Genomic DNA, 115,343 nt, shown 5'->3' with positions numbered 1-115,343 from the left:
AATATTTTTTATCCTTGTTATCGGCACTTAAAAAAGTAATATAATCAGCCTCTTGTGAAAAGAGCGCGTGAAATTTTTTAATGGAAATCACCAGGGAGATCATCCAGGATTCTGAACTAAGGGCAACATTCAAGGGCAAATCCCTTTGCGGATTGTAGAGCAGCAACGAATTTTCCTCCTCTAAGGGAAGTTCGTAAGAACCTTCGTTAAAGAGAAATTTACAGTTGCCTTTTAAGTTAAAATGAAATTGAATAAAACTGTTGTCTATATCCCTGGACATCAGTTTAGTTTCGTTAGTATCATTCTGAAATTTAAGGATATAGAACCCGTCTTCAATTTTGAATTCTTCGGAAATACTTACAGCGTTGTTTTTAATTACTTCTTCCACCCTGTTTTCGAATTAATTATTTAGAATCAATCTAAACAAATCGTATTGAATTGCCTTTTATTGCTACAAAATTACAGTATTTTGAAATTTTAGGAGGCATTTTTATGATAATTATCATATATCGACACATTTAGTTCTTTCAGCGTTACTTTTTACTTTAACATTCCCTTAATTTTGACATCGCATTCCTAAAATTTATATGGAAGTACATCAACTTATTACAGGAAAACATTTTTACACCATTGGTTTAAGCTATAAAAAAGCGGATGCCGAGATACGAGGTCATTTTAGCCTGGACGAAAATGGAAAATATTCTTTGCTAAAACAGGCGAAAGCTGAAGGTATTCATGGAATTCTGGTAACTTCTACCTGCAACCGGACTGAAATTTACGGTTTTGCCCAACATCCTTTCCAGCTTATCAAATTGCTTTGTGAACATACGCATGGCACGGTGGAAGAGTTTGAGAAAGTCGCTTATGTCTATAAAAATAAGCAGGCGATTTCCCATATGTTTAAAGTAGGAACGGGATTGGACAGCCAGATTCTGGGTGATTTTGAAATTATCAGTCAGTTAAAAATCGCCTTTGTACGTTCCAAAAAATTGGGATTGGTAGATGCTTTTCTGGAAAGACTCGTAAATGCGGTGATCCAGGCGAGCAAGCGCATTAAAAATGAAACGGAGATTTCCAGCGGTGCCACTTCGGTTTCCTTTGCTTCCGTGCAATATATCTTAAAAAATATTGAGGATATTGCCAGTAAGAATATTTTACTTTTTGGAACCGGGAAAATAGGGAGAAATACCTGTGAAAACCTGGTCAAACATACACGCAATAATCATATTACGCTCATCAATCGCACGAAAGATAAAGCCGAAAAGATCGCGGGAAAATTTGATCTTAGCGTTAAAGATTATGCCGATTTGCAGGCAGAGATTCGAAATGCCGATATACTAATTGTCGCTACAGGTGCTCAAAACCCCACGATTTCCAAAGAACTTATCTATTCTAAAAAGAAGCTTTTAATCCTGGACCTTTCTATTCCGAAAAATGTTTCAGATGATGTAAGTGACCTGGAAAATGTTGAATTGATCCATTTGGATCATCTCTCCCAGATGACCGATGAAACCCTGGAAAAACGCAAACAATTTATTCCGCAGGCAAAAGAAATTATTACCGAAGTTGAAGGTGATTTCAACAAATGGCTGGAAACCCGGAAATTTGCCCCAACCATTAAAGCATTGAAGAAAAAACTTCGTTCGATGAAAGATGATGAAATTGATTTTCAGCGTCGGAAAAATTTAGATTTTGATGACCAGCATGCTGAAGTGGTAAGCAATCGCATCATTCAGAAAATTATGAAACATGTTGCCAATCATTTAAAGGAAGATTCAGAATCTACCAATGAAAGCCTGGAACTTATTCAAAAGGTATTTCAGCTAGAACAAATCGAAAAATGAGCAGGATCATACGCATCGGCACACGCGATAGCGAATTAGCGCTCTGGCAGGCGAAAACCGTACAAAGGGCATTATCCAATTTTAATTACGAAAGCGAACTTGTTCCCGTGAAATCTACGGGTGACCTCAACCTGGAACAGCCTTTATATGAAATGGGCATTACCGGAATTTTCACCAAAACACTGGACGTCGCCATGATCAAAGGCGAAGTAGATATTGCGGTTCACTCGATGAAAGACGTGCCAACGGCTCTGCCGAACGGCATTGTAGAAGCTGCAGTTTTACAAAGAGCGAGCAGTAAAGATATCCTCATCCATAAAGGTGTTCAATTTCTTGAAAGCGAAGGTATTATTGCCACAGGAAGTCTTCGCCGAAAAGCACAGTGGCTGCATAAGTATCCTAAACATCAAGTCACAGATCTTCGCGGAAATGTAAATACCAGGCTCAAAAAACTCGAAGAATCCAATTGGGACGGAGCGATTTTCGCTGCCGCGGGACTGGAAAGAATTGAGCTGAAACCGGAAAATTATATCGACCTGAACTGGATGGTTCCTGCACCGGCACAAGGCGCAATGCTGGTGGTTGCTATGGAACATGATGATTTTTGCAAAAATGCCCTGGCCCAACTCAACCATAAGGACTCTGAAATTTGCGTACATACCGAAAGGGAATTTTTAAAAGTCCTGGAAGGTGGGTGTACTGCGCCTATCGGTGCTTTGGCCAAAATTCAAAAGGAAACGCTACATTTTAAAGGCGCGCTGTTCAGTTTAGATGGAAGTAAAAAAATAGAAGTTGAAAAGGCAGTTTTGACCAAAGATGTGGAGAATTTTGGCAGATCCTGTGCAGAAATTATTCTTAATAATGGCGGACGGGAACTTATGGCTGAAATTAAATCGGTTTTAAATAATTGAGATGCCAAGGGTTCTTTCTACTAAAAAACTGGCAAAAAATCAGAAAGAATTACTTTTAAATTCCGGCATTGGATTGGTGGAATATGATGCAATCAGGATCGAGTTTGAAAATTTTGAGATAAATACCAGCCATATCAAAAATGCCATTTTCAGCAGTAAAAATGCGGTAAAAGCAGTAGAAAATAAGCCACTTGAAATCGAAAACTGTTTTTGTGTGGGAACAAAAACTTCAGCTTTATTGAAATCAAAAGGCTATAAAATTCTGGAAGTTGCTGAAAATGCTTCAGATTTAGGAAAATTGATCGCCGATGCTTATTCAGAAGAAAATTTTACTTTTTTCTGCGGAAATATTCGAAGAGTTGAATTGCCTGAATTATTGAAGAAAAACAAAGTGAAATTTGAAGAAATCCAGGTTTATAAAACCATCTTAAATTATCAAAAAATTGACGGTGGATTTAACGGAATTTTATTCTTCAGCCCCAGTGGCGTAGAAAGTTTCAGGGAACTAAATAACTGGAAAACCACAGCTTTTTGCATTGGAAAAACAACCGCGGCAGAAACTGAAAAATATAATTTTAAAACTGTTGTTTCAAACAGCGCTTCCGTAGAAAGTGTGATCGCAAAAACAGTAAAAACTTTAAAAAAATTGAATTTAAAATGATCAAAAACGATCTTTTACTTAAAGCATTGAGAGGAGAAAGCGTTGAAAGGCCACCGGTTTGGATGATGCGCCAGGCAGGAAGATATTTGCCAGATTTTATGAAACTCAAGGCAAAATATGATTTTTTCACCCGTTGCCAGACTCCGGAACTCGCTACCGAGATCACCGTAATGCCCATTCGCCAGATAGGGCCGGATGCGGCCATACTGTTTAGTGATATTTTAGTGGTCCCGCAGGCAATGCAGATTGAGGTGGAAATGAAACCGGGAAAAGGCCCCTGGCTGCCAAATCCCGTAAATACAGCAAGTAAAGTAAATGAGGTGATCGTTCCTGATGTTTATGAGGAATTAGGCTATGTGTATGATGCCATTAAAATGACCAAACAGGAATTGAATGATGAGGTGCCGCTAATTGGTTTTGCCGGTTCTCCCTGGACGATTTTATGTTATTGTGTGCAGGGACAGGGTTCAAAAACTTTTGACAAAGCCAAGAGGTTTTGCTTCGAAGAACCGGTTGCCGCGCATACGCTGCTTCAAAAAATTACCGATACCACGATCGCTTATTTAAAGGGAAAAGTAAAAGCGGGAGTAGATGCCATCCAGCTTTTTGATTCCTGGGGCGGATTGCTCGAACCAAAGGATTATCAGGAATTTTCCTGGAATTATATGCAACAAATCATCGATGCGCTAAAAGATGAGGTGCCGGTGATCGCCTACGGAAAAGGTTGCTGGTTTGCCCTCAAAGAAATGTCACAGTCCGGAGCTGCAGCGCTTGGCGTTGACTGGACCTGTGAAGCCAGAAATGCCCGTTATTTAAGCGGCGGACAGATTACCTTACAGGGGAATTTTGATCCAGCGCGATTGTATTCTAAACCAGTCGATATAAAGAGAATGGTCAAAAAAATGATCGATGAATTTGGAAAAGATCGCTATATCGCCAATTTAGGCCACGGGATTTTACCGGATATCCCGGTGGAAAATGCGCAGGCTTTTGTAGATGCAGTGAAAGAATATTAATTTTTTGTTATGTTAAGCAAGGGAATTCGGGACGAGGAAAATGAAAGGATCAATAGAATGATCACGCATTTGCTGGAAATGAAATTTGTTTCAGACTCATGGTTATTGGAACAAAAGCCGAAAGTTGATGCAACCCTGAAAGAAATCATTGACCTTGAAATTATTGAAATTTTAAAGACTTCTTCAGAAGAGCTTTTAGATATATTGAAATCCAAAAATTTCCAGGAAGATCATTATGAAAGTTTTGGTGATTTGTTGCTGAATATTTCAGATATGGAACCTCAGCATCAACATAATTTAGCAGAAAAATCATTAGCGATTTATCAGTTTGCCCAAAAACAGAGCAATACATTTTCCATAAGTCTCAATCAAAAAATTCAGGAGACGAAGGGCCCGCTATGATGGATGTTTCCGGGTTTACATATCAATCGATGTTCGATTTTTCGCCAAAGGAATTTCAAAGTTTTATTGCTGAAAATCGCGAACATATTATTGAGTCGTTTCCGGTGACTTTAAGGTCCTGTGAGAACCTGGCCAAAACCAAAACTTATTTTAAACAGGCAAAGAAACTGGAAGCCGCAGGGAAATGGAAATATTTCGTCATTGTTGGACATAACAATCCGGAAATCCTGGGATTTTTTGTGGTCAAAGAAATTTCAGCAAAAATAAAACGCGGCGAACTCGCTTATTTTGTGGATCGAAATTTTTCGGGAAAAGGAATTATCTCCAAAATTGCCCCGAAAATTATCGCATATGTTTTTGAAGAATTAGGCCTAAATAAAATCCTGATTTGCACATCTTCTAAAAATATGGCCAGCCAGAAAATAGCTTTAAAGAATAATTTTAAACGCGAGGGCATTTTAAGGCAGGAGTTTTTGAACTATTTCGGAAACCTGGAAGATATCAATTACTACGGCCTCCTAAAATCTGATTACCATTCCCATGAAAAATAAATTCTATCAATATATTGAAAATTTGCAGGATGAAATTACTTCAAAACTTGAAGAGATTGATGGAGTTGCAAAATTTAGGGAAGATCTTTGGGAACGTGAGGAAGGCGGTGGGGGCAGAACCCGGGTGATTGAAAATGGGAATGTTTTTGAAAAAGGCGGGGTGAATATTTCTAAAGTTTTCGGGCCGCTTGCCCCGGCAATGCAACAATACTTTGGCGTTGGGGAAGTCGATTTTTTCGCCTGCGGATTAAGCCTGGTGATTCACCCGAATAATCCCATGGTGCCTACGGTTCATGCGAACTGGCGTTATTTTGAGATGTATGATCAGGATGGAAATACCGTAGACCAGTGGTTTGGCGGCGGTCAGGATTTAACGCCTTATTATCTATTCGATGAAGACGCGGTTCATTTTCATCAAATTTCGAAAAATGCCTGTGATCGTCATGATCCTACTTTTTACCCTGAATATAAACGGAAATGTGATGAATACTTCCGAAACTCACATCGGGACGAAGGAAGGGGCATTGGTGGCTTATTTTTCGACTACCTAAAACCAGACGAAAACAGGAACATCCAGGAATGGTTTAATTTTGTGACGGAAGTTGGAAATTCTTTTTTGGAAGCTTATGTTCCTATTGTTAAAAAAAGGAAAAATTTATCCTATTCCGAAGCAAATAAAGACTGGCAGGAAATACGAAGAGGCCGTTATGTGGAATTTAATCTGGTGCATGATAAAGGCACTTTATTCGGGTTAAAAACCAACGGAAGGATTGAAAGCATTTTAATGAGCCTGCCGCCACAAGTACAATGGCGTTATGACCATCATCCTGAAACCGGTAGTGAAGAAGCACGATTATTAGAGGTTTTGCAGAATCCCAAAGAGTGGGTGTGAAATAGCTATAAGCATTTAGCTGGAAGTATTAAGCTATAAGCATTAAGCTGGAAGTATTAAGCTATAAGTTGGAAGCTGGAAGCTGGAAGTTTTAAGCACTAATTTGTAAGCTTTTAGCTTAGCGCTTAGAGCTATATTTTTAAATTTAGAAATGGTAGATTATAGGAATTATACTGTTTGGAAAAAAGCGCACGGACTTGTTTTAGATATTTATAAAACCACTCGCAACTTTCCTGCTGAAGAAAAATTTAACCTGATTTCTCAGTTAAATAGGGCTGCATTATCAATACCCACAAATATTGTAGAGGGCTGTGGGAGAGAAACTCAAAAAGAATTTTTGAGATTTTTATACATAGCTTCCGGATCTGCATTCGAGCTTGAATATTTAATATTAGTTTCTACAGATTTAAAATTTATTGATAAAGCCAGTTCAGAAAAATTAACTTCAGATATTATGGAAGTCAAAAAAATGCTCTATTCATTAATTAAAAAAGTTAAGTCCAATTTAAATTCAGCTAAGAACTGAAAACTTAAAACTTAAAGCTTAAAGCTTATAACTTAAAACTTACCGCGATCATGCTACGAAGAAATAGAAGATTAAGAACCAATGAATCCATTCGATCCTTAGTAAGGGAAACCCTGATTTCTCCTAATGATTTTATACTTCCGCTATTTGTGGTCGAGGGAAAAAATGTGAAAGAAGAAATAGCTTCCATGCCGGGATATTTCAGGTTTAGCCTGGATTTACTGAAAAAGGAAGTGAAAGAATGCTGGAAACTGGGCCTTCGCTCTGTTTTGATCTTTGTAAAAGTTGATGATAAACTGAAGGACAATTCAGGAACTGAAGCGATCAATCCGAACGGACTCATGCAAAAAGCGATCAAACTGGTGAAAGACACTACCCCGGAAATGATCGTGATGACCGATGTTGCCCTGGATCCCTATTCCTCTTTTGGCCATGATGGAATTGTTAACGATGGTAAGATCTTAAATGATGATACTACCGCCGTCCTTGCTGAAATGTCCCTCTCGCATGCGAAAGCCGGTGCCGACTTTGTTGCTCCAAGCGATATGATGGATGGAAGGATTTTCGAAATTCGAAGCCTGTTGGAAGATGAAGGCTTTCACGATACGGGGATTATAAGTTATAGCGCAAAATATGCTTCTGCATTTTATGGTCCGTTTAGGGATGCTTTGGATTCTGCACCGGGATTTGGAGATAAAAAAACCTACCAGATGGATCCTGCGAATCGCGAGGAAGCGATCAGGGAAACTTTGATGGATATTGAAGAAGGTGCCGATATTGTGATGGTAAAGCCGGGACTTTGTTACCTGGACATCGTTCGGGATATTAAAAATACCGTGAATGTGCCTATCGCTGTGTATCAGGTAAGTGGGGAATATGCCATGATTAAAGCGGCTTCTGAAAAAGGCTGGCTGGATCATGATGCTGTCATGATGGAACAATTAATCGCTATTAAACGTGCCGGGGCGAATATGATCGCCAGTTATTTTGCCAAGGATGCGGTTAAATTAATATCATAATTATGAAAAAATTGGTTTTAGGAGCGATCCTGCTTTTTTTAACGATGAGTTCTTTTGGGCAGGATTCTGAATATTTAGAGGCATTTCAGAAAAAATGGGAAAACTCAAAAAATTACTTAATTGAAGTTGCTGAGGCTATGCCGGAAGAGGAATATGCTTTTAAACCTACGGAAAGGGAAATGACCTTTGCTCAACAACTGGATCATATAAACCGAAATATGAACTGGATCAATTCAGATTATCTTTCAAAAGAGAAATTGGATACGGCAGAATTTCCCCGGGCTAAAGCTGAAATTATTGAAACAATAAGCCAGTCTTTTGATCGCGTAAGTGAAACCATGCAGCATATTTCAGAAAAAGACCTTCAACATAAAACGGATTTTTTTGCCGGGGAAATGAGCCTGCTCCAAATGCTAAACTTAATGCAGGATCATGTCACCCATCATCGTGGGCAGCTTATCGTATATTTAAATTTAAAAGGAATCGAGCCTCCCGCCTATCTAGGCTGGTAATGTTAATTTTATAGCTAAATTCTAAATCGGCAGACTCACCTATTTGCATTCTGTGTACCTTTACGTCGTGAAAAAATTTCAATATGTGCTGAATATTGGCTTACTGCTGGTCTTTCTTTCGACCACAGCGACAAATTCTTTTTCATATTTTCCAAATTTTGACCATCCTGCTGAAAAAGGTGAGGTTTTAAAATCGAAAGATCTTTCCAAAACAATTTTTTCAGAAGAAGTTGAAGAAGTTTATATTCCTTCAAATTCTGAAAATGAAGACGAGTTTAAACTTGAATTTTCAGCCTCCAATTCAACAGCTTTTTGTGTACATCATTCCAAAGTTGTCGCACAAGCCCCTCCCCGGTGCTTAGATCTTAAAAGCATTTTAAAAGTTCAAATTTTTCCCTTCCATAGCTTCTGGTAAGAATCCATTTTAATTATAGTCGCAGCTCATAGCTGCCCACATTTTCCGCCTGGCGGAAAGCAATTCTTTATACTTAATTAAAATATTTTAAAATGGATACTTCTTCCGTAATCATAGGATTATTCCTATTTGGTTTATTCTTTTTCCCCATTATTTATGCACTTATAAGACAGCATGCAATCGAAAAAAAGAAGAACAATTTATTGTTTAAATATGCCGGCGACAACAAGCTAACTCTTACCGAAACAGAGTCGATAGGCCACCTTAATCTTGGACTGGATACGCAGGCGAAAAAACTGATCATTCTTGAAAACAAGGAAAAACCGGAATTTGAAATTATAGACCTTCATCAGGTTGGGAAAGTTCAGGTTAGCAAACAGCTATTTCCGGGAAAAACTAAAAACAAAAAAGAAAAGATCATGCACTTAAGGCTGGAATTAGAAAATAAAATAGATTCAAAGGTCACCGCTATCACCTTTTATGATGAAGATGATGCAGATAGCACAGATGCTGAAATTAGGCTGCACGAAGCTAAAAAATGGGACGAATTGCTCCATAAAAATCTTGCTTCTTAACGGGTTGGATTAAAGTTTTTTCTACGGCTTTCGGGAAACTCCGAAAGCCGTTTTTTATTGGTATTTATAATTTCTTTTTACTTAATTGCTTTAAGATTGTATAAATTAGCCGGTAAACTATAAAAATCAATGGGTCTACTCCTATTATTCGCAGCCGTATCGATATTTTTCTCCTTTTTGTGTTCCATCCTGGAAGCCACATTATTGAGCATTACGCCCTCCTATATCAAAATAAAAAGACATGAAGGGAAAGCCTTCGCAGATACTCTTGCGAATTTAAAAACTGATATCGATAAACCGCTCATCGCTATTTTGACCATCAATACGATTGCCCATACTGTTGGTGCCATTCTCGTTGGAGTGCAGGCTGAAAAAACTTATGGTGACGGAGGAAATGCGGTAGGAATTGTTTCGGCGATCATGACGCTGGCCATTCTGGTATTATCTGAAATTATTCCGAAGACCATTGGTGCGACCTATTGGAAATCACTGGGGAATTTTACCGCGAAGACATTGAAAATAATGATCTTTCCACTAAAATATACAGGGATCTTATGGCTTTTATTGTTGACCACCAGATTGATTGGGAAATCTGCCCATGTAAATTCCATGAGCCGGGAAGAATTTGCAGCAATTACCGATGCTGCTGAAGAAGAGGGTGTTTTTGAAGAAAGTGAATCTACCGTGATCAAGAATTTACTGGTATTTAAATCGGTGGAAGCCAAAGACGTTATGACCCCATTTTCGGTGGCAATCGTGGAAGATGAAAGTATGTCCCTGGAAAATTTTTATCAAAACAACAAAAATCTGAATTTTTCAAGAATCCCCGTTTTTAAAGATAAATCGAATAATATTTCAGGTTTTATCTTAAAGGATGATGTCCTGGAAGAAATGATCGATGAAAAAGGCCAAAAACCGCTCAGCGAAATCAAGCGTGACATTCTGGTTACCAAAGACAATACTCCGCTACCCGAGCTTTTCGAAATATTCGTTCAACAACGCGCACACATTTCGATGATTGTTGATGAATATGGGAATGTGACCGGGATCGTAACCATGGAAGATATCATCGAAACTTTGCTGGGTCTTGAGATCATGGATGAAAGCGACAGTGTGGAAGATATGCAGGTCCTGGCCCGGAAGAATTGGGAGAAAAGGGCAAAGAGACTGGGACTTATTCAACGTAAGGAACAACTAAGAAAAGAGGTGGAAGAAAACAGGGATGAAAATAGCTAAAATTAATACACCTCTTGGAATTGCTGAAATTACCGGTGATGAAGCTGGTATTGCTTCAGTGAAAGTCCTGGATGAAAACACATCTATTACTTCTGAAATTCCGCAGGAACTGGAAAAAGCAATTTCCCAACTCAATGCATACTTCAGCGGAAATCTTCAAAATTTCGACTTAAAATTAAATCCTCAGGGAACTGAATTTCAGCAAAAAGTCTGGAAAGAATTATCTAATATCCCATTTGGAACTACTACCTCCTATCTCCAGCTTTCTAAAAAACTGGGCGACGAAAAGGCCATTCGTGCGGTCGCCGCGGCTAACGGCAAAAATCCCCTGTGGATCATTGTCCCCTGCCACCGTGTAATTGGAACGAATGGAAGTTTGACCGGTTATGCCGGCGGGCTTCAGCGTAAAAAATGGCTCCTGGATTTTGAAAATCCCCCCTCACAACAAAGCTTATTTTAAAATAACTATGAGTAAATTCCTGAAATTTCTAGCTTACCTGTTTTTATTTCTGGCAATTTTCTCCTTAGGTCTTTACATTCTTGGTTACGGTTACATTTTCAGGGCCGTTCAGGTTACTTATTTAAATGGGCATAAAACGGCCTTTATCGATGACTATATATATTTCGATAATAGAATAATAAAAGCTTCGGAAACCAATCAGGAATGGCCCGTGCATTCAGCAAAAGATAAAGTTCAACCAACAGAGGAACTTAAACGCTTAAATGCGGAATTACAAACGGCAGCATTTCTAATTATCAAAAATGACAGTATCTGGTTTGAGGAATATTTCAATGATTTTACTGAAAATTCCAGAACCAACTCTTTCTCCATGGCAAAAACGATCACTACGGCCATGCTATTCAAAGCCATTCAGGAGGGCTATATTGAAAATCTGGACCAGCCGGTGGCCGACTTTTTCCCGGAGTTTGATAAGCGTCTCACCTTAGGCGACCTATCTTCAATGGCTTCGGGGTTAAACTGGAATGAGAGTTATTATAATCCGTTTGCCTCCACTGCCCGGGGCTACTTCGGTAAAGATATTAAAGAACAGATCCTGGAATTGAAGGTGATTGAAGAGCCGGGAAAAGAATTCAGTTATTTAAGCGGAAATACTGAATTACTAGGAATGGTCCTGGAAAAAGCGACCGGAAAAAATCTTAGCGAGTATTTAAGCGAAAGTTTTTGGAAACCTTTGGGTATGAACAGCGAAGCCTACTGGCAGCTAGACAGCGAGCAAGGCGGAATGGAAAAAGCCTATTGCTGTATCGCCAGCAATGCACGGAATTTCGCGAAATTCGGGAAGCTTTTTAATCATTATGGCGAATGGGAAGGAAAACAATTGATCGATTCGGCATTTATTGCCAAAGCTACTCAGCCCAGATTTGAAGAAACCCCTTATTACGGTTACAGTTTCTGGCTCAGCGATCATTTGGGTAAAAAGATCTATTATATGCGGGGCGTTCTTGGCCAGTATGTAATTTGTATTCCCGAAGATGAGCTAATAGTTATTCGTTTGGGAGAAAAAGTCCTTCCGAAAAAAAGTGGGGAAAATCATTATGAAGATTTTTATCTTTATCTTGATGAAGTATATAAGATGCTGAATAATAATGCTTCATAGATTAGATCTCGAAAATATTCTCTTTCTGGATATTGAAACCGTCCCGGAGTTTTCCAGTTATTCTGAAATGGATGAGGAGAAAAAAGTGCTTTGGGATGATAAGACAAAATACCAGCGAAAAGACGAATTTACCCCTTCAGAGTTTTATGATCGTGCGGGAATCTGGGCCGAATTTGGTAAAATTATCTGTATTTCGGTTGGTTTTTTTCATTTCAGAAATAAACGCAGACTTTTTAGGACAACTACTTTTAGTGGAGAGGAAGAAACATTATTGCTGGAATTTAAAACAATTCTGGAAGATCATTTTCACCAACCTCAGCACTTACTTTGCGCGCACAACGGGAAAGAATTCGATTTTCCCTACATCGCCAGAAGGATGCTTATACACAATATAAAATTGCCTCCAAAACTGGATCTCTTTGGGAAAAAACCCTGGGAAGTGCCGCACCTGGACACGCTGGAACTATGGAAATTCGGCGATTATAAACACTATACTTCACTAAAACTGCTCACTAATGTTTTGGGCATTCCTTCTCCCAAAGAAGATATTGATGGCTCGATGGTTTGTGAGGTTTATTATAAAAAGAACGAACTTAATAGAATTATTGAATACTGCGAACGCGATGTTGTTGCTATTGCCCAGGTAATTTTAAAACTAAGACAGGAAAAACTACTCGAAGATTCTGAAATTATCACGGTAGATTTCTAGAATTGCATTTCAGGGATTTCTCCCTCTACAATCAGTTTACCTTCCGTAGATTTTTGAATTTCCTCCACACTTACTCCCGGAGCCCTTTCTAATAATTTAAAGCCATTTTCAGTCACTTCTAAAACCGCCAGATTGGTTACAATTTTAGTAACGCAACCCACACCGGTTAAGGGCAAACTACATCTTTTTAATAATTTGGATTCTCCTGCCCTGTTGGTATGCATCATGGCTACGATAATATTTTCCGCGGAAGCTACGAGATCCATGGCCCCGCCCATTCCTTTTACCATTTTCCCCGGAATTTTCCAGTTGGCGATATCACCATTTTCGGCAACTTCCATCGCACCAAGAATGGTAAGATCTACATGTTGACCCCGAATCATTCCAAAACTGGTAGCAGAATCAAAAAAGCTTGCACCGGGCAAAGCCGTAATGGTTTGTTTCCCCGCATTTATAAGATCGGCATCCTCTTCTCCTTCAAAAGGAAAGGGGCCCATTCCCAAAATACCGTTTTCACTTTGGAACTCCACCTGGATATCATCACGCACAAAATTGGCCACCAAAGTTGGAATACCAATTCCCAGATTTACATAATATCCATCCTTTATCTCTTTCGCTATTCTTTGGGCAATTCCGTTTTTGTCTAACATCTTATTCTATTTGTAAATTTGAGAATTGGTTAATTTGAAAATTAACGCTTTTTGGATGAGCTGATAATTTTGGAAATAATTCTCATAATAATGTTTAGTTCTTGTATCAAACCTTCTTTAGGAGAAGGTAATACTTCAGATTCTTTACATAAGTGTAACCAATAATAAGTTTCTTCACATTCTTTCGCAGCAATTTTGAATTTATGGATAAAATCTGCTGGACTTTCCGCATTTTGAGCTTCCCTAACATTCGCTCCAATCGATGTTCCACTTTTAAATAGTTGAGAAGCCAACTCAAATTTCTTTTCTAACCTGAGATTTTCAGAGAATGAAATGATCTTTAGGGCAAAATCAAAAGTCTTTTGAACTATAATATTTTCCTTATCATCTCTCAATTTTCAAATGCTCAAATTGATAAATTTTAAAATTACTTAGTACGAACTGTTCGTTGTTCAATCCTTTTCTCGTAATCTTTTCCCTGGAAAATTCGTTGTACGAAGATTCCCGGAATATGAATCTGGTTGGGATCCAATTCTCCCGGTTCAACCAGTTCTTCCACTTCAGCAACTGTGATCTTTGCCGAGCCACACATCACCGGATTAAAATTCCTGGCCGTACCTTTAAATATTAAATTTCCGGCTTTATCACCTTTCCAGGCTTTAACAAAGGCAAAATCGGCTTTAAATGCCATTTCGAGCACATACATTTTCCCATCAAATTCCCTGGTTTCTTTGCCTTCAGCAACTTCAGTACCATAACCCGCCGGGGTATAAATTGCCGGGAAACCCTGTTGGGCAGCCTGGCACCTTACCGCCAATGTTCCCTGCGGAATAAGTTCTACATCCAGTTCTCCACTAAGCATCTGTTTTTCAAAAATGGCATTTTCGCCTACATATGAGGAAACCATTTTATCGATTTGTTTCTTATGTAAAAGTTGTCCTAGCCCAAAGTCATCAACTCCGGCATTATTGGAAATACAGGTAAGATTTTTTACGTTGCGTTTAACCAGTTCAGCAATTGCATTTTCAGGGATACCACAAAGTCCGAAGCCTCCCAGCATCAAGGTCATTCCATCCTGAATACCTTCAGTGGCCTGCTGCACATTATCTACGGTTTTAAGAATCATTTTTCAGAATTTTATCCGAAAATACGAAAATTAAAATCTGCTAACAATCTTAAGAATTGCTAAAAAGTAAGTTTTTTAGGATTTTGCGCTGTTTTTTTGAAGAAGATTTAAAAATCGATCTCATCTGGTACCGAATTATCAGAATTGCTCCTGGAGTTATAATTAGAACAATTGATCTCAATACTTAAATTTTGCGGCCGTTCAAACTCCTCCGTGGAAACATTTAAATCGGGATCGGCATAAACAGATTTCATATACATCCCCCATATAGGCAGCGCCATGGTAGCACCCTGGCCGTATCGAATCCCGGGAAAATGCACGGCGCGATCTTCTGCGCCCACCCAAACTCCGGTTACCAGGTTTGGAACCATGCCCATAAACCAGCCATCACTCTGATTTTGAGTAGTTCCGGTTTTCCCGGCTATTGGATTTTTAAGATCATAAGGATAACCCGTAATCGCACTTTTATAAAATTCATTATTAGTTGCCCAGGTACCTCTTAATCGTGTCCCTGAACCTCCCTGAGTCACACCTTCCAGAAGATTTATGGTTACATAGGCGGCTTCCTTGCTTAGAACATCCCGTGTTTCGGGAACATTTTGATAAAGTACAGTTCCATTTTTATCTTCAATTCGATTTACAATAACAGGTTTAATATAAACTCCCTGGTTTGCAAACGTGCTATAAGCAGAAACCATTTCAAAAAGACTAATATCTGGCGTTCCCAATGCAATAGATGGCACTGCAGGTATATTTTCAGTATCTATCCCCAGTTTTCCTATCAAATCGATAACCGGGCCTGGTCCTGTTTTATCAATTAATCTTGCCGTAATGCTATTCACTGAGTTTGCTAATGCCTGTTTCAAGGTCAACATTCCACTATAATCCGGAGGGCTATTTGCTGGGGACCAATCTTTCATATTCCCGTGTTTACCCGCTTCAATTGTAAAGCGGCTTCTAGGCATGGTATCACAGGGAGAAAATTTTAACTGGTCGATTGCCGTGGCATACACAAAAGGTTTAAAGGTTGAACCTACCTGTCGTTTTCCCTGTTTTACATGTTCGTATTTAAAATGCTTGAAATTGATCCCGCCAACCCAGGCTTTCACCTCACCGGTTTGGGGTTCCATAGACATCATCCCGCTTTGTAAAAAAGATTTATAATAAAGAATAGAATCACGAGGAGTCATAGTGGTATCTATATTTCCTTTCCAGCTGAAAATTTCCATTTGCGCAGGTTTTTCGAAAGAGGCCCTTATCTCTTCTTCAGATTTCCCATCGGCTTTCATTTGTTTCCAGCGCACAGAACGTTTCATGCCAACACTAATAATATTCTCCCTTTCAGATTCATCAATATCCCTAAAAGGTGCTGTTTTATTATTTTTATTTTGCCGGTTCAGTTCAGTCTGAAGATTCGCTATATGTTTAGTCACCGCGTCTTCAGCATATTTTTGCATTTTAGAATCGATACTGGTATAAATCTTTAAACCGTCCCTGAAAATATTATATTCGGTCCCATCGGGTTTAGGGTTTTCCTTGATCCACTGGTTCATGAAATTTTGAAGATATACCCTGAAATAGGTAGCCAGACCTTCATCATGGCCCTGTGGGGTAAATTTAATGTTCATTTCCAACTTCTTGAGCGAATCCATTTCCTGCTCGCTAACAAATCCGTTACGATTCATTTGTTCCAATACCTGATTGCGCCTTCCCAACACAAGTTCCGGCCTGCGCATGGGGTTGTATAAAGCGGAATTTTTAAGCATTCCTACCAGCACCGCAGATTCTTCAATCTTTAAATCCCGTGGTTCTTTGTCAAAATAAATTTTTGAAGCCGATCTTATCCCGACTGCCTGATATACAAAATCGTACTTATTGAAATACATGGTAATGATCTCTTCCTTGGTATATTGTCTTTCCAGCCTTGTGGAAATCACCCATTCTTTCACCTTCTGAAAAAGCCTTTCCACATTGTTGCTGGCAACATTGGAAGTGAAAAGCTGCTTGGCCAATTGTTGGGTAATAGTACTCCCACCACCTTTGGTTCCTAGATAAAACGCAGCCCTGGTGGTACCTTTGGCATCGATACCGGGATGTTTATAAAAACGTTCATCTTCCGTAGAAATGAGAGCCTGAACCAAATGTTCCGGTAAATCTTCATATTTAATAGGTGTCCTGTTTTCGCTGTAATATTTTCCGAGGGTTTCCCCATCTGAAGAGAAAATTTCTGTGGCAAGATTGGTTTCGGGATTTTCTAATTCTTCAAAAGAAGGCATTTCTCCAAAAACACCCCAACCAGCAAGCAGAAAAATAAGAATAGCTACTAAAACACCTCCACCAAAGAGGGTCCAGAACCAAATGATATAGCGGCGGTTACTTTGCTTTGATTCCTTAGTTTTTTTTGTAGTGCGGGCCATTTAATGATCTATTAAACCGTAAAATTTTAATTTTCTATATTTTCTATGCGGAAACCCACATGCGTGATTCCATCCAATTCTTGAATACCTTGTTCTTCACCATTTTTCCGCATCGCCTGTTTGATTTGTACAAAGTAATTTCCGGCTTCATCAAATTTTACATTTTGCTTATACCAGAGTTTATTTTCTTTTACATCTCCAAAGCCTGTGCCTAACCACTCACCATTAGGTTTTGCCATTTCATATTCCAGGGTATCGCTTATCACTTTTCCTTCGGGAAACTGAATTTCCGTAATTAGAAAAAGGTTGCTGTAAGCGTAATCATTATTGTTGCGTAAAGTGATAAATAGATTATATGTTTTTGCTGTATCCAGATTACCAAGATTAAACCTCACCAATGAATCCCTATTCCAATCACGCACCGATTTATATTCATCATAGACCCGCTTTTCATCACAGGAAGAAAAAAATAGTATTCCCCAAAACAGGCAAAAAAATCCTAAAACCCTACGCATTTTTAGACTTTGAAGAATTTCCTTTTCGTTTCTTCCTTTTTTTATTCCTTTTGGTACGATTGCCTTTAGGTGCATCAAATCGGGTTAAACTATCCTGGCCCACGGCATTATTGAAATCTGGCTCTTTGCTTTCTTCTATTTGGATCTCCAATTCATATTCTTCCAGACTACCTGCAAGCTCCCCTTTCTTGTTCTTAAATACAATTTTGTTTGCCTGTTCCGGAGTTAAACGGTGCCAGTTCATCCATTCACCCTCATAGGCGTACCACAGATAACCTTTAAATATGTCAATTTTCTGACATACTGCTGTACCTTTTTTCGTTTTTAACTTAACGTCGATTTTTGGAAAAGATTTTAAAGCTTCCAAATAAGTGTCTAATTCGTAGTTCAAACAGCACTTTAGTTTCCCGCATTGTCCCGCTAGTTTCTGCGGATTTAATGATAACTGCTGATATCTTGCTGCAGAGGTGCTTACCGATCTAAAATCTGTTAACCAGGTGGAGCAACACAATTCACGCCCACAGGAACCAATTCCGCCCAATCTGGCTGCTTCCTGTCTCAGGCCAATCTGGCGCATTTCAATTCTGGTATTGAATTCACGGGCAAATTCTTTAATCAATTGCCTAAAATCCACACGATCTTCTGCCGTGTAATAAAAAGTAACTTTGGAAGCATCGCCCTGGAACTCCACATCGCTAATTTTCATGCTTAGGTTAAGCCGAATCGCAATTTGCCTGGAGCGTTGCTGCATTTTTTCTTCCCGGTCCCTAACTTCCTGCCAGACGTCGATATCCCTTTGAGAAGCTTTCCGATAGACTTTTAAAACTTCCGGCGAATCCGGATCTACTTTTTTCTTTTTCATCTGAATACGAACCAGCTCCCCTGTTAAGCTCACAATCCCAACATCATGACCGGGACTGGCCTCTACAGCGATCACATCGCCTATACTCAAACTTAAATTTTCAGAATTTCGGAAGAAGTGTTTCCTACCGTTCTTAAAACGTACTTCCACATAATTGAAAGGTGCCTCGCCGCCGGGAAGCGACATATTTGAAAGCCAATCGAAAACGGTTAGTTTATTACAACCATCGGTACCGCAGGTTCCATTGTTCTTACATCCTTTCGGCTGACCGTCTTTCCCGGTCGAGCAACTGCTGCAAGCCATATATTATATATTGAAAGAGTACCGCTTCTTTTCTAACCTTTCTACTTAACATTCGGCATTAAAGCCTTCAAAAATCGTCGCGTATTTTTACGCCTGTCAGTTATAGAAGCACCTCTTTTAGGTTCATAAAAATTTTCAAACGTAAATATACCAATATTAATTGGCAAAGCCATTTGAAGAAGTCTTAGTGTTTAAACTTTAAAACTGCCGACCTTCCTTTTTTAAAAATCTTATTGCTATTGCCTTTTCCCTGTCTTAGTTTTTTTTGTTCTGTATATGGCAGGGCGGCAATTTCCTTGCATTTATCTGAACAGCAATCGTTCATAGTTGCTGCGCATTCTTCACACTGAATGAATAATAAATGGCAAGCTTCATTGGCGCAATTTACATGCGTATCGCAAGCCTTTCCGCATTGGTGGCAATGTGCGATCACATCTTCGGTAATTTTTTCAGACCTGCGATGATCAAAAACAAAATTCTTCCCAATGAACTTATTCTCCAGCTGAAGATTTTGTACCTGCCGGGCATATTCTATAATTCCGCCTTCCAGCTGATATACATTTTTAAAGCCTTTGTGTTTGTAATAGGCGCTGGCTTTTTCACAACGAATCCCACCGGTGCAATACATCACCAGGTTTTTATCTTCTTTATGATCTTTAAGATCTTCTTCAATAATATCCAAGGAATCCCGAAATGTATCTACATCTGGCGTGATCGCTCCCTGAAAATGGCCAATTTCGCTTTCATAATGGTTGCGCATATCAACCAGAATCGTATTAGGATCTGCGATCAATTCATTGAATTTTAAGGCATCTACATGAATTCCCTTATTTCGAACATCAAAGGTTTCATCATTCAACCCATCGGCAACGATCTTATCCCTCACTTTTACTTTCAATTTCAGAAAAGACTTGAGATCATGTTCAACCGCGATGTTCAAACGCACATTTTCGAGAAAATAAATTTGATCAATAAAGTTTTTAAACTCTTCAAATTTTTTAGCCGGAACAGATAATTGCGCGTTAATCCCTTCATGGGCCACATAAATACGCCCCAAGACATCTATTTGGTCCCAGGCGATAAAAAGATGATTTCTGAATAATTCGGGATTCCCGATTTTTGCATACGCGTAGAAAGAAAGGGTAAGCCTGTCTTCACCGGCCTCTTCCAGTAAAGCTTCCCTTTCCCTGGCGCTTAATTTATTGTACAGTTGCATGCTATACCAATATTTTAAGATTAAGAAAATTTCAGCAAATATACATTTTTCAAATGTGTGACAATATAAGTTTAACCTGAAATACCTATCCTAATTTTTGGAAATATTCCAAATAGGGCGATAAGTTTTGTTGTATTGCAGCAAAACTTATCTTATTTTAGCAGACCATATTTTTGGATCTAAAACACATTCATGAGCAACGATAAAGAAAAAGAAGCAAAATTAAAGGCTTTAAAGCTTACCCTTGATAAAATGGACAAAACTTACGGCAAAGGTACCGTCATGAAAATGAGCGACCAGGCCGTAGTGGATATTGATTCTATTTCTACAGGATCTTTAGGCCTGGATTTGGCTTTAGGAGTGGGTGGTTTACCAAGAGGGAGGGTAATTGAAATATATGGCCCGGAATCTTCAGGTAAAACAACTTTAACCCTACATGCTATTGCTGAAGCGCAAAAAAAAGGTGGTATCGCCGCATTTATTGATGCGGAACATGCCTTTGACCGTTTTTATGCGGAAAAGCTTCATGTAGATATCGATAACCTGATAATTTCCCAACCAGATAATGGGGAACAGGCCCTTGAAATTACCGATAATTTAATCCGTTCCGGGGCAATTGACATTATCGTGATCGATTCAGTTGCGGCATTAACTCCTAAGAGTGAGATCGAAGGTGAGATGGGGGATTCTAAAATGGGCCTTCATGCCAGGTTGATGTCCCAGGCACTTAGAAAGTTAACCGCCTCCATAAGCAAGACCAATTGTACTGTGATTTTCATTAACCAGCTTAGGGACAAAATTGGGGTGATGTTCGGAAATCCTGAAACCACCACAGGGGGAAATGCATTGAAATTCTATAGCTCGGTAAGGTTGGATATAAGAAGATCTACGCAGATAAAAGATAGTAACAATAACGTGATGGGGAATAAAACACGGGTTAAAGTGGTGAAGAATAAAGTTGCCCCGCCATTTAGAACTGCCGAATTCGATATCATGTACGGGGAAGGAATTTCGAAAATTGGAGAGATCATCGATATTGGTGTGGACTACGAAATAATCAAAAAGAGCGGCTCCTGGTTTTCTTATGAAGACACTAAACTTGGCCAGGGTAGAGACGCGGTGAAAATGCTGCTAAAAGACAATCCGGATCTTATGGAAGAGTTGGAAACAAAAATTATAGCTGCGATTAAAGTGGCCAAAGAATAACGCTTAATAGCCTGTATTCACCAGTTTGAACCTGAACCCGAAGTATCCCGATATCTAATAAGGTTTTGAATACTTTTTACCCGGTTTCTTTTTCTTTGATCCTGACGCAACCTTTTTGATTATTTTACATCTATTATAAAATAATAAAGTAAAAAAATGAAAAAGTTAGTTTTCCTATTTGTTGCTGTTTTAGCTCTTGTATCCTGTTCAATAGATGATGATTCTCCGAATCTAGAGTACAGTTTTGCGCCCATTGTGAGCAATGACTTCCCTGAATCGTTCGATTTAAACACCTCCTACGACGTGAGCCTGGGATATAATTTACCAGCATGCAGCCAGTTTACAGATTTGAGTTTTAATGTCGTTGAGCCTACCAGCGAAAATGGTAATTTTAAAGAAGTATTCATTGGTGTAGTTGTTCAAAAAAATCCTGCTATAAATTGTACTGATACTGAAGTTGAATTAAAAAGCGTTCCCCTTACAGTAAATTTAAATTCCACAGACACAGAAGATTATAAATTTAAACTTCTTGTGGGGGTTGATGAAAACGATGAGCCAATTTATGATGAAGTCATAGTTCCGGTAAATGCTGCTGATTAAAACATAATTTGCCGTACCGCTAAAAACCAAACAAAAAACCTTTGTGAGTTTAAACAAACTCATTCGCCAGTGCAGGGAAGAGAATAGAAATGCACAAGAACAGCTTTACCGGCTTTATTCGGCAAAGCTTTTTGGCCTATGCCTAAAATATTCCAATAACAGGCAGGAGGCGGAGGATAACTTACAAGATGGGTTTTTAACGATATTCGCTAAAATCTCCCAATTTAAAAACGAAGGCTCTTTTGAAGGCTGGATGAAAAGGGTCATTATTAATACTGCCCTTCAAAAACACCGTGAACAAAAAGTTTATGCCATCTCCCATGAAAATCTCTTGGAAGCTAATGATGAAGTAGAACTGGACAGTGAGGAAATTTCACTGGATTATTTACTGCTATGTGTACAAAGTTTACCTGAAAGGTACAGGCAGGTTTTTAACCTCTATGTATTGGATGGTTTTTCGCATCGGGAAATTGCTAAGGCACTAAACATTTCTGAAGGTACTTCCAAGTCCAATCTATCCAGGGCAAGACTGGTACTGAAAGAAAAAATTGAAAACGATCAGGAGAAATGTAATTCGGCAAAAACATCATGAAAGAAAAAAAACATATAGACCGGATTTTCCAGGAAAAATTTAAAGATTTTGAGCAGGAACCACCTTACGAAATTTGGCAAAATATAGCACTGGCACTGGAGAAGAAGAAAAGGCGGCGAGCCTTAATTATTCCCCTTTGGGCGAAAATTGGTAGTGTTGCCGCTGTTTTAGCTCTCATAGTTGCAGGCCTAATGTTTAAATCTGAAACTGATATGGATTCCATTCAAAATCCGGTAGTTGAAGAAAATATCCAGGAAGATATTGAGCAAAATAATGAGACTCCATTACTTTCAACTGAAGAAGAAAAAATCGCAGATATAAATAAAGAGGGAGAAGAAGAAAATGCATCAGGGCAGGAAGGAACTAACAAATCTGAAGCTCCCGGGAACTTCAAAGAGCAAAAAGCTTCTTCCGTTTCAGGTACAAAATATGCCACCAACGATTATTCTAAGGAAGAAAGCCCAAATTCAGCAATATCGACCAAAGCAAACGTAAAAGTTACAAAGGATCCTGAAAATGATCAATCGGAAATACGCATCGCTGATCATGATCGAACAACTTCCGAAGAAAAAACGGGACAGATTAAAAATTCCGAAGAAGCTATTTCAGAAACATCTAAAACCGAAGCAGCGCTCGTAGAAGTGGATGCGGAAAAAGAAAAAAATGAAGAAATACTTTCCCCATCTAAAGAAGATTCGAATATCCTCATCGCTGAATTGGAAAAGAATTCAGAAAAAGAAATAGAAACCCCGGAAACCGATACTAAACGTTTTAGCCTCTCCACTTTTGCCGCGCCATTATTTTACAAAAATGTTGGGGGAGGAAATGAGATTTCTTCAGAATTTGATGGAAATACTACGCGCTCTGATGTGACAGTTTCTTACGGGGTTAAATTAGCTTATGAGCTTAATAAAAAGTTGAAAATTAGGACCGGAATTAGTAAAATTGAAGTTAATAATACCACTCGCGATATTGGTTTTTCTCCCATGGTGCTTGCGCAAAATGTAGATAATATTTCCGGAAACCCAAATATGTTCGCTTTGAGCAATAGCTCGCCAAATGCCGATTCCGGAGATCCTTTAAATGGGCCTATGCCCGATTATTCTGAGAATGGCTTTTCCACAGCATTTTTTATCCCCGGAGAGATCAATCAGCAATTTGGATTTATTGAAATTCCTGTAGAACTTGAATATGCTTTGATCGATAAGAAATTCGGTTTAAATCTTATAGGAGGTGGAAGTAGTTTATTCCTGGATAAAAACAGTCTGGAAATTGTTTCTGGAACAAATGTATCAGATCTTGGAAAAGCGACGAATATTAAGAATACCAGTTTTAGCGCCAACCTTGGTTTAGGTTTGGATTATGATCTTAATGAAACTTTTGGCCTGAGTTTGGAACCCATTATAAAATATCAGCTGAATACCTTTGATAATGTAAATAATGTAAGCCCGTTAAACTTTGGGATTTATACCGGCCTTAAGATCCGGTTTTAATGTACCGTTGGATTTTCCAATTCTTTCAGGATTACTTCTCTCACCCTTTCTTTTAAAGTCCTGCGATCCTGGGGAACCAAATCCTTTGTTGGTATAAAATTGTGGATTTTTACGCGTAATTTTCCCGGGGCTCCACTTAAAAAATTATAGGAAAATCGCTTTTTAGAATCATGAAAAGTTATGGGAATAATAGGAATTTGATGTTCTATCGCTAACATGAAAGCACCATCTTTAAATTCATCGAGCAAAATATTATGATCATTGGGCACTCCGCCTTCAGGGAAAATACAAACGCTATTCTGCTGTTTCAATCTGCGCTGGGCTTCCAAAAATGCAGCCTGCCTGCTCCGTGTATTTTTTCTGTCCACAAGAATGCAGGTCCTACGATAGAAAAATCCGAAAACAGGAATACGTCCTAATTCCCTTTTTCCAAGAAAAACGAAAGGTTGTTTTATAATGCTAAGCATTAACATAATATCGATGATCGAGGTGTGATTGGCCACGAGCATATAACTTTTATGCTTTTCCGGAAGTTGATCGGCAACCAGCTTTATTTGAAATCCCATCCCAAAAAGTATTGTTTTCGCCCAGATACGGGAACAAACAAAATATTGAGGATAAAATTTTTCAGAAGAAGTGAAAATAATAAGCACCGGAAGCATCAACACAATTGGTATCACCATCAATATATAAAACCAGATACGCCATACGAAAATCGCTGCCTTTTCCAAGTACTTCATAGATTTCAAAAGTAATAAAATGAAATGACTGAATTCTATAAAAAAATTACCTTTGCAGCAAATTAAAAATTGCCATGTCCAGAATACTTACAGGTATACAAAGCACAGGAACACCACATTTAGGGAATTTGCTTGGCGCAATTATGCCCGCAATTTCCATGGCCAATGAACCGGAAAATGATTCTTTTATTTTTATTGCAGATTTGCATTCGCTCACTCAAATCAAAGATGCGAATACATTGCGCGAAAACACCTATTCTGTTGCAGCAACCTGGCTGGCCTGCGGTTTGGATATTGAAAGAAGTGTTTTTTATCGCCAAAGCGATATTCCTCAGGTCACGGAATTATCCTGGTATTTGAGCTGTTTTTTCCCTTACCAGCGCTTAACCCTGGCACACTCTTTTAAAGACAAAGCCGATCGCCTTGAAGATGTGAATAGTGGGTTGTTTTCCTATCCCATGTTAATGGCCGCCGATATTTTGTTGTATGATGCCGATATTGTTCCCGTAGGAAAAGATCAATTACAGCATATAGAAATGACGCGCGATGTTGCTGCACGGTTCCATGCAAAAATGGGGGATGTCTTTGTAATGCCCGAAGCTAAAATACAGAAGGAAACCATGTATATTCCAGGCACCGACGGCGAGAAAATGAGCAAGTCTAAAGATAATACCATCAATATTTTTCAAACAGATAAACAATTGCGGAAACAGATTATGGGGATTCAAACCGATAGCACTCCGCTGGAAGAACCTAAAAATCCCGATACCTGTAATGTTTTTGCTTTATACGAGATAATGGGCACTCAAGAGCAGGTCGCCAGCATGCGGAAAAATTATGAAGGTGGAGGTTTTGGTTATGGACATGCCAAACAGGCTTTATTTGAACTTGTAAAAGAAAAATTCTCAGCACCCAGAGAAAAATATGAATATTACATCCACAATCTACCGGAAATAGATAAAGCTTTGGCCATTGGCGCCGAAAAAGCCAGGCTTGTTGCTAATGGAGTTTTGGGAAGGGTCCGGTCTACTTTAGGATATTAAATAATTTCGAATATTTTTCCCGGCAACGGCCTAACCGCGCCTTTCAATTCCATATTCAGTAATAAAGAAGCGGTTTTAAAAGTAGGAAAATTGCAATTTAGCGCAAGAGCATCCAATTCGGTTTTTCCCTGCTCGTTTAAATAATCATAAACTTTTTGTTCTTCGGAATCCAACTGAACAAATAATTGTTTTTGAACTGGTTTTGGATCCTCATCTGCTTTCCAGTTCAGGATATACACAAGGTCTGCTGCAGAAGTAAGCACATGGGCATTCTGCCGCCTTATAAGATTATTACAACCAGAACTAAATTTATCTGTAGGACGACCCGGGACTGCAAAAATTTCCCGATCGTAAGAAGAGGCAATATCTGCCGTGACCAAAGCGCCACCTTTTTCAGCGCTTTCAATAACAACAGTTGCCTCACTTAATCCGGCAATTATTCTGTTCCTTTTCAGGAAATTATTACGATCAAATTTATCAGTGCTCCAGAAATCGGTATAAAACCCACCATTTTCCATCATCTGATTTATATATTTTTTATGAGCTTTCGGATAAATAGTTTGAAAGCCGTGAGCGAGACAGGCTACCGTTTGAAGTTCATTTTTAATCGCTGCTTTATGTGCACAAATATCTACCCCATAGGCAAATCCGGAAACAATAACCGGATTCAATATTTCCAAATCTTCGATAAATTTTTCGCAAAACGTGATGCCATGAGCAGTAATTTGCCTGGTTCCCACAACACTTATAATCTTCCTTTTGTTCAGATTAATATTTCCCCTGGAAAATAAAATGATAGGCGAGTCCAGGCAATGTTTCAATTTTTCAGGATACGATCCTTCAAGGAAATAGTGTGTTTGCACATTGTTCTTTTCAATGAATTTTAATTCCTCTTCCGCTGCTTTAAAATGCTCCTTATTCTGAAGATCGCGAACTTTGGCTTCCCCTATTCCATCCAGTTTTAGCAGCGCAGATTTTTTCTCTTTTAATACATTTTCTGCACTCCCAAATTTCCGAATTAATTTTTTAGCCGTGGCATCTCCCATATTCGGAATATGCTGAAGCACAAGCGCATAAAAAAGATCATTCCCCGTCATCCTTTCCAATTTAATTAAAATTACAATAAAAAAGATTTGTTAATAAAAAATCTTTGGGTAACTTTATCTCTCTGCCTAAACCTATATTTTTGCTTACATGAAGATAGCTACCTATATACAGGATTTACTTTATAGATACGAATGTGTGATCCTTCCGGGATTCGGAGCCTTCTTATCACAGAGACAATCGGCTTTTATAGATGCCGATACCAACGAGTTCTTTCCTCCAAAAAAGGTAATTTCCTTCAATAGGCAATTATATAAAAATGATGGTCTTCTGGCCAATTATATCGCCAGTGTTGAGCATATAGATTATGATGCGGCAAACTCCAGAATAGGTGAATTTGTAAATAGTATTGAGAATTCGCTTCAGGCTCAACATGAAGTGGAACTGGCGAATATCGGGAAGCTTTTTTTAGACAGCGAAGATAGTGTTCAGTTTGAACCCTCTTCAACTATTAATTTCCTTGCTACTTCTTTTGGTTTACATTCCTTTGAAACTACACAGGTTTCCAGGGAAATCTATAAAGAACAGGTTGCGAAAATTGAAGAAAAAGCCCCTATTTATCTTACTCCGGAAAAAAGATCTTCAACCTGGATTAAATATGCCGCAGTGGGCTTATTAGCGATAGGCCTTTCAGGTTTTGCAGGATTAAATATTTATAGCAACCAGGTTGCCCAGCATAATATCGCGGAACAACAGGTAGCTGAAAGTAAACTTGAGCAACAAATTCAGCAGGCAACTTTTGTGATCGATAATCCTCTACCTGCCATTACTTTTGAAGTGGAAAAACAGGAAGGAAATTATCATGTCATCGCCGGTGCCTTCCGGGTAAAAGAAAATGCCGAGAAAAAGGTTGCAGAATTAAAGACTGAAGGTCACAAAGCCAGACTACTTGGTGAGAATAAATACGGATTACATCAGGTGGTTTATTCCAGCCATGAATCCCGCAGGGAAGCTATCAAAAAATTGTATCAGGTAAAAAATACCAATGAAGGTGCCTGGTTATTGGTTCAGGAATTTTAATATAGCCTTAACGGAGCTTTCACCTATATCTACCTTATTTTTGCCAAAAATTTGAAAATGGAGGCTAAAGCACCCAGCGACTCAAGAACCATACTTACCGATTTAGTTTTACCCAGCGAAACCAATCCTTTGAACAATCTTTTTGGAGGCGAACTCCTTGCCCGTATGGATCGGGCAGCCAGTATCGCTGCCAGAAGACATAGTAGAAGAATTGTGGTTACCGCATCTGTAAACCATGTCGCTTTTAACAAAGCTATTCCGTTAGGAAGTGTGGTAACAGTTGAAGCAGCCGTTTCCCGGGCGTTTAAATCGTCTATGGAGATTTTTATAGATGTTTGGGTGGAAGATCGGGAAAGTGGCCGTAGATCTAAAGCAAATGAGGCCATTTATACTTTTGTTGCGGTAGACGAAACCGGAACTCCAATTCAAATTCCAGCCCTAGAGCCTAAAACCGATCTCGAAAAGGAACGTTATGATGCAGCGCTGAGAAGAAAGCAGCTGAGCCTGGTATTGGCAGGAAAAATGAAACCTTCAGAAGCAACGGAACTAAAAGCCCTTTTTGAATAAATTATCCATCTGGATTTTGAAGATTGATGCGCAAACCAATTCCTAAATTCAGGAATAAATTGCTATTGAAATAATTGTCCAGTTCCCGGGAAGTGATCACATCCATAAAATCGTTCCGAAGTTCTATTTTTCCATAAACAGCAAGTGTTTTGGTGAACCGATGCCCAATTTCATTCCTTAAAAAAATCATGTTGCCTTCTTCCAGAAATCTATCTTCAGCAGATTTGCTGCTATAAGAGACATAACCATAACCAGCAAGCACATGCCAATACCATTCACGGGTGATCGCTTTATAATATCCGAGATGTGCCGACAGGGAGGCCACTCCTGTTCTGGAGATTTCACCCACTTTTGAGCGATCTTCTACCATCCCGTTAAAATAATCCACGCTCGCTCCAATGGTAAAATGCTGCTGCACAAACCAATTGAAGGTGAATTCAAAACCCGGATTTTTATACGTATAAGCCTCTGCCATTGCTGAATTTCCTAAGCCTATAGGCCGAAAAAAACCAATATTGAAAGCAACCGATTCAGGATTTCCCGGGGAATACATCATATTGACTTTGGTAGTGTCTTTAACATTGCTCTCATTTTTTTCCAACTCCTGTCCAAATAAAAAGACCGGAAATATGATCGCTATCAGCACTTTAATATTCGATCTCATACAAAACATTTTGATCTTCTATAATAAAGCTTTCAGTTAATTCCTCTCCTTCATCTACGCTATAAATTATTTCGACTTTAGTGCCTACCAAAGATTTAATTCTGTCTTCTATATAAGAGTCAGAATTTTCAAGACTATTGCTACGAAGGTTCACACGATTGAAAAAGTCACCTGAAACTTCCAGTTCTCCAGTATTGGTATAGGCATATTCATTTACAGGCGGTAAAAAAGCTATTTGATAAGCAATTGCTGCTGCACCCGAGATATTGATAAAATTCACCTGAACGCTTGCAAGTTCTGGAAGTGAAATTTCAGGAATATTGATAATACGAAGCCTATTTTGTGGCTGAACATTAATAAAAGTCGTGCTGATGGTATTAGTGTAATTATCAAAACCGGGAGGATTTATCAAGATAGAAATTCCGGCATTTTCAGGTTTTAAGCTAACAAAATCAAAACTGCCGTTTTTGCTCATGCCTCTTCCCAGCAGGTGTCCTTCTTCCTGACTATAAGAACCTGCCTGATTGCCGGCAATAGAATAAACAGAAATATTGTCCAAGGTTGAATTGATTTCACCCACAACCTGTATCCTGCGATCTGCCTCGATCCTTATATCGTAAGAACAGCTTACGTACTGCAAGATAAGGAACAGTAAAACCGATATTTTTAAGATTTTCAAAATATAGCCTTTTATAAAAGATACAAAAATTGCATTTGGTTGCGTGCTTACATCTGATAGATCCATAATGCTGGATCTAATTTTTGATTATTCTTATATAACAAAAAGTGTAAGGTCGTTTTTCCTGTGGCTTTATTTGTGGCAATTTCTCCAAGCTCCTGGTTGGTAGTTACATTATCCCCACGTTTCACATAAACAGCTTCCAGGTTGTTATAAATAGTAATATAATCTCCATGTCTCACCATTATAGCCTGGTTCGCTCCTTTCACTGCCTGAACTTCACTAACGGTACCGTTAAAAATAGCCCTGGCTTTTCCTTTTTCATCGGTATCTATGCGCACACCATTATTGTTCACCATGACTGATTTTACTACCGGATGTGGCTGTGTCCCAAACCTCATGGTCACGATTCCAGATCTTACCGGCCAGGGCAATTTTCCTTTATTATTGGCAAAATCGGCGGCAAGGGCTTTTGCGGCAGGTGTTAATTCATACGAGGTCCTGGAAGTTGACCCGCTTTCTTTATTGGCTTTGGCAATGGACTCGCGAATCATCCTGTCGATTTCACGGTCAATTTCGTTGATCTGGTTTTGCTTCGATCTAATTTGTGAGGCAAATTCCCCTTCCCGTTTATTGATGGAAGCCATCAAGGTGTTTTGGGACTTTCGGTTTTTCTCTAAATCGGCTCTGGTTTTACGGTTTTCAGCGATTAACTGGTCTTTCTGTTCTTTTTGCTTCAGAAGATTGGTATTTAATTCCTGAAGTTTCAGGGTATTTGCTTTGATTTCTTCTCCCTGCTGCTTGCGATAATTAGTATACTGTTTCATATACTGAAGTCGCTTGTATGCCTGTAAAAAGTTTTCCGAAGACAGCAAGAACATGATCCTGCTTTGCTGGGACTTGCTTTTATACGACTTCTCAATCATTTGGGCATAGTCTGCTTTCAACTGTTCCAGCTCTTTCCTAAGCTCCCCAATTTTGTTTGTATTGGTGGAAATTTCGCGGGTAAGCAAATTTGCCTGCTGGTTGGTTAATTTTATAAGATCTTCCGTGCTCCTTATTTGCTGATTAAGGTCTTCTACCTGGGTTAAAACTGATTGCTGTTTTTTCTGATTAGAGATTCGCAATTCAGAAATACGCTTTATCTGCTCTCTTAATTCCACCCTCCTTTTTTCAAGATCTTCACGATCCTGCGCCTGGAGGATAAAGAGATTTCCGAAGAAAAGCAGTAAAAAAAGAAACGGTTTCAGCTTTATCATTCAGTTAGTTTAAGCTAATTTCCTCATAGCCTGAAGGGATCTCAAATGGAAAGCTTAATTCTTCCCCAAAAGTTAACGACCTGTAGGTAAGATCGATATTTGTATTAGAGCCGGCCTCGTTGGCAATGATTTTAATATTTTCCGGAAAAACAATCCCATCTACGCTTTGATAATTTGAATACGTCACCGTTAGTCCACGATTATCGTCTTCCTGGGAAAGTTGTTGCGCCGTAGCTTTAAAAGTCCCATTATCGATCAAAAACATTTTTTTGATCATATCTCTGGCAGGTGATGAAAACTGAAATCCCCGAGCATTCGTGGAAAAATCGTAATCTTCCTCACGAAGATCGTAAATGGCCTGACCAATCAATAAATTCTGAAGTTTTTCAAAATCCAGGGGCGTTCCTAAAAAATCACTTAACACTGAAAAATCCCCATCAAAATAAGTTTGGGTCACTTTCTCATAATAACTGGCTCTTTGCGGGGTGATATATGCTTTAGCCACAGGAAAACCAAGGATGCTTGCGCTCATCCAAATGGCTTTGTCTTTTTCCATTCTAAAACTTAAATTTACCGATTGTGTTTTTTCATCATCCTGATACACCGCACGTAACCTTCCCGAAACCGTTTTAAAGTTGGCTTCGCTATCGTAATGCTGCTGAATGATAGACGCGGCTTCAGTATTTTTTGTTTTGGTGGTTTTAACCCGTTTCGAGCTTCCGCAGGAAAAAAGGAAAACACTTACTATACTTAGAATTAGAATTCTTTTCAACATCAATTTATTAATTTCTTTAGTGCTGCTGCCCTAGTTTTAAAATCGTTTACTTTTTCCGCATTATTTAAACCGAGATAAGCTTTCATTAACTCGGTATAAAAATCCATTTCCATTTTTTCATCTTCAATCAAATAATCCAAACCTTCTTCCAGGCTTTCAGCCGCGGCAGCATAATTATCCTGATTATTCAAAGCGACTCCCTGCAAGAGATATAGCAATGGCTGAGAGGGGAAAACTTCCAGCCCGTTTTTTGTCAAATTTGAAGCCGACTCATATTTTCCTGCCTTTAATTGCAGTAAAAGTGTTTTTTTAAGCAATTCAAAATTGTCTTCGTCCGTGGCAATACCCAGTTCAAAAAACGTCAAAGCGTCCTCAAAATTGTTTTTAGAAAGGTGATAATCCCCAAGTTGTTCGTAAAGTTGCGGGGTATTTTCCCATTCTGAAAGCTTTCCGGTGATATCGATCAATTCTTTTTCATACTCTGGATTCTTCTGAACGAAATTCATAAAATCATTCAAGACTTTAAATTTTGATTCGGCATCGATCTCTTCACTTTGAAAAACAATTTTCATGGAAGTGATCGCCTTTTCAGTCTTACTTTGATCGAGATAAAATTTATAAAGGGCCAGATGCGCCAGGGAAGAACCGGGATTAGTTTCCAATAATTCCTCCGCAATTCTAAAAGCCTCTTTTTCCTCGCCATTTTCACTGTAAATATAGATGAGGTTGAGGTAATTCTGTTCAATTTCAGGGTTGGCACCAATACTTTTTTCCAAATTGGAAATTTGGGCATCGGTATTATTTGTTCTGGAATAAATCTGGCGACGCATGGCATTTCGATAGGCATTTACGCCTAAATTTTCATCCAGTTTGTCAATCACCGCAAGTGCCTTGTCATAATCTTCGTTCAAAATATAAAAACCGATTAAATCCTGCTCATATTTTGGATCTAGTTTGGTGAGTTTTTGAACCGTTGAAATTCCTTCGGAAATATTCCCTGTCTCCTTATAGGTGTCTAACAAATACTGAAGAATCGATTCTTTTTGCGGTAGAAGCTCGTGAGCTTTTTGAAAATTTTGAACAGCTTCATCATACTTTTTTAAGTTTTGATAATTCTTGCCCAATTCAAAATAAACCACCGCATTGGAAGCATCAATTTGCAGGCATTTCTCCAGGGAAGTGATCGCTTTTTCATAATTTTCAATACCCTTTTGCTTTAAAGCTTCAAAAAAATTCTCCTGAAATTCATCACTTACATTTCCCAGGTCATCCTGATTTACCTCCTGAAATGGGCGCTGCACTTCCTGGGATTTTGAAGAAAATCCAAGAAGAACAAGCATCAAAATGTAAATAAGCTTTTGCATATAGTTATTCTAAAACTGAATAATCACCAATACTGATTTCTTTGAAATCACCATCAAATTTGGCAAAATTTCCTATCATCGCATTATCCAGCTTTGCATTTTGTACTTCAGCAAAAGTTTGGATCAAACTATTTTTAATGCTGCTGTTCACAATTCTAGATCCGTCGCCAATAGAAACATTCGGACCTATTTTCGCATTGATCAATTCTACATTTTCTCCAATATAGCAAGGCTCGGTAATTTCAGAGTCCTTGATTTTTACTGAATCTGCAATTAATTTTTCCCTGTCATTATGCAGAAAATTAAGCATTCTGCCATTGGTTTCTACGGTCACATTTTTATTACCGCAATCCATCCACTCATCAACTTTTCCCGGAACAAATTTTAATCCGTTCTTTCTCATGGCCTCAATTCCATCATTGATTTGGTATTCCCCGCCACGCGTTAGTTTTTGATCCAGTACATTTTGAAGTTCATCCTTTAAAACTTCTACATTTTTAAAATAGTAAATTCCAATCACGGCAAGATCTGAGACAAACTCTTTAGGTTTTTCTACAAGATCTACAATTTCACCATTTTGATTGAGCTTAACCACTCCATAAGCTGAGGGATTTTCCACCTTTTTCACCCACATTACCGAATCTGCAGATTTATCTAAATTAAAATCGGCTTTAAACAGGGTATCAGCATAAGCAATCACTGCGGGACCCTGTAGAGATTCCTTAGCACACATGATCGCATGCCCTGTACCAAGTGGCTTATCCTGATAATATATAGTCCCTTTTGCGCCCAGGCTTTCAGCGATTTTCATCAAATCCTGTTCTACCTGCTCTCCAAAATCCTCGCCGATAATAAAAGCAACTTCATCTATCTTTTCGTTTAAAACTTTGGCTATATCTTCCACCAGCCTGTGTACGATAGGTTTGCCGGCAATTGGAATTAACGGTTTTGGGATGGTTAACGTATGTGGACGTAATCGTGAACCACGACCCGCCATAGGGACAATTATTTTCATATATTTATTATATTCTTTATTTAAATTATTTCAGAAATCCACTGGATTTTAGGTTTTTATATATTTCAACAACATTTTCAGGAATTTCAGCTTTTAATAACCAGTTTACATCCAGGCCATTATTGATCGCTGCTTTCATCAAATATGGATTCTCACCCATTAATTCGCCGAGCTTATTGAGGTTTTCTTCAAACTCCAACAGGTAATCTTCATGCAACTTATCTATGATCATCATCACCCGGAAAATCCTGGCTATTACCGCGACACAGAATTTTCGTGCCTTTCTGGGAGTCGTATTTAAAATGTTTGGATTATTATGTTTTAAAACTTCTACCAACAACAATAAATTCAGACTTGCTTCGCCGAATTTATCTTTCGTAATCTTAACATGCTCGGTAATATCACCGCTTAAATAGCGTACGTTCATATGCAAATAGCCTACCGAATGAAAGCGCTCGTGCATTTGCTTTGCGCGAAGAATAATCCTGTCTTCCATTTTTTCGCGCAGTTCATCCACACTATTGGTGCTTACCAGCTCAAAATACAGGCGGTTAGCTAACATGGGATCCTTTTTTAAAAGGCGCAAAAGCAGTTTGTCCTTCTCGGCGGAAGGCAACTCACTAATCGCTTGTTTAAAATTTTTATCGAAAGTCATGCTAAATAAAACTTACAACTAATTCCTATTATTGGTGGCCCGTGCTACCAAATCCCCCGGCACCGCGGGAGGTATCGCCCAAAACATCAACTTCTTCCCAGTTTATCTGTTCATGTTTTGCAATCACCAGTTGGGCAACCCGCTCCCCATCCTGTACTATAAATTCATCGTTGGAAAGGTTTACAAGAATTACTCCAATTTCCCCGCGGTAATCTGCATCGATGGTTCCCGGCGAATTTAGGACAGTTATCCCTTTTTTTGCAGCGAGGCCACTTCTGGGCCTTACCTGAGCTTCAAAACCAATAGGCAATTCAATAAAGAGTCCGGTTTTTATAATCGCGCGCTCTAAAGGTTTTAAGCTTATCGGAGCATCAAGTTCAGCTCGCAGATCCATTCCTGCCGAAGCCTGAGTTTCGTAATTGGGTAAATTATGTTTTGATCTATTGATAACCTTTACAATCATTGCTTTAAAATTTTATTGAGTTGTTTCCTTTCCAACATAAATACGACGAGCACAAAAATACCAAGCAAAACTGAAGCAATCCAATAATCTTTCCGATAATGTATAAAGGAAATTAAGGAAAGGCCAATGGACAACAGGAGATATAAGCTTATTTTTTTTACGTTATAGGGCACGGGATAGTATTTTCTTCCCAAAAAATAAGATACGAGCATCATCGCGCCATATGCACCCAGGGTTGCCCATGCTGCTGCAATAAAACCCATTATGGGGATTAAAATTACATTCAGGCTAATGGTAATAATGGCCCCGAAAATTGAAATATACATGCCGGTACGGGTTCTATCGGTTAATTTATACCAAACGGAAAGATTGTGATAAATTCCCAGGAATAGATTCGCCAGGAGAATTATGGGAACAATGCTTATTGCGATCCAGTATTCGGAATCCCGGATCACCCATTGCTTAAAGAGATCGATATAACCCACTAAAATCAATAAAATGATACTTCCGGATATGACGAAATATTTTAGAATTTCAGCATATGTCTGGCGGGCATTTTCTTTTTCAGCATGATTAAAGAAAAAAGGCTCCGCACCCATTTTGAATGCCTGTACAAAAATGGTCATAAAAACCGCCAGTTTATAGCAACCGGAATAAGCTCCCATAATTTCATCGGAAATCATATCCTTGATCAAAAGCTTATCAAGATTTTCATTGATCACAAAAGCGATCCCGGCAATCATCACCGGCCACCCATAATGCCACATCTGCTTAAAAATACGAATATCAAAATTTAGCCTGGTTCTGAAAAAATATGGCAGTAGTAAAATGAAAGTTATCGCGCTGGCAGCAAGATTGGCGATGAAAATGTAACCCACAATATCCTTAGGTTCATAATTATCGATAATAAACTGGGGGGCAAATTGAGGATAATCCCGTACAAACCAAAGAAAATAAAAATTGAGCACCACATACACCAGGATATTAATGATCTTAATGCCGGCAAATTTAATGGGCCTGTTCATCGCGCGTAAATAGGCAAAAGGCACAACTACCAGCGTATCTAACACCAATACACTAAATAAAAGTTTGAAATAAAATGGATCGAGGTCCATTAAATTAATCAGGTAATCCTGAAAAATAAAAACGAGAATGGCGAAAACTATCGTGGTCGTGGTAAGCGCAATAAAGGCTGTGGAAAATACATTGTTTTTTTCCTTAGCCCTGCTGAAGAACCTAAAAAATGAAGTTTCCATCCCATAAGTAAGCACCACATTAAAGAACGCCGCCCAAACATAAAATACTGTATTTACTGAATATTCCTCCCGGGAGAGAATATCAGTATGCAAAGGCACTAAGACAAAATTCATCAAACGCGGAAATACCGTCGCGAAACCGTAAATTAAAGTATCCTGAAAAAATCTTTTTAATGTACTCAACAGGAATTAGTTGATTTATTGCAAATATCTGAATAAATCAGGACTATAAAACTTTAAGTCCTATTCCTTTTCCACAATTCCGGTAAGCTTGTAGTATTTTTGATCCCCATCTTTGGTATATACCAGCAGGGCTTCATTTGGAGTAATCTCTACCGGACTTTTTTCAGGTCTCTGTGGTGGCGTGTTTCCGTATTCTTTTTTAGGATCCTTATGCATTACCATATCGTTCATTTTAGTATTAAAATCGGCATGAAAGATGTTTTCCCCGTTAGGATCTGCGATAAGATTAGATTTTAACCCACGGAAATAGACCGATTGATATTGAATATCTGCCGGGATTTCAGCAACCTGAAAACTTAAACGCATCCCATTATCGGTTTCATAGAAAAAGGAGTCTGTAACCTCTGAAGGCGGATTCTCCTGAAGCTCCTTATTGCTCCCGCATGAGCTAAAAAGTGTCATAAATAAGGTAAAAGACATAAAAAGTAGTGTATTTTTCATATTGCTGAAATTTAAGGGTTCTTCCTGTTAAAAGACAAAAGCTGTACCAAACAAAAAATCCCCCATAAGGAGGATTTATATTTTCTAGTTAAGCTGAAAATATTTTAGCTTTTTAAAGATCCTGAAACTAGTTACCATTGACGTATTTTAATTTATTTGCGTAGTATAGACCCTGAATCAAGTTCAGGGTGACGATACTTATCTTTAGATTTACCGTCAATGGTAACTTGTTTCAGCATCTCATTAGATATTCTAAAAAATACGTCAATTTCCTGTACTAGTTAAAATTTTTATCACTTGCCTCAGGATGACCAATTAATTAACCGTTAAGCGCTTCTGCACCACCCACAATTTCAAGGATTTCATTGGTAATAGATGCCTGTCTCGCTTTGTTATAAGAAAGTTTAAGGTCATCCCTAAGCTCCTGGGCATTATCTGTAGCTTTGTGCATCGCGGTCATCCTTGCTCCATGTTCAGAAGCGAATGAATCTCTTAAGGCTTTAAAAAGCTGCATTTTCAAAGATTTTGGAATTAGTTCTTTAACAATCTGCAACTTATCTGGTTCGAAGATATAATCTAACTGCTTGTTTTCTTCAGTTTCAAATTTTTCGATAGGAAGCAATTGTTCATCCATAACGATTTGAGTACCGGCATTTTTGAACTGGTTGTAGATAAGATCTATCCTGTCATATTTTCCGTCAAGAAATAATTGCATTAATTCTTCAGCAATATCAGAAGCATTCTCAAAACTAAGATCGTCATAAATCTTATTATCGGTCTTATAAATTGGGGAGGTTTTCTTAAGAATATCATTGGCTTTTTTACCTAAACCATAAATTTCCACTTCTTTCCCCGCGTACTGTTCCAGGATTTTAAGTTTGGCTTTCTTAATGATGTTAGTATTAAAAGCTCCGGCAAGACCTTTATTAGAAGAAATCGCCACGATCAATACTTTTTTCACTTCCCGCTCTTCAGAAAATTTACTTCCGGAATCCTCATCCAGAGTCGCACTTAGATCCTGTAAAAGCTGCGTGAGCTTTTCAGAATATGGCCTCATCGCGGTAATAGCATCCTGGGCTTTACTCAACTTAGCAGCAGAAACCATTTTCATGGCACTGGTAATTTGCATGGTTGATGAAACCGAAGTGATCCTGTTACGTAATTCTTTTAAGTTTGCCATTTATTACAATTATTAATTCAAAATTTTGAATTCTGAATTCTGAATTATTTTTTGTATTTCGCTGAAATTTCTTTCGCGGCTGAAGTTAATGTATCCGTAACCTCATCAGTTAATTTTCCAGCTTTCAGGGTATCTAAAACGTCTCTGTGCTTGGCATTAAGGTATTGAAGATAATCCCTTTCAAATTCTTTTACTTTTTCTACAGGCACATCCCTTAATAGGTTCTTAGAACCTGCATAGATAATAGCGATCTGGTTTTCTACCGGGTAAGGATCATTTTGTCCCTGCTTCAGTATCTCAACATTACGCTTTCCTTTCGAAATGATACTCATGGTCGCTGCATCAAGATCAGATCCAAATTTAGCGAAGGCTTCCAGTTCACGATATTGTGCCTGATCCAGTTTTAAGGTACCAGCCACTTTTTTCATGGATTTGATCTGCGCGTTACCACCTACCCGTGATACAGAAATACCCACATCAATCGCAGGACGAACCCCCGAGTTAAATAAATCTGAAGTAAGGAAGATCTGCCCATCGGTAATCGAAATTACGTTTGTAGGGATATATGCGGAAACGTCACCTGCCTGAGTTTCAATTAAAGGTAAAGCGGTTAAAGAACCACCACCTTTAACTTTATCTTTTAATGCATCCGGAAGGTCATTCATGTTCTTCGCAATACCATCATCATTGATAACCTTCGCAGCACGCTCCAGTAATCTTGAGTGAAGGAAGAAAACGTCTCCAGGATATGCTTCACGTCCCGGTGGACGACGTAATAACAAGGAAACCTCACGATACGCTACCGCCTGTTTTGATAAATCATCATATACGATAAGTGCAGGACGACCTGTATCCCTAAAATATTCACCAATGGCAGCACCTGCAAAGGGAGCATATACCTGCATTGGAGCAGGATCTGATGCGTTAGCCGCTACGATAGTAGTATAAGCCATGGCACCTTTATCTTCTAATACTTTTGCTATACCTGCAACCGTAGAGGCTTTTTGCCCTATCGCTACATAGATACAGTATACCGGTTCTCCGGCATCGTAAAATTCTTTCTGGTTCAAAATGGTATCGATACAAACAGTTGTTTTACCTGTTTGACGGTCACCAATCACTAATTCACGCTGACCTCTTCCTACCGGCACCATCGCATCGATAGATTTAATCCCCGTTTGAAGTGGCTCGGTTACCGGTTGACGGAAAATAACTCCCGGTGCTTTACGCTCAAGAGGCATCTCGAAAACTTCTCCTTCAATAGCGCCTTTACCATCAATAGGAGCACCTAATGTATCAACTACACGACCAACAATTCCTTCTCCAACATTGATAGATGCGATTCGCTGAGTTCTTTTAACCGTAGAACCTTCTTTGATCTCTTTAGTAGGACCTAAAAGCACCACCCCAACATTGTCTTCCTCCAGGTTTAATACGATTCCTTCAAGTCCGCTTTCAAACTGAACCAATTCACCGTATTGTACATTAGCCAGTCCATAAACATTTGCAATACCGTCACCTACGGTTAGAACGGTACCCACTTCGTCTAAAGAGGCCTTGGAATCAAAACCTGATAATTGTTGTTTTAATATTGCTGATACTTCAGCAGGATTTACTTCTGCCATAATTATTTAAGATAAAATGGTATGCTTATAGCGTACCGGTTTTAATTATAATTTTGAAACGTATGAATTGTCTTTTAATCTTCTCTTTAAATTGTTGAGATTTCTGGCAACACTTGCATCGTATTGCAAATCACCAATTCTCAAAATAAAACCACCAATGATACTTTCATCCACGATTTGTTTCAAACTCGCTTCTGCACCGGTTAATTCTTTAACCTTTGCCATGATCACCTTTTCCAGTTGATGATCTAAAGGCACTGCGGTGGTTACTACTGCTTCCTGGATATGATTATCGATATTGTACATTTTAACGTACTGCAATGCAACCACATCAAGAATAGCAATCCTGTTATTTTCTAACAGCAAACCAATCGCATTTTTAGTAATATCGTTTAGATTTTTAAAAACCGCTAACAATACACTCTTTTTTAAACTATCCTTTACCACCGGACTTGCCAGCGTATCTTTAAGTTCCCTGCTTCCGGCTATGGTTTTGGAAATGTCCTGCATGTCATCATGAACATCTTTTGCAGCATTTTTATCCTTTGCCAGTGAAAGTATTGCCTTTGCGTAACGTGATGCAGCTCTGGTGCCTTTCATAGTCTTAGTTTAGCTTGGCGTCACCAATCATTTTTTCGATTAACTGGTGTTGCTCTTTTGGATTTGATAATTCTTTACGAACTACTTTTTCAGCAATTTCTACTGAAAGTTCGGCTACCTGATTTTTCAATTCAGCCATTGCTGCCTGCTTTTCGAGATTGATGCTCTCTTTTGCCTGGGCAACAATCCTATCAGCTTTTTTCTGCGCTTCTTCTGCAGCATCTGCAACCACTTTCTCCTTCATTTCGCGAGCTTCTCGTAAGATCCCATCTCTCTCGGCACGTGCTTCCTGCAATAATTTCTCATTGTCAGATTTCAGATTTTGCATTTCCTTTCGGGCATTTGCAGCTGAAGCCAATGCATCTTTAATTCCTTCTTCACGGCTGTTAAGGCTGTCTAGAATTGGTTTCCAGGCAAATTTCTTCAGAAGAAGAATAAGAACGACCAAAATAATGATTTGCCAGAAAAACAATCCGAAAGAAAAATCATTCCATAACTTTTCCATAATATGCTATATATAAAAAGTAATAATTTTAAAAAAAATTAGAAAAACCTTCTAACCAACCGTTAAAAGGTTTTTTCTTTTTCAATTAAGCGAATAACGCTGCAAAGGCAACACCTTCCAAAAGAGCGGCGATAATAATCATCGCTGTTTGGATTTTTCCTGTTGCTTCCGGCTGACGGGCAATTGCCTCCATTGCGCGACCACCAATCATTCCCAGACCGATACCAGCACCAATGATGATAAGACCTTTACCAATCATACTTACATCCATTGCTTCCATAACTATTTATTAAAAATTAAACTTACTTATTTAAAAAATTTACAATACCGGTATGTCTTCATTATCTGCCGGGTTGTGGTCATCATGTTCTTCTACAGCCATTCCAATATACAATGCGCTTAACAGGGTAAAAATATACGCCTGTAAAAACGCTACTAGCAATTCTATAATCGAAATGAATATGGTGAACCCAAAAAAGGCCGGACCTGCGATCCAGTTTTGGAAAACGAAAATCAATCCCAACAAACTCATAATTACCACGTGACCTGCGGTCATGTTTGCAAAAAGACGAATCATCAATGCAAATGGTTTGGTGAACATTCCCAGGACTTCAATGGGGGCTAAAACAATTTTCATGGGAATGGGTACTCCCGGCATCCAGAAAATATGCTTCCAATAACTCTTATTTCCACTAAACTGAACAATGATAAATGTAATTAAAGCCAAGGCAAAGGTGATGGCGATATTACCGGTTACATTAATTCCCAGCGGAGTCATCCCAATAAGGTTCAGTACCCAGATAAAGAAAAAGACGGTAAGCAAAAAGCTCATGTATTTTCTGTATTTAGGGCCAATATTCGGTTTTGCAATATCATCTCTAACATATATCACCAAAGGCTCTAAAAATCTGCCAAATTTCGTTGGAATATCTTTTTTACCGTAAGCCGAAGCTAAAGCGCTAAACATTAAAAACATCAATAAAGAAACCGCGATCATAGTGACCACATTCTTGGTGATAGAAAAATCTAAAGGTCTTTCATTGGTAGGATATTCAGATTCTTCGGAATAGTTAATGGTCCCGTTAGCGTCTGTTTTATAAATTTTTGAATGGTATAATTTGTAGTGCTGGCCATCGATTTCAACCAGTTCTTCACCGTGATGGAATTTTCCGGAAGAAAATACCTTTAATCCATTATCCCAAAGAATTACCGGTAATGGAAATCCGTAGTGTTCGCCGGCTTCACCGTCTGATAAGAAATTAAAGTAATGAGAATCAGCAAGGTGATGATCAATATATTCTTTTATCTCCTCTTTAGTATCCACTTTTCCTCCTTCTTGCTCACCTTCAGCTTTTTCCTTAGCATTCAAGCTAATAGACAAAAAGGCAATAAAAACAGTAAGATATACTTTGGCGATATTTTTCTTTTTCATTTAAGTCAGAATTTCCAGTCTACTAAAATTCGGTGCAAATGTACATAATTAAATAAAAAAATTGCCCAAGAAATTTTGAATAAGTTTTGAAAAAGAGAATTCCTGAAATTATGCATTATTACTGAAGTCCTGACTGTTCAGAAGCTTTACCAATAAAAAAACTTCGAAAAAAAGACATATAAAAAAAGGAATAAAGAAATGTAAGACCCCAGATTGTTCGAGATCTACTTTAAAAATTTTGAAACTTAGAAGGATAATTCCAACTTTTACCACGCTAAAGGCAAGAAATGCATATCCCGCCTGAGTGGGCGCGATTTTAGAAATAAAAGTAATGGCAAAAAGGAGAATTGCGGTAAGAATAAAATTTAAAACATAGCCAAATTTAATAAGCCTTAAAACTTGGTTCGCTTCGTTAAGACTCTCTGCTAAAAAATAATGAATGTTAAATGAAACTATTATAAAAAATATGAAAGCTAAATAAGTTCTGTATTTCTTAAAGAAAACCACTAATTATTAAGGTCTTTAAGCTGGCGTAATACCAAATAAATAGAAGCCAATAAACCAAAAAGCACAAAACCCAGGGTAAACCAACTGGTTTCATGAGGATATTTTTCATCCAGCTTTTTCCCAATCCATGCGCAAACAAAAATAGTGGCGCCCATTTGAAAAGCGATACCAGATAATTTTGCCCAGTTTTTAAGCGGACTTTTCTTTTCTTCTTTCGGTTTTTGTTCTTTCATCATTTAAGGATTTCACTCCCTGATTTGTCTGGCAGGTTGCATTAAAGTTAGCGCCCGGTTCAATTGAAAGACTTCCTGCGATAACCTCTCCTTCAACTTTTGCGGTGCCGCGCAAAGTTAGCACATTAGTTACTTTGGTGTTCCCCAGAATTTTTCCTTCCACATCTGCATTTTCACATTCCAGGTTGCCTTCAATAAAACCCCCTTCGCCAATGACCACTTTTCCCGGAGTCTTTAAAGATCCTTTTAAGGTTCCTTCTATTCTAAAACATCCTTTTCCGGAAATATCACCAATGATCAAAGTGCCTGCGGCAATGCGATTTTGATTATTGGAATCAGTCGCAATTTTTACTTTTTTTGATTGAGAAAACATAATCTTTTGTTTAGTTCAAATCTAAGAATTCTCTTAAATTTTTCTTAATTTGAACAATCTTATAGTTTTCTGACGATATAACCAAGCTTTTTGTCGATAATTTGTAATTTTTATTGTTCTGTAGCAATTCTGTGAAACCCAAAGCTTTGGACTCATCCTTCAGTCCATGCACCACCACGAAATTTTGATCTATATCATATAAATCAATAGAAACACTCAGGTCATTATAACCCAAATCATAGATTGCTTTTGCAATTATTTGCTTCAACTCTGCGGCTTTTGTTATTTCTTCTGAATCAACCTGATAAACAATTTTATAATTATTCTGAAGGCTGTCTGTATTAAATTCCATTTTCTCCAGGGCAGGAAGGCTTTTATTTAGAATCTCCTGGGCTTTTTGTCCTTCCCTGCTTTGCGGATAGGTAAGTGCAACATAGTTAAGTGCCTGCCTGTAGGCATCCAGGCCGCGCAATCTGGCATTTGCCTGGGCTTTTAATAGTTCCAGTTTAGGAACAATAGGATCGCCGGTTAGCATGGCAATATTGTTGTTTGATTCGCGGACCACCGTCTCATAATCCTGAGCCTCGTATTTTTTATAAAGTTCATTATACACCAAATCGGGACTATTTAGGTCTACTTTAAGGTTCTCCGGATTCTGAATAAAAGTTGCATAACGCGAATCAGGATAGGTGGTTAAAATATCTGCTTTTACCGCTTCCATTTTCGCGGTTAGGCCCTGGGACTGATAAATTTTATAAAGGTTATACTTTGCCGGCAATACCAAACGCTCTTCCGGCTGACTTCCTAATAGAAATTCCAGTCTTTCCGAAGCCAGGTCGTATTCCCCATAATTTTCACTGTAGATCAAACCCAGCTGATAATTTGCCAAATTTCGCTGTGTGGCCAGGCTATCCAGGATAAATGTTTCCGACGGAATTTTATTTACGTAGGTCATTGGGTCATACAAAGGATCATTATCTAAATTGATGTCCATGATCTTCTCCTGGGCATTCACTACTGTTTGTCCTGGTGCACTGGAAGCATATCTCCAATTATCCTGTAATTCCCGTGGTCCCCAAACCCTTAAAAATTCCTGTGCACCTTTGGAAACCCGAATAGGATTATAGAAATAAAAGGTATTGGCCGAATTAGGATCGGCAGGCGGCATGGAATTCGCCTGTGGAAAAGCTGAAGGCCTCCCGATATTTGCGGTATAGGCGGGCAATTCACCTGCTTCCATTTTAGCAACTGCCCTGCTGCGCAAGGTATCTGTATAACTTTGGAAATAGGCCACGCGCTCATCTTCATTCATATTTACAAGCCTAAAAATACTATCGGTTTGTGCAAGGACATTTTCATATTGGATCACCCCTTCCAATTTTTCACGTTTCTTTTTCAGGGAACGATATTCCAAAAGTTCAGGAGACATATAGGTTAAGGTGCTATCGTAATATTTTCCCGCCGCCAGGTAATTGCCCCGGTCAAAATTAATATTTGCCAGTATTTCGTAATTGACAGATTTTAGATAAATATCACTGGAAGGCGCTTTTAGGGAGCGATTATAATAAGAAATAGCTTTTTCAGTAGAATCTATTTTTGCATAATATTCTCCTAACTGAAAATATATTTTATCTAAAAACGGTCGGTTTTCCCGATCTTCTTCCAACTCAGTTAATAGATCGAGTAATTCCTGTTTATTTCCAGATGATAGATCGTAATTTCTGGCCTTTTCCACATAGGCATTGATCATGTAGATGCGGGGAGATTTTCGGTTTAAAGCGATGACCTCATCAAAAGCAGCATTGGCATTCTGCTGCTCCCCTAAGCGGCTATGTAGCTGGCCTAAAATATAAAAATATCTACCCCGTTCATCATTGTCTTTAGTATATTGTGTAGCATCGTAAAGCGGGGCCACCGCACTATCCAGCAAATTCAAATTGATATACGCCTGGGCCAATGTGGAACTGGCATCGGCAATATCCTGGTCTTCCAGCCTTGGAGAATCTAATAATTTCTGAAGGTTTTTAAGCGCAAGCCTGTCGTTTCCTAGTCGTAAATTTGTCTTTTCCCTCCATACTTTTGCGTGTGCGATATTTTCACTCCCGGGATATCGGAATAAAATATAATTAAACGCATCGAGCGCAGGAACAAAACGCTGGTCGAAATACCTGGCCTGCCCCAAAAGCAAATAAGCTTCGTCCATCTGCGGATTTCGCTCTTTTCCTTCGAGTTGCATAGAATGTTTTTGGATCGCTTTTACCGCTTTTCCTTCAGCTCTTCCAAAATTTTGATTTCGCACACTGTCCGGAAGTAGGATGTTTTCATCAATATTCATTCGCTCAATGGGAAGAATATCCCAATAATTATCGGCGTAATTTTGATTGATTTCCTGAATACCCAAATCTAGGGCAAGATGGCCATTATAAAGTGTATTGTATTCCGCAGTGACTGCATGATAATTCCTGCTGAGAAAGGAATTTTTTTTCCTGGAACAACTCAACATTGCTACGGAAAGAAGGCAGATTACAAAAATGCGCGTAATGGTATTCAAATCGAACCGTTTCTTGGTATACTCATTAACTAAGATACCAGTGCTTTAGTATGTAAATGTAAACTTCTTTTTGGAAAAGCCCATAAGCAGAAAATCTTATCCCTCAGCGATTTCTCTGGAAAAATACTCTTCCAGTTCGCGCAGGGTTGCTGCGGAAGTTTGAGTATCACGTACTACCACTCCTTTATCCAAAACAACAATTCGTTCGCAAACTTCGGTCACATGAATTAAATCGTGACTGGAGATCAAAATTGTGGTTTGAGTATTTACTGAAATATCCTTCAGGAGTTTTTTAAGACGTATTTGCGTGGTTGGGTCCAAATTCGCAAAAGGTTCATCCAGAATAACAATTTCAGGATCCCCAATCAATGCGGCGACAATTCCGGCTTTTTTCTGGTTTCCTTTGGAAAGGTCACGCAAATATTTATTTCGGCCTAAAATTTCACCATTAAAAAGATCATTAAATTGTTCTAAAAAAGAATCGATATCGGCCTTATTGCGGTTTCTTAGTTCCCCAATAAAATAGAAATACTCTTCCGGAGTCAAATATCCAATTAAAAAGCTTTCGTCAATGAATGAAGAGGTAAAGGTTTTCCATTCTTCACTTTCGGAAACGGTTACATCTTTATTGAAAATACTGCCAGTAGTTGGCTGAATAAGATCTAAAAGCAGGCTGAAAAACGTGGTTTTCCCCGCACCATTATTTCCCAGAAGTCCAAAACTTTGTCCCTGCGGAATTTCTAAATGTTCTATATCGAGAACTTTTGCACCCCTGTAAGCCTTTGAAAGGTTTGTTACTGTTATCATAATTTATTCTCCTTTTTGTTTGAAACCTTCTATTGTCGCATATTTTCTTTTCTTGTAACAACTCACAAGAAAATTCAATAGAGAAGGTCTTAAAATGAGTCCAATAATTCCAAGTCCTGCCAGGGTTCCCATGGCAATTTCATAACTCACAAATTTATTGATGATCCAGAATAAGAAAATGGGAATGACCATTAAGGGAAGCCCAACCAGCCACTGCGAAGCGCCTGTTCCCTGATAGTTCATAAACGGACTTTTATCTAAATCTATCCTTTTCTTGTTGAAGGAACCTGAATACATCAATATGGGAACATTTACGCCGATATTATAAAGTGCGCAGGCAATATTCAGCAATAAAATATTCATTCCAAAATAAACATAGGGCGTGGAAAGAATGGCTAATACCACCACACTAAAGGTGATAAGTCCCATTTTTGAAGCCAGGTATTGTTTTATTGGAATATTTTGCGACATGATCATGGAATAGTAGGAAGCATCCCAACTGGGTACAAATTGTCCAAAATTGATCATAAAAATCCCGGTGATAAAAATGCCTGCAAAAACATGCATGTTTTCATAAGTATCACTGGTATAGAAAATTAAGCCGTAAGCCAAAAAAATAATTGAGAGAAATATAGTGGTTTTTGGTCTTTTATTTCTCCAAATCAACTTGAGATCCAGTTGTAAAAATGGTGCAATACTTCCAAATTTTCTCGCCCAGGCAAAACTATTAGTATTCGCCTTGACTGCTTTCCCTTTAATTCCCGCGTCCAGGTAGAATTTACCCTGAAGATTCACCTGGTTCCATTTATAAAGCAACACTAATAGAATAACGGGAATGACCGCCAAATAGGGATAGACCAGCAAATAATCCAGCAATTTACCAAAGTAAACACTTATTTGGAAAATATGGAAGTAATCCAAAAGTGCTAATATTATGGCTATGGCTACAACAGGAATCAATGCTTTTAGATTATCTGTAAACTTCTTTTTTATGATAAAATTGAAAAAGTTCACGCAAAGTGTAATCGAAAACATGGCAATGACCCAGCCCAGCATGGCCCAACCACTGTAATCTCCTTTCAGATAAGCTACAATCCCGAAGGGAATGATAAGCAAAATGGGTAGGATATTGTAATAAGAATAAAGGGATTTCTGCAAAACAAAATTTACGACTTTCCGCTTTTTTATGGGCAGGATCATTAGAGGTTTAATGTCCATTACCGGCAGGGTTTGCAGTAAAAACCGAAATATTAATTCCAAAGAAAAATAAACGAGGGCAAACCGGTTTGCGATCTTCATCGGGTCTTCTTCAGGATAAAGTTTTTTCAGCAAGGGAAAAAGAGCAATTCCTAAAATGAGAAACATCCCGATAAAATAGAGCGCCAGGAAGCCCATAAAAATTTTTAGTCCAAGGCTTTTTCCTAAACTGGCAGATCTAAAAAAAGATTTCCATTCTAACCAAAGGAATCTTTTAGTCATAAAAAGGCGATTTTAGTGATTGGTGTTACAAATAAAGCTTTTGTTACAATTTAAGTCTATATCAATTTTGGGTATTCTTTTTCCGGAATTAATTCCCGCTTAGAAGGAATTATAAACAACGAACAATAAGCGAAAATAGCAATACAAAGAAAAATGGAGGAAATTGTTAAACATAACAGCATATTGCCGGATATGGTTGCATCAGATAAATTTATTAACTGCGTGAGCCAAAAAGGGAACTTATGCATCGAAGTTAAGGGAATTTTATAATAAAAATATAATGGACTTTGTATTTTTGCCCACAAATTAAACAGATGAACCAATTTTATCCGCTAAAAATAAAAGAAATAATTCGCGAAACACCGCAAGCGGTTAGTCTATCTTTTGAAATTCCTGAAAATCTTAAGGAAGAATTCAGTTTTGAAGCCGGACAATATATCACCATCAAAGCGAATACGGAAAATGGAGAGATTAGAAGAGCCTATTCTTTATGTTCTGCCCCCGGAGATGAGGATTTCAAAGTAACGGTGAAAGAAGTTGAAGGTGGAACCTTTTCAGTAATTGCCAATAATAAGCTTGTGGCCGGAGATGTTTTAGAGGTTCATCCACCTGAAGGAAAATTCATTTTAAAACCTGAAAATTCCAATAAAAATTATGCTGCCTTTGCTGCCGGAAGCGGAATTACCCCGGTAATGTCTATACTAAAAACGGTTCTATATAAAGAAACCAAGAGCAAATTTGTGCTTGCCTACGGAAATAAATCCCTGGAGGACACCATCTTTTTTAAGGAGCTCCTTGAACTGCAGGCTAAATATCCGGAAAGGCTCTTTGTAGAATTTATTTACAGCCGAACCCGGGAAGAAAATGCTCATTTTGGCAGGATTGAAACCAGTACGATTAATTATATCCTGAAAAACAAGTTTAAAGATCATGATTTCGACCAATATTACTTATGCGGCCCGGAAGCAATGATCAACCATGTTTCCAGTGTTTTAAACGCGAATGGTGTAAAAGATGATCAAATCCTCTTTGAACTTTTTTCCAGCAAAGTCGAAGAAAAGGAAATTGAGGGCGATATCGATGGTAAAACACAGGTGACCCTTATAGTAGATGATGAGGAATTTACCTTTAGCATGGATAGAAAACAGGTAGTTTTAGATGTGGCTTTAGAACAGGACATCGATGTTCCATACTCCTGCCAGGGCGGTATTTGTAGCAGCTGTATGGCCAGGATTACTGAAGGTAAAGCTGAAATGAGTAAAAATCAGATTTTGACTGATGAAGAAATTGAAGAAGGATTTATCTTAACCTGCCAGGCTCATCCAACCACGCCTACTTTAAAAGTTGACTTCGACGACGTTTAAATGAGTTCCAGAATTTTACGGATCACTTTTTCAGGCGGGATACTTCGCATCACATCTTCATAACCTGCCGGCACCTTATTTCCATACACCGAAGTGGGGATTTTAGGATACTGATGCAGATCTGGAAGGATAGAATTTTGCATGGGTTGCCCAAAAGCTGAAAATCCGGTAAAGGGATGGGTCACTCCCCACAACGTAATAACCGGAATCTCGTAAATTGCAGCGAAATGGGCATTGCCACTATCCATTGAGAGCATTCCATCCAGATTGGAGATCACGGTCAATTCTTCCGCCAAACTTAATTTGCCAACCAGGCTCACGCAATGCTGAAATTCTTTTTCCCAATGCGCTAACTGCAATTTTTCCTTCTCTCCGCCTCCAAAAAGCAAAATTTTATAATGGCCGGTTTTATTGATTTCAGCGATTACTTCCTCCATTAAATCAGCAGGATACACTTTGGAATTATGTTGGGCAAAAGGAGCAATTCCCAGCCATTTTTGAGATTGTTTCCCAACGATATCATAGATCTTAGGCAACAATTTTCTTTTTTTTGGCGGTCGATAGTTATTCAGGTCTATAGGATACCCTAAATTTTTAAAAACATCGGCGTATCGCTGGTGGGTGGATTTCAATTGCTGAAAAACCTTGTTATCACTTCGTGTCAACGCCTTCTTTTCAGCCCTTCCTTTATCGATTTGTTTAAAAGGAATGCCGTATAAATAAAAAATGGAGCGCAGGATATTGGTTCGCAATACATCATGAAGATCTGCAACCATATCTATTTCTTCCTCATCCTTTAATTCTTTGGCGAGACTACTTAAGCCCATCACCCCACTATGTACACCATTTATGTCTGCTTCATAAAAATGAACATTGGGAATCTGGCTAAACAGAGGTCTGAAAAATGACCTTGAGGCAACAGTTACTTTAATTTCAGGATAGGTTTGCCTTAAAACGCTCAAAACGGGGACTATCATAGCCACGTCGCCCATAGCCGAAAATCGCAAAACCAAAATATGTGGATGCTTCTTCTGGGATGAATTTGTCTCTATGGAAGCAGCCGTATGCATTTAGCTTTTTTGTCTCAGCACAGGATTCAGTTCGTCATCATTATACATTTTCATCTGTTTATAGACTTTCATGTACTTTTTACCCCCTGCAATATCAGAAAGAAGTTGATCTATCGCTGTTGAAAGATCTACTCTCTGTTCCAAAAGCACATCCAGTTTAGCCTTGCACTTCATCTGGTGCTCCTGTGAAGCATTCTCACGGGTGGATTCCTCAGTCATATGAAAAATTTTTAGCGCCAGAATAGAAAGGCGGTCGATGGCCCAGGCCGGACTTTCAGAATTGATCGTTGCATTAGAGCCGGGATCAATATTCTTATACTTTTCCAGAAAATAACCATCTATATACTCCACCATATCGGTCCGGTCCTGGTTGGAAGCATCGATTTGTCGTTTCAATTTCAGGGCTGCCACAGGATCAATATTCGTATCCCGAATGATGTCTTCATAATGCCATTGTACCGTATCTATCCAGCATTTTCTGTATAAAAGATGTTCAATTAAATTAGAATCCTGGTCGTATGGATTTTCAAATGACTGATTTACATCATCTTTTTCATGATATTTTTTGATCACTTCCTGGAAAATTCGGTTGGCTTTATCTGAAAACATATAATTTTTGATGAAAATTGATTAAAATTTCTTCGGAATTACAATTCCTGAATTGACTTTGCAAAGATATTAATTTTATAAGGAGTGACTTTATTGAATACCCCTTAATCCAGTGCCAGAACTATAAAGGGAAGAACCAGAAAAATTCCCAGAAGAATATTTTTTAAAATCACATTTTTCTTTTTCTCGAAAAAATTGGAAGCTATAATGCTGAAGGGGACCATGAAAAATATAAGTTCACTGCTGTCCTTTGTGGGGGAAAACAATGCAACCGCCATAGCTATAAAAAGGCTGAATAATACCAAATTTAGAACAGGCCTCCGCATGATACTCGCTTTTTGAACCGCCGATACATAATTGATCAGGCTCCATCCCAGGATAAATAAAATCGTTCCCAACGGCACCAATATCCTTAAGGTTTTATAGCCTGAAAAATCAAAATTACTCACCTCATAATAATCAGAAAAAGTATAAAACGAATCGTAGGTAAATAGATGAAAAGTGACCGTAAGGATTGCCACGGCGCCAAAGGCAACAAAAGGAATAAGCCAGTTTTTAAGCGTGGATGAAAAATTTAAAATCGCGAAAAAGATCAGTATAAAAAATAATACAGCCCCAAATTGATATAAAGAGGCAATCGCAATCCAAAAGGATGCATCAAAAATCTTTTTTTGTACATCTTTTTGTGTTCTCATGCTAATAATCCTTCTTAAGGCCAGAAGCAGAAAAAGGTTGGCGATAATAATGGAATCATTTTGGAGCATGGGCCAAAAACAAATGACAGAAATTGCAAAAAGCAGGATTTTAAAAGCGCTCCGCTTAGTAAGTTCATTCTTTTTGGCAATAAAATTCAGCACAAGTAAACTCAGCGTCAAGGCCAAAGCGACTCCTATTTTTTTTAGGATGATAAAGAAACCACCTTCAGCTCCCGGTTCACTAAAACTGGCCGAAATGTAGAAGGTGAGCATCAAAAAAATGATGGCAAAAAGATTTATAGGTTTCGATTTGCTAAAAAAGCTTGTTAGCATTGAGGTTTTTTATATTTTTGTAGGCACAAACAAAGTTTGAGACAATGAAAGATTTTTTTGAAGGGATTGCATGGTTATTTGAAAATATTCTTTTTTACCCTTATGATGCCTTAAGATCGTTAGAATTAGATTCCTGGTTTTTCGCCAATATCGTAAACTGGCTTTTGATGATCATAGGAATTTTAGCTTTTCTTTATTGGATGCGTGAACTTAAAGGGTATAACGATCGCGATGAAGAAAACAGGGATCCATCAGCTCATTCCTTTTTAGGATAAATCAAAACCAATATCTTTTCTAAAATACATCTTATCGAAATGCAATTTATCTGCATTTTGGTAAGATTTTTTTAATGCCTCTTTGTAATCTTTTCCAAAGGAAGTAATCGCAATCACGCGCCCACCGTTGGTTACAATCTTATCTTCTTTCATTCTGGTCCCTGCATGAAATACTATGGAACCTTCAATAGTCTCTATCCCTTCGATTATTTTACCTTTTTCATAAGAACCGGGATAGCCTCCCGAGACAGTCATCACTGTTGTGGCCGCACGTTCATCGATTTCAAGCTTAACCTTATTCAATGTTTTATTCCAGGTGGCTTCCAGAAGATCTATAAGATCGGTTTTGATGCGTGGGAAAACAACTTCAGTTTCAGGATCGCCCATTCTCACATTATATTCAATTACGTAAGGTTCGTCCTGCACTTTTATAATTCCAATAAAGACAAAACCCTTATAATTAATTCCTTCTTCCTTTATTCCATTCACCGTAGGTTTTACAATCCTTTCCTCAATTTTTTGCATCAACTCCACATCTGCAAAAGGAACCGGGGAAACAGCACCCATACCACCGGTGTTTAATCCCTTATCTCCTTCTCCAATGCGTTTATAATCCTTGGCGGTTGGCAATAGTTGATAATTTTCACCATCAGTCAGTACAAAAACACTTAATTCAATTCCGTCGAGGAACTCTTCAATCACCACTTTATCACTCGCACTGCCAAATTTACCAGATAGCATACTTTTCAATTCAATTTTAGCCTGAGAGAGACTGTCTAAAATAAGCACTCCTTTTCCCCCAGCCAATCCATCGGCTTTCAAAACATAGGGCGGATTCAGTTTTTCAAGAAAACTATAGCCGGCCTCCAGACTTTGTAAACTGAAACTTTCATAAGCAGCGGTGGGGATATTGTACAACGCCATAAATTCTTTTGCCCTTTCTTTGCTTCCTTCCAGTAAAGCACCTCTTTTATCGGGACCAATAATCATGATGTCCTTGAGCTTTTCATCCTGGATGAAATAATCTACAATTCCTTTAACCAAAGGATCTTCCGGACCTACTACGATCATGTGCACATTTTTTTCCAGCGCAGTCTTCGCGACCGCTGCAAAATCCATAGGATCCACATCAAGATTTTCCGCAATTTCCCCAGTGCCGGCGTTCCCTGGGGCTACATATAGTTTTTCGCATTTATCACTTCGTACTATATTGTATGCGAAGGTGTGCTCTCTACCTCCGGAGCCCAGGATAAGAATATTCATATAGATTCAATTATAAATTATTGCCTCAAAAATAATTGTTTGTAAATTGAAGCACCAATAAATTTCATAAAAAAGCATATCTGGTCTTGGATTGGTTTAAACTATCGCTACAACTCAATAAATTTCCCATAACCAGGGCAATGAATGTTCTTGATGATATTCAGAAGATTTCTGAGGCTCATTATGCAGAATATCAGGAAAAAAAGAAGCGTGAAATTGTTGAATATCACCTAAAACACAATCTTTTTTATAAAGATTTTTCTGAAATTTCTCAATTTAAGGATTGGGAATCTATTCCGGTAATGTCTAAGGCTGATTTACAACAACCGCTAAAATCAAGACTCAGCAATACTTTTTCAAAAAAGAACGTGTACGTGGGAAAAACCTCCGGCAGCAGTGGGCATCCTTTTATTTTTGCAAAAGATAAATTTGCACATGCCTTAAGCTGGGCTGGCTTTCAGGATAAATATACCTGGTATGATATAGACCTCAATAAATCGCTACAGGCTAGGTTTTATGGTATCCCGTTAGACTTTTATGGCAATATTCAGGAGCGGTTAAAAGATCTTATCAGTTTGCGTAGAAGGTTCAATATTTTCGACCTCAGCGAAGAAAAAATGGAAGCTTTTTTGGAGCGTTTTAAAAAATCTGATTTTGATTACCTGAACGGTTATACCAGCGCCATCGTATTATTTGCCCGTTATGTGGAAGAAAAAGGCATCAAGCTAAAAGAGTTTTGTCCCAGCCTTAAAATTTGTATCGTCACTTCAGAAAGGCTCTTTGAAAAAGACAAGAGGATAATTGAACATGCTTTTGGAGTACCGGTAATTAATGAATACGGGGCGAGTGAAGTTGGTTTGATCGCTTTTGAAAATAAGCAACATCAATGGATAGTGAATTCTGAAGATCTTTATCTGGAAATTTTAGATAAAAATGATCGGGTTTTACCTTTTGGAGAAATGGGGCGTATCGTGATCACTTCGCTTTACAATAAAGCGCATCCCATGATTCGATATGATATTGGGGATACGGGGATGCTTTCCAAAAAAAGTACGGTAAAATGTCCCATTCTTGAAAAACTTATAGGGAGGACCAATGATATCGCCAGGCTTTCCAATGGAAAAGTTGTTCCGGGCCTTGCCTTTTATTACGTGACCAAAACTATCATAGAAGACAATGGAAATATTAAAGAATTCGTCATTATCCAAACGAAAATAGATGAATTTCACATTGAATATGTGAGCAGTAAGCAGCTTTCCAACGAGCAGCGAAAAAAAATTCTGGCTGCTATAGAAACTTATGTTGGAAAGGACCTAAAAATTGTTTTCGAAAGAAAAGATGTGCTTAAACGCAGCCCCAGTGGGAAATTGAAACAGTTCACTTCTTTAATTTAAATCTTTGGTTTGTTTCGGTTTAACGAGTAATTGTTCTTTTAAAAAAATCAACATATAATAAAGACTTCTTATTTTATTGAATTTTAAGACTTTGTGGTAGATATTAAAATTATACTTCAGCATTGGCAGTTTTTTGCTGGAAATTGAACCCTTCCTAACCCGGTAATAAGCAAGGGATTCATTTATACCTAACATAGCTCCCCCCTTTTTGACCACTTCCAGCCACAATCCCCAATCCTGTCTTTTCCGAAGATCTGGCACCGCTATTTTACCCAATTTTTCTACGGAATAGATTCCGGTAAGATTACCCACATAATTTGCCTTCAGTAATTTCTGAAATTCAAGAACAGGAAAGGCTTCTATTTTTTTATTCAATTCTATGCCCTGCTCATCAATCAATTCATAACTGGAAAAACAGGCCGATGCCGAATTTTCATCCATAAAAGCCAACTGTTTCTGAAGCTTTTCCCGCTTCCAAAGATCATCAGCATCGAGAAATGCGATAAAGTTACCCGAAGCGCTTTGAATCGCCTTATTACGCGAAATATGGGTTCCCTGGTTTTGTTTAAGAGAGATCATACTGATTCTATCGTCAAAAAATGCTGAAATAACTTTTTCCGTAGCATCCGTTGAAGCATCGTTTACAATTATAAGCTCCCAATTAGAATAAGATTGATCGATGACCGATTGGATCGCTTCAGCAATAAACGTTTCAGCATTATAAGCTGGCATGATCACCGAAACCAATCCGTACTCTTGCATTATTGCCTTTTATTTAAAAATTCAAGATACTTCTGCAACCAAATCTTTCAAACTTTCCTTCCAGTCTTTGCTTTCATAAGAAAAATTGGTTCTTATTTTATCATTTGAAAGCACACTATAATTAGGCCTTTCCGCAGGAGTTTTATAAAAATCTGATTTTTCCAATTTAATTTTTTCAGCATTTCCTGAAAATTTCAAAATCGCTTCAGCAAAGTCATACCAGGTCGCTTCCCCTTTATTGCTGAAATGATATAAACCAAATTTTTGCTTTTCAGCATTTAAAATCTGCAGGACATAATTGGCCAGGTCATTAGCATTTGTTGGTGTTCCCCTCTGAGAAGTTACAATGTTGAGATCCTGTTTTTCTTCAGCTTTTTTTAGGATGGTTCTAAAAAAATTATGCCCAAATTCTGAATACAACCAGCTCGTCCTGAAAATATAATACTTTTTGCAGACCTGTCTTATATTTTGCTCTCCGGCTAGTTTTGAAGCGCCGTAAACATTGATTGGGTTTACGGGATCTATTTCTTTATAAGGGGTAGTCGCCGTACCATCAAAAACATAATCTGTTGAAAAATGGACTAAAACCGCAGCATGTTTTTTACAAATATCAGCTAAATATTTTGCGGCCAGAGCATTGATATTGAAAGCTAATTCCATGTTTTTTTCAGCTTCATCAACCTTGGTATAAGCGGCACAATTGATACAAACATCAAATTTCCCTTTTTGAAATAACGCCTGAATTTGATCTTTGGAAGTGATATCAAGTTCTCCGGATGTGGCAAAATGATATTCAAAATTCTGAAAATTTACTGCTGCTTTTTTAAAACATTGCCCAAGTTGGCCATTAGCACCGGTGATCAGGATTTTTTTCATTAAAAAATATCTTTCAGGGTGGGGAGGTTTTTGTCTTTTTCAGATAAAATAAGATCTTTTTCAGGAAAATTCCAGTCGATATTCAAATCCGGATCATTATAGATGATGCCTCCTTCTGAACCCGGAACATAATATTGATCACATTTATAGGCAAAAACCGATTTTTCAGAAAGGGTAATAAAACCATGTCCAAAACCCTTCGGAATATATAATTGATAAAGGTTTTGATCATCCAAAATAACAGAAAACGATTGTTTGAAAGTTGATGAATCGGGCCGGAGATCTACCACAATATCCTGTACTTTACCATGAATTACGCGAACAAGTTTGGTTTGTGCATGCTCGCCCTTTTGGTAATGCAGGCCTCTTAAGACCCCGTAGGTTGAAACCGATTGATTATCCTGAACAAATTCTGTATCGATCCTGGTGTGTTCCGCAAATTGTCTCCGGTGATAGGTTTCCAGGAAAATACCGCGGTGATCGTGAAAAATCTCTGGAATTACTAAAAAACAATCCTTTAAGGGAGTTTTTTTAACTTTCATTTTTTAAGAATTAAAGATTTGCTCCAGGATTTTTTCCGTAATCAAATAAGTGGGTTTCACGCCAGAAGTCCCCAAACCACCCGAAGCCAGTGTGCTCCCGGTTTCCAGGGGATTATCTGAAGCGTAATAGGCATACCTAACCTCCACATTTTCATCGATGCTTCCCCTTAATTGCGAAGCCGCCTGTATCGCTTTTTGATAATGCGCGCCTTCCATTTCCAGGCCACAAACATTCCATGTTGAATCATGGAAAAATCTTAAAATATCTTTATTCTGCAGGGAAGTTCCCAAAACAGTGATCATGGCGCCATCTACTACATTAATCCCATGCCCATCGAGGTCTGTCTTTTTTAATTTATTTTCAAAGGGATAATTATCGGCAGTGCCTTCAAAAAGATGGGCGTTAGGGATCATAATATCGCCTTTACCACCTTCCAGAATACCTGCTTTCCCCATGATGGAAATAGATTTCACTTTCATGCGGAATTCATTCCCTTCCATATTTAAAGGCTTCAGCAATTCATCCATAGTTTCATAAGCCTGTTCCCCAAAAGCATAATCCATGACAAGTATAACCGGTTTTTCCTCAGTTTTTCGTTCGTCAAAACCTTCACTCCTAAAACCATCCTTTAAAACAGCGGTATCAAAAATCTGAATATCGATGTTCGTTCCACTTTTATCATCTACGAAATACATGCCGTTATCCAGGGCCACTTTTTGAACCTTTGTACGAAGTGAACCATTTCCACTATCACTTAACTGTTCATACATATCAAGCTCTTTGCTTTTTTTAAGCTCATTTTTTAAAGCATGGGGCGTATATAGCGTGTTCATCACACTGTGCATGTTCGCGCTAATAATATGAAGTGGCCTATCCATCAATTTTAGATCAATTAGCTTCATTTTTATATCATTCGCCCATCGCTCCCCATGAATATGATGGCCTAAACGCTCTCTTAGAACCGGACTAAAAGTAATGATCCTTTTCTCATTTTTAATGGCTTCTTTTAGTGCCATTTTCCCCAGGGAATAGACCAGTTTTAAAAACCGGTCAGGATTATCACTAGTCGAGAATTTTGGATAAATAGTATTGATTTCGTGAAAAGTCCTGCCTAGAATGCTGGCGGTATGGGTTAAAGCAACTTCCCTTTGCGCCTGGCTCATTCCCTCTACAGCCTGTACTGTTGCTTCCAGTTTTTCCCAATCGCGATTTACACTTCCATCTTCATCAATAATAACCCTCTTCATGATCTTGTGGGATTCAATAAACAGAAAGGTTAAATGCGTTAGGATATCATAAATTTCAGAGCGGCCCCTGGTGATTTCAATATTCATTTGCTCATCGTCTATGCGATAACAATTTCTTCTTCTTTTTGGTGGAACTATCGGTTTGAAATGAGAATTCCCGTAACCTTCATCGCTGGTAAGGTTAATAAAACGGCATTCTTCGATGCCAATAGGCAAACGATCTATCACGTATAAAAGTCCTTCGAGTTCAGCTTTATCATCTGCAATCGAACCATAAATTTCCGGGCGTAAAGTAAGTAAGGATTCCCTTAAAGTTTCTCCGGAAATCCCCATAGGTTTGTAAAAACCTCTATTAAAAAGATGTCGCATGGTAATGTACATTCTCTCAATAGCATTGGAGCTTTCCTGAGCGCGGGTTCTCCCCTGTAATTTAAATATTGACATAAATTAAATAATCTCTTTCAGTTTTTCAGCGATAATACGGTCGTTGGAAAGTCTGGGCAGTTTATTCTGTCCGCCAAGTTTGCCAATCGACTTCATATAGCTTTTAAATGTGTTTTTGGGAACTGCGGTGATCTTTAACCGCTGTAAAATATTCCCTTTTATAAGATCCTGATAATAGGAATTTTGTTCCTGAAGCGTCTTATCAATGATCCCCGCAAAGGTATTTAAATCTTTTGGTTCTCTTTCAAACTCGATAAACCATTCGTGATAAGGCAATTCTTCACCTTCAGGATTTATTTGAGGTGCCACGGTAAATTCCCCAATTTCAGCATTGGTTTCTTTTACGGCAGCCTGCAGGGATTCTTCCACTTCTTTCGCAATCACATGTTCCCCAAAAGCTGAAATATAATGTTTGATCCTTCCCGAAACTATTACTTTAAAAGGCTCTACAGAAGTAAATTGAATGGTATCTCCAAGATTGTAAGCCCATAAACCGGCATTTGAGGAAATGATCATCACGTAATTCACCCCAATTTCAACCTTATCCAATAATATCCTTTGCGGTTTTTCTGAAAAGAATTCATCGGCTTTTACAAATTCATAGAAAATACCGGAATTTAGCTGAAGCAACATGCCGTGGTCCTCCTGCTTATCCTGAAATGCAAAGAAACCTTCAGAAGCAGGATATAATTCAATACTAGCTACTTTTCGTCCAATTAAATTTTCAAATCTGCTTCGATAAGGTTCGTAATTCACCCCACCATAAATGAACAGGTTAAAATTTGGAAAAATGTCGCCCACTTTTTTTCCTGTTTTCTCCTTTAGCCTCTCAAAATACATTTGTACCCAGGATGGAATCCCGCTAATAACAGACATATCTTCCTTTGTCGTTTCATCTACAATGGCATCAACTTTTGCTTCCCAATCTTCAATACAATTTGTTTCCCAACTGGGCATCCGGTTTTTTAACAAATAAGCGGGAACATAATGCGCGACAATGCCCGATAACCTTCCCAGTTTTACCCCGTTCTTTTCATGTAATTCCGGGCTTCCCTGTAAAAAGATCATCTTGCCATCTACGAATTCCGACTTTCCGGTATCGTGGATGTAGCACAAAATAGCATTTCTGGCTGCTTCAATGTGCGACGGCATAGAATCTTTGGTAATGGGAATATATTTTGCCCCGCTGGTAGTTCCTGCGGTTTTTGCATAATACAGCGGCTTTCCGGGCCATAAAATATTTTCTTCACCACTCACCATTCGGTCTATGTAATTACGCAGCTCTTCGTAATCCCTAATTGGAACATTTTCAACAAATTTCTGATGTGTGCGTATTTGAGAAAAGTGGTGATCTTTTCCAAACGCAGTATGGGCTGCTTTAGCAATAATTTCCTGAAAAACCTGCTGCTGAGTTTCAATAGGTTTCGAAGCCCAGACATCTATTTTTTTTCTAACTACCGAAGCAAAAATTTTGGCGGCAAATGATTTTAAGGACATAGGTTAATTGAAGTCTATAAATTCTGAAGGATCTACTGGATTCCCCTCGTTCCAAAGTTCAAAATGCAAGTGAGGCCCGGTTGTAAATTCACCGGTATTTCCCGCCGTGGCAATCACTTCCCCCGCACTAACCATTTCACCCTGCGCTTTGGTTAAGGATCCATTATGTTTGTATGCGGAAAGCAGTCCGTAACTGTGCTCTACAATGATGACGTAGCCGGTTTCAGCAGTCCATTCGGCAAAAATAACCCTTCCATCAGCTACAGATTTTACCGGAGCATTCCGGGAAACGACAATATCTACAGCATAATGCTTGTTTTTAATATTATAAGGTTCTGAAATCGTACCCTTAACCGGTGGAAAAAGGGAAAAATCAATATTATCACTCGCGGTGGGTAAGATATTATACTTGTCTTCCTGGGCCACTTCTTCCCTTAATAAACTATCAGCCTTAGACGGATTAATTTGTTGAACTTCTCCACTGGAAATCGTTTCAGTAAGGATGGAGTCACGATTCAATCGATCAACGTCAAATTCACCCATTAAAGCGCTTTTAATGGAGGAAAGGTATTGATCGTTCATCCGGATCACATTTTGCAGGGAATCGCTTTTAAATGCCAGATCTGCCGCCTGTTCCTTTAGTTTAGGGGAGGAATAGCCAGGGATATATTCCCTAAGAGGGGTAAAAGCTATAAAAATGGTTGTAATGGCAATTAAAAAAATCGCTGAAAGACCTACCGCTACAAAAACATTTAAGCGGGTTAATCTAAAAGAAAATCGCTCCTCAAAGGTTTCTTCATTGAGAACGACCATTCGGTATTTATGAAGAAGTTTTTTCGCGAACTTCTTTTTCTCTTTTTTTTCCTGAACCATACGCTAAATTCGTTGCAACAAAGATAAATTAAAATTCTGCCATCCAAACAGGCTCATATTTCGTATATTAGGTATAACATTACAACCCAAGGATTTTATTGTCTTCTTAACGTTTAGATTGATAGATTCTTGTTAAGTTTGTAAATCTAAATCACAAGACATGAATGCATTTATTTTGCCTTTGGCTATAGGAGCTCCCCAAATTATATTAATTGTAGTAGTTATTTTATTACTATTTGGAGGACGTAAAATTCCTGAATTGATGAGAGGGCTTGGAAGTGGAATTAAGGAATTTAAGGATGCTTCTAAAGAAGATGAGAATCCGGAGGTTAATCCTGAAAACAAAAAAGTACCTGAAGAAGGAAAATAATTTCTTCGGAGTTAATCAATAAAAAAGCCCAGCTGATTCAGTTGGGCTTTTATTTTTATTCCAATCTGGCTGACTGGAGTATGGCGTCAAGCTCAAAGATATTATCTCTCTTGGCTCTTGAAGGCAGGAATACAAAGCCTTCCAAAATCAAAAACCGGTTGTTCGCGGTGTCTTTCACGGCATAATTTACAAAAGGCCCTGCCATAAAATCATTTTCAACTTCCCAGGTTCCCCGGGTCTCATAAGCAAAATGCCCATCTATTTTGGTTTCGTATAAATAGGGAGCATAGGCTTTTTCAGTAATCAAATAGGAATTATCCAGCCTTCCCGGCACTTCAGCTTCACCGATAGAATCCCGCATTTTGATTATATTTCCAATTACGCTTGAATCGTTTTCTATCTGGCTAATAGGCACTTCATAAACCAGGATTTCCATGCTGCCTTTAGGGATTTCTTTTCTAATCCAGACAAAAGATTTCTCTTCCTTTGCGAACCTATAGGCTGATGGAAATTTTAAACTCAAATTAAATTTCTTTGAAAGCGTTTTATCTTTCACCAGGGATTTCCCAATTCTTCGCTGCTTTTCCTTTAATTCCGTTTTCCTAATGACCTTAATTATAGAATCTGAATTCTCATTGATAACTTCTACCATTTCCTGCTCTGTTGCACCCATAATCACAATACCAGTTTGAGGCCTTGAGAATTCATCAGTCATTACCTGCATCCCTTTTTGGTTATTTTCTTCAACCTTTAAAAAAATTCGGGTATTTTGTACGAAGCCGTTAAAGGTTTGTGGTGGGATCTGGCTAAGACTATATAAAGGTTCCTCCTGCGGAAGGCCGTCAACCGGAGAGGCGAAATTGGTCCTAATAGCCTCACCAACCGCACCTTCCCACAGATCATTAGTAATTACAACGGTTAATTGATTAATATTACCGGAAGAATCTGAGAGAATCCGATCATCTCGAGATGCGGTATCAGAATTTTTATCATTTTTACAGGAAAATAAAATAATAAGGCTTGCCAGGAAGATCAGGCTACGTTTCATGTTTTCGGATTTTATTTGGTTGCGTTCGATTTTAACCCTTAGAAATCTTTAATTTCATTCCGGGTTTTAAGCTACTAGAGCTCATATCGTTCCAAGACCTCAAATTTTGTACCGTAACTCCCGGAAACTTTTTTGAAATGCTCCAAAGCGAATCTCCCTGCCTTACTGTATATATTTTTTGGGATGAAGATGAAGCCTTAGGGGTAGTTTGCTTATTTGCAACAGCAACCGGTGTCCTGGGATAGATCGTTAAATACTGACCAATTCTAAGATTATTGCTCCTCAAATTGTTCCACTTCTTGATGCTGTTTATTCCCACACCATACTTTTCTGCTATTTTTCCAAGATAATCGCCATTTCTAACCTTGTATCGAATTCTATCTTCAGTTTCCACATATTGCGGAAGTTCTTTCTTCTTTTCGGCCACTTCAGCATCGATAATATCGTAAATAGCATTTTCATTCGAAACGAATTGCCCCGTTGCCTTTACAGGCAGCCTTAAAGTATATTTTTCATCGGCTACAAAGGGAATAATATTCAGCTTATAACTGGGATTTAGAAATTCTAACATTTCCTTTTCTACGCCGGTAAATTTTGAAACCTGTTCGAAAGTCAGCAATTTCTTGACCTGGATGGTATCGGTTTCGAAGTAAACTACTTCAGGATATGCCGGCTGAAACTTATGCTCATCGGCATATTCAAAAAGGTATAGGGTGGCCAGAAAAGCCGGAACATAACCTGCTGTTTCACGTGGAAGATATCTCCGAAGATGCCAGTAATCTGTACTGCCGCCACTTCTTCTAATCGCTTTGGAAACATTTCCCGGTCCTGAATTATAAGAAGCCAAAACTAAATCCCAATCCCCAAAAGCTTTATATAGATTAGACATATATTCTGCAGCAGCCTCGGTAGATTTTACCGGGTCCATTCTTTCATCCACATAAGAACTTACTCCCAGACCATGCATTTTTCCGGTTGGAAACATAAATTGCCATAAGCCAGTGGCACCAACTCTTGAACGTGCACGCGGATTTAATGCCGATTCTACAATGGCCAGATATTTAATTTCCAGAGGGATGTCATATTTATCCAATTCCTGTTCAAAAAGTGGAAAATAATATGTGCTCAGCGCCATTAAACGCTCCATTCCTTTCTTATTCCTTTTCAGATAAGACTTTATAACACTTTCCAATATTGGGTTATATTCTACGTTGAAAGGCGTTCTGGCATTTAATCGTTCCAGTCTGGCCTTCAAAGTATCTGTAGGAAGTTCATTATATACCACTTCTTCATAGTCCTGCTCAAGAATACTTTTCTGCATATCCTCAAAAAGGTCGGAATTGGTGAGTTCTCTTTTCCAGAGTGAATCAATTTTAGCCGCTTTGGGAAGATCTTCCAGGGCTACTTTAACCGAATCCCTATATACTGCAGAAATAGGGAGTTTATTGGCAAATTCCGGATCAGATTCCAGTTTAATTTTGGTGTCTTCCGTCTTTTGAAAGATTTGCACCCGAAAGTTGGCTTTCTCGACCTGAGTTTTCTTTTTTTCCTGAGCGGAAAGTGAAAAAACAGCTAAAAGCAACACCATGAAAATTTTTCGTGTCAGCATATAATCAATTTAGATTAAGAAACGAAAAAGTATCAAAAATCGTACTTGATTTTAATTCTTTATCGCTTCGATTCCCGGTAAAGATTTACCCTCTAACATTTCCAACATGGCGCCCCCACCTGTTGAAACGTAACTCATTTTGTCCTCCAAACCGAATTGTTTTACTGCAGCTACCGAGTCTCCCCCACCAACAAGTGAAAATGCCCCGTTTTTAGTAGCTTCAGCTATTGCTTCCCCTAATTTAATTGTTCCCTGTGCGAATGCTTCCATCTCAAAAACCCCAAGCGGTCCATTCCACAAAATTATTTTTGATTTCTGAATAACACTTGAAAAGTTACTCAAAGTTTTTTCACCAACGTCAAGTCCCATCCAGCCATCCGGAATATTATCTACACTTTCCGTTTGTGTACTGGCTTGTTCTGAAAAACTATCTGCAATGATAGAATCTACCGGAAGATGAACTTCAACACCTTTTTCTTTCGCTTTTTTCAGAATTTCCAGGGCCAGTTCCTGCTTATCATCTTCAACCAGGGAATTCCCAATTTTACCACCCTGTGCTTTAATAAACGTATAGGTCATCCCACCACCAATGATCAAATGATCAATTTTATCCAGGATATTTTCAATTACAGTAATCTTACTGGAAACTTTTGCCCCTCCTAGAACTGCAGTTACCGGCTTTTCATTACTATTAAGCACTTTTTCCAGACTTTCAATTTCCTTAGCCATTAAATATCCGAAGCATTTATCCTCAAAATATTTTGCGACCACTGTAGTAGAAGCATGAGCCCTATGTGCAGTCCCAAAGGCATCATTTACATAAATATCCCCAAGTAAGGATAATTTTTTAGCAAATTCTTCATCACCTTCAGTTTCTTCCTCATGAAACCTTAGGTTTTCAATTAAAAGGATTTCGCCGGACTTTAAATTATTTGCAGCATTTTCAACTTCATCACCAATGCTATCTTCCACAAATTTTACTTCAACCCCCAAAACTTCAGAAACTTTATTCACAATATGTTGAAGTGAATATTTATTTTCCTTCCCCTTTGGCCTACCAAGGTGTGACATTAAAACAATACTGCCTCCATCTTCAAGAATTTTAATGATTGTAGGTTTTGCCGCTTCAATTCTATTAGCATCGGTTACTTCCATTTCATCGTTCAGCGGAACATTAAAATCTACACGAATTAATGCGCGTTTATTCTCAAAGTTGTAGTCGTCTATGGTTTTCATAAAAATGCTTTCTTACAAATATAAATTTTTCCGAAGATAATAAAGCTTATATAATTTTATATTTGCCTATGCTTTTTAAAGACGTTATAGGGCTTCCGCACATTAAAAACCATCTCACCACCACGGCTGATAGAATGCGGATTCCACATGCCCAACTTTTTACGGGAAGCCCAGGAAGTGGCACCTTGCCTATGGCGATCGCTTATGCCCAATACATTCTTTGTAAAAATAGTAATGGGGAAAATGGGCAGGAGAGTGCCTGCAATCTAAAGTTCAACAATTTAAGTCATCCAGACCTTCATTTTGCTTTTCCTGTGGCCACCAATGATAAGGTAAAAAGTTATCCTGTTTCTTCCCTGTTTCTTGAGGAATGGAGAAAATTTGTAAAAGAGAATCCCTACGGAAGCTTATATGACTGGTTACAATTACTAGGTATTGAAAACAAGCAGGGGCAAATGAGCGTAACTGAAGCTCAGGAAATTTTAAAATCCCTTTCCCTTAAATCTTATGAAGGTGGTTTTAAAATTATGATTATTTGGATGGCTGAAAAATTAAATACGGCAGCGGCAAATAAACTGTTGAAGTTGATTGAAGAACCACCTAATAACACTGTTTTTATTCTTATTGCTGAAGATGAAGAGCAAATCATCCAAACCATTAGATCACGTTGCCAGAGTTTATACTTTCCACCTTTGAGCGAGGCTAATATTTCCCAGGCTTTAATCGAGCGGGAAAATTGTGATAAAGCCATTGCCATAAAAATTGCCCATCAATCTGGGGGAAATTATACCAGGGCACTACATATTCTTCAAAAAAATGTTGGAGATGAACAGTTTGAAGACTGGTTTATAAGCTGGGTTCGAAGCGCTTTTAAAGCTAAAGGAAATAAATCTACCGTGTTGGAGTTGATTTCCTGGAGTGAAGAGATTGCCGCTTTGGGAAGGGAAACTCAAAAAAGCTTTTTACTATATTGTATCGATTTTTTCAGACAGGCATTATTGCAAAATTATCAGGCGAATGATCTTGTTTATTTGGAGCCATCCGTAGAGAAATTTAAGCTGAAAAATTTTGCTCCTTATGTGCACGGAGGAAATATTATGGAAATTACCGAAGCCTTGGAAACCGCCATTTATCATATCGAAAGGAATGGAAATTCCAAGATCGTCTTAACAGACCTTTCTATTAGACTCACCCGTTTTTTACATAAAAAATCAGCATAGATCATGGAAAATCTCACTAATCATATTACTGAAATTCTTATTCTCCTTTTTGTATTGATTACTTTTATGCAATCTGGAATAGATAAAATGGTAGACTGGAAAGCCAACATAGAGTGGCTAAAAGGTCATTTTTCAGATACCTTTCTATCTGGATCTGTTCCATTTATGGTGGGTGTTATTGCCATAATAGAGATTATCACCGGAATTCTTGCAATTTTGGGCATACTATGGATCCTCGCTTATAATGATATGACGTTGGGGTTTTATTCCTGTATTTTGGCTTGTCTTACCTTAATCATGTTATTATTTGGACAACGTGTCGCCAAAGATTATGCAGGTGCCTTTACCCTTACAGGTTATTTTATTGTGTGTATAATAGGCGTTTATATTCTGAACTAGATAAAAACAAAAAGCCCCGGAAAATCCAAGGCTATTAATAATTATTTAGATTCAATTAATCCTCTATTTCTTCAATTTCACCATCATCATCGGTTGCTGCGGAAGTTGAATTTCCCGAATATCCTTTGTTCATTTCTTCTAAAACTTCATCGGTTATATCCAGCCCTTTTTCAGCATACATAATATTTGCGCTTTCGTTAGATCCAAAAATATAAGTGTAACCTTTATCTTCCCCATATTGCTTCACGAAATCCTTTACTTTATTTACCATAGAATCCATAACAGCAGTACTTTCTTCACGTAAAACGTTACTTCTCATTTGCTGTTGCTGCTGAAGCATTTGTTGCTTTTGCATTAATTCCTGCTCTTTAGCCTGCTTTTCAGTCTGGCTCATAGAGTTCATTTGAGATTGATATGCCTGTACTTCCTGTTGGAAAGCCTGAGCAGCTGCATCAAGTTGTTTTCTAACTGAATCAGACTTTGAAGTAAAATTAGCTTCTACTTCTTTCATTTCTTTATACTCCTGAATTATTTTGGTAGTGTCTACATAAGCAGTTTTTTGCTCATTACATGAAATCATGGCAAGAGCAACTATTCCAATTGCAAAAATTCTTTTTATCATAATATTTATTTTAAGGGGCAAAAGTAGAAAACTATTTAGTCTTGAAAAATAAATTTTTAAATAAAAAATTTCTTGAACCGACTATTACCGAGGCAAGCCCTAGGAGTATTTAGCCGGTTTTGTTTTGGCCTCTGGGTCAAAGCAAAACCGAAATTTTATATTCCCCCTCACCTGGAACTGCAAAAAAGCAGTTCCGACCTCTCCCTTAGGAGAGGTGAAGAGGAAACCCCGAGGCTGAGCCGCCGGGGAATTTTTTACTGAAAATAGTTTCAATTTATATAATAGATAAGGTATAATAGTTTAAGTCTATAAGAATCTCGCTATTTTAAGAGCGTTCCTGTGGTTTTTAAATTTTAATGAAGCCAAGGCTTATTAAAATGGAGAAAAAGCTCTTAAAGAGCCTTTAATTAAATCTTTTTAGCTTTTTCTGAAGAAATAGGTCAGGGAAGAATACTCTCCTGATGTTTTTGCCTTAAAGTTAGATTTAAAACCAGTTTTAAAAGCATTCAATTTTGAACCGCCATTTTTTCTGAAATTTTCACTTAGCAAACTCACATAATAAGAATCGAAAATTAAAGGCTTATTTTGGAAACATTCAAAACCGAGGTTTTTCATCTCCATTTTCAAACCCTCCTGAGAGAAGTGCCATAAATGCCGGGGTACATCCCAGGCTGCCCAATCTTCTTTATAATATTGTGCATCATACGATTTATAATTAGGCACTGCAATTATCAAAATGCCATTTTTGTCCAGAAGGGAATAGATTTTTAAAATTTGCTCTTCCAGATTGGGTATATGTTCCAAAACATGCCAAAGGCTAATAATATCAAAATTTTTAGGTTTAACGTCATTTAATTCCTGAACGAGGTTTAATCCTTTTTTTAACGCAAACTCTCGGGCTTTTCTATTGGGTTCAACTCCACAAATTTCCCAGTTTTGATTTTTAAACTGGTTTAAAAAATCTCCGGTTCCCGCTCCAATATCCAAAATCTTACCTTTTGATTTTTCGGTTAAAACCCACTTCCGTTTTTGTGATAACATATAAGATTTTACCCATCCATATATAGTATCCAGCAAATTATTCCGCTCGTCTGTATGGGAAATATAATCTTCGCTTTCGTAATAAGTAGATAGATCTTCAGGAAAAGGTTCCGTTTTAAGGATCCCTTTTTTATAAGGAATTATATCAAATTCTTCATTACTTAACAGATGATCTTTTGCCGTTAAAATTTTATTTAAAGCCAATAATTGAAATTTTCGATATGTGTTCCACGTGGAACAACTAAAATTTATCTTCCCAGATAAACAAGAAGTACAGAAATGTCATTAGGGCTAACCCCACTTATTCTCGATGCCTGCGAAATAGTTTTAGGCTGCACCTTTTTTAATTTTTCCCTGGCCTCATAGGACATTGATTTTATTTGAGAATAATCGAAATTATCGGGAATTTTTAGATTTTCCAGTCGGTTTAGCTTATCTGCATTATTCTTCTCCTTTTCAATATAACCTGAATATTTTACCTGGATTTCAGTTTGCTCGATCATTTCCTCATTAAGATCGTTATCGCTAATAAATTCTTCAACCCCACTAAACTGCATGACATCCTGCATGGTGACTTGAGGTCTCGAGAAAACTTTAAAAACCTTATCACTTTGTTTCATAAGCGACGAATTTCTTGATTCCAGGACGGGATTTGCTTCTTCAGGTACTACGCTTAGATCCTTCAAAAATTCTACAAAGCGGAAAGACTTATCCTTCTTTTCTTCCATTTTGCGCATACGTTCTGCTCCGGCTAATCCAAGATTAAAAGATTTTTCGGTTAATCTAAAATCAGCATTATCCTGTCTCAAAAGTGTCCTATATTCTGCACGTGAAGTAAACATTCGGTAAGGTTCTTCGGTGCCTTTAGTGATGAGATCATCAATTAGAACTCCAATATAAGCTTCGTTTCTTTTCAGAATAAATTCATCTTTTTCCTGAACTTTTAGCGCTGCATTTATACCCGCCATCATTCCCTGGCACGCAGCTTCCTCGTAACCCGTAGTTCCATTAATTTGTCCGGCAAAATATAATCCCTCTACAATCTTAGTTTCCAGGGTATGTTTTAACTGCGTAGGTGGGAAATAATCATATTCGATAGCATAGCCCGGACGAAAAAATTTCACCTTTTCGAATCCGACAACAGAACGCAAAGCTTTAAACTGAACATCTTCGGGAAGTGAAGTGGAAAAACCATTTACATAGACTTCCACCGTTTTCCATCCTTCCGGCTCTACAAATAATTGATGCCGATCTTTATCTGCAAAACGATTTATTTTATCCTCTATAGAAGGACAATATCTGGGGCCTATGCTTTTAATTCTACCATTGAACATGGGTGACCTGTCAAAACCTTCTTTTAAAATTTCATGAACCTCATTTGAGGTATAGGTCATATGGCAGGAACGTTGTTTTTTTAATGGCATTGTTTCATCTGAATAAGAAAACTTTCCCGGAATATCATCGCCAGGTTGTTCCACCATCTTGGAATAATCCAGAGATCTTCCATCTACCCTTGGCGGAGTTCCTGTTTTCATTCTGCCAGCTTCAAAACCGGCTTCAATTAAATCTTTCGTGATTCCGGTTGCAGCTTTTTCTCCTGCCCTGCCTCCACCAAATTGTTTATCACCAATATGGATCAATCCATTGAGAAAAGTTCCATTGGTACAAACAACTGATTTCGCTTTTATTTCTAATCCCAGCGAAGTTCGAACACCGGTAATTTTACCATTTTCTATAATCAACCCGGAAACCATTTCCTGGTAGAAATCAAGGTTTGGAGTCTGCTCCAGTTTTAACCTCCAATCTTCAGCAAAGCGCATTCGGTCTGACTGTACCCGGGGACTCCACATGGCAGGCCCTTTGGATTTATTGAGCATCTTAAACTGGATCGCGCTGGTATCACTTACAATACCACTATACCCACCCATAGCATCGATCTCACGAACAATTTGTCCCTTAGCGATCCCGCCCATGGCAGGATTGCAACTCATTTGCGCGATATTTTGCAAATTCATCGTGATCAATAAGGTCTTCGCACCCAAATTTGCGGCTGCTGCGGCGGCTTCACTTCCAGCATGACCGGCACCAACTACAATAACATCATAAATCTTTTCAAACATTCTAAACCTAAAATTTAAGATTGTTCCACGTGGAACATTTTTAGTTTTTCATCCTCTTTCTGTCGCATTAAGCCTGCATCGCTTTCAGATTTATCTTTATAGCCAATAAAATGCAGGATACCATGAATGATCACCCGATTCAGTTCATCAATAAAATCAGAATTAAATTCAGAAGCATTCTCTTTCACTCTGTCAATACTAATATAAATATCGCCATGAAGAACCCTATCTACAGAATTATCAAAACTTATAATATCTGTTAGTGTGTCATGATCTAAGTATTGAACATTCATTTGATGCAGATATTCATCATCTACGAAAATATAATTAATTACCCCCGTGGATTTTTCCTCAGAATAAATTACGCGATCGATCCAGGATTTATATTCCTTTTCTTTCTCTAATTCAAATGCGGTTTCGTAGAAAAAATTAATCTCCGTTTGCTCCAAAATATTCCTTTACTTTTTCTCTGTAAATTTGGCGCAAAGGTAAGGTTTGTCGGTTTAAAATTTCAGTAGAATTGAAATATTCTTTTGCCTTATCTATTTGGTTTTGAAGCGGGTTTATAAAGTTATTCTGGTTCGTTTCAGATTTTCTTTTCTTATCTTTTCCCTGTAACTGGTTCGCTTTTTCGAATTCCAGAAGGTCATATTCCAATTGCTCCATTTTCTTTATGGTTGAAGGATCAAAGCCTTTATCCAACAAATCATCTTCAATTTTTTTCATTTCTGCAGGCAAACCCCCATTGGGATTTAAACCATTTTCCTGAAGCATTTTTTCCATTTCCATCCTCAACATTTGCTGTTCTTTATAAATTTCAAAGACCTTCCCATTTTCGCCTTCGCCCTGTGATTCACCTTTACCCTCACCCTTACTTTTACTTTCAGATTTCTGCTCACCTTCTTTTCCTAACTTATCTCCCATACCTTTTTTCATCTCTTCCATTAACTTCTGTTGTTTTGAGATAATATCAGGTAATTGAAATTCTTCCCCATCGCCTTTACCTGGCTGGGCATTCATCATCATATTCTGCATCGATTCTAAAACCTGGTCTAACAATATAGCCAGATCATTAGCTCCGGTAACTACATATTGCTGGCTGGATGTCCCCTGCTGAATTTCATTCTCAGATAACCTTTCCAGTGATTTATCGAGATCATATTCAACATCGGTGAGTTTTTCCGTAATCACATCGCTTATCATGGCATTTCGAAGTGCCAGCGAATACAAGCTATCATCTACATGATGAAAATTCTCCCTTAAATTTGCCTGGTCCTTTAATTTACCAGCATATTGGGGATTACTTTGACTTATTTTTCTAAAATCCTTTAGTAAGCTTTCCTGTTCTAAGGAAAACAATACCAGGTTATCGAGAATTTGCCGTAAACTTTCAGCATCAGCATCTAATTGTTCCATTTGCTGGGCCTTAGAACTTTGTTTCATTTTCGCACTCATTTGCTGCATTTGCTCCCCGGCTTTTTTCTGGTTTTTCTGGGCATCTTTCTTATCATCTTCCTTTCCGATTTGCTGTTCAGAATTTTCTAATTTCTCCGTTGCCTTTTCCTGTTCTTTCTTTACACTTTCTTCATCAACTTCTTCAATTCCCAGGTCTTTCTTATTCTTCAAACTTTCATTTTCCTTTTCCAACTCATCCATATTTTTCTGAAAATCATCAAATTTGTCATTTAGTTTTCTTTGTTCTTCCGCATTATTTTGCTCCTCCTTTTCTGAAAGCTTTTTTTGTTCCTCTCCTAATTTTTCAAGATCACGGGCAAGCTTTTGTTTCTTTTCCTCTACATAATACTGTTTGGTTAATTCCAGAATTTGTTCAAGGTTTCTTTTATTATTTTTGTTCTTTTTAGAAAGTTCATCTAATTTTTGTCCAAGATCTTCCTTTTCAATTTTATCGGAATATTTCTCCAGTTCTTTTAACAGCTCTTCACTTTCTCGCAACCGCTTTTCTGTGCTTTCCAGTCTGTCTTTTAATTCTTTTGACATTTCACTGTTACTCTCATTATTCAATTTCTCTAATGATTTTTCCAATTTTTCAGAATAATTCTGCATCATCTCATTCTGTTTATTCTGTCTTTTCAAAAATTCTTCGAGTTGCCTTTTCTCATTATAATTAAGTTCCTGTTTTTCTTTTTCCAGGTTACTTAATTTCTCTAGTTCTTCTGCGGAATTATTATAATCTTTTAATTGTTTATCAAAATCGGTTATTGTTTTTTGTTGCTCCTGAAGGTTTTCTGTTTGCAATTCTTCTTCGGTTCGCTTTCGATAAGTAAAAGATTCAGATTTAGCCGACTTGGCACCATGAACACCATCATTATCAAAAACCTGAAAATAATAGGAATAACTTTTCCCTGCTTCTAAATTCAAATTGCCGGGAAAAGCATATACAAACTCATCTACGGCTGCCCTTGCCACCGGGATATCAATTTTTAGATTATTTGCATCGTCGTTCTGCAATTGATACACCAGTTGAAGTTTGGATAAACCATAATCATCTGAAATGTTACCTTTAAAATATTGAATATCAGCATTTAATGAATCTTTTTTACTTTCTATGGAAATTTTAGGATATTCATCTTTAATGGTTTGAATACGATATTCCAGTGGTTCATAATCTTTTAAATTGGTGTTGCTGGTACTTATAGTATAAGTAATATTGGCATAAACATTTCTTTCAAATTGCTGAACATTATCTGTGAGCGACAAATTCAGCAACGTATCTGGAAAACGTAAGTTTATTGATTCTGCATTTTTTGTATTAAAATTCCATTCAATTTTACTTCCTTCCGGTAAGATCGCATTGCCAGTGCCCTTTAATATTTCATTCTTCATCCCGGTGTATGGCGGATAAAAAATATGCATTTTAAACTCCAATAATTTCGGCGTTTTTATTGACTCAATATTGTATTTTCTTGAAGTGACTTCATTAGAAATCAATTGAAATTGAAAAGACTCTGTGATATTCGCAAAGTTATATTCAAAATGCCCTGGCGAAATTTGTTTTAAAAATCCTTCGGAATTCCCTGTTTTGATCTGAACATTTTCAGGATAATAATCTCCAATAGTCTTTACCTGTAATTTAAGATCCTGCCCTTCAATAATCTTTAAATTGTTATTTATAACCTGAAATTTGAACGGAGCTGGCTTTTCAAAATGTTCGTTATAGGCTGATATTCTATAGAAACCGTTAGTGAGATTTGAAGTTTTTCCCGCTACAACAATCAGTAAAATAATTAAGATTGGTAAAATCAATAAACTAAGATGCTTTTTGTTTTCTTTATAATCAATCGCATTATTAAATGGGACAGGATGTAGCTCATTAGATCGTTGTTCGATACTGGCCAGCAGAAGTTCATTTTGCTCAGTGTCTTTTCTTAGCTGTAAGAGATTAAATAATTTATCATCTACTTCAGGGAAATGCCTTCCAATGATTTTTGAAGCCTGTTCATTTCCAATCCCATCCGAAAGTTTAATCAGTTTAAAAAAAGGAATACCAATAAAGTAACTTAATAATCCAATTTCAACGGCGAGGAAAGTCCAGAAAAGTAGCATTCTTACTTCCGCAGAAAACCATAGAAAATTTTCCAAAGTAGATATTAAAAGAAAATACAGGACGCCCGTAAAAAGGAAAAAAATGAGTCCACGAAGCATTAAATTTTTATAATACTTCCTGATAAATAATTCCAGCTTTTCCTGTACCCGAATGTAAGATCCCATTCCTCTCTCCTATTTGTCTAAAAATACATAAAATTAATTTCTTTTAAGAGAGGGATCAAAGGCTTTAGGTTGCGTTTTTAAGATTGTATCTTTGCCGTAAATTGAAAGAAATATGTCTTCTAAAGTCAGAGTGAGATTTGCTCCCAGCCCAACCGGACCTCTACATATTGGCGGGGTTCGTACGGCACTATATAATTATTTATTTGCAAAAAAACATGGTGGCGACTTTGTGTTAAGAATCGAGGATACAGACCAAAATCGATATGTTGAAGGAGCTGAAGAATATATTATTCAATCCCTGAACTGGTGCGGAATCCCTTTTGATGAAGGTCCCGGCAAAGAGAAGGGTTTTGGCCCCTATCGCCAAAGTGAGCGTAAAGATTTATATAAGGATTATGCCCAACAACTTGTAAACTCCGGTAATGCTTATTATGCTTTTGATACGGCTGATGCGCTTGACGAGCATAGAAAAGATCATGAAAAGAAAGGGAAAACATTTATTTATAACTGGCATAACAGGCTAAAACTTCAGAATAGCCTATCGCTGACTGAAGAACAGGTACAGGAAAAATTAAATGCTGAAGAGCCTTATGTTATCCGATTCAAATCTCCGGAAGACGAAATTTTAAAATTGAATGATCTCATTCGAGGCGAAATGGAGATCGACACTAAAATTCTTGATGATAAAGTATTATTCAAGAGTGACGGGATGCCAACTTATCATTTAGCAAATATTGTAGATGACCATTTAATGGAAATTACCCATGTGATACGAGGGGAAGAATGGCTTCCCTCCCTGGCGTTACATTATTTACTGTATAGATCCTTTAACTGGAAGGCCCCGGAATTCGCACATTTACCATTAATCCTGAAACCTCAGGGCAAAGGAAAATTAAGTAAACGGGATGGGGAAAAAATGGGGTTCCCGGTATTTCCTTTGGAATGGAAAGATCCAAAAAACAACGAAATTTCAGCGGGATATAGAGAATCTGGCTATTATCCTGAAGCTGTGGTAAATATGTTAGCCTTCTTAGGCTGGAACCCGGGAACAGAACAGGAAATTTTCAGTATAGAAGAGCTTATGGAAGTTTTTGAACTGGAAAAAGTTCATAAAAGTGGGGCAAAATTTGACCCGGAAAAGACCAAATGGTTTCAACAACATTATATTCAGGAGAAAGATAACCAAAAGCTAACCGAAGATTTTTCAGAATTTTTATCTGATAAAGGTATTGAGGCTGATAAAAGTAAAGTTTTGGAAATCGTAGATCTTCTTAAAGAAAGAGTGGTTTTTGTTGCAGATTTCTGGAAAGAAGGTTCTCTATTTTTTATCTCCCCTACTTCATATGAACCAAAAGATGTAAAAAAAGCCTGGAAAGAAGATACTTCTGAATTAATGCAGGAATTAAAAACCGTCCTGCAAAACACAGAAGATTTCTCTCAAAGTAACCTGGAAACAACTGTAAAAAACTGGATCAAATCTAAAGAAATAGGATTTGGAAAAGTCATGATGCCACTTCGTATCGCTTTAGTTGGCGCTTTACAGGGGCCAGATCTCTACGCGATTGCCGCATTTATTGGGAAAAACGAAACGGTTCATAGAATACAAAAAGCGATAAACACACTTTAAAGCTATATTTTCTTAGCATCATCCCGAATTGATTTTATATTAATTCGGGATTTTTATTTTTCAATCCTTCTGGATTAATACTTAACTTGTATTGAAAATTTAAATATTATGTTGAATTTAGTGCTCATACCCGCTTTAGTAGTTATTCTGCTACTTCTCATCTTTTCAGGAATCTTCGTAGTGAGGCAACAAACGGCCGCTATTGTGGAAAGATTTGGAAAATTTACCAGTATTAGGAATTCAGGCTTGCAACTCAAAATTCCTTTGATAGATAAAGTTGCAGGTAGGATCAATTTAAAAGTCCAGCAATTAGATGTCATGGTTGAAACCAAAACCAAGGATAATGTATTTGTAAAACTTAAGATTTCTGTCCAGTTTCAGGTGATCCGCAATAATGTATATGATGCATTTTACAGGCTTGAAAACCCAAGTGATCAAATAATGTCCTACGTTTTTGACGTAGTGCGCGCAGAAGTGCCGAAAATGAAGTTAGACGATGTTTTTGAACGTAAAGACGACATTGCCATTGCCGTAAATCGCGAATTGAACCAGGCTATGGAAGATTATGGATATGATATTATTAAAACCCTGGTAACCGATATTGATCCGGATGTTCAGGTAAAATCTGCCATGAACCGTATAAACGCGGCGGAAAGGGATAAAGTTGCGGCGGAATATGATGCGGAAGCAGATCGTATTAAAATTGTGGCCAAAGCACGAGCGGAAGCTGAGAGCAAAAGGTTACAGGGACAGGGTATTGCCGATCAACGTAGGGAAATTGCCCGGGGTCTCGAAGAAAGTGTCGATGTTCTGAATAATGTGGGGATCAATTCCCAGGAAGCTTCGGCATTAATTGTGGTAACCCAGCATTATGACACTTTACAGTCTATTGGGGAACAAACCAATACCAATCTTATTTTGTTACCCAATTCTCCACAGGCGGGAAGTGATATGCTGAATAATATGGTTGCTTCTTTTACGGCATCCAATCAAATTGGGGAAGCTATGAAAGAGCATAATAAGAAACTACCCGATAAAAAATCACGCAAATCTTCAGATAAGGAATAAAAAAAAAGCCTTCAGATAATCCTGAAGGCTTTTTTTTTCTTTTTCAATAGCAATTTAATTACATAAATTTTCTAATTCCAAAAATTTTAGATACCGCTTTCAGTAGAAAGAATTTCTCAAATAAAGCCATGAAAGAACTTCCTATTATGGAGCCTGGAGTTAATTCATCTTTAGTTTGATCAAAGCTTAACTTAAGTTCTTCCTTATCAATTTCAGTTTGAAGTTGCAAAATCTTAAGGTCACGATCTATTTCCTGAAAAGATGAATATATTCTCATTTCTTATCTTCTTCGTTAAACATAATTTTTGAAAATTTCTTTAAAACCAGTTTTTCAATAGGTTCTTTGGCAAAGAAATATATCAAAATAAATATGAGGAGATAGATGGCTCCAACAATAAAATACCCGGAACTTGGAATTCCAATTTGTTCACTGATCACAATAGCCAAAGCAAAAGAAATTAATAAACCTGCGGTGGTCAATAACAAACCCATAATCAGGAAACGAACTAATGCCGTAGCACCTTTCATTCCCTGTTTAAAGGCTTTTAGTTTATAATATTCAGTATTACTATGGATGTAAGCTTGGATATTATCGTTTACATCATGAACACCATCAGATAATTTTTCAAATGCCATAGATTAAACTACTGCTTTGTCTGGAGTATTACCCTTAGAATTCGAATTACCCGTATTGGTAACCGGCTTATCTTTTTGAAGTTTTGAATTTTGCTTTCTTAACTCGTCAAGTTTTGATTCCATTGAAGCTAAAATATCATCAGCTTTATGACTTGCGGAAGATAAAGTTTCTTCAAGTCTGGTTTCAAAATCTGCTCTCGCTCTTTTAGCCTTATCACTCAAATTAGAGGTTGTTTCTTTATATCGCTGGTTTAATCTATCCTGAGCTGTTTGCGCATCAGACTTTAATTTTTTTCTAGTTTCTTCCCCAGATTCCGGAGCGTAAAGAATTCCCAATCCAGCTCCAATCGCTGCACCGGTTATTAATGCTAAAAGTGTATTTCCTGCACTTGCCATAAGTATTGATTTTTTAATTAGTAGTTTTCAAAGATAGTCCTAAAGCTTTCTTTTACCTGTTAATAACCGGTTAATATGTTAAAATCCTATCCTAATTTATTCTTAAATGGTCTTAAGCTGATTGGATTTTTGCCCAGGAATCCCTTAAACCTACAGTTTTATTGAAAATGAGTTTTTCTTTTGAACTATCCTTATCCACACAGAAATAACCAATTCTCTGAAACTGAAATTTATCCATTACAGAAGCATTTTTTAAACTCGGTTCTAAATAACCGGTAATAACCTGTAATGAATCTGGGTTCACAAATTCCAGATAATCCTTTTCTTTATCACCATCGGGAACTTCTTCGGTAAAAAGTCGGTCATATAGCCTAATTTCAACTTTAAGAGCGTGTTTAACCGATACCCAGTGCAAGGTTCCTTTTACCTTACGCATAGATTCTTCAGAACCGCTACCACTTTTACTTTTGGGGTCGTAAGTGCAATGAATCTCAATAATTTCACCCTGATCATTTTTTACCACACTTTCACCCTTGATGATATAGGCATTTTTAAGCCTTACTTCTTTCCCCAGGGTTAACCTGAAAAATTTTCGGTTTGCCTCTTCTTTAAAATCTTCCTTTTCGATATAAAGTTCTCTTGAAAAAGGAACTTCACGACTTCCCGCCGATTCATCTTCCGGATTATTTTCAGCTTCGAGCCATTCTTCCTTATCTTCAGGATAATTGGTAATCACCAGTTTTACAGGATCTAAAACCCCCATTACCCTTGGGGCCACCCTGTTTAAATCTTCACGTACGCAAAATTCTAAATGTGCCACATCAATTAAGTTTTCCCGCTTCCCAACACCAATGGAATCAGCAAATTTTCTAATCGATTCCGGAGTATAGCCCCTTCTTCGCAATCCCGAAATGGTAGGCATTCTGGGATCGTCCCAGGATTCTACAACACCTTTTTCTACTAACTGAAGGAGCTTTCTTTTACTTACAATGGTATGGCTTAAATTTCTGCGTGCGAATTCTCGTTGTTTAGGTTCCAATTTTCCCGGCTTGCTCACTTTACTAATAAACCAGTTATATAATTCCCGATGGGGTAAAAACTCAAGGGTACAAAAACTATGCGATACACTTTCTATAAAATCACTTTCACCATGTGCCCAATCATACATAGGATAAATTTTCCAGCTATCCCCGGTTCTATGGTGATTTCTATGTAAACCTCGATACATTATGGGATCCCTCATCAACATATTTCCCGCGGCCATATCTATTTTTGCCCTTAGAACATGTCCTTTTTCGGCAGTTTCCCCATTCTTCATTTTCTCAAAAAGATCCAGGTTTTCTGCAACAGATCTATTACGGTATGGGCTTTCAGTTCCTGCCTGGGTGGGCGTTCCCTTTTGTTGTGCTATCTCTTCAGAAGTTTGGCTATCTACATAAGCATCACCATTTTTAATCAATGCTACGGCCCAGTCATAAAGGGTTTGAAAATAATCTGAAGCATAACATTCCTCCGCCCATTTAAAACCAAGCCAGTGTATGTCATTTTTTATAGCATCTACATATTCCTGCTCCTCTTTCATAGGATTTGTATCATCAAACCTCAAATTCACAGGTGCATGATAGCGTTCGCCCAATCCAAAATTCAAACAAATGGATGAAGCATGGCCAATGTGTAAATACCCATTTGGTTCAGGGGGAAATCTAAATTTTAACTGATCTTTGGTGTAATTGGCCTGAAGATCCTCTTCAATTATTTGTTCAATGAAATTCAATGGCTTTTTTCCTTCCTCCATAGTTTCTAAAAATAAAATGCAAATTTACCAAAAATAAGGGCTAAACCATTTTAAATCTCCCCCGGAATCAGAAATTATTTTGATTGATCACTCTGTTTATTCAAATAAAATTCTAAATGTATCTTTGCTAAAAAATTATTTTGGGAGTAATAAAACTTAAAAATATTCGCCTTTTTGGTTATCACGGTTGTTTAACTGAAGAAAGTAAAATTGGAAGCGATTACAGGGTCGATCTAAAAGTTTATGCAGATCTTTCACATTCAGCTAAAACCGATCAACTTGCAGACACTGTTGATTATGTGCATTTAAACAAAATAGTAAAAGAGGAAATGGCCAAACGGTCCAAACTATTGGAAAATGTAGCCGAACGTATTATCAACCGGGTCATGAAGGAATTGATTATGGTTCAGAAAGTTGTGGTAGATGTTTCGAAGATAAATCCGCCAATTGGTGGGAATGTTGCTATGGTTACCGTAAGACGAAAGAAATCAAAATAGAATTTAATTCTAAAACTTAAAATTTTTATTACATTTGCCAACCGTTAATGGCATCGTGGCCGAGTGGCTAGGCAGAGGTCTGCAAAACCTTGTACAGCGGTTCGAATCCGCTCGATGCCTCAAGAAAAGCTTCCTCTATTCAGGAGGCTTTTTTATTTATTTTCTTCTGTAGAATTATAAAAGCCAATGATGGGTTCTTCAGGAGTGATCTCCTCTATCTGATCTTTAATTTCTTCAATTTTATCTGGAAAGAAGCCCTGAAAAATAAGAATTCCTCCAAAAAGTATCAATACCAGACTAATGATTTTCTTCATGGTGAAGATCCTCCCGGGAGTGAGTTTTCTATTCAATTTTTTAGCCAGAAGAATTTTAAAAATATCAATGATTAAATAGGTAACAATCACTGTAGATAAAAAGATAAGGATCCTTTCCTTATCCATATTCATCTTTGGAGAAAATACGATGATAACCCCAAGCCAGAAGCCCATTACCCCAATATTGATAAAATTAAGCAGAAAGCCTTTGGCAAATAAACTGAAGTAATCGCTCTTTCCTAATTTTCTAATTTCAGGAGTTTCTTCATTGGTTTGGAATGATTTTTTTGCCTGGAGAAAGCTCATCACGCCATAAGTGGCGAGAATCATCCCGCCAAAAATAAAAAGCGCGGGGTCGTCCCTTAAACGATCTAAAAGTTTTGTAGTACTAAAATAAGCGATGGTTATAAAAACAATATCGGCGACGATCACGCCAAAATCGAAGGAAATAGCTGCCCTAAATCCTTTTATAGCGGCAGTTTCCAACAAAACGAAAAAAACCGGACCCAGTAGAAAAGCTAAAAAGAAACCTAAGGGTAAGCCCGATAATATATCCTGTAGCATACAATTGTAATTATTACAAATGTAAACTTTTACCTATATGATAAAAATCTAAATACTTTCCTGGGAATTTCATAGTAGCCATCAATTACTTTTCTACTTCGCTCCTACTTCCAACGAGCGTAAAATCTAATTGACGTTTTACCAGATCAGCATTTTTTACTTTCACGTAGACCTCATCCCCTAAGGTAACCGTCCTTCCGGTTTTTCTTCCGGTCACTGAAAATTCTTCAGCATTATATTCATAATGATCATCGTTCATATCCCGTAAACGGATCATTCCTTCACATTTATTCTCGATAATCTCTACAAATATTCCCCAATCTGTAACTCCAGAGATCACCCCAAGAAATTCTTCATCTACATGATCCTGCATGAATTTTACCTGCATATATTTAATGGAATCCCGCTCTGCATTGGTCGCCAGATTTTCCATTTCGCTGCTATGATGGCATTTATCTTCATATTCCGCCTCATTTGCAGAAGGTTCATTATCCAGATAGCGCTGCAATAACCTGTGCACCATCACATCTGGATATCTTCGAATTGGTGAGGTAAAATGTGAATAATAATCAAAAGCCAATCCGTAATGTCCAATATTTTCAGTGCCATAATAGGCCTTGCTCATGGTTCGTATAGCAAGGGTATCCACCATGTTCTGCTCTTTTTTACCCTGAACATTCTCCAGTAATTTATTCATTGAAGCAGTGGTAGATTTTCTATCCTTAAGATTAAGTTTATGTCCAAACCTGCCCACAATATTTTGCAAGGCAGCCAGTTTCTCATCATCTGGTTCATCATGGCAACGATAAATAAATGTCTTTTTAGGATCCATTTTACCAATATATTCGGCAACCCTTCGATTCGCCAGCAACATAAATTCTTCAATAAGCTTATTGGAATCTTTTGCTGATTTAAAGAAAACCCCGACCGGCTCATTTTCTTCATTTAAATTGAATTTTACTTCAACTTTATCAAAAGAAATAGCGCCATCACGCATTCTTCGAGATCGCATTTTTTTCGCGAGGGTATTCAGCGTTAAAATTGCATCAATTACAGCTCCTTTTACGGTGTATGGATGATTTCTAATGGAAATTTCTTCGGGAATTGTTCCTGAACTAGTTTCTATGATATGTTGTGCTTCTTCATAAGCAAATCGTTCATCGGAATATGTTACTGTTCTTCCAAACCACTGATTTTTTACTTCGGCTTTATCATTAATTTCAAAAACCGCTGAAAAAGTAAATTTTTCTTCGTTGGGCCTTAAAGAACAGGCATTATTGGAAAGAATTTCCGGCAACATAGGCACTACCCTATCTACCAGATAAACAGAAGTTGCCCTTTCATAAGCTTCATCATCCAGGATGGTTCCTGGTTGGAGATAATGGGAAACATCAGCAATATGTATCCCAATTTCATAATTTCCATTCTCAAGTTTTTTAAAACTTAAGGCATCATCAAAATCTTTGGCATCTTTTGGATCTATAGTAAACGTTAGGGTTTCACGCATGTCCCTGCGTTTCTTAATTTCATCCTTCCCAATAGAAGTGTCTATGGTATTGGCAAATTCTTCTACTTCTTCGGGAAAATCATGAGGTAAACCATATTGCGCTAAAATGGAATGAATCTCGGTATGATGTTCCCCCGGAGTTCCAAGAACGCGGGTGATCCTTCCTAAGGGAGAATCGGCCTTTTTAGGCCATTCATCAAATTCCACAATAACTTTGTCACCATCCTTTGCCCCATTCAATTTATTTCCTGAAACAAAAAAATCGGTATACATCGATTTATCATCAATAACCACAAATCCAAAATCCTTCTTTTGTTGTAACACACCAACAAATTCGGTTCTTTTTCTTTTTAATATTTTAGTGACTTCCCCTTCAGACCTTTTATTTCTTCTCTTATTATATATATAAATTTCAACGGTATCACCATCGAAAGCTGAATTCAGATCTTTATTGGGAATAAAAATATCATCAGCAAGATCGGGTACCATCACATATCCATAACCCTTGGTAGTAAGGTCCATTACTCCGGTAAAATAATCTTTGCTGGATTCTATTTTAAAGCTACCACGTTCAACTTCTGTAATTTGTTTTTTCGCAGCAAGCTGGGCAAGATTTTTAATAATCTGATTTCTGCTACTCGCATCATTTACGCCAAGAATAGAGGCAATTTGTTTGTAGTTATAAGCTTTACCTGAATTATTTCTAAGTATATCTACTATTTTTCTGGAGAGGTTACCCTGGGGTTTAGGCCTGGAACTTCCGGATTTTTTTTTCTTCATATAGGGCAAAATTACAGCATTAATATAACAGATGGTAGGTTTCAGTTTAAAGTTTTGTTAAGCGAAAATTATATACCTCACTGAATATCAGAAAATCTAATCAATTTATTTTTAACAAGCATATATAATTTATCTTAATTATTTATTAATTTTGAATTTACCTAAAAAGAATGATTTTCATCTAATTTTGGCCTTATGTTTCGAGTTTCCAGGTCTTTGAAATACACCATTATTCTTTTCCTTATATTCTTTATTGGGATTTTGGGCTTTGCCGTGTATATCAATAAATCGTTGGATAAGAACAGTGAGATCATAGATCCTTCTGAAGTCTTTGCACCAGATCAAACTCCTTTAGCTTTTCAGTTTTAAGCCTTATCTTTAAGTATAAGTAAAAATTCTATGAAAAGCTTTGTATGCATCGCTTCTTACACCTCACCACACGAATATTATATTCTCCAAAATAAGCTGCAGGACGCTGAAATCAACCATTATTTCTCGAATGAGCAACTTGTTACGCTCATGGTAAACACAGGCGGTATTCGTCTTATGATACATCCAGATGATCTTGAAGAAGCTATGAACATTTTGAAAGAAACAGAAGATGATTCTAAAAATCTTGGTATCGTATAGTTATGAACATTTATTAATATTCCATTTATTTCTTCTTTTATAAAAAATTAAAAATGATGGTGATGATGGCTTGTTAACTTGTAGTATAAATCTTTGAAGAAAAGATTGTTTTTTGACTTGTAAACTTTTGTCGACAACTTATAAACATACTATAAGAAATCTAATGTCTTGATTCTCTTAAGATTTTAAGATTATCTTAACAAACCTATAAAATTGTTTTTAACAGATTAAAATGAAAACTTATCTTTTTTCTGTTGTCAACAAATCGAATTTTAATACTGATAAGTCGCTCGAAAATTTCATACTTATAATTAGAATTATCCATAAAATGGTTGCTATTGGAATATTTGCGTTAGCAAGCAAATTTCTTTATTACTTTTTGATCCTTACTTATTCACAATCAATTGTCAATTTTAAACCGCTGTAAATCAGTAATTATTGATAATTCATTAACATTCCTAAATTCAATGTATTTTGTATTGGTTTTGCTAAATTTGAAAAAATATATATCATGAAGATCTCAATAGGAAATGATCATGCAGGTACCGATTATAAAGAGCTTTTACAGAAAAACCTTGAAAAATCGGGACATGAAGTAACCAATTATGGAACCAATAGTGAAGATAGTGTGGACTATCCAGATTTTGTTCATCCAGTAGCTAAAGATGTAGAAAACAAAAAGGCCGATCTTGGGATTATTATTTGTGGAAGCGGTAATGGTGCAAATATGACCGCCAACAAACATCAGGGAGTACGATCAGCATTATGTTGGACAGTTGAGATCGCAAAACTGGCCCGGGAACATAACGATGCAAATATATTGAGTATCCCTTCCAGGTTTGTTTCCAAAGAACTTGCCCTTGAAATGATGGATGTTTTTTTAAATACCAAATTTGAAGGTGGAAGGCATCAAAAGCGTATAGATAAAATTCCCGCTAAAAAATACTGTTCTTAAATTGAAAAGGGACCTAAGTATAAGCATCAAAAGCTTTGATGATCTTTCTATTATTGAACTTTACCAAATCCTGCAATTACGTTCTGAAGTTTTTGTAGTAGAACAGGATTGCGTTTACCAGGATATAGATGGAAAGGATCAAAAAGCCATACATATAATCGCTAAAAAAAATGGGCAAATTGTTGGTTACACCCGCTGTTTTCCCGCGGGCTATTATTTTAAAGAAGCCTCAATTGGAAGAGTTGTAGTAAAAGAATCTGAACGTAAATTTGGATACGGTCACGTAATCATGGAAGCTTCAGAAAAAGCTATTCTGGAAAATTTTAAAACCAACAATATTAAATTATCTGCACAGCAATATTTGATAAAATTCTACCAGTCACATGGGTATGAACCTGTTGGTGAAGGCTATCTGGAAGATGGTATTCCCCATATCGCTATGGTAAAGAGTTAAGTATTTTTATTTTAGAATAGAAGAATATTTTGATGTATTGGCCAGAATAGCTTTAGCCTCTTTAATTTCAGGGTTATGGCCGGTATAATATTCATAAAGGCCTTCTTTATAGAAATATCTTTTGATAATTTCATCGGTTATTAAACTGGTAATTTCAGCCTTTTTATCATCCAGTTCCTGTTTTTTATGCACGTTTATTAAAGACTGGATTTTAGAAATTTCAGAAGCAATTTTATTCTTTAAATCTTCATCCTGAGCGGTTTGCATCATTTCTGAAAGTTCTTTTTCCGTAGCAGTCACATAATTAAAATCTGAATTTTCAAGGAATTTTTTAAAATCTGAAAAATCTGCATCGGAAAATTTAAAATCATTTACATTTTCCAGGCTGTGCGAGTAATAATAGTTCGTGGCATAATTGAAAATTGCGTCCTGGTAGAGTAGCGCCTGGGTGATATCGCTGTATTCTGAAGTTTCAAGTTTAATATCGGGTAAAACTCCCCCGCCATCGTACACTTTTCTTCCATTCTTGGTGGAGAATTCATTATAATCTTCAACTTTGGTACGTATCGCCTGTCCGTCCTCGTTTCTTTGGCGATAATCCAACGCCTGTATACACCTTCCGCTAGGCGTATAATACCTGGAAATGGTAATTTTTAATTGGGTGCCATAAGCCAGTTCCCGTGGCCGCTGCACCAGTCCTTTACCAAAACTTCTAGCTCCCACAATAACTCCGCGATCAAGATCCTGGATAGCTCCGGCAACGATCTCACTCGCAGAAGCACTCCTGCCGTTTACCAAAACAACTAATGGAATGCTGGTATCTATCGGTTCTTTTTCAGTGAAATATTCTTTATTGTATTTTTCGATGACAGATTTTGTAGTAACGATCAATTCACCTTTAGGAACAAATATATTGCTCACATTGATGGCTTCATTTAACAGCCCACCAGGATTCCCACGTAGATCAAGGATTACTTTTTCAGCTCCCTGATTTTTTAATTCTTTTAATGCCCTGGCAACTTCACTAGAGGCTTTGGCATTGAATTTACTTAAAACAATATAGGCCGACTTATCTTCTAAAAGTTTAAAATATGGAACGGCATTTATATCTACAGCACCACGCTGTATCGAGGTAGTTTTTGTTTCGCCCTGTCTTCTAAAAGTAATTTCGATTGCACTGTTAGGAGAGCCATTCAGCAATTCTCCCGCGTCTTCTTTAAAATCAGCAACTTTGATATTACCTATTTGTATGATTTCATCTCCGGCTTTTAAACCTGCTTTATCTGCAGGATAATCTTTATAAGCTTCCACTACAACCATATGATTGGGAGTTGCCTTCACTACCGCGCCAATTCCCGTGTATTCACCGGCACTGTTAATTCTGGCTGCTTCCACATCCTGTTCATTCCAGTAATTGGTATATGGATCAAGATCGGTTAACATCGATTTTATAGCGGAATCCATCAGTGCGGCAGGGTTGGTTTCATCCACATAATTCATATTTACTTCTTTGAATAAGGTGGTAAAAATTTCGATCTGCTTGGCGATTTCGAAAAAATCTGATTTAAAGCTTAAGCTTCCAAAGGCAATTCCAATAATTACAACAGGAAAAATCAGTATTTTAAGTAGTCTCTTTTTCATTATTTCTTCTCTTTTCATTAAAAAGTTGCATTATTTTCAGCATGCATTTTTCCAGCGTTTCATAATCGCTCAATTGTTTATTGATATAAATAAACATAAAAGCGTAGGAGCTTTTTAAATCATTGGAAACAAGATACTTATTTTTTCGATAAACTTCCCGTAAGATCCTTTTGGTCCTGTTACGATCTACTGCTGTTTTTACCAAACGTTTTGGCACCGAAAATCCCGCCTGAATTTGCCTATTTTCGATAGAAGCAACTGGAACATATACTAATTTCAAGGGATATGCCTTTAAGCTTTTTCCTTCAGAAAAAAGCTTTTCAATGAGTTTGGAGCTTTTAAGCTTTTCTTCTTTACCAAAACGTTGGTTCATCCTTCAAAAGTATAAATAAAAAACCCTTTCAAACGAAAGGGTCAATATTTTCAAAAATCTGATGCTTGCTTAATTTTCAGAATCTTCTGAAGTTTCCGCAGCATTTGCTTGCCAGTTATTATTGTCCATGGCGACATCTGCCATTCTACCCGACTTATCAATTTGCACAGCACTAACATCCTTATTCACGGCAAACGTATAGGTAGGAAATCCCCAGGCCCAGTCTTTTAAGGTTTTTGCTGCAGTTTCCTTATTCCATCTCATCATTTCCAGAGGAATATAAAAATCTTCGGAAGTTCCATCGGCATAAGCAACCGTAACATCTATAGGCATGGGCATTAAACCGATTCTTTCAAGGATAACCTGAGTAGAATCACCGGTTTTTTCAACAGCTTTTACTCCATAATCTATCGTATTGGTGGTTTGGGTCCAGTCCATTAAATACCAGTCCAGTTCTGCTCCGGAGACCTTTTCAGCGATCCTGATAAAATCGTTTGGTGTTGGATGTTTAAATTTCCACTCATCATAATAGCGATTTAGGGTTTTAGCAAGATTTTCTTCCCCAATCACATAACCCAATTGAGCAAGAAAAACAGCACCTTTTGAATAGGCTGAAGCTCCGTAAAGTCCGTTCATCACATATCTGTCTGCATGCGTGGTTTGTGGTTGCTCTTTCCCGGAATTTGCCAAATATCTATACCCACGATAGTTCCCGTCATTTGGATTTTCCTTATTTGTTCCCATGACTTCATCCATGGCCAGATCTGAAATGTAAGAAGTAAAACCTTCATCCATCCATTCATGATAACTTTCGTTTGTTCCCATTAAATGCTGAAACCAGGCGTGTGCCATTTCATGAGCAGTTACCCCTATTAAACTTCCTAAGGATCTTTCCCCGGTAATTAAAGTAAGCATGGCATATTCCATTCCGCCATCTCCGCCCTGGATCACAGAATACTGATCCCATGGATAGGGTCCAATATGTACGTTATAAAACTCTAATAATTCTGCAGTTTTTGGCTGAAGAGCTTTCCAGTTATCTTTAATGGAATTGTTGTCTTTATATAGGAAATGCAATACTGTTCCATCTGAAGCAGTTAACTTATCATGAATATATTCAGGATCTGCGGCCCAGGTAAAATCATGCACCATCGGTGCTTTAAAATGCCAGGTTAATTTATCTCCCTTCGCTTTTTTTACTTTGGTTCCTTCCTTTTCATAACCAAATCCTATTTCATCAGCATTTTGAAGATAACCGGTACTTCCTAAAATATAATTTTTATCGATTGAAATCTTTACATCAAAATCTCCCCAAACCCCGTAGAATTCACGGGCGATATAAGGATCTGCATGCCATCCCTGGAAATCATATTCAGCTAATTTTGGATACCACTGGCTCATACTTAAAGCCACACCTTCTGAACTGTTTCTACCAGATCTTCTAACCTGGTCTGGCACCTGGCCTTCGAAGCTCATTTTGAAGGTGGTTTTATCACCTGGCAACAATGCTTCAGCCAGTTCCACTTCTAAAACAGTTCCCACTTCTTCCATTTTTACTTCTTTTCCATCCTGGGTAAGGCTTTTCACATGAAGATAACCCTGGTGTTCTTTTGTTAGCGGGGTTATCCTGCTTTTAAAATCCGGATTCTCTCTGGTACCGGAATTTGTCACCATTCTTCCATCTGGATCTGCTATGCTTTCCAGTCTTGCGTTCATCTCACTTCCCGGTTGGAAAGCATTAAAAAATAAATGGTAAAAAACCCTGTTTAAGGTGTCCGGAGAATTATTTACATATTCCAGTTCCTGATCCCCGGTATATTTAAAAGTTTCAACATTCATGTCTACATTCATTTTGTAGTCCACTTCCTGTTGCCAGTATGAAGTATTATTTTGAGCCGATACAAGGCCGACCGATATTAGTAAAAAACTTAAAATTACTCTTCTCATAAAATGATTACTTTTTTGAAATTTGATCTGCTAAAATTAAGGCATTATAAAGATTTGCCATTTTTCCCGAGGTGGAAAGTTCCTGGAATCTCTTTGTAGAACCACCTTCACCTACCAGTACGGTAGCTTTGGTAGTGATCCCGCTATCCATAATGATCTTTTTCACCTGCGCTGCAGAAAGTTTTGGATAATATCCCCTAATAATCGCGGCGATTCCGGTTACCGCAGGAGCCGCCATAGATGTTCCCTGCAAGAATTCATACGTATTGTTTGGAGTTGTAGACCAGATTTTAGTCCCCGGAGCAAAAACATCCACATTCTTTTTTCCGTAATTTGAAAAATCTGAAACCAATCCCGATCCATATTCATAATTCAAAGATCCAACCGTTAAGAAGTTATCTGAAATTTCCTGAGTTTGATTAGGATTTTGGTCGTTTGGATAGACTCTTTTCACATCCAGGTCCACACTTTCGTTCCCGGCCGCATTTACAATTAATACATCCTTTTCCGCAGCATATTTAATGGCATCTATCACCCATTCCGGATTTGGGGAAAAGTATTTTCCAAAACTAGTGTTGATCACTTTAGCACCATTATCCACAGCATATCGTATGCCCAAGGCAATGTCCTTATCATACTCATCACCATCGGGTACGGCACGCACCGCCATAATTTTCACATTATTGGCAACCCCATTAATTCCTTTTCCATTATTCCTGGTGGCTGCAATAATTCCGGCTACGTGTGTACCATGTTTGATATCCTCTTTTTTAGGATCTGGTCCCATTACCTCATTATTTCCGTAGTTTTTATCGGTAATATCATAAGGATTATCTCCGGTCTTCTCTCTCCCGTTAAGATTTAAATTGAAATGCGTATCCAATCTATTCTGAAAATATTCAATCCCTTCCTGAAGCTGCTTTATAGCCTCAGGAATATTTTCATCTACCTGATTCTGAATTTGTTGCAACATCGCTTTATATTGTTGCATTTGCTGGGTAGTTGGCTTATAATCTGTTAGTTCGTCTTTCGTATAATCTTCTTTGCCCAAAGCTTTGGTCATGGCATTATGAGCCGCACTAAATTGAGTTTTCAATTCTTTGTAACGTGCCAGATTTTGCTGGGTTTCAGCATATTCCTTATCATATTCAGCTTTTGCAGCCTGGTAAGTCCTGAATTCTTCCCTGTCCCCAGCACTTATCGAAGATTCGGTTTTCCCTTCATATTTTGGTTTCAGCCTTTTTACAATCCGGGTATATTCCATATTCTCTTTCACCGCATCTCCAAGAAAATTCCATCCATGTACATCGTCTATATATCCGTTTTTATCGTCATCCTTTCCATTACCTGCAATTTCCTTGGGATTGTGCCAGATATTGTTCCGCAGATCTTCATGCTCTATATCTATTCCGCTATCCACAACCCCAACAATCACTGTGGAAGGCTTGTTATTTTTAATAATTTCAGCATAAGCTTTATTTACGCTCATACCGGGGATGGTATCAGAAACCAAATCGTAACTGCTCCAGTTTTCCAATTCTGCATCGGTAAGTTCAGAAACCTTTAAAGGGATTTCATCTATATTTTCTACCGGAGTGGAAACTATTGTAGGGGAAGTACTGCCACAACCTGTAAGGATTCCAGCTGCAATAATTGGAAAAATCGATTTTATAAAATTTATTTTCATTGTGATATTTAATTAAAAATTTCGTTGAATGTATAGGTTTTATCATGTCTCACCCCTTTTTCAGTATTTTTTAGAGTGATAATTTCGTTGTGTGCGTCATGTTCCAGCCATAAATAATAGCCTTCTTCCGCAGCTTTTTCCAGAAATTTCTTTTTTTCCGGCATGGTTAAAAGTGGTCGGGTATCATATCCCATCACAAAAGGCAAAGGAATATGGCCAGCCGTAGGCAAAAGATCTGCCATGAACACCAGTTTTTTTCCTTTGTAGTTGATATGCGGAATCATTTGTTTATCGGTATGACCATCAACAAACAATATTCCAAAGCCAAGATCCTCACTATTTTTAAAGCTTTCATCTTTTTTTCGTTCTACAAAAATAAGTTTTCCGCTTTGCTCCATGGGGATTATATTCTCTTTTAAAAAAGAGGCTTTTTCCCGGTCATTTGGTTGTGTAGCCCAATTCCAGTGTTCTTTATTGCTCCAAAAATGTGCATTTTTGAAGGCCGGCTCATATCCTGTTCGATCTTTATTCCATTGAATACTTCCACCGCAATGGTCAAAATGTAGATGCGTCATAAAAACATCGGTGATATCGTCCCGGTGAAAACCGTGGCTTTTTAAAGATTTGTCTAGAGAATGATCTCCCCAAAGATGATAATAACCAAAAAACTTATCGCTTTGCTTATCCCCCATCCCTGTATCAATAAGAATAAGTCTATCTCCATCTTCAATAAGCATGCATCGTGCGGCTATATCGATCATATTATTAGGATCTGCCGGATTGGTTTGTGTCCATAATGTTTTCGGAACTACTCCAAACATGGCGCCACCATCCAATTTGAAGTTACCGGCTTCAATAGGATAAATTGTCATATAGTCTTGTTTTGAGATATTCTTTGCAAAATAGAAAATCTAATATCGATAATATAAAATTGGCATTTCATTTAACAGGATATTATTATTAGGGATAGCCTTAAAAGATAAAGCATGAGGAGTTAAACAATTTTTGATATTTTAGCTTCTGAATTATATATGCATGGTAGAATTAGCAGGAATTATCATTTTAGGAATTATATCGCAGTGGTTTGCATGGAAATTTAAGATTCCGGCTATCCTTCCACTTATATTAGTTGGGCTCGCAGTGGGTCCAATCGCAACATTATATACGGAAGACGGCGGAAAATTGATCGAACCCATTTGGAATGCAGATTCTGAAACCGGATTATTTCCTGGCGAAAGTTTATTTTATTTCGTTTCCCTGGCTATTGGTGTCATACTTTTTGAGGGAGGTTTAACCTTAAAAAAAGGGGAAATCCTGAACGTTGGCCCCGTAATTGTAAAATTGATCACCATTGCAGTGATCGTAACTTTTATTGGTGGAGGTATAGCTGCATACTTACTTTTTGGTTTAAGCTGGCAGATCTCTTTTTTATTCGCTGCTTTAATCATTGTTACCGGGCCCACGGTAATCACCCCAATCCTTCGGAATATCCCATTGAAGAAAGATGTTTCTGCGATCCTGAAATGGGAAGGAATCCTTATTGATCCTATTGGGGCACTGGTTGCCGTATTGGTTTTTGAATTTATTGCTGCGGGTGAAGGAAGGGAATATACCCGAACAGCATTTATAGAATTTGGAAAAATCGTTTTATTTGGTTTTACCTTCGGATTCACTTTTGCTCATGGTCTCGCCTTTTGTATCAAGAAAAATGTGATCCCGCATTATCTTTTGAATGTTTTCACCCTGGCCACAGTTTTGGGAGTCTTTGTATTATCAGATCAATTCGCCCATGAAAGCGGACTTCTTGCCGTGGTAATCATGGGAATGGTTATGGGAAATATAAACCTTCCCAATATTAAAGAATTGCTTTATTTCAAGGAATCTTTAAGCGTTCTTTTAATCTCGATACTGTTCATTTTGCTTGCCGCAAATATCAATATGGAGGATCTTTACCTTATCTACAATCTTAATGCGGTTGTGCTTTTTGCGGTTATAGTTTTTGTAATTCGTCCAGCAGGAGTATTCCTGAGTAGTATGAGTTCCAGTTTAAAGTTCAATGAAAAACTGTTTATAAGTTGGGTGGGACCGCGAGGAATTGTAGCGGCGGGTATCGCTTCATTATTCGGTATTAAATTAGCCAGCCAGGGAGTAGAAGGCGCTGAATATATCACACCGCTGGTCTTTATGATTGTACTGGGAACGGTACTCTTAAATGCCACCACCGCGAGGCTGTTTGCTAAATTAGTGGGAGTTTTCTTAAAGCATTCTTCCGGTATTTTAATCGTTGGGGCTTCAGGATTGCCAAGGTTAATTGGAGCATATTTGAAGAAAAATAAACGTCATGTAGTACTTGTAGACAGTAATGTCATGAACGTTAGGAAAGCACGTGAACTGGGAATTGATGCTTTTGAAGAAAATGTATATTCCGATGACCTTGTGAATAATATTGAGCTGAATGATATTGGGTATTTAATGGCAATGACCGGAAACAGCGATGTTAATAAGACTGCAATAGACAGATTTCAGAAACATTTTGGTGAAAATGGCTCTTTCCGCCTTGTTTCTACAGATGAAATGCAGGATCCGGAAAATAATCCCAAGGAAGGACTTTTCAGCCAAACCGATGATTATATTAAGCTTACCAATTTGGCAAGATTACATCCTAAAATTCACGAAATCGATTTGAATGGAAAGGAACATTATGAAGGTCTTATTGAAATCACTAAATCCAATAATGAGATCATTCCGCTATTTGTTAAAAATACGAAAGGGGATCTAAGCATTATTCCGTCCGATAGTATGTCGATGGAAATTGAAGAAGGTTTTAAACTAGTCTATCTGGGCAAAGAAATTGAAGTAGGGGATACTGAGAAAAAACAGGAAATTGAAGAAAGGATGGTAAAAGATGAGGAGTAGATCAGTTAGTTATTAGTTCGTAGTTAATTTTTTAGAGACGTTAGTCCTTAGACTGTAGTCGATAGAAATTAAATTTAGAGTTGTTTCGAGATTATATGCTAATCCTGTTCTTTACTCAAGGGTAAATCAAAAGAAGAATGGAAAAATTTAATTTTGAAGAGCTCAAGGTTTATCAAAAAGCTTTACTTTTTGTCGATAAAGTCTATCTCGAAACCCAGAAGTTTCCAAAGGAGGAAATTTATGGGTTATCCTCCCAATTTAAGAGAGCTTCAATTTCTATCGCTTTAAATATCGCCGAAGGAGCAGGAAGTACAGATCGTGAATTTAGAAGATATCTACAAATAGCCCTCAATTCAACTAAGGAATGTGTTGTATGCTTAGAAATTGCTAGACGGCAATTATTTCTTGAAACTATAGATTTCGAAAATTACCGAAAAGATCTCGCTGAAATATCCAGAATGATTACTTCCCTGATGAAATATCTATCTACTAAGTAATTTTTATTTAAGAGAAAATACTTTGCGAACCAAATAACTGGTTAATACATTTTACCGACTACCGACTAATCATTCAACTTAAGTACCGCCATAAAAGCTTCCTGCGGGATTTCCACATTACCAACCTGACGCATCCGTTTTTTACCTTTTTTCTGTTTTTCTAAAAGCTTTCTCTTACGGGAAATATCACCACCATAGCATTTTGCGGTTACATCTTTACGCAGGGCTTTTACAGTTTCCCGGGCAATAATTTTAGCGCCAATTGCGGCCTGGATAGGAATATCAAATTGCTGTCTTGGAATTAATTCCTTCAGCTTTTCACACATTTTTTTGCCAATATCATAAGCATTATCTACATGTAACAATGCTGAAAGCGCATCAACTGTATTCGCATTCAGCAGCACGTCTACCTTAACCAGTTTAGATTCGCGCAATCCAATTGGTGAATAATCAAACGATGCGTAACCTTTGGAAACAGTTTTTAGACGATCATAGAAATCGAAAACAATTTCAGCTAAAGGCATGTCGAAACTAAGCTCAACCCTTTCTGTGGTTAAATAAGTCTGATTCGTAATTTCTCCCCGCTTTTCGATACACAGGGACATGACATTTCCTACATAATCAGATTTTGTGATGATCGTAGCCTTGATAAAGGGCTCTTCAACCCGGTTTAAACTGGAGGGTTCGGGAAGATCACTTGGATTGTTTACCAAAATCACCTCATTAGGGTTTTTATTGGTAAATGCATGATAGGAAACGTTGGGAACTGTAGTGATCACGGTCATATCGAATTCACGCTCTAATCTTTCCTGAATAATTTCCAGGTGGAGCATTCCTAAAAATCCGCAACGGAAACCAAAACCTAAAGCTGCGGAACTTTCCGGGGTAAAGACCAGGGAAGCATCATTTAGCTGAAGTTTTTCCATGGAAGACCTCAGTTCTTCATAATCTTCAGTATCCACAGGATAGATCCCTGCAAAAACCATGGGTTTTACGTCCTCAAAACCTGCAACCGCTTCGGTAGTTGGATTTACGGCATCGGTAATGGTATCACCCACTTTTACTTCGCGGGCGTCTTTAATACCAGTGATAAGATATCCCACATCACCAGTTTTTATTTCTTGTCTTGGAAATTGTTTGAGCCGAAGCGTGCCAACTTCATCAGCATCGTAGATTTTATTAGTGGCAACGAATTTTATCTTTTCACCTTTTTTAATGGAACCATTAATAACCCTAAAATAGGTTTCCACGCCACGAAACGGATTGTAAACTGAATCAAAGATCAAGGCTCTTAAAGGAGCATCAACTTTCCCTGAAGGTGCAGGAATTCTCGCGATGATCGCATCTAAAATTTCCTGGATTCCGAGCCCGGTTTTCGCGCTGGCAGGAATCACATCTTCCGGTTTGCAGCCTAAAAGATCTACAATATCATCGGTTACTTCTTCAGGATTTGCGCTGGGAAGATCTACTTTATTTAAAACCGGAATAATCTCCAGATCGTTTTCTAAAGCTAAATATAGATTCGAAATAGTTTGAGCCTGAATACTTTGGGCGGCATCCACCACCAATAAAGCACCTTCACACGCAGCAATAGATCTGGAAACCTCGTAAGAGAAATCTACGTGACCGGGAGTATCAATAAGGTTGAGTACGTATTCCTGGCCTTCATGCACATAATCCATCTGGATGGCGTGACTCTTAATAGTAATCCCACGTTCCCTTTCAAGATCCATACTATCCAGTAATTGCTCCTGTTTTTCACGTTCGGTAACCGATCCTGTGAAATCCAACAACCTGTCTGCCAGGGTACTTTTCCCGTGATCTATATGCGCAATAATGCAAAAATTTCGAATATTCTTCATCTCCAGTTTTTGAAAGAATCCGGCAAAATTCCCGCCGAATTTAAGAATACAAATATAATTTAATTAATAGTCTTATATAAAATTTCAACTTTATGTTTGTTTTCTTGCCCAATCGGCTTTAGTTATAGAAATTTAGTTCAGATTTAAGAGTCCAATAATTGCTAAAAAATTTTTCATGAATCAGCCCGATACCGAAAAAGATTCAAAATACGATGCATTAGAGCATATGTCGACTTCAGAATTATTGAAAAACATCAATGCTGAAGATCAAACAGTTGCAGAAAGTGTTTCCCACGTACTTCCCGCTATTGAAAAACTAGTAGATCAAATTGTTTTGAAACTGGAAAAGGGGGGACGTTTGTTTTACATTGGCGCAGGCACGAGTGGACGGCTTGGAGTTCTGGACGCTTCAGAATGTCCGCCAACATTTGGGGTAGAGCCGGGTATGGTCATTGGTCTCATCGCCGGCGGTGATACGGCACTTAGAAAGGCGGTGGAAAATGCTGAAGATGATACCGAACAAGCCTGGAAAGACCTTCAAAAATACCAAATTTCAGAAAAAGATATTTTGGTTGGTATTGCTGCATCGGGAACCACTCCCTATGTAATTGGGGGATTAAAAGAAGCGCAGAAAAATAATATTATTACCGGTTGTGTGACCTGTAGTGCCCAAAGCCCGGTTGCTGCGGAATCTACTTTTCCTGTGGAGGTGGTGACAGGACCGGAATTTGTAACCGGAAGTACGCGTATGAAGGCGGGCACCGCTCAAAAAATGGTTTTGAATATGCTCACTACTTCTACCATGATCAAATTGGGTAGGATCAAAGGGAATAAGATGGTGGATATGCAACTTTCAAATGATAAGCTTGTAAGCCGAGGAATAAGAATGATCATGGAAGAATTGGGATTACCAGAAGAGAAAGCAGAGGAATTATTGCTGAAATATAAAAGTGTTCGTAATGTTCTCATTAACTATCAAAATAAATAAATTTAGGTAGGCTTTAGAAGAAAATAACCACAATTAATTTGTGACTCAAAATCTATAGTGATAAATGAAAAAAGACCTCCTTTTATTCTTGCTAATTCTAAATGGATTTGTCCTGTTCTCTCAAAATGGCATAAAACACAGAAGTTATGTAGCCTATAGAACCCTGGACTCTATTTTTATAGATGGCATTGGGAATGAGCAATCATGGGAACGATCTAGTTTTACTCAGGATTTTATCGATATTGAAGGCACAAAAACTCCAAAATATCAAACCAATGTCAAGATGCTCTGGGATGACACCTATCTTTATTTTTATGCAAAAATGGAAGAGCCGCATATCTGGGCGATTTTAAAACAAAGGGATACAGTTATTTTTTACAATAATGACTTCGAGATTTTTATAGATCCTGATGGTGATTCTCATAATTACATGGAATTCGAGATGAATGCCCTTAATACTATATGGGATCTTTTTATAGTAAAACCTTATCGGGAACGTGCCCCAATCGTAAATAACTGGGAAATTAAAGGTCTTAAATCTGCTGTATATACCGATGGAACCTTAAATAATCCTTCAGATGAGGATAAGTTTTGGAGTGTAGAAGTCGCCATTCCCTGGGAGGTTTTAGAGGAAGCTAATATTGATGGCAGTGGACATGCGGATACGTTTTGGAGAATCAATTTTTCTAGGGTTAACTGGGATTTTGACCTGGAAAATCAAAAATATTCCAGAAAGAAAGACCATACAGGAAATTTTATTCCGGAATTTAACTGGGTCTGGTCGCCTCAAGGAGTTATAAATATGCATGAACCCGAACACTGGGGATACGTATTCTTTTCTTCTGAAACCTTAGGGAATACTGTTGAATTTGAAATTCCTGAAGACGAAAAAATTAGGTGGTGGTTGTTTGAGCTATACAGGAAGCAAAAAGCATATTATAAAGAACATGGTGAATGGGCTCAACAAATTGAAAAATTAGTTGAAGAACCGTTAGAAATCAATAATAATTTAATGGAGCCTGAACTGGAAAATCATCGTTCAGGATGGAATATTTCAATCGAAAGTCCTTTTACCGGGAACTCATATATCATTACTGAAGACGGCAAATTTTTACAAATCTAAACTCAATTAGTATGAAACTTAATCATCTTCTCATTTTAATTTTTTCGCTGCTTATAATTTCCTGTGTAGAGAAATCTAATGAAAAAAATGTCCATAATGTCGTTGACTCTAAAGTCGAAAAAAAGAAGGAAAATGATTTCAAATATTGGGTTTGGACCGGTGCGAACAGCGAGAGAGCCGATTCATCTTATACTGCTGAATTTAAAAAATACAGTGAGAACGGAATTGATGCGGTATTAATTAATACAAATACAAATCCTGAATTACTTTCCCGAATAGCGCCCATAGCGGAGCAGCAAGGCCTGGAAGTACATGCCTGGCTCATGGCCATGAACCGTCCCGGGGATAGTGTAGCCTTAAAACATTCAGAATGGTATGCTGTAAGCCGTGATGGTAAATCTACCTTTGACACCAGGCCTTATGTAGATTATTATCAATGGCTATGTCCTACCCGAGAAGAATCACGCAATCATGTCTTAGGTTTAGTGGAAGAACTTTCAAAAGTAGAAGGAGTGACAAGTGTTCACCTTGATTATATAAGATTACCCGATATTTTTCTTCCTATAGGCCTTTTACCTAAATATAATCTCAAGCAGGAAGAAGAACTACCTCAGTTTGATTTTTGTTATTGTGAGGTGTGTGTTTCAGAATTTGAAAAACTGCATCATAAGAATCCACTAAATATGGAAAATCCGGCTATAGATATGGAATGGAAACAATTTCGTTTAAATAAAATAAAAGCAATGGTAGATGATGCCTACAAAATAGTACATAATAATGGTAAAATTTTAACTGCTGCTGTTTTCCCTTACCCAGAAATGGCAGATCATATGGTGCGACAACGTTGGGATAAATGGAATATTGATGCCGTATTACCGATGATATATCATAATTTTTATAATGAAGATTTAGACTGGATAGGTTTTGCGACCAAACAGGGCGTAAATGACCTGAAATCTAAAAATACCGAACTGCATAGTGGGGTTTTTGTACCTGAAATGACAGGAGCAGATCTTTTGGAAGCCATTAACCAGGCTAAAACCAATGGTGCCAATGGTATTTCATTTTTTGATGGTGGAGCACTTAAAACTGAACATCTTCAGGTCATTAAAAATGCCCAATAGCCTAACTGGCTCCTAAATAATGTAAAAGTCGACTTAAATTAATGATAAATTCTTAACTTTAAAAATTAACACATTTTAACTAACGTTTAAATGTTTTGGGGACTTACCCCGTTTAGAATCAATCACTAAAATACAATCAATGGTCAAAAAATTACCTTACATGTTGGTTACCATGTTTTTATTTTTTCAAAGCATCGTAGCTCAGGAACAGGTCGTAACGGGAAACGTTATTGACAGTGAAACCGGTTTACCCCTTCTGGGTGTAACTATTGTAGAAAGAGGGACAAGTAATGGGACAGTTACCGATTTTGACGGTAATTATTCTATTGAAGCTGCACCAGAAGCTATCCTCGTATTCTCTATGATAGGTTATGGAAGGCAGGAAATTCCACTAGAGGGAAGAACAACTTTAGATGTAATTATGTCTGTAGATGCCGAAACTTTGGATGAAGTAGTAGTAACTTCTTTAGGAATTACACGAGAGAAGAAATCCCTGGGATATGCTGTTACAGAGCTACAATCTGATGAGGTTAATGAGATAAAAGATTACAATGTAGCTAATTCCCTTGTCGGCAAAGTACCTGGGTTAGTAGTGAATCAGTCCAGTGGAGTAGGATCTGGCTCAAGGATCACCATTCGTGGAAATAATACGTTAACGGGAAATAACCAGGCATTAATCGTAGTAGATGGTATTCCAATTGATGCATCTGGAAACGAATCTGGAGGTAGTATCTTCAACAGTACAGTTACCGGAGGAGGAATTACCGATATTAATCCTTCTGATATAGAATCTATTTCGGTGCTAAAAGGTCCAAATGCTGCCGCACTTTATGGATCCCGTGCCGCTAGTGGCGTTATCCTTATTACCACTAAGAAAGGTAAAATGGGAAGAGGATTAGGAATTTCATTGAATTCAAATATAACCTTTGAAAACCCAATGTTTTTACCAGATTTTCAGAATGAGTATGGACAGGGTACTAACGGAGCTGTTTATGCTGATCTAGATAATTTTGGAGGTTCTTCTTGGGGAGCCAGGCTTGATGGATCAGACCAGTTATATTATACAGGTGAACAACGTCCTTATACTGCTCAACCTAATAATGTGGAAGATTTTTTTGAAACCGGTTTGCAGGCTATCAATACAATAGCAATCGATAAAGGTGGAGAAAACTTCAGTACTCGTTTCTCCTATACTAATAATACAACCAGTGCAATTTTACCAAATTCAGATCTTGAGAGCCATAACTTCAATTTAAGATCTGTAATAGATTTATCAGATAAGTTTCACTTGGATAGCAAAGCAACCTACTTCACTCAGGATATAGATAATAGGGTTAATCTTGGAACAGAAGGTGTTCTGGCCTTTGTATATCGTATGCCCAGAAATGTAAGGATAGATGACCTTAAAAATTATAAACCTACACTATGGAATGATCCAGGGATGTTTAGCGATGAATATGCTGCAATTAGTTATGCCGGACAAAATAAAAGTATTGGAAATCCTTACTGGATGCTTAATGAAGACATGAATGATGAGCGTAGAGATCGATTTCTTGGATTCACAAAACTAACTTATGAATTCAATGACTGGCTTTCACTTTTTGCACGGGTTGGAGGAGATGTTACCAATAGAAGAACAGAGTATGTTCAGAATTATGGACATCACTTCTTTTACACCGGACGTCTTTCGTATTCTACCTATAAGAATACAGAGATCAATGGAGATTTTCTTTTTACCGCGAATAAAGATTTAACAGAGAAATTAGATCTTGTGGTAAATGTTGGAGGAAGTTTATCTAAAAGAAGTTTCGAAAATGTGAATACTAGCGGATCTCAGTTCCGTTTGCCTTCAAGAGTGTTTTTAAGTAACACAAATATTCAAACCAGTACTCATACGCCTCTTGGGGTAAAGAAAATTAATTCCCTATATGGGCAGTTTAGTTTTTCCTATGATGATTTTATGTATTTGGATTTAACGGCGAGAAATGACTGGTCTTCGACCCTAAGTGAAATCAACCGCTCTTATTTTTACCCATCTGCGAGTTATTCACTTTTGATAAATCGTTTTATCGATCCTGAATCTAATGTTTTTAATATGTTAAAGTTAAGGGCCAGTTGGGCAGAGGTAGGAAATGATACAGATGTTTATCAGCTTTATCAAACTTTTAGTGTCCCAACGCAGGGATATCTTGGTTTAACTGTTCTTGAAGGACCTTCGGTTAGGTTGAATCCAAATCTTAAGCCTGAAAGTGTACAGTCTACTGAATTTGGTATAGAATTTAATATGTTCAATAACCGGCTTTATGGAGACTTATCTATTTACTCTATTAGAACTACAGATATGATCTATAACGTACCTGTTCCATTTGCTACCGGTTATAGTTTCTTTAAAGAGAATGTAGGAGAGGTTAGGAATAATGGTATTGAATTTCTACTTGGCGGAGTACCCGTAAGGACTGAGAATTTTAGATGGGACGTTGCCGTAAATTTTTCTAAAAACAAAAATGAGCTAGTAGATCTTATCGAAGGATTGGATTATACTACGCTCAATTCATTAGGAAGCCTTTCAGTAAGGGCTAACGTGGGAGGAGGAATTGGTGATCTTTATGGAACTACCTGGAAAACGAATGAAAATGGGGAAAGACTTGTGAATTCCGAAGGAAGACCCCTGGCTTCAAACGAAGCTGAAAAACTTGGAAATGCCCAACCAGATTGGATTGGAGGCCTTAATAACACCTTTTCATATAACAATTGGAGCCTGAGATTTTTAATTGATGGTAGATTTGGTGGAGAAATTTTTTCTGCTACATCTTCCTATCTGGATGGAGCAGGAGTTTCTGAACGAAGCCTGCAATATCGTGGTGAAGATTTTGTGGTTGATGCAATTAATGAAGAAACAGGGGAGGCTAATACAGTTCCAATTACCGCACAGGATTATTGGGGTAGCTACTCGGGGATAACTTCAAATTATATTTATGATCAAACGAATGTGAGATTAAGAGAGTTTGCCTTAAATTATAGTTTTCCCTCAAGTATGTTTGAAGGCACAGTATTGAACTCAGCATCAATAGGTTTAATTGGAAGAAATTTATTCTTCTTATATAAGGATGCAGATGATATAGATCCAGATTCCTCCATTGGAACCGGTCTTTCAGGACAGGGAATTTCCCTGAATAACTCCCCAACGATTAGAAGTTTAGGAGTGAACGTAAATATTAAATTTTAAGAAAAGCATTATGAAAGGAATATTAAAAATTATTGCGGTAAGCCTGCTCCTGGTCTTTTCTCTGTCAGGGTGTTCAGACTTTGAAGAAATAAATACCAAGCCTGATGCTTTTACATCAGATGAAGTAAGTGCAAAATATTTTTTAACAGGGATTCAAATAGAATTGTATGCTCCTAATAGATTTCCTTACTGGAGAGCTCATTTAATTCATGCCGATAGATATGCAGGACAGTTTACGTTCGGTTTTAATGGATGTTGGTGGAATGATGGTCTGAGTTATACCTATAATATAGGTTATACCAATGCCGCATACGATTGGATGGCAGGTTATGTAAGTAACCTCAGTGTATATCAAAATTTTGTAAGTCCTGGAGGGGAACTTGAAAACGAGAAATTCTACGCTATCGGTCTTATTATGAAGGGTCTGTATTATCAAATGTATACAGATACTTTTGGAATGGTTCCTTATTCCGAAGCATCAGATCCAGATGTAATTACACCAAAGTTTGATACTCAGGCTGAAATTTATCAGGGCGTAATTGCAGATCTTGATGAAGCAATGGATATCATTGGGAGTGAAAGTGTAACCGGTGAAGGGCTGGAATTCCTGGCAGAGAATGATTTGTTTTTTAATGGGGATCTTCAAAAATGGAAAAAACTGGCCAATACTTTAAAGCTACGAATGGCTTTAAGAGCACAAGGGGCGCCGGGAGCAGATTTTGCAACAGCTGTTATAAATGAAGCCATACAAAGCCCTCTACTTACAACTTCAGATGATAATGCTCTCATGGCAAAAGACACTGAAATAAATCAGTTTGGAAATGCAGCCTATGGGGATATCTGGCATAATTTCGGAGGCGTTGGTTCAAAATGGAAAGTAGGTAAAACTCTTGTGGATTATTTAAGGGATAATAATGATCCAAGGCTATCTGCGTATGCCAAGCCCATAGAAGGTGGGGAAGCGGTTTTTAAAAAACCGGCAGAAGGTTCTGGTGTAGCCCTATTCGATAAATACATAGATTTTGTATTAGCTGAACTGGACAATGCAGGGGTAAATTATACAAAATCCGGTTCTGCTGACGAGATCACCATTGTAGTTGATGAAGGACCTTACTATGTGGGACAGCCAACAAGATTAAATGGTGATATTTATCCCCATATAAAATATAATCTATTTTCAGAGCCTGCAGATTGGGTAATAAACCCTAAAAATACCGGGCAGCCAATTTTTCCAGAAGTTGTAATGACCGCTGCTGAAGGTAATTTTTTACAGGCGGAAGCCATTGTAAAAGGCCTGGCAACCGGAGATGCCCCAACACTTTATAAAGAAGGAATCAAGCAGGCCATGCTAATTTGGAATGTAGACGAAGCTGCTATCTCTGAATTTCTGGGAAATGAGGAAATGGCTCTTTTGAATGGAACAATGGAAGAAAACCTGGAAAAGATCGCGATCCAAAGATGGATTGCGGCTTATACAGATGGTTTCGAAGCCTGGGCAATTGTTCGTGATACTGGCTATCCCACCGAGTTAGCTAACGGGGTCTCAGATTATGATATTTATTCAGCAGGAACCTTAAATGGTGAATATCCCGAAAGAATGCGATATGGAACATCTGAATATAATACGAATGGACAGCAACTGGAAGCTGCGTTACAAACACAGGGTCCAGACGAGCAGGGAACTGAACTTTGGTGGTCTGCTGATAATTAATTTAATTTAAAATTAAAAGAAAAGATCGTCATCATATTCTTTTGACGATCTTTTTATTTTCAGCTTTTTGCAGTCATAATAGTATTTGCAAAAACTTTGCAATATTGTTGAAGTAACTATTTTTTACAGAATTTAATTTAGAATGAAAAATCTTGTTGGATTATTAATGGGACTCGTGTTACTGTGCTGTTCTTGTCAGGATAAATCTTCGGCAAAGGAGAACAAGCAAGAATTTTCAGAAGAAATAAATAAAGGAGATGATTTTAAAGTTATTGCCTACTGGACAGGTTCCAACAATAAAATAGACCCGAATACCGTACTGCAGCTGGACCAGATTATTTACAGTTTTTCCCATCTTGAAGAGAACACTTTAAAAATCACCAAAAAAGACAGTAGCTATATTCAATATGTAACGTCCCTTAAAAAAATTAAGCCTAATCTTAAAGTTCTTATTTCACTGGGAGGTTGGGGTGGATGTGAAACCTGTTCTGAAGTTTTTTCTACGGAAAAGGCCAGAAAAGAGTTCGCCATTTCGGTAAAAACTATTTTGAAGGATTATAAGGTAGATGGGATCGATCTGGATTGGGAGTATCCGGCGATAGAAGGCTTTCCGGGACATCCTTTTAAGCTTGAAGACCGGCAGAATTTCACCTTACTTATAAAGGAGTTGCGGAATGTCCTTGGGCAAGGGGCGGTAATTAGTTTTGCTGCCGGAGGCTTTAAAGAGTATCTGCAAAAATCTGTTGACTGGAATAACGTAATGCCCCTGGTAGATCATGTCAATATCATGAGCTATGATATGGTGAATGGAGGAAGTTCAAAAACAGGACATCATACTTCCTTATATTCTACCAAAACTCAGCGAATATCTACACACAATACAGTTAAATATCTTGACTCAATTGGTGTACCTCATAAAAAGATGATTATAGGAGCTGCATTCTACGCAAGGGTTTTTGAACAAGTAGGCGATTCTTTAAACGGGCTTTATCAAATTGGAAAGTTTAAAGAGTCTATACTTTTTAAAGATCTGGATACGTATGTAAAAAGTTCACCTGGATTTGATTATTTCTGGGATTCGGAAGCCCAGTCTCCATATATTTACAATGCGGAAAAAGCTCTCTTCGTAACTTATGATGATTCCCTTTCTATTTCAGGTAAAACAAAATATGCATTAGAAAATGAACTTGGAGGAATTATGTTCTGGCAATTATCAGGAGATAAGCCTAATGGTCTCTTGAATGTTATAGATAACGAAATAAAAAATTTAAAAATTAATTAATGCCTTTGATGACAAGGAGATTAGGAATACTACCCATAATTTGTATATTTTTTTTGTTTGGTTGCAAATCCACACAAAAACCAGTTGCTGAAAATCCTGAAAAAACTCAGGAGGTCCAAAATGAACATTCAATTATTGAAGAGGTTACTTCTCCTTCCGAAGAGATGGAAGAAGATGAAGTATTCAATTTGCCACCAATCAATATTGCTGAATTTCGAGGGGCCTGGATCGCCAGCGTAGCAAATATCAACTGGCCAAGCAAACCAACTCTCTCTACAGAAAATCAGAAAAAGGAAGCACTGGAAGTACTAGATTTACTTGAAAACCTCAATTTTAATGCGGTTATTTTACAGGTGCGGCCACAAGCAGATGCCTTATATAAAAGTGATCTGGAACCCTGGTCATATTACCTTACCGGGAAAAGTGGAAAGGCACCGGAACCCTTTTATGATCCGTTGGAATTTTGGATTAATGAAACCCATAAACGCGGAATGGAACTCCATGTTTGGCTAAATCCTTATCGTGCACATCACACCACCGGGAAGGAAATAGGAGAAAAGTCGGTTATTAAAACCAATCCGGAGTTGGTTATGGAATTAAAGAACGGGATGTGGTGGATGGATCCTGCCAATAAAAAAGTGCAAGATAAATCTGCGGAAGTAGTGCTGGATATCGTAAAAAGGTATGATATCGATGCCATTCATTTTGATGATTATTTCTACCCCTATGCTTCTTATAATGGAAAAAAGGATTTTCCGGATGAAAAAAGCTGGAAGGAGTACCAGGTTTCTGGAGGGGCATTGCTAAAAGGCGACTGGCGAAGAAAAAGTGTGAATGATTTTATTCAAAGAATTTCTTTAGAAATAAAAAAGGAAAAAAGTTATGTGAAATTTGGGATCAGCCCGTTTGGGATCTGGCGGCCAAATTTTCCCAAGGGAATCCGCGGAATGGACCAATATGAAGAACTTTTTGCAGATGCAAAGCTTTGGTTGAATAAAGGCTGGATCGATTATTTTTCCCCCCAACTTTACTGGTCCACCAAACAAATCGCGCAAAGTTTTCCTATTTTATTGGGGTGGTGGGAATCTGAAAATGTAACCGGAAAACATTTGTGGCCGGGGATAAATTTAGGATTGGAAGAAAAGGAAGAAAATAAAGGAGAGATCAATTCACAAATTTTGATCGCACGCGGAATCCTTCAGGACAATCCTGGAGTTGTACACTGGGACATCAATCAGTTTAAGAAAAATCCGCAACTTGCCACAGCATTAAAAAAAGGACCCTACGCTAATAAAGCTTTGGTGCCGGCCAGTCCATGGATCGATGATTTGCCACCAGATTTTCCCAACCCTGAATTAACAGTTCAAAATGAAGAACTTTCAATTTCCTGGAAACCAATTAAGGAAAGTTCACATTATATTGTGTATTTTAAATATCAGAATTCAGCCTGGGATTATCATCTTTTGAACAAAGAAGTACTAGGCTATAAAATTTCGATGTTTAATCAAGAAAATTCTAAATTGGAAAAAATCGGGATTACTTCGGTTGATCGAACGGGAAATCAAAGTAATTTTAAAGAGTTTAATTTAGTAAGCCTAAAAATGTAATTATGAGAATACAACACTATTTATTGCTGTTGGTATTATTAATAATTTCTGCCTGTGAAAATGATAGGAAAGAAGAACCAGCAGAAGATACAATTTCAGAAAAATATATTACTGAGGTTAAAACTGAATATGCCCCGGATAAGCGTGTGGCCTTATTTGATATTACTTCAGAAAAGAAGGGGGACACTTATATTTTAAAAGGAGAAACCAATAAGCCTGAAGCTAAAAAGTCTTTCCTTTCCAAACTGGATGCAGACGGCATTCAATATCAGGATAGTATTGAAGTTTTGCCCGCTAAGGACCTGGAAGGAAAAGAATTTGGAGTGATCGATATTTCTGTAGCGAATTTACGCGGCGAAGGAAAGCATTCAGCAGAATTGGTTACGCAGGCACTTCTGGGTACACCGGTGAAAATATGGAAACGTGATGGGAGCTGGTATTATATACAGACACCCGATAATTATTTGTCCTGGGTGGATAGTGGAGGGATCACGATAATGAGCGAAAATGAGTTCGATTCCTGGAAAACTTCAGAAAAGGTGATTTATCAAAACCCCTTCGGAAACACTTATGTGGAACCTGCTAAAAGCTCCAAAACAGTTTCTGATATTGTTGCAGGATCAATCCTGGAAACCAGGGGCGAAAATGGCAATTTTTATAAGGTGAAATTTCCCGATGGGCGCGAAGCTTTTGTTGCTAAAAGTGAAGCTGCCGTGTATTCAGAATGGCTTTCAGAATTAGAAGTAAACGAGCAATCTTTAGTGGAATTTTCAGAAAAAATGATGGGTTTACCCTATTTATGGGGTGGGACTTCTGCAAAAGGAGTGGATTGTAGCGGTTATACCAAAACCATCTATTTTATGAATGGAATTGTGATCCCGCGGGACGCGTCGCAGCAAATAAGAGAAGGAAAACTGGTAGATTCTACCGGTAATTTTCAAAAACTTGCCGTGGGAGACCTTTTGTTCTTCGGCAGAAAAGCAACAGATTCAACTTCAGAACGGGTAGTTCATGTGGGGATGTGGATTGGGAATGATGAATTTATACATTCTTCGGGCGATGTACATATAAGCAGTATGGATTCTGTAGCGAGCAAGTTTGATGACTATAACCGCAACCGGTATTTGCGTACAAAAAGATTGATGGGAGAGCAATCAAACGGACTCACTTATTTAAAGAATAGCTCCATCTATTATGAGCAGAAGACCGACTCAGTTCCATCAAATGCAAAATAATTTTCAGTTTTAACTGTTAAAGTTTTTATTCTCAGGAACCTAAGTTAATTTGCTCTTGCAAAAGTTCATATTAATATTATATTTGAGAATATTTTAAAAAAAGAAGCTTTTTGATCCCAATATATATTCGATTTTTTCTTTTCCTATTTTTCTTTTCCGGTCTTTTATATTCACAAAACGATTTAAGGGGATTATTGGTTGATGAGCAGAATCAACCTGTGGCATTTGCCAATGTGATTTTGCTAAATGCCCAGGATTCTACCGGCGTTTATAAGGGTAGTGTTTCTCAGGAGAACGGTTCATTTGTTTTAGAAAATATTGCCGATAGTGTTTTTCTTTTTAAAGCAAGCTTTATTGGTTATAAGGATGTTTTAAGGAGGCTTGACATTAGCGGTGACAAGGATCTTGGAAAGATTATAATGAGCGAGGCTTCAGATCAACTGGATGAGGTAACTATTACCGGAAGAAAACCCAAAATTACCCGGGAGATAGACCGCCTGGTTTTTGATGTGGAAAATTCTTCTCTTTCCTCAGGAAATACATGGAATATTCTAAGACGTTCCCCCGGTGTGATTGATAACCAGGGACAGCTGTTAGTTAGAAATGCTGCTGTACAGATCTATATTAATGATAGAAAGGTATACCTCTCTGCAACAGAGTTAAAAACCTTGCTCGAAAGTTATTCTGCAGAAAATATTAAGCTTATCGAAGTAATTACCAATCCGCCGGCCAAATACGATGCGGAAGGTGGCGCGATCTTAAATATCGTTACCAGCAAATCCATTTCTCCCGGTTATAAGGGAAGTGTGGAGGGTTCCTACACTCAGGGCGTGTATTCTAAATTTAAATTAGGGACAAGTCATTATTTCCAGGGGGATAAATTGAATGTTTTTGCAAATTATAGTTTTAGTCCGCGCAAGGATTATAAAAACGATGATAGTTATATCAATTTTATTCGGGATGGACAGCTATTTTCTCGATGGGAAACAGATTTTACCCGGGCTACCACGTCCAGAGCGCATAATGCAAATGCCATTTTGGATTATACGCTTTCTGAAAAAAGCAGTTTAAATTTTTCAGTAAATGGGAATTTCTCCCCAAAGAGAAATTTTAATAATGATGTAAGCACAGAAATTTACAATGCGCAGATGATGCTCGATTCCACGCTTATAACAGATTCTGAAGTTAATACAGACCAGGATAATATTGCATTGAATGCAAGTTTCACCACGTCTCTTGAAAATGGTGGCGATCTAACCTTAATGGGACATTATACCAAATTCAATCAGCAACGTGACCAACATATTTTATCCAGATATTTTAATTCTGAAGGGAATAGCCTAGGGGCTATCGAGTTTGATACCAATGCGAATCAGGATATCAATATTGCCACAGCCCAGGTCGATTATTCGGGATCGCTGGGGAGTTCAGTTTTCGAAATTGGTTCTAAATATTCCATGATCGATTCTGAAAGCGGGATCGATTATTTTAATGCCGGGGAATTAAGGAATTTATACAGCGATCTTTCCAACAACTTTTTATACGATGAAAATATTTTCGCCGGGTATGTGAGTTTAAGTCACGATTGGGAAAAATGGAGTGCGAAAGCCGGTTTACGTGGGGAATATACCGATAGGCAGGGCGAATCTACCAGCACGAATGATGTTTTAAGCCGTAATTATTTTGAACTTTTCCCCACGGCTTTTTTACAATATCGTGCTTCAGAAAACCATAATTTTACTTTAGATTATAGCCGCAGAATTCAGCGCCCTCGCTATGAAAGTTTAAATCCATTTAGATATTTCCTGAATGAAACGAATTATAATTCGGGGAATCCAAATTTAATCGCATCTATCAGCGATAATTTCAACTTAAATTATACGCTTAAAAATGCCTATTTCTTCGATCTTTATTATCGTGATCATGGAAGGACACCAGAGACCCTGCCATTTCAGGATAATGAAAAACTAACCATAAGATATATAAGTCAAAATTTACTGGAGAGTAAAGGCTACGGGATTGATATGTATCATGCGCGTTCTATTACAAATTTTTGGTACGCACAAATATTTACTTCCATATTCCATCAACAAAATACTTTACTGGCTATTGAAAGTAATAATGCGGAAGTAACCAGAGAAATAGATGGAATTCAACTTTACGCGTATAATATTTTTACCCTTTCTAAAGACGGGACTTTTGAAGGCACCTTATTTGGGCAATATCTAAGCAATTATCTTTCCGGTTCTTATAAACTGGAACCCATGACGACGGTAACGGTTGGACTCCGAAAAACGCTGTGGAACAATAGGGCAGAACTTACGCTTAATTTCAATGATATTTTTAATACTACGAATACCAGATTAACTTCAGGATATTTGAACCAGAGCAACAGTTTTTTCTCCAATTCTGAAAATCAAACCGTGCAGGTTGGTTTCAAATATAACTTCGGAAACTTCCGTTTAGAAGACAATGAACGCAGTATCGATGCCGCGGAAAGGGATCGTTTAAAACCTTAATCCCACACTTTTATAATTCTTCATCCAAATTCCCTAATTTTGCAACCTGAAATAAACAGGACGTGGCAAAAATTGGAACTATAGATGTTGGGAACTTCCCGTTGCTTTTGGCACCGATGGAAGATGTGAGCGACCCGCCTTTCCGGGCACTTTGCAAGGAACAGGGCGCAGATGTTGTGTATACTGAATTTATCTCTTCTGAAGGGCTTATTCGCGATGCGGCGAAAAGCACCATGAAACTTGATATTTACGAAAAAGAACGCCCGGTGGGGATTCAGATCTTTGGAGCCAATTTAGATTCCATGCTAAAGTCTGTTGAAATTGTGGAAAAATCGGGGCCGGATATTATTGATATCAATTTTGGATGTCCTGTAAAAAAAGTAGTTTCCAAAGGCGCAGGTGCCGGGATTCTGAAAGATATTGATCTCATGGTTTCTTTAACCAAAGCCATGGTAGAACACACAAAATTACCCATTACCGTAAAAACCCGCCTGGGTTGGGATAATGATTCCATAAAAATAGTTGAGGTAGCAGAAAGGCTTCAGGATGTGGGATGCCAGGCGATCTCCATTCATGGCAGAACCAGGGTGCAAATGTATAAAGGTGAAGCGAACTGGAAACCAATTGCCGAGGTAAAGAACAATCAGCGCATGCATATTCCCGTCTTTGGAAATGGGGATGTAGATTCTCCAGAAAAAGCCATGGAAATGCGTGATGATTTTGGGTTGGATGGCGCCATGATTGGAAGGGCAAGTATTGGATATCCCTGGTTTTTCAGAGAAATCAAACATTATTTTAAAACCGGAGAATACCGTGATGCCCCAACTTTAGAAGAGCGTGTTGATGCTGCCCGGCGACATTTACAAATGGCGATCGACTGGAAAGGGGAGAGACTGGGTGTTTTTGAGACGCGTAGGCATTACACCAATTATTTCAAGGGAATTCCACATTTCAAGGAGTATCGTATGAAAATGGTGACCAGCGATGATTCTGTAGACGTTTTTGCAGTTTTCGATGAAGTGGAGAAAGAATTTTCCGGCTACGAATTTGCGTAAAGATAATAGGCTTTTTTACTTCGGCTTGCCGCAATATAGGAAGCGATAAATCCTAATGTCGCAATGGTTAAAATCACGATGAGGATATTTCCAAATTTCATGGCCACCGGGTAGGGTAAATTTGGCGTGATCATGACCAGATCATATTCCAGCTGAAGCGTGATAAGAATTATAGCGAATACTAAACCTATAAGTCCGCCAATCCCCGTCATCAACATTCCCTGAAAGAAAAATATCCTTTTAATTTGTTTGGGAGTTGCCCCCAAACTGAAAAGTGTTTTTATATTTTCCCTTTTATCCAGGATCATTACAATAATGCTACCCACCACATTAAATAAGGCAATAGTAAGTACCAGGGTGAAGATGAGGTACACAAAAAGGTTTTCTGAATTAAGCATTTTATTAAGGGCGTCATTCAGTTCGGCCCTGGTTTTAATCACCACATTTTTATCGAAAATGGACTCAATCTGTTTTAAAGTTTCTTCTTCAGAATAATCAGGATTTAGCTTAAATTCAATCCCTGAAAATTCATCTTCTTCCATGCTAAGGAGCTCCCGGGCAAAATTCAGGTTTGAAAAAACATATTGATCGTCCAGCTCTTCATTCACACTGTAAATTCCGCTAACAATTACCTGTTTGCTCGTGAAGGCATTGCTTATATTGGTCATGCTAATTTGCCCTTTTCCTGGCTTTGGCACCATGATCTTCAATAAATTCTGATAATTAAAAGTGCTGATATCCAATTGTCTTGAAATGCCATTTCCTATGACCACCTGAAATTCATTCGGCGCAAACCAGGTTCCATATACAATCGAACTGTCAATTATATTTACCCGCTGATAATTCTCATCAACACCTTTCAGGAATGCAGTATGATTTTTTGATTTAAAATCAAGAAATACGCGTTCTTCAATGATTTTACTATAGGTTGAAACCCCTTCGAGATTGTCCAGTTTTCCAAACTGCTCTTCTGAAATCTTAATGACTTTGCCTGTCCCCGGCACGGCTTTAAGATCAGGATCAAATTCATTAGAAAAGGAGAGGCTAAAATCACGTAAGCCTGAAAATCCGCTCAAAACAATAAACAAAGAAAAGGCACCGGCAAAAACCCCAATCGCAGCAATAATTGTAATAATATTGATCGCGTTGTTTTTGCTTTTAGTAAATAAATATCGCTTGGCGATGTAAAGCGGAAACTTCAATTAGGATTTTTTTCTTTTTGAAAGTAAATCGGGATTGGCAATTGGATCTTCTTTTCCTTTGATGGATTTTTCAATTCCATCGATATATTCCAGGGAATCGTCTACATAAAAACTAAGATCGGGCATTTTCCGCAGCTGATGTTTTGTGCGTTGCGCCAGTTCGTGTTTTATTTTATATTTATTTTCGTTGATTTCGGAAAGGACCTCATCTACATGTTTTGAAGGAAAAATACTGAGGTATGCTTTGGCAATGGAAAGATCTGTAGTGACCCTTACTTTGGAAACAGAAATCAATATTCCCAACCGCCCACTATCTCTCAATGCATTTTGAAGGATTTCCGCAAGGTCCTTTTGCAGTAATCCGCCTATCTTCTTTTGTCTGTTTGTTTCCATGCTACAAAAGTAAATAATTAAGTTTGATATAGAGTTTCTAGGTTGCAATTGATAGAATTCCGCATATTTGTAATTATAGACAAGTACAAATGAACAAAATCGAGCACATAGGCATTGCCGTAAAGAACCTGGAGGAAGCTAATCTTACCTATCAAAAAATTCTGGGGATTTCCCATTACAAAACTGAAAAGGTGGAAAGTGAAGGCGTATTAACGTCATTTTTCGAGGTTGGGGAGAGCAAGATTGAATTACTGGAAGCCACTAATCCTGAGAGTGCCATCGCAAGATCTATTTTGAAAAGGGGGGAAGGCATTCACCATCTTGCCTTTGGGGTAGCTGATATAAAATCTGAAATTGAAAGATTAAAAGGTGAAGGTTTTCGTTTATTAAACGAATCTCCAAAGAAAGGGGCAGACAATAAATGGGTAGCATTCTTACATCCCAAGGATGGAAATGGGGTTTTAATTGAACTTTGCCAGGAACGGGATGTTTAAAAGAAAAAAATAGTTTGGTGCATACTATTCAATTATCTAAATTTGCGCTCTTGATACAAATTTGTATCCGGTCCCATAGCTCTCCCGATAGCTATCGGGAGGTTAGAGCATAGGTGCTTAGATTATTTCGGGAAAAGGTCCCATAGCTCAG

112 protein-coding genes and 2 tRNA genes (2 of these 114 running past the window's edge) are annotated in these 115,343 nt (G+C 37.8%); 51 read left to right on the top strand and 63 right to left on the bottom strand.

Annotated features, from left to right (window positions below; genetic code table 11):
* A protein-coding gene (locus tag DHD80_RS03585; protein ID WP_251739654.1) for an AraC family transcriptional regulator crosses the window boundary here: on the bottom strand, positions 1-388 show its start. Its footprint begins 503 nt before the window's first position; the window shows 388 of its 891 coding nt (coding positions 1-388); the start codon lies at positions 386-388; the stop codon falls past the left edge of the window.
* A gap of 199 nt (positions 389-587) precedes the next feature.
* Here DHD80_RS03585 and hemA point away from each other — a divergent pair, with 199 nt between their 5' ends.
* The 16 genes from hemA to DHD80_RS03505 all read left to right on the top strand — a co-directional run bounded on the left by hemA (position 588) and on the right by DHD80_RS03505 (position 12,888).
* Positions 588-1,844, top strand: coding sequence for a glutamyl-tRNA reductase (gene hemA, locus DHD80_RS03580; protein ID WP_251739652.1), 1,257 nt, complete (start codon positions 588-590; stop codon positions 1,842-1,844).
* Positions 1,841-2,755, top strand: a complete 915-nt coding sequence (gene hemC / locus DHD80_RS03575; protein ID WP_251739650.1) for a hydroxymethylbilane synthase — start codon at positions 1,841-1,843, stop codon at positions 2,753-2,755. The genes hemA and hemC overlap by 4 nt, the downstream gene beginning before the upstream one ends.
* A 1-nt stretch (position 2,756) precedes the next feature.
* Positions 2,757-3,416, top strand: a complete 660-nt coding sequence (locus DHD80_RS03570; protein ID WP_251739648.1) for a uroporphyrinogen-III synthase — start codon at positions 2,757-2,759, stop codon at positions 3,414-3,416.
* The gene (gene hemE / locus DHD80_RS03565; RefSeq protein WP_251739646.1) at positions 3,413-4,432 is read left to right on the top strand and encodes a uroporphyrinogen decarboxylase; all 1,020 of its coding nucleotides are present in this window, start codon (positions 3,413-3,415) and stop codon (positions 4,430-4,432) included. Before DHD80_RS03570 ends, hemE begins: the two co-directional genes overlap by 4 nt.
* Before the next feature lie 9 nt (positions 4,433-4,441).
* A complete protein-coding gene (locus DHD80_RS03560) occupies positions 4,442-4,834 on the top strand; it encodes a hypothetical protein (RefSeq protein ID WP_251739645.1) in 393 nt (130 codons plus the stop codon).
* A complete protein-coding gene (locus tag DHD80_RS03555; RefSeq protein ID WP_251739643.1) occupies positions 4,831-5,385 on the top strand; it encodes a GNAT family protein in 555 nt (184 codons plus the stop codon). Before DHD80_RS03560 ends, DHD80_RS03555 begins: the two co-directional genes overlap by 4 nt.
* Positions 5,375-6,277 (top strand): oxygen-dependent coproporphyrinogen oxidase, encoded by a 903-nt coding sequence (hemF, locus tag DHD80_RS03550; RefSeq protein WP_251739641.1) that lies wholly within the window; start codon positions 5,375-5,377, stop codon positions 6,275-6,277. Before DHD80_RS03555 ends, hemF begins: the two co-directional genes overlap by 11 nt.
* Positions 6,278-6,428: 151 nt before the next feature.
* Positions 6,429-6,803 carry a four helix bundle protein gene (locus DHD80_RS03545; RefSeq protein ID WP_251739640.1) on the top strand — a complete coding sequence of 125 codons (375 nt, stop codon included), beginning with the start codon at positions 6,429-6,431 and terminating at the stop codon, positions 6,801-6,803.
* Between the two features lie 50 nt (positions 6,804-6,853).
* Positions 6,854-7,822, top strand: a complete 969-nt coding sequence (hemB, locus tag DHD80_RS03540) for a porphobilinogen synthase (RefSeq protein WP_251739638.1) — start codon at positions 6,854-6,856, stop codon at positions 7,820-7,822.
* A 2-nt stretch (positions 7,823-7,824) separates the two neighbouring features.
* The gene (locus DHD80_RS03535) at positions 7,825-8,334 is read left to right on the top strand and encodes a DinB family protein (protein WP_251739636.1); all 510 of its coding nucleotides are present in this window, start codon (positions 7,825-7,827) and stop codon (positions 8,332-8,334) included.
* Positions 8,335-8,401: 67 nt separating this feature from the next.
* Positions 8,402-8,749, top strand: coding sequence for a hypothetical protein (locus tag DHD80_RS03530; protein WP_251739634.1), 348 nt, complete (start codon positions 8,402-8,404; stop codon positions 8,747-8,749).
* 92 nt (positions 8,750-8,841) lie between these two features.
* Positions 8,842-9,324: a hypothetical protein gene (locus DHD80_RS03525; RefSeq protein ID WP_251739633.1), complete on the top strand. Its 483-nt coding sequence runs from the start codon at positions 8,842-8,844 to the stop codon at positions 9,322-9,324.
* Positions 9,325-9,453: 129 nt separating this feature from the next.
* Entirely contained in the window at positions 9,454-10,560 is a 1,107-nt protein-coding gene (locus tag DHD80_RS03520) for a CNNM domain-containing protein (RefSeq protein WP_251739631.1), read from the top strand.
* Positions 10,547-11,020 (top strand): methylated-DNA--[protein]-cysteine S-methyltransferase, encoded by a 474-nt coding sequence (locus tag DHD80_RS03515; protein ID WP_251739623.1) that lies wholly within the window; start codon positions 10,547-10,549, stop codon positions 11,018-11,020. Before DHD80_RS03520 ends, DHD80_RS03515 begins: the two co-directional genes overlap by 14 nt.
* 7 nt (positions 11,021-11,027) lie before the next feature.
* Positions 11,028-12,179 (top strand): serine hydrolase, encoded by a 1,152-nt coding sequence (locus DHD80_RS03510; RefSeq protein WP_251739622.1) that lies wholly within the window; start codon positions 11,028-11,030, stop codon positions 12,177-12,179.
* Positions 12,169-12,888, top strand: coding sequence for a 3'-5' exonuclease (locus tag DHD80_RS03505; RefSeq protein WP_251739620.1), 720 nt, complete (start codon positions 12,169-12,171; stop codon positions 12,886-12,888). Before DHD80_RS03510 ends, DHD80_RS03505 begins: the two co-directional genes overlap by 11 nt.
* Here DHD80_RS03505 and DHD80_RS03500 read toward each other — a convergent pair.
* The 7 genes from DHD80_RS03500 to DHD80_RS03470 form a co-directional block, all read right to left on the bottom strand.
* A complete protein-coding gene (locus DHD80_RS03500) occupies positions 12,885-13,538 on the bottom strand; it encodes a CoA transferase subunit B (protein WP_251739618.1) in 654 nt (217 codons plus the stop codon). The two genes, DHD80_RS03505 and DHD80_RS03500, sit on opposite strands and share 4 nt — an antisense overlap.
* Positions 13,539-13,579: 41 nt before the next feature.
* The gene (locus DHD80_RS03495) at positions 13,580-13,933 is read right to left on the bottom strand and encodes a four helix bundle protein (RefSeq protein ID WP_251739616.1); all 354 of its coding nucleotides are present in this window, start codon (positions 13,931-13,933) and stop codon (positions 13,580-13,582) included.
* Positions 13,934-13,965: 32 nt separating this feature from the next.
* A complete protein-coding gene (locus DHD80_RS03490; protein WP_251739614.1) occupies positions 13,966-14,664 on the bottom strand; it encodes a CoA transferase subunit A in 699 nt (232 codons plus the stop codon).
* A gap of 107 nt (positions 14,665-14,771) precedes the next feature.
* Complete coding sequence (locus DHD80_RS03485; RefSeq protein WP_251739612.1) at positions 14,772-17,081, bottom strand: transglycosylase domain-containing protein; 2,310 nt, start codon at positions 17,079-17,081, stop codon at positions 14,772-14,774.
* 26 nt (positions 17,082-17,107) lie between these two features.
* Positions 17,108-17,596 carry a gliding motility lipoprotein GldH gene (locus DHD80_RS03480; protein WP_251739611.1) on the bottom strand — a complete coding sequence of 163 codons (489 nt, stop codon included), beginning with the start codon at positions 17,594-17,596 and terminating at the stop codon, positions 17,108-17,110.
* Positions 17,589-18,761, bottom strand: a complete 1,173-nt coding sequence (gene ricT, locus DHD80_RS03475) for a regulatory iron-sulfur-containing complex subunit RicT (RefSeq protein WP_251739609.1) — start codon at positions 18,759-18,761, stop codon at positions 17,589-17,591. The genes DHD80_RS03480 and ricT overlap by 8 nt, the downstream gene beginning before the upstream one ends.
* A gap of 184 nt (positions 18,762-18,945) precedes the next feature.
* Entirely contained in the window at positions 18,946-19,977 is a 1,032-nt protein-coding gene (locus DHD80_RS03470) for a rhodanese-related sulfurtransferase (protein WP_251739607.1), read from the bottom strand.
* 192 nt (positions 19,978-20,169) lie between these two features.
* Here DHD80_RS03470 and recA point away from each other — a divergent pair, with 192 nt between their 5' ends.
* The 4 genes from recA (at position 20,170) to DHD80_RS03450 (ending at position 23,868) form a co-directional block, all read left to right on the top strand.
* A complete protein-coding gene (gene recA, locus DHD80_RS03465; protein WP_251739605.1) occupies positions 20,170-21,183 on the top strand; it encodes a recombinase RecA in 1,014 nt (337 codons plus the stop codon).
* A gap of 156 nt (positions 21,184-21,339) precedes the next feature.
* The gene (locus DHD80_RS03460; protein WP_251739604.1) at positions 21,340-21,783 is read left to right on the top strand and encodes a membrane lipoprotein lipid attachment site-containing protein; all 444 of its coding nucleotides are present in this window, start codon (positions 21,340-21,342) and stop codon (positions 21,781-21,783) included.
* Between the two features lie 43 nt (positions 21,784-21,826).
* A complete protein-coding gene (locus DHD80_RS03455) occupies positions 21,827-22,375 on the top strand; it encodes a sigma-70 family RNA polymerase sigma factor (protein ID WP_251739602.1) in 549 nt (182 codons plus the stop codon).
* Entirely contained in the window at positions 22,372-23,868 is a 1,497-nt protein-coding gene (locus DHD80_RS03450) for a hypothetical protein (RefSeq protein WP_251739600.1), read from the top strand. The genes DHD80_RS03455 and DHD80_RS03450 overlap by 4 nt, the downstream gene beginning before the upstream one ends.
* Here DHD80_RS03450 and DHD80_RS03445 read toward each other — a convergent pair.
* Complete coding sequence (locus DHD80_RS03445; protein WP_251739599.1) at positions 23,865-24,608, bottom strand: lysophospholipid acyltransferase family protein; 744 nt, start codon at positions 24,606-24,608, stop codon at positions 23,865-23,867. The genes DHD80_RS03450 and DHD80_RS03445 overlap by 4 nt on opposite strands.
* 74 nt (positions 24,609-24,682) lie before the next feature.
* Between DHD80_RS03445 and trpS the strand changes: the two genes are divergently transcribed.
* On the top strand, positions 24,683-25,651 hold the full coding sequence (trpS, locus tag DHD80_RS03440) for a tryptophan--tRNA ligase (RefSeq protein WP_251739597.1): 969 nt from the start codon (positions 24,683-24,685) through the stop codon (positions 25,649-25,651).
* Here trpS and dprA read toward each other — a convergent pair.
* Positions 25,648-26,748 carry a DNA-processing protein DprA gene (gene dprA / locus DHD80_RS03435; protein WP_251739595.1) on the bottom strand — a complete coding sequence of 367 codons (1,101 nt, stop codon included), beginning with the start codon at positions 26,746-26,748 and terminating at the stop codon, positions 25,648-25,650. The two genes, trpS and dprA, sit on opposite strands and share 4 nt — an antisense overlap.
* Positions 26,749-26,845: 97 nt before the next feature.
* On the opposite strand from dprA, the gene DHD80_RS03430 reads away from it, so the two are divergent.
* Together DHD80_RS03430 and DHD80_RS03425 are read left to right on the top strand one after the other, a co-directional pair.
* Positions 26,846-27,775: an SPOR domain-containing protein gene (locus tag DHD80_RS03430; RefSeq protein WP_251739593.1), complete on the top strand. Its 930-nt coding sequence runs from the start codon at positions 26,846-26,848 to the stop codon at positions 27,773-27,775.
* A gap of 57 nt (positions 27,776-27,832) precedes the next feature.
* Complete coding sequence (locus DHD80_RS03425) at positions 27,833-28,342, top strand: acyl-CoA thioesterase (protein WP_251739592.1); 510 nt, start codon at positions 27,833-27,835, stop codon at positions 28,340-28,342.
* Position 28,343: 1 nt separating this feature from the next.
* Here DHD80_RS03425 and DHD80_RS03420 read toward each other — a convergent pair whose 3' ends face one another.
* The 21 genes from DHD80_RS03420 to DHD80_RS03320 all read right to left on the bottom strand — a co-directional run bounded on the left by DHD80_RS03420 (position 28,344) and on the right by DHD80_RS03320 (position 48,448).
* Entirely contained in the window at positions 28,344-29,006 is a 663-nt protein-coding gene (locus DHD80_RS03420) for an autotransporter domain-containing protein (protein ID WP_251739590.1), read from the bottom strand.
* Positions 28,990-29,751, bottom strand: coding sequence for a hypothetical protein (locus DHD80_RS03415; RefSeq protein ID WP_251739588.1), 762 nt, complete (start codon positions 29,749-29,751; stop codon positions 28,990-28,992). Before DHD80_RS03415 ends, DHD80_RS03420 begins: the two co-directional genes overlap by 17 nt.
* Positions 29,733-30,944, bottom strand: a complete 1,212-nt coding sequence (locus tag DHD80_RS03410) for a peptidoglycan DD-metalloendopeptidase family protein (protein WP_251739586.1) — start codon at positions 30,942-30,944, stop codon at positions 29,733-29,735. Before DHD80_RS03410 ends, DHD80_RS03415 begins: the two co-directional genes overlap by 19 nt.
* 4 nt (positions 30,945-30,948) lie before the next feature.
* Positions 30,949-31,719: a DUF4292 domain-containing protein gene (locus tag DHD80_RS03405; protein WP_251739585.1), complete on the bottom strand. Its 771-nt coding sequence runs from the start codon at positions 31,717-31,719 to the stop codon at positions 30,949-30,951.
* Complete coding sequence (locus DHD80_RS03400; RefSeq protein WP_251739584.1) at positions 31,719-33,083, bottom strand: tetratricopeptide repeat protein; 1,365 nt, start codon at positions 33,081-33,083, stop codon at positions 31,719-31,721. The genes DHD80_RS03405 and DHD80_RS03400 overlap by 1 nt, the downstream gene beginning before the upstream one ends.
* Positions 33,084-33,087: 4 nt before the next feature.
* Positions 33,088-34,098 (bottom strand): sugar phosphate nucleotidyltransferase, encoded by a 1,011-nt coding sequence (locus DHD80_RS03395; RefSeq protein WP_251739583.1) that lies wholly within the window; start codon positions 34,096-34,098, stop codon positions 33,088-33,090.
* A gap of 25 nt (positions 34,099-34,123) precedes the next feature.
* Entirely contained in the window at positions 34,124-34,753 is a 630-nt protein-coding gene (locus DHD80_RS03390; protein ID WP_251739581.1) for a hypothetical protein, read from the bottom strand.
* Between the two features lie 28 nt (positions 34,754-34,781).
* Positions 34,782-35,216: a dUTP diphosphatase gene (gene dut / locus DHD80_RS03385; RefSeq protein WP_251739579.1), complete on the bottom strand. Its 435-nt coding sequence runs from the start codon at positions 35,214-35,216 to the stop codon at positions 34,782-34,784.
* The gene (locus DHD80_RS03380; protein ID WP_251739577.1) at positions 35,213-36,655 is read right to left on the bottom strand and encodes an oligosaccharide flippase family protein; all 1,443 of its coding nucleotides are present in this window, start codon (positions 36,653-36,655) and stop codon (positions 35,213-35,215) included. Before DHD80_RS03380 ends, dut begins: the two co-directional genes overlap by 4 nt.
* Positions 36,656-36,715: 60 nt before the next feature.
* Complete coding sequence (locus DHD80_RS03375; RefSeq protein WP_251739576.1) at positions 36,716-37,156, bottom strand: hypothetical protein; 441 nt, start codon at positions 37,154-37,156, stop codon at positions 36,716-36,718.
* 319 nt (positions 37,157-37,475) lie between these two features.
* Positions 37,476-38,336, bottom strand: coding sequence for an ATP synthase F1 subunit gamma (gene atpG / locus DHD80_RS03370; protein ID WP_251739575.1), 861 nt, complete (start codon positions 38,334-38,336; stop codon positions 37,476-37,478).
* 44 nt (positions 38,337-38,380) lie between these two features.
* The gene (gene atpA / locus DHD80_RS03365; RefSeq protein ID WP_251739573.1) at positions 38,381-39,961 is read right to left on the bottom strand and encodes a F0F1 ATP synthase subunit alpha; all 1,581 of its coding nucleotides are present in this window, start codon (positions 39,959-39,961) and stop codon (positions 38,381-38,383) included.
* Between the two features lie 45 nt (positions 39,962-40,006).
* Positions 40,007-40,561: an ATP synthase F1 subunit delta gene (gene atpH / locus DHD80_RS03360; RefSeq protein WP_251739572.1), complete on the bottom strand. Its 555-nt coding sequence runs from the start codon at positions 40,559-40,561 to the stop codon at positions 40,007-40,009.
* A 4-nt stretch (positions 40,562-40,565) separates the two neighbouring features.
* A complete protein-coding gene (locus DHD80_RS03355) occupies positions 40,566-41,066 on the bottom strand; it encodes a F0F1 ATP synthase subunit B (protein WP_251739570.1) in 501 nt (166 codons plus the stop codon).
* An 85-nt stretch (positions 41,067-41,151) separates the two neighbouring features.
* Entirely contained in the window at positions 41,152-41,337 is a 186-nt protein-coding gene (gene atpE, locus DHD80_RS03350; protein ID WP_251739932.1) for an ATP synthase F0 subunit C, read from the bottom strand.
* Positions 41,338-41,385: 48 nt separating this feature from the next.
* Positions 41,386-42,498 (bottom strand): F0F1 ATP synthase subunit A, encoded by a 1,113-nt coding sequence (atpB, locus tag DHD80_RS03345; protein WP_251739569.1) that lies wholly within the window; start codon positions 42,496-42,498, stop codon positions 41,386-41,388.
* Between the two features lie 506 nt (positions 42,499-43,004).
* A complete protein-coding gene (locus DHD80_RS03340) occupies positions 43,005-43,241 on the bottom strand; it encodes an AtpZ/AtpI family protein (RefSeq protein ID WP_251739567.1) in 237 nt (78 codons plus the stop codon).
* Positions 43,195-43,611 (bottom strand): polymer-forming cytoskeletal protein, encoded by a 417-nt coding sequence (locus DHD80_RS03335; RefSeq protein ID WP_251739566.1) that lies wholly within the window; start codon positions 43,609-43,611, stop codon positions 43,195-43,197. Before DHD80_RS03335 ends, DHD80_RS03340 begins: the two co-directional genes overlap by 47 nt.
* 10 nt (positions 43,612-43,621) lie before the next feature.
* Positions 43,622-46,162: a hypothetical protein gene (locus DHD80_RS03330; protein ID WP_251739565.1), complete on the bottom strand. Its 2,541-nt coding sequence runs from the start codon at positions 46,160-46,162 to the stop codon at positions 43,622-43,624.
* 96 nt (positions 46,163-46,258) lie between these two features.
* On the bottom strand, positions 46,259-46,969 hold the full coding sequence (locus DHD80_RS03325) for an ABC transporter ATP-binding protein (protein ID WP_251739564.1): 711 nt from the start codon (positions 46,967-46,969) through the stop codon (positions 46,259-46,261).
* Positions 46,970-46,972: 3 nt separating this feature from the next.
* Positions 46,973-48,448 (bottom strand): DUF5687 family protein, encoded by a 1,476-nt coding sequence (locus DHD80_RS03320; RefSeq protein WP_251739562.1) that lies wholly within the window; start codon positions 48,446-48,448, stop codon positions 46,973-46,975.
* 314 nt (positions 48,449-48,762) lie between these two features.
* Here DHD80_RS03320 and DHD80_RS03315 point away from each other — a divergent pair, with 314 nt between their 5' ends.
* Positions 48,763-49,812, top strand: a complete 1,050-nt coding sequence (locus DHD80_RS03315; RefSeq protein WP_251739560.1) for a ferredoxin--NADP reductase — start codon at positions 48,763-48,765, stop codon at positions 49,810-49,812.
* On the opposite strand, the gene DHD80_RS03310 is transcribed toward DHD80_RS03315, so the two are convergent.
* The 3 genes from DHD80_RS03310 to DHD80_RS03300 form a co-directional block, all read right to left on the bottom strand.
* Complete coding sequence (locus DHD80_RS03310; protein ID WP_251739559.1) at positions 49,809-50,882, bottom strand: glycosyltransferase family 9 protein; 1,074 nt, start codon at positions 50,880-50,882, stop codon at positions 49,809-49,811. The genes DHD80_RS03315 and DHD80_RS03310 overlap by 4 nt on opposite strands.
* Positions 50,883-51,491, bottom strand: coding sequence for a DUF4254 domain-containing protein (locus DHD80_RS03305; protein ID WP_251739558.1), 609 nt, complete (start codon positions 51,489-51,491; stop codon positions 50,883-50,885). It lies immediately after the preceding gene.
* Positions 51,492-51,595: 104 nt separating this feature from the next.
* The gene (locus DHD80_RS03300; RefSeq protein WP_251739557.1) at positions 51,596-52,519 is read right to left on the bottom strand and encodes a DUF6427 family protein; all 924 of its coding nucleotides are present in this window, start codon (positions 52,517-52,519) and stop codon (positions 51,596-51,598) included.
* A gap of 44 nt (positions 52,520-52,563) precedes the next feature.
* Between DHD80_RS03300 and DHD80_RS03295 the strand changes: the two genes are divergently transcribed.
* Positions 52,564-52,794 (top strand): uracil phosphoribosyltransferase, encoded by a 231-nt coding sequence (locus DHD80_RS03295; protein WP_251739556.1) that lies wholly within the window; start codon positions 52,564-52,566, stop codon positions 52,792-52,794.
* On the opposite strand, the gene purD is transcribed toward DHD80_RS03295, so the two are convergent.
* The gene (purD, locus tag DHD80_RS03290; protein ID WP_251739555.1) at positions 52,786-54,057 is read right to left on the bottom strand and encodes a phosphoribosylamine--glycine ligase; all 1,272 of its coding nucleotides are present in this window, start codon (positions 54,055-54,057) and stop codon (positions 52,786-52,788) included. The genes DHD80_RS03295 and purD overlap by 9 nt on opposite strands.
* Positions 54,058-54,143: 86 nt before the next feature.
* On the opposite strand from purD, the gene DHD80_RS03285 reads away from it, so the two are divergent.
* A complete protein-coding gene (locus tag DHD80_RS03285; RefSeq protein ID WP_251739554.1) occupies positions 54,144-55,451 on the top strand; it encodes a phenylacetate--CoA ligase family protein in 1,308 nt (435 codons plus the stop codon).
* On the opposite strand, the gene DHD80_RS03280 is transcribed toward DHD80_RS03285, so the two are convergent.
* From DHD80_RS03280 to DHD80_RS03255, 6 genes are read right to left on the bottom strand one after another with little or no spacing between them, the layout of a single operon-like run.
* Entirely contained in the window at positions 55,443-56,213 is a 771-nt protein-coding gene (locus DHD80_RS03280) for a glycosyltransferase family 2 protein (protein ID WP_251739553.1), read from the bottom strand. The genes DHD80_RS03285 and DHD80_RS03280 overlap by 9 nt on opposite strands.
* Before the next feature lie 21 nt (positions 56,214-56,234).
* The gene (rfbD, locus tag DHD80_RS03275; RefSeq protein ID WP_251739551.1) at positions 56,235-57,089 is read right to left on the bottom strand and encodes a dTDP-4-dehydrorhamnose reductase; all 855 of its coding nucleotides are present in this window, start codon (positions 57,087-57,089) and stop codon (positions 56,235-56,237) included.
* Positions 57,089-57,631, bottom strand: a complete 543-nt coding sequence (gene rfbC / locus DHD80_RS03270) for a dTDP-4-dehydrorhamnose 3,5-epimerase (protein ID WP_251739549.1) — start codon at positions 57,629-57,631, stop codon at positions 57,089-57,091. The genes rfbD and rfbC overlap by 1 nt, the downstream gene beginning before the upstream one ends.
* Before the next feature lie 3 nt (positions 57,632-57,634).
* Positions 57,635-59,323 carry a hypothetical protein gene (locus DHD80_RS03265; RefSeq protein WP_251739548.1) on the bottom strand — a complete coding sequence of 563 codons (1,689 nt, stop codon included), beginning with the start codon at positions 59,321-59,323 and terminating at the stop codon, positions 57,635-57,637.
* Between the two features lie 3 nt (positions 59,324-59,326).
* A complete protein-coding gene (locus DHD80_RS03260; protein WP_251739547.1) occupies positions 59,327-60,820 on the bottom strand; it encodes a GH3 auxin-responsive promoter family protein in 1,494 nt (497 codons plus the stop codon).
* Positions 60,821-60,823: 3 nt separating this feature from the next.
* Entirely contained in the window at positions 60,824-61,693 is an 870-nt protein-coding gene (locus tag DHD80_RS03255; protein ID WP_251739546.1) for a M23 family metallopeptidase, read from the bottom strand.
* A 160-nt stretch (positions 61,694-61,853) separates the two neighbouring features.
* On the opposite strand from DHD80_RS03255, the gene DHD80_RS03250 reads away from it, so the two are divergent.
* The gene (locus DHD80_RS03250; protein ID WP_251739545.1) at positions 61,854-62,063 is read left to right on the top strand and encodes a twin-arginine translocase TatA/TatE family subunit; all 210 of its coding nucleotides are present in this window, start codon (positions 61,854-61,856) and stop codon (positions 62,061-62,063) included.
* Positions 62,064-62,118: 55 nt separating this feature from the next.
* Here the strand turns inward: DHD80_RS03250 and DHD80_RS03245 are convergent, their stop codons facing one another.
* Genes DHD80_RS03245 through DHD80_RS03235 form a run of 3 tightly spaced genes read right to left on the bottom strand, consistent with a single transcriptional unit; the run spans position 62,119 to position 65,956 of the window.
* Positions 62,119-63,111, bottom strand: coding sequence for a DUF4837 family protein (locus DHD80_RS03245; protein ID WP_251739544.1), 993 nt, complete (start codon positions 63,109-63,111; stop codon positions 62,119-62,121).
* Positions 63,112-63,142: 31 nt separating this feature from the next.
* Positions 63,143-64,720, bottom strand: coding sequence for a lytic transglycosylase domain-containing protein (locus tag DHD80_RS03240; RefSeq protein WP_251739543.1), 1,578 nt, complete (start codon positions 64,718-64,720; stop codon positions 63,143-63,145).
* 51 nt (positions 64,721-64,771) lie between these two features.
* Positions 64,772-65,956: a phosphoglycerate kinase gene (locus DHD80_RS03235; RefSeq protein ID WP_251739541.1), complete on the bottom strand. Its 1,185-nt coding sequence runs from the start codon at positions 65,954-65,956 to the stop codon at positions 64,772-64,774.
* A gap of 68 nt (positions 65,957-66,024) precedes the next feature.
* Between DHD80_RS03235 and DHD80_RS03230 the strand changes: the two genes are divergently transcribed.
* Both DHD80_RS03230 and DHD80_RS03225 read left to right on the top strand, forming a co-directional pair.
* Positions 66,025-67,176 (top strand): DNA polymerase III subunit delta', encoded by a 1,152-nt coding sequence (locus DHD80_RS03230; RefSeq protein ID WP_251739540.1) that lies wholly within the window; start codon positions 66,025-66,027, stop codon positions 67,174-67,176.
* Positions 67,177-67,179: 3 nt separating this feature from the next.
* Entirely contained in the window at positions 67,180-67,575 is a 396-nt protein-coding gene (locus DHD80_RS03225) for a DoxX family protein (RefSeq protein WP_251739539.1), read from the top strand.
* A gap of 55 nt (positions 67,576-67,630) precedes the next feature.
* Here DHD80_RS03225 and DHD80_RS03220 read toward each other — a convergent pair whose 3' ends face one another.
* The 5 genes from DHD80_RS03220 to DHD80_RS03200 form a co-directional block, all read right to left on the bottom strand.
* Positions 67,631-68,197 carry an OmpH family outer membrane protein gene (locus tag DHD80_RS03220; RefSeq protein ID WP_251739537.1) on the bottom strand — a complete coding sequence of 189 codons (567 nt, stop codon included), beginning with the start codon at positions 68,195-68,197 and terminating at the stop codon, positions 67,631-67,633.
* A gap of 417 nt (positions 68,198-68,614) precedes the next feature.
* On the bottom strand, positions 68,615-69,442 hold the full coding sequence (locus tag DHD80_RS03215; RefSeq protein ID WP_251739536.1) for a class I SAM-dependent methyltransferase: 828 nt from the start codon (positions 69,440-69,442) through the stop codon (positions 68,615-68,617).
* A 44-nt stretch (positions 69,443-69,486) separates the two neighbouring features.
* Complete coding sequence (gene mnmG, locus DHD80_RS03210) at positions 69,487-71,358, bottom strand: tRNA uridine-5-carboxymethylaminomethyl(34) synthesis enzyme MnmG (protein WP_251739535.1); 1,872 nt, start codon at positions 71,356-71,358, stop codon at positions 69,487-69,489.
* Between the two features lie 14 nt (positions 71,359-71,372).
* A complete protein-coding gene (ybeY, locus tag DHD80_RS03205; protein ID WP_251739534.1) occupies positions 71,373-71,807 on the bottom strand; it encodes an rRNA maturation RNase YbeY in 435 nt (144 codons plus the stop codon).
* Positions 71,788-75,087, bottom strand: a complete 3,300-nt coding sequence (locus DHD80_RS03200; protein ID WP_251739531.1) for a DUF4175 family protein — start codon at positions 75,085-75,087, stop codon at positions 71,788-71,790. Before DHD80_RS03200 ends, ybeY begins: the two co-directional genes overlap by 20 nt.
* A 112-nt stretch (positions 75,088-75,199) precedes the next feature.
* On the opposite strand from DHD80_RS03200, the gene gltX reads away from it, so the two are divergent.
* Positions 75,200-76,714 carry a glutamate--tRNA ligase gene (gene gltX / locus DHD80_RS03195; protein ID WP_251739530.1) on the top strand — a complete coding sequence of 505 codons (1,515 nt, stop codon included), beginning with the start codon at positions 75,200-75,202 and terminating at the stop codon, positions 76,712-76,714.
* A 108-nt stretch (positions 76,715-76,822) separates the two neighbouring features.
* Positions 76,823-77,782, top strand: coding sequence for an SPFH domain-containing protein (locus DHD80_RS03190; protein WP_251739529.1), 960 nt, complete (start codon positions 76,823-76,825; stop codon positions 77,780-77,782).
* Positions 77,783-77,840: 58 nt separating this feature from the next.
* Here DHD80_RS03190 and DHD80_RS03185 read toward each other — a convergent pair whose 3' ends face one another.
* The 4 genes from DHD80_RS03185 to DHD80_RS03170 form a co-directional block, all read right to left on the bottom strand.
* Complete coding sequence (locus tag DHD80_RS03185) at positions 77,841-78,059, bottom strand: DUF6327 family protein (RefSeq protein ID WP_251739528.1); 219 nt, start codon at positions 78,057-78,059, stop codon at positions 77,841-77,843.
* Positions 78,056-78,418: a hypothetical protein gene (locus DHD80_RS03180; protein ID WP_251739526.1), complete on the bottom strand. Its 363-nt coding sequence runs from the start codon at positions 78,416-78,418 to the stop codon at positions 78,056-78,058. Before DHD80_RS03180 ends, DHD80_RS03185 begins: the two co-directional genes overlap by 4 nt.
* A 3-nt stretch (positions 78,419-78,421) precedes the next feature.
* Positions 78,422-78,814, bottom strand: a complete 393-nt coding sequence (locus tag DHD80_RS03175) for a YtxH domain-containing protein (protein WP_251739523.1) — start codon at positions 78,812-78,814, stop codon at positions 78,422-78,424.
* Between the two features lie 112 nt (positions 78,815-78,926).
* Complete coding sequence (locus DHD80_RS03170; RefSeq protein WP_251739521.1) at positions 78,927-80,609, bottom strand: glutamine--tRNA ligase/YqeY domain fusion protein; 1,683 nt, start codon at positions 80,607-80,609, stop codon at positions 78,927-78,929.
* 140 nt (positions 80,610-80,749) lie between these two features.
* Between DHD80_RS03170 and folB the strand changes: the two genes are divergently transcribed.
* Together folB and DHD80_RS03160 are read left to right on the top strand one after the other, a co-directional pair.
* Positions 80,750-81,106 carry a dihydroneopterin aldolase gene (gene folB, locus DHD80_RS03165; protein WP_251739520.1) on the top strand — a complete coding sequence of 119 codons (357 nt, stop codon included), beginning with the start codon at positions 80,750-80,752 and terminating at the stop codon, positions 81,104-81,106.
* 49 nt (positions 81,107-81,155) lie between these two features.
* Positions 81,156-81,226: transfer RNA gene (locus DHD80_RS03160), tRNA-Cys, on the top strand.
* 32 nt (positions 81,227-81,258) lie between these two features.
* On the opposite strand, the gene DHD80_RS03155 is transcribed toward DHD80_RS03160, so the two are convergent.
* Both DHD80_RS03155 and rnr read right to left on the bottom strand, forming a co-directional pair.
* A complete protein-coding gene (locus DHD80_RS03155) occupies positions 81,259-81,984 on the bottom strand; it encodes a LysE family translocator (RefSeq protein ID WP_251739519.1) in 726 nt (241 codons plus the stop codon).
* An 85-nt stretch (positions 81,985-82,069) separates the two neighbouring features.
* On the bottom strand, positions 82,070-84,271 hold the full coding sequence (rnr, locus tag DHD80_RS03150; protein ID WP_251739518.1) for a ribonuclease R: 2,202 nt from the start codon (positions 84,269-84,271) through the stop codon (positions 82,070-82,072).
* A 195-nt stretch (positions 84,272-84,466) separates the two neighbouring features.
* Here rnr and DHD80_RS03145 point away from each other — a divergent pair, with 195 nt between their 5' ends.
* The 4 genes from DHD80_RS03145 (at position 84,467) to DHD80_RS03130 (ending at position 86,310) form a co-directional block, all read left to right on the top strand.
* Positions 84,467-84,640 carry a hypothetical protein gene (locus tag DHD80_RS03145; RefSeq protein ID WP_251739516.1) on the top strand — a complete coding sequence of 58 codons (174 nt, stop codon included), beginning with the start codon at positions 84,467-84,469 and terminating at the stop codon, positions 84,638-84,640.
* Between the two features lie 30 nt (positions 84,641-84,670).
* Positions 84,671-84,901 (top strand): DUF2007 domain-containing protein, encoded by a 231-nt coding sequence (locus DHD80_RS03140; protein ID WP_251739515.1) that lies wholly within the window; start codon positions 84,671-84,673, stop codon positions 84,899-84,901.
* 511 nt (positions 84,902-85,412) lie between these two features.
* Positions 85,413-85,856 (top strand): ribose 5-phosphate isomerase B, encoded by a 444-nt coding sequence (gene rpiB / locus DHD80_RS03135; protein WP_251739514.1) that lies wholly within the window; start codon positions 85,413-85,415, stop codon positions 85,854-85,856.
* A gap of 1 nt (position 85,857) precedes the next feature.
* On the top strand, positions 85,858-86,310 hold the full coding sequence (locus tag DHD80_RS03130) for a GNAT family N-acetyltransferase (RefSeq protein ID WP_251739511.1): 453 nt from the start codon (positions 85,858-85,860) through the stop codon (positions 86,308-86,310).
* Between the two features lie 6 nt (positions 86,311-86,316).
* Here the strand turns inward: DHD80_RS03130 and DHD80_RS03125 are convergent, their stop codons facing one another.
* From DHD80_RS03125 to DHD80_RS03105, 5 genes are all read right to left on the bottom strand, one after another.
* Positions 86,317-87,951: a S41 family peptidase gene (locus DHD80_RS03125; RefSeq protein ID WP_251739510.1), complete on the bottom strand. Its 1,635-nt coding sequence runs from the start codon at positions 87,949-87,951 to the stop codon at positions 86,317-86,319.
* Positions 87,932-88,324, bottom strand: coding sequence for a ribonuclease P protein component (rnpA, locus tag DHD80_RS03120; RefSeq protein ID WP_251739509.1), 393 nt, complete (start codon positions 88,322-88,324; stop codon positions 87,932-87,934). The genes DHD80_RS03125 and rnpA overlap by 20 nt, the downstream gene beginning before the upstream one ends.
* A gap of 69 nt (positions 88,325-88,393) precedes the next feature.
* Positions 88,394-90,271: a M1 family metallopeptidase gene (locus DHD80_RS03115; protein ID WP_251739508.1), complete on the bottom strand. Its 1,878-nt coding sequence runs from the start codon at positions 90,269-90,271 to the stop codon at positions 88,394-88,396.
* Between the two features lie 7 nt (positions 90,272-90,278).
* Positions 90,279-91,958 (bottom strand): S8 family serine peptidase, encoded by a 1,680-nt coding sequence (locus DHD80_RS03110; RefSeq protein ID WP_251739507.1) that lies wholly within the window; start codon positions 91,956-91,958, stop codon positions 90,279-90,281.
* An 8-nt stretch (positions 91,959-91,966) separates the two neighbouring features.
* Entirely contained in the window at positions 91,967-92,830 is an 864-nt protein-coding gene (locus DHD80_RS03105) for an MBL fold metallo-hydrolase (RefSeq protein ID WP_251739506.1), read from the bottom strand.
* A gap of 163 nt (positions 92,831-92,993) precedes the next feature.
* On the opposite strand from DHD80_RS03105, the gene DHD80_RS03100 reads away from it, so the two are divergent.
* Both DHD80_RS03100 and DHD80_RS03095 read left to right on the top strand, forming a co-directional pair.
* Positions 92,994-94,874: a sodium:proton antiporter gene (locus DHD80_RS03100; protein WP_251739505.1), complete on the top strand. Its 1,881-nt coding sequence runs from the start codon at positions 92,994-92,996 to the stop codon at positions 94,872-94,874.
* A 137-nt stretch (positions 94,875-95,011) separates the two neighbouring features.
* Positions 95,012-95,371: a four helix bundle protein gene (locus DHD80_RS03095; protein WP_251739504.1), complete on the top strand. Its 360-nt coding sequence runs from the start codon at positions 95,012-95,014 to the stop codon at positions 95,369-95,371.
* Positions 95,372-95,436: 65 nt separating this feature from the next.
* Here the strand turns inward: DHD80_RS03095 and lepA are convergent, their stop codons facing one another.
* Positions 95,437-97,233, bottom strand: a complete 1,797-nt coding sequence (gene lepA, locus DHD80_RS03090) for a translation elongation factor 4 (protein ID WP_251739503.1) — start codon at positions 97,231-97,233, stop codon at positions 95,437-95,439.
* Between the two features lie 175 nt (positions 97,234-97,408).
* On the opposite strand from lepA, the gene murQ reads away from it, so the two are divergent.
* From murQ to dusB, 10 genes are all read left to right on the top strand, one after another.
* On the top strand, positions 97,409-98,221 hold the full coding sequence (gene murQ / locus DHD80_RS03085) for an N-acetylmuramic acid 6-phosphate etherase (RefSeq protein ID WP_251739502.1): 813 nt from the start codon (positions 97,409-97,411) through the stop codon (positions 98,219-98,221).
* Between the two features lie 64 nt (positions 98,222-98,285).
* Complete coding sequence (locus DHD80_RS03080) at positions 98,286-99,344, top strand: carbohydrate-binding family 9-like protein (protein ID WP_251739501.1); 1,059 nt, start codon at positions 98,286-98,288, stop codon at positions 99,342-99,344.
* A gap of 11 nt (positions 99,345-99,355) precedes the next feature.
* Positions 99,356-100,468, top strand: a complete 1,113-nt coding sequence (locus DHD80_RS03075) for a putative glycoside hydrolase (RefSeq protein ID WP_251739500.1) — start codon at positions 99,356-99,358, stop codon at positions 100,466-100,468.
* A 139-nt stretch (positions 100,469-100,607) separates the two neighbouring features.
* Positions 100,608-103,694, top strand: coding sequence for a SusC/RagA family TonB-linked outer membrane protein (locus DHD80_RS03070; RefSeq protein ID WP_251739499.1), 3,087 nt, complete (start codon positions 100,608-100,610; stop codon positions 103,692-103,694).
* Positions 103,695-103,704: 10 nt separating this feature from the next.
* Entirely contained in the window at positions 103,705-105,405 is a 1,701-nt protein-coding gene (locus DHD80_RS03065; protein ID WP_251739498.1) for a SusD/RagB family nutrient-binding outer membrane lipoprotein, read from the top strand.
* A gap of 142 nt (positions 105,406-105,547) precedes the next feature.
* On the top strand, positions 105,548-106,687 hold the full coding sequence (locus DHD80_RS03060; protein WP_251739497.1) for a glycosyl hydrolase family 18 protein: 1,140 nt from the start codon (positions 105,548-105,550) through the stop codon (positions 106,685-106,687).
* Between the two features lie 8 nt (positions 106,688-106,695).
* Entirely contained in the window at positions 106,696-108,294 is a 1,599-nt protein-coding gene (locus DHD80_RS03055) for a family 10 glycosylhydrolase (protein ID WP_251739496.1), read from the top strand.
* A gap of 2 nt (positions 108,295-108,296) precedes the next feature.
* Complete coding sequence (locus DHD80_RS03050) at positions 108,297-109,529, top strand: C40 family peptidase (protein WP_251739495.1); 1,233 nt, start codon at positions 108,297-108,299, stop codon at positions 109,527-109,529.
* Positions 109,530-109,639: 110 nt separating this feature from the next.
* Positions 109,640-112,048: an outer membrane beta-barrel family protein gene (locus DHD80_RS03045; RefSeq protein WP_251739494.1), complete on the top strand. Its 2,409-nt coding sequence runs from the start codon at positions 109,640-109,642 to the stop codon at positions 112,046-112,048.
* Between the two features lie 62 nt (positions 112,049-112,110).
* Positions 112,111-113,103, top strand: coding sequence for a tRNA dihydrouridine synthase DusB (gene dusB / locus DHD80_RS03040; protein WP_251739492.1), 993 nt, complete (start codon positions 112,111-112,113; stop codon positions 113,101-113,103).
* On the opposite strand, the gene DHD80_RS03035 is transcribed toward dusB, so the two are convergent.
* Both DHD80_RS03035 and rbfA read right to left on the bottom strand, forming a co-directional pair.
* Positions 113,088-114,305, bottom strand: coding sequence for an FtsX-like permease family protein (locus DHD80_RS03035; RefSeq protein ID WP_251739491.1), 1,218 nt, complete (start codon positions 114,303-114,305; stop codon positions 113,088-113,090). The genes dusB and DHD80_RS03035 overlap by 16 nt on opposite strands.
* A complete protein-coding gene (gene rbfA / locus DHD80_RS03030) occupies positions 114,306-114,698 on the bottom strand; it encodes a 30S ribosome-binding factor RbfA (protein WP_251739490.1) in 393 nt (130 codons plus the stop codon).
* Positions 114,699-114,787: 89 nt separating this feature from the next.
* Between rbfA and mce the strand changes: the two genes are divergently transcribed.
* Entirely contained in the window at positions 114,788-115,192 is a 405-nt protein-coding gene (mce, locus tag DHD80_RS03025; RefSeq protein ID WP_251739489.1) for a methylmalonyl-CoA epimerase, read from the top strand.
* 136 nt (positions 115,193-115,328) lie between these two features.
* Positions 115,329-115,343, top strand: a tRNA-Ile gene (locus DHD80_RS03020); it runs 59 nt beyond the window's last position.

The organism is Gramella sp. AN32, from assembly GCF_023718305.1.
GTDB lineage: Bacteria > Bacteroidota > Bacteroidia > Flavobacteriales > Flavobacteriaceae > Christiangramia > Christiangramia antarctica.
This window is presented reverse-complemented; position numbering and strand designations above follow the sequence as displayed.

What these genes read in the sequence shown, in the direction of transcription:
- DHD80_RS03525 (WP_251739633.1), top strand. Translation starts at nt 8,842, where the DNA reads ATGGATACTTCTTCCGTAATCATAGGATTATTCCTATTTGGTTTATTC.
- DHD80_RS03545 (WP_251739640.1), top strand. Translation starts at nt 6,429, where the DNA reads ATGGTAGATTATAGGAATTATACTGTTTGGAAAAAAGCGCACGGACTT.
- atpH (WP_251739572.1), bottom strand. Translation starts at nt 40,561, where the DNA reads ATGAAAGGCACCAGAGCTGCATCACGTTACGCAAAGGCAATACTTTCA.
- DHD80_RS03300 (WP_251739557.1), bottom strand. Translation starts at nt 52,519, where the DNA reads ATGCTAACAAGCTTTTTTAGCAAATCGAAACCTATAAATCTTTTTGCC.
- DHD80_RS03430 (WP_251739593.1), top strand. Translation starts at nt 26,846, where the DNA reads ATGAAGATAGCTACCTATATACAGGATTTACTTTATAGATACGAATGT.
- mnmG (WP_251739535.1), bottom strand. Translation starts at nt 71,358, where the DNA reads ATGTTTGAAAAGATTTATGATGTTATTGTAGTTGGTGCCGGTCATGCT.
- hemF (WP_251739641.1), top strand. Translation starts at nt 5,375, where the DNA reads ATGAAAAATAAATTCTATCAATATATTGAAAATTTGCAGGATGAAATT.
- DHD80_RS03050 (WP_251739495.1), top strand. Translation starts at nt 108,297, where the DNA reads ATGAGAATACAACACTATTTATTGCTGTTGGTATTATTAATAATTTCT.
- DHD80_RS03405 (WP_251739585.1), bottom strand. Translation starts at nt 31,719, where the DNA reads ATGTTGAAAAGAATTCTAATTCTAAGTATAGTAAGTGTTTTCCTTTTT.
- DHD80_RS03570 (WP_251739648.1), top strand. Translation starts at nt 2,757, where the DNA reads ATGCCAAGGGTTCTTTCTACTAAAAAACTGGCAAAAAATCAGAAAGAA.
- DHD80_RS03395 (WP_251739583.1), bottom strand. Translation starts at nt 34,098, where the DNA reads ATGAAAATAATTGTCCCTATGGCGGGTCGTGGTTCACGATTACGTCCA.
- DHD80_RS03060 (WP_251739497.1), top strand. Translation starts at nt 105,548, where the DNA reads ATGAAAAATCTTGTTGGATTATTAATGGGACTCGTGTTACTGTGCTGT.
- DHD80_RS03155 (WP_251739519.1), bottom strand. Translation starts at nt 81,984, where the DNA reads ATGCTACAGGATATATTATCGGGCTTACCCTTAGGTTTCTTTTTAGCT.
- DHD80_RS03080 (WP_251739501.1), top strand. Translation starts at nt 98,286, where the DNA reads ATGAAAAAAGACCTCCTTTTATTCTTGCTAATTCTAAATGGATTTGTC.
- DHD80_RS03310 (WP_251739559.1), bottom strand. Translation starts at nt 50,882, where the DNA reads ATGCATACGGCTGCTTCCATAGAGACAAATTCATCCCAGAAGAAGCAT.
- DHD80_RS03305 (WP_251739558.1), bottom strand. Translation starts at nt 51,491, where the DNA reads ATGTTTTCAGATAAAGCCAACCGAATTTTCCAGGAAGTGATCAAAAAA.
- DHD80_RS03125 (WP_251739510.1), bottom strand. Translation starts at nt 87,951, where the DNA reads ATGAAAAAGAGACTACTTAAAATACTGATTTTTCCTGTTGTAATTATT.
- rnpA (WP_251739509.1), bottom strand. Translation starts at nt 88,324, where the DNA reads ATGAACCAACGTTTTGGTAAAGAAGAAAAGCTTAAAAGCTCCAAACTC.
- atpG (WP_251739575.1), bottom strand. Translation starts at nt 38,336, where the DNA reads ATGGCAAACTTAAAAGAATTACGTAACAGGATCACTTCGGTTTCATCA.
- DHD80_RS03105 (WP_251739506.1), bottom strand. Translation starts at nt 92,830, where the DNA reads ATGACAATTTATCCTATTGAAGCCGGTAACTTCAAATTGGATGGTGGC.
- ricT (WP_251739609.1), bottom strand. Translation starts at nt 18,761, where the DNA reads ATGGCTTGCAGCAGTTGCTCGACCGGGAAAGACGGTCAGCCGAAAGGA.
- DHD80_RS03220 (WP_251739537.1), bottom strand. Translation starts at nt 68,197, where the DNA reads ATGATAAAAAGAATTTTTGCAATTGGAATAGTTGCTCTTGCCATGATT.
- mce (WP_251739489.1), top strand. Translation starts at nt 114,788, where the DNA reads ATGAACAAAATCGAGCACATAGGCATTGCCGTAAAGAACCTGGAGGAA.
- DHD80_RS03560 (WP_251739645.1), top strand. Translation starts at nt 4,442, where the DNA reads ATGTTAAGCAAGGGAATTCGGGACGAGGAAAATGAAAGGATCAATAGA.
- DHD80_RS03315 (WP_251739560.1), top strand. Translation starts at nt 48,763, where the DNA reads ATGAACCAATTTTATCCGCTAAAAATAAAAGAAATAATTCGCGAAACA.
- DHD80_RS03245 (WP_251739544.1), bottom strand. Translation starts at nt 63,111, where the DNA reads ATGAAACGTAGCCTGATCTTCCTGGCAAGCCTTATTATTTTATTTTCC.
- rbfA (WP_251739490.1), bottom strand. Translation starts at nt 114,698, where the DNA reads ATGGAAACAAACAGACAAAAGAAGATAGGCGGATTACTGCAAAAGGAC.
- trpS (WP_251739597.1), top strand. Translation starts at nt 24,683, where the DNA reads ATGTCCAGAATACTTACAGGTATACAAAGCACAGGAACACCACATTTA.
- DHD80_RS03320 (WP_251739562.1), bottom strand. Translation starts at nt 48,448, where the DNA reads ATGACTAAAAGATTCCTTTGGTTAGAATGGAAATCTTTTTTTAGATCT.
- DHD80_RS03325 (WP_251739564.1), bottom strand. Translation starts at nt 46,969, where the DNA reads ATGATAACAGTAACAAACCTTTCAAAGGCTTACAGGGGTGCAAAAGTT.
- DHD80_RS03065 (WP_251739498.1), top strand. Translation starts at nt 103,705, where the DNA reads ATGAAAGGAATATTAAAAATTATTGCGGTAAGCCTGCTCCTGGTCTTT.
- DHD80_RS03070 (WP_251739499.1), top strand. Translation starts at nt 100,608, where the DNA reads ATGGTCAAAAAATTACCTTACATGTTGGTTACCATGTTTTTATTTTTT.
- DHD80_RS03415 (WP_251739588.1), bottom strand. Translation starts at nt 29,751, where the DNA reads ATGGATCTATCAGATGTAAGCACGCAACCAAATGCAATTTTTGTATCT.
- DHD80_RS03255 (WP_251739546.1), bottom strand. Translation starts at nt 61,693, where the DNA reads ATGGTTCAGGAAAAAAAAGAGAAAAAGAAGTTCGCGAAAAAACTTCTT.
- DHD80_RS03175 (WP_251739523.1), bottom strand. Translation starts at nt 78,814, where the DNA reads ATGGCAAGTGCAGGAAATACACTTTTAGCATTAATAACCGGTGCAGCG.
- gltX (WP_251739530.1), top strand. Translation starts at nt 75,200, where the DNA reads ATGTCTTCTAAAGTCAGAGTGAGATTTGCTCCCAGCCCAACCGGACCT.
- DHD80_RS03185 (WP_251739528.1), bottom strand. Translation starts at nt 78,059, where the DNA reads ATGAGAATATATTCATCTTTTCAGGAAATAGATCGTGACCTTAAGATT.
- DHD80_RS03470 (WP_251739607.1), bottom strand. Translation starts at nt 19,977, where the DNA reads ATGCAACTGTACAATAAATTAAGCGCCAGGGAAAGGGAAGCTTTACTG.
- DHD80_RS03490 (WP_251739614.1), bottom strand. Translation starts at nt 14,664, where the DNA reads ATGATTCTTAAAACCGTAGATAATGTGCAGCAGGCCACTGAAGGTATT.
- DHD80_RS03535 (WP_251739636.1), top strand. Translation starts at nt 7,825, where the DNA reads ATGAAAAAATTGGTTTTAGGAGCGATCCTGCTTTTTTTAACGATGAGT.
- DHD80_RS03190 (WP_251739529.1), top strand. Translation starts at nt 76,823, where the DNA reads ATGTTGAATTTAGTGCTCATACCCGCTTTAGTAGTTATTCTGCTACTT.
- rfbC (WP_251739549.1), bottom strand. Translation starts at nt 57,631, where the DNA reads ATGAAAGTTAAAAAAACTCCCTTAAAGGATTGTTTTTTAGTAATTCCA.
- murQ (WP_251739502.1), top strand. Translation starts at nt 97,409, where the DNA reads ATGAATCAGCCCGATACCGAAAAAGATTCAAAATACGATGCATTAGAG.
- DHD80_RS03505 (WP_251739620.1), top strand. Translation starts at nt 12,169, where the DNA reads ATGCTTCATAGATTAGATCTCGAAAATATTCTCTTTCTGGATATTGAA.
- DHD80_RS03225 (WP_251739539.1), top strand. Translation starts at nt 67,180, where the DNA reads ATGGAAAATCTCACTAATCATATTACTGAAATTCTTATTCTCCTTTTT.
- DHD80_RS03485 (WP_251739612.1), bottom strand. Translation starts at nt 17,081, where the DNA reads ATGGCCCGCACTACAAAAAAAACTAAGGAATCAAAGCAAAGTAACCGC.
- DHD80_RS03140 (WP_251739515.1), top strand. Translation starts at nt 84,671, where the DNA reads ATGAAAAGCTTTGTATGCATCGCTTCTTACACCTCACCACACGAATAT.
- DHD80_RS03240 (WP_251739543.1), bottom strand. Translation starts at nt 64,720, where the DNA reads ATGCTGACACGAAAAATTTTCATGGTGTTGCTTTTAGCTGTTTTTTCA.
- DHD80_RS03515 (WP_251739623.1), top strand. Translation starts at nt 10,547, where the DNA reads ATGAAAATAGCTAAAATTAATACACCTCTTGGAATTGCTGAAATTACC.
- DHD80_RS03295 (WP_251739556.1), top strand. Translation starts at nt 52,564, where the DNA reads ATGAAAGATTTTTTTGAAGGGATTGCATGGTTATTTGAAAATATTCTT.
- atpA (WP_251739573.1), bottom strand. Translation starts at nt 39,961, where the DNA reads ATGGCAGAAGTAAATCCTGCTGAAGTATCAGCAATATTAAAACAACAA.
- DHD80_RS03230 (WP_251739540.1), top strand. Translation starts at nt 66,025, where the DNA reads ATGCTTTTTAAAGACGTTATAGGGCTTCCGCACATTAAAAACCATCTC.
- DHD80_RS03095 (WP_251739504.1), top strand. Translation starts at nt 95,012, where the DNA reads ATGGAAAAATTTAATTTTGAAGAGCTCAAGGTTTATCAAAAAGCTTTA.
- DHD80_RS03235 (WP_251739541.1), bottom strand. Translation starts at nt 65,956, where the DNA reads ATGAAAACCATAGACGACTACAACTTTGAGAATAAACGCGCATTAATT.
- rfbD (WP_251739551.1), bottom strand. Translation starts at nt 57,089, where the DNA reads ATGAAAAAAATCCTGATCACCGGTGCTAATGGCCAACTTGGGCAATGT.
- recA (WP_251739605.1), top strand. Translation starts at nt 20,170, where the DNA reads ATGAGCAACGATAAAGAAAAAGAAGCAAAATTAAAGGCTTTAAAGCTT.
- DHD80_RS03265 (WP_251739548.1), bottom strand. Translation starts at nt 59,323, where the DNA reads ATGTCAATATTTAAATTACAGGGGAGAACCCGCGCTCAGGAAAGCTCC.
- DHD80_RS03425 (WP_251739592.1), top strand. Translation starts at nt 27,833, where the DNA reads ATGGAGGCTAAAGCACCCAGCGACTCAAGAACCATACTTACCGATTTA.
- DHD80_RS03250 (WP_251739545.1), top strand. Translation starts at nt 61,854, where the DNA reads ATGAATGCATTTATTTTGCCTTTGGCTATAGGAGCTCCCCAAATTATA.
- DHD80_RS03500 (WP_251739618.1), bottom strand. Translation starts at nt 13,538, where the DNA reads ATGTTAGACAAAAACGGAATTGCCCAAAGAATAGCGAAAGAGATAAAG.
- DHD80_RS03055 (WP_251739496.1), top strand. Translation starts at nt 106,696, where the DNA reads ATGACAAGGAGATTAGGAATACTACCCATAATTTGTATATTTTTTTTG.
- hemC (WP_251739650.1), top strand. Translation starts at nt 1,841, where the DNA reads ATGAGCAGGATCATACGCATCGGCACACGCGATAGCGAATTAGCGCTC.
- DHD80_RS03335 (WP_251739566.1), bottom strand. Translation starts at nt 43,611, where the DNA reads ATGTTTTCTCAATCAAAAAAAGTAAAAATTGCGACTGATTCCAATAAT.
- dut (WP_251739579.1), bottom strand. Translation starts at nt 35,216, where the DNA reads ATGATTGTAAAGGTTATCAATAGATCAAAACATAATTTACCCAATTAC.
- DHD80_RS03110 (WP_251739507.1), bottom strand. Translation starts at nt 91,958, where the DNA reads ATGAAAATAAATTTTATAAAATCGATTTTTCCAATTATTGCAGCTGGA.
- DHD80_RS03460 (WP_251739604.1), top strand. Translation starts at nt 21,340, where the DNA reads ATGAAAAAGTTAGTTTTCCTATTTGTTGCTGTTTTAGCTCTTGTATCC.
- lepA (WP_251739503.1), bottom strand. Translation starts at nt 97,233, where the DNA reads ATGAAGAATATTCGAAATTTTTGCATTATTGCGCATATAGATCACGGG.
- DHD80_RS03390 (WP_251739581.1), bottom strand. Translation starts at nt 34,753, where the DNA reads ATGACTTTCGATAAAAATTTTAAACAAGCGATTAGTGAGTTGCCTTCC.
- hemA (WP_251739652.1), top strand. Translation starts at nt 588, where the DNA reads ATGGAAGTACATCAACTTATTACAGGAAAACATTTTTACACCATTGGT.
- DHD80_RS03420 (WP_251739590.1), bottom strand. Translation starts at nt 29,006, where the DNA reads ATGAGATCGAATATTAAAGTGCTGATAGCGATCATATTTCCGGTCTTT.
- DHD80_RS03520 (WP_251739631.1), top strand. Translation starts at nt 9,454, where the DNA reads ATGGGTCTACTCCTATTATTCGCAGCCGTATCGATATTTTTCTCCTTT.
- purD (WP_251739555.1), bottom strand. Translation starts at nt 54,057, where the DNA reads ATGAATATTCTTATCCTGGGCTCCGGAGGTAGAGAGCACACCTTCGCA.
- DHD80_RS03355 (WP_251739570.1), bottom strand. Translation starts at nt 41,066, where the DNA reads ATGGAAAAGTTATGGAATGATTTTTCTTTCGGATTGTTTTTCTGGCAA.
- DHD80_RS03340 (WP_251739567.1), bottom strand. Translation starts at nt 43,241, where the DNA reads ATGATGAAAGAACAAAAACCGAAAGAAGAAAAGAAAAGTCCGCTTAAA.
- DHD80_RS03555 (WP_251739643.1), top strand. Translation starts at nt 4,831, where the DNA reads ATGATGGATGTTTCCGGGTTTACATATCAATCGATGTTCGATTTTTCG.
- DHD80_RS03445 (WP_251739599.1), bottom strand. Translation starts at nt 24,608, where the DNA reads ATGAAGTACTTGGAAAAGGCAGCGATTTTCGTATGGCGTATCTGGTTT.
- DHD80_RS03260 (WP_251739547.1), bottom strand. Translation starts at nt 60,820, where the DNA reads ATGTCCTTAAAATCATTTGCCGCCAAAATTTTTGCTTCGGTAGTTAGA.
- DHD80_RS03450 (WP_251739600.1), top strand. Translation starts at nt 22,372, where the DNA reads ATGAAAGAAAAAAAACATATAGACCGGATTTTCCAGGAAAAATTTAAA.
- DHD80_RS03410 (WP_251739586.1), bottom strand. Translation starts at nt 30,944, where the DNA reads ATGATAAAGCTGAAACCGTTTCTTTTTTTACTGCTTTTCTTCGGAAAT.
- DHD80_RS03375 (WP_251739576.1), bottom strand. Translation starts at nt 37,156, where the DNA reads ATGAAAAATACACTACTTTTTATGTCTTTTACCTTATTTATGACACTT.
- DHD80_RS03400 (WP_251739584.1), bottom strand. Translation starts at nt 33,083, where the DNA reads ATGCAAAAGCTTATTTACATTTTGATGCTTGTTCTTCTTGGATTTTCT.
- DHD80_RS03180 (WP_251739526.1), bottom strand. Translation starts at nt 78,418, where the DNA reads ATGGCATTTGAAAAATTATCTGATGGTGTTCATGATGTAAACGATAAT.
- rpiB (WP_251739514.1), top strand. Translation starts at nt 85,413, where the DNA reads ATGAAGATCTCAATAGGAAATGATCATGCAGGTACCGATTATAAAGAG.
- DHD80_RS03480 (WP_251739611.1), bottom strand. Translation starts at nt 17,596, where the DNA reads ATGCGTAGGGTTTTAGGATTTTTTTGCCTGTTTTGGGGAATACTATTT.
- DHD80_RS03100 (WP_251739505.1), top strand. Translation starts at nt 92,994, where the DNA reads ATGGTAGAATTAGCAGGAATTATCATTTTAGGAATTATATCGCAGTGG.
- atpB (WP_251739569.1), bottom strand. Translation starts at nt 42,498, where the DNA reads ATGAAAAAGAAAAATATCGCCAAAGTATATCTTACTGTTTTTATTGCC.
- dprA (WP_251739595.1), bottom strand. Translation starts at nt 26,748, where the DNA reads ATGACGGGGAATGATCTTTTTTATGCGCTTGTGCTTCAGCATATTCCG.
- atpE (WP_251739932.1), bottom strand. Translation starts at nt 41,337, where the DNA reads ATGGATGTAAGTATGATTGGTAAAGGTCTTATCATCATTGGTGCTGGT.
- DHD80_RS03145 (WP_251739516.1), top strand. Translation starts at nt 84,467, where the DNA reads ATGTTTCGAGTTTCCAGGTCTTTGAAATACACCATTATTCTTTTCCTT.
- hemB (WP_251739638.1), top strand. Translation starts at nt 6,854, where the DNA reads ATGCTACGAAGAAATAGAAGATTAAGAACCAATGAATCCATTCGATCC.
- hemE (WP_251739646.1), top strand. Translation starts at nt 3,413, where the DNA reads ATGATCAAAAACGATCTTTTACTTAAAGCATTGAGAGGAGAAAGCGTT.
- DHD80_RS03510 (WP_251739622.1), top strand. Translation starts at nt 11,028, where the DNA reads ATGAGTAAATTCCTGAAATTTCTAGCTTACCTGTTTTTATTTCTGGCA.
- DHD80_RS03115 (WP_251739508.1), bottom strand. Translation starts at nt 90,271, where the DNA reads ATGAGAAGAGTAATTTTAAGTTTTTTACTAATATCGGTCGGCCTTGTA.
- DHD80_RS03200 (WP_251739531.1), bottom strand. Translation starts at nt 75,087, where the DNA reads ATGGGATCTTACATTCGGGTACAGGAAAAGCTGGAATTATTTATCAGG.
- DHD80_RS03075 (WP_251739500.1), top strand. Translation starts at nt 99,356, where the DNA reads ATGAAACTTAATCATCTTCTCATTTTAATTTTTTCGCTGCTTATAATT.
- rnr (WP_251739518.1), bottom strand. Translation starts at nt 84,271, where the DNA reads ATGAAGAAAAAAAAATCCGGAAGTTCCAGGCCTAAACCCCAGGGTAAC.
- DHD80_RS03170 (WP_251739521.1), bottom strand. Translation starts at nt 80,609, where the DNA reads ATGGAGGAAGGAAAAAAGCCATTGAATTTCATTGAACAAATAATTGAA.
- DHD80_RS03280 (WP_251739553.1), bottom strand. Translation starts at nt 56,213, where the DNA reads ATGCAAGAGTACGGATTGGTTTCGGTGATCATGCCAGCTTATAATGCT.